Source organism: Mesorhizobium sp. L103C131B0 (genome assembly GCF_000502275.1).
Taxonomy (GTDB): domain Bacteria; phylum Pseudomonadota; class Alphaproteobacteria; order Rhizobiales; family Rhizobiaceae; genus Mesorhizobium.
Genome location: NZ_AYXC01000001.1, coordinates 336,080 through 451,422, shown reverse-complemented (window position 1 = coordinate 451,422; position 115,343 = coordinate 336,080). Strand labels below are relative to the sequence as shown.

Annotated in this window: 97 protein-coding genes, 3 pseudogenes and 1 riboswitch (2 of these 101 running past the window's edge); of the genes and pseudogenes, 36 read left to right on the top strand and 64 right to left on the bottom strand. The window is 61.5% G+C overall.

All coding sequences use genetic code 11. From position 1 onward, the window contains the following. The 11 genes from brxF to X730_RS162150 form a co-directional block, all read left to right on the top strand. On the top strand, positions 1-226 hold the end of the coding sequence (gene brxF / locus X730_RS162105; protein ID WP_023825444.1) for a BREX-3 system P-loop-containing protein BrxF. It extends 293 nt beyond the left edge of the window; the window shows 226 of its 519 coding nt (coding positions 294-519); its start codon lies beyond the left edge, outside the window; it ends in the stop codon at positions 224-226. Then, positions 223-3,912: a DUF6079 family protein gene (locus X730_RS162110; protein ID WP_023825443.1), complete on the top strand. Its 3,690-nt coding sequence runs from the start codon at positions 223-225 to the stop codon at positions 3,910-3,912. The genes brxF and X730_RS162110 overlap by 4 nt, the downstream gene beginning before the upstream one ends. A gap of 45 nt (positions 3,913-3,957) precedes the next feature. After that, positions 3,958-5,832 carry an ATP-binding protein gene (locus X730_RS162115; protein WP_196814785.1) on the top strand — a complete coding sequence of 625 codons (1,875 nt, stop codon included), beginning with the start codon at positions 3,958-3,960 and terminating at the stop codon, positions 5,830-5,832. Further along, a complete protein-coding gene (locus X730_RS162120; RefSeq protein ID WP_023825440.1) occupies positions 5,829-8,651 on the top strand; it encodes a DNA methyltransferase in 2,823 nt (940 codons plus the stop codon). The genes X730_RS162115 and X730_RS162120 overlap by 4 nt, the downstream gene beginning before the upstream one ends. Positions 8,652-8,665: 14 nt before the next feature. Then, positions 8,666-11,479, top strand: a complete 2,814-nt coding sequence (locus tag X730_RS162125; protein WP_245261281.1) for a helicase-related protein — start codon at positions 8,666-8,668, stop codon at positions 11,477-11,479. After that, a complete protein-coding gene (pglZ, locus tag X730_RS162130; protein WP_023825438.1) occupies positions 11,476-13,530 on the top strand; it encodes a BREX-3 system phosphatase PglZ in 2,055 nt (684 codons plus the stop codon). The genes X730_RS162125 and pglZ overlap by 4 nt, the downstream gene beginning before the upstream one ends. Then, entirely contained in the window at positions 13,527-14,261 is a 735-nt protein-coding gene (locus tag X730_RS0133010) for a hypothetical protein (RefSeq protein WP_023825437.1), read from the top strand. Before pglZ ends, X730_RS0133010 begins: the two co-directional genes overlap by 4 nt. Positions 14,262-14,742: 481 nt before the next feature. Next, positions 14,743-17,769, top strand: a complete 3,027-nt coding sequence (locus X730_RS162135; protein ID WP_196814784.1) for an SNF2-related protein — start codon at positions 14,743-14,745, stop codon at positions 17,767-17,769. Next, complete coding sequence (locus X730_RS162140) at positions 17,769-19,544, top strand: hypothetical protein (protein WP_155922385.1); 1,776 nt, start codon at positions 17,769-17,771, stop codon at positions 19,542-19,544. The genes X730_RS162135 and X730_RS162140 overlap by 1 nt, the downstream gene beginning before the upstream one ends. A 118-nt stretch (positions 19,545-19,662) precedes the next feature. Then, positions 19,663-23,436 (top strand): AAA family ATPase, encoded by a 3,774-nt coding sequence (locus X730_RS162145; RefSeq protein WP_081731492.1) that lies wholly within the window; start codon positions 19,663-19,665, stop codon positions 23,434-23,436. A 41-nt stretch (positions 23,437-23,477) separates the two neighbouring features. Then, positions 23,478-23,771 (top strand): hypothetical protein, encoded by a 294-nt coding sequence (locus tag X730_RS162150; protein WP_155922384.1) that lies wholly within the window; start codon positions 23,478-23,480, stop codon positions 23,769-23,771. 1,264 nt (positions 23,772-25,035) lie between these two features. Here X730_RS162150 and X730_RS1000000165130 read toward each other — a convergent pair. From X730_RS1000000165130 to X730_RS1000000165125, 6 genes are all read right to left on the bottom strand, one after another. Beyond that, the gene (locus X730_RS1000000165130) at positions 25,036-26,841 is read right to left on the bottom strand and encodes a class I SAM-dependent methyltransferase (RefSeq protein WP_023825432.1); all 1,806 of its coding nucleotides are present in this window, start codon (positions 26,839-26,841) and stop codon (positions 25,036-25,038) included. Positions 26,842-26,931: 90 nt separating this feature from the next. Beyond that, a complete protein-coding gene (locus X730_RS0133000; protein WP_031196509.1) occupies positions 26,932-29,148 on the bottom strand; it encodes a glycosyltransferase in 2,217 nt (738 codons plus the stop codon). Next, positions 29,145-29,459 (bottom strand): hypothetical protein, encoded by a 315-nt coding sequence (locus X730_RS162155; RefSeq protein ID WP_155922382.1) that lies wholly within the window; start codon positions 29,457-29,459, stop codon positions 29,145-29,147. Before X730_RS162155 ends, X730_RS0133000 begins: the two co-directional genes overlap by 4 nt. Positions 29,460-29,649: 190 nt before the next feature. Next, positions 29,650-31,272 (bottom strand): heparinase II/III family protein, encoded by a 1,623-nt coding sequence (locus X730_RS162160; protein ID WP_023825428.1) that lies wholly within the window; start codon positions 31,270-31,272, stop codon positions 29,650-29,652. A 341-nt stretch (positions 31,273-31,613) separates the two neighbouring features. Further along, a complete protein-coding gene (locus X730_RS162165) occupies positions 31,614-31,865 on the bottom strand; it encodes a hypothetical protein (protein WP_023825427.1) in 252 nt (83 codons plus the stop codon). Further along, positions 31,862-33,943 carry a caspase family protein gene (locus X730_RS1000000165125; protein WP_023825426.1) on the bottom strand — a complete coding sequence of 694 codons (2,082 nt, stop codon included), beginning with the start codon at positions 33,941-33,943 and terminating at the stop codon, positions 31,862-31,864. The genes X730_RS162165 and X730_RS1000000165125 overlap by 4 nt, the downstream gene beginning before the upstream one ends. Before the next feature lie 290 nt (positions 33,944-34,233). Here X730_RS1000000165125 and X730_RS1000000167325 point away from each other — a divergent pair, with 290 nt between their 5' ends. Further along, entirely contained in the window at positions 34,234-35,505 is a 1,272-nt protein-coding gene (locus X730_RS1000000167325; RefSeq protein ID WP_196814783.1) for a twitch domain-containing radical SAM protein, read from the top strand. Between the two features lie 215 nt (positions 35,506-35,720). Here the strand turns inward: X730_RS1000000167325 and X730_RS1000000165695 are convergent, their stop codons facing one another. Beyond that, positions 35,721-36,236: a M23 family metallopeptidase gene (locus X730_RS1000000165695; RefSeq protein ID WP_081731490.1), complete on the bottom strand. Its 516-nt coding sequence runs from the start codon at positions 36,234-36,236 to the stop codon at positions 35,721-35,723. A 1,509-nt stretch (positions 36,237-37,745) separates the two neighbouring features. Here X730_RS1000000165695 and X730_RS1000000168450 point away from each other — a divergent pair. Next, positions 37,746-37,859, top strand: a pseudogene (locus X730_RS1000000168450) (IS481 family transposase); the annotation flags it as partial. Positions 37,860-37,896: 37 nt separating this feature from the next. Here the strand turns inward: X730_RS1000000168450 and X730_RS1000000167320 are convergent. The 6 genes from X730_RS1000000167320 to X730_RS162195 form a co-directional block, all read right to left on the bottom strand. Then, positions 37,897-38,244, bottom strand: coding sequence for a hypothetical protein (locus tag X730_RS1000000167320; RefSeq protein WP_155922380.1), 348 nt, complete (start codon positions 38,242-38,244; stop codon positions 37,897-37,899). After that, positions 38,244-38,334, bottom strand: a riboswitch (SAM-I-IV-variant riboswitch). (Overlaps the previous gene by 1 nt.) A 1,274-nt stretch (positions 38,335-39,608) precedes the next feature. Then, positions 39,609-39,731, bottom strand: a complete 123-nt coding sequence (locus tag X730_RS1000000169045; RefSeq protein ID WP_280814926.1) for a hypothetical protein — start codon at positions 39,729-39,731, stop codon at positions 39,609-39,611. A gap of 225 nt (positions 39,732-39,956) precedes the next feature. Beyond that, a complete protein-coding gene (locus tag X730_RS0132990; protein ID WP_023825421.1) occupies positions 39,957-41,597 on the bottom strand; it encodes a phage/plasmid primase, P4 family in 1,641 nt (546 codons plus the stop codon). Continuing rightward, positions 41,594-42,640, bottom strand: coding sequence for a PriCT-2 domain-containing protein (locus X730_RS162185; RefSeq protein WP_023825420.1), 1,047 nt, complete (start codon positions 42,638-42,640; stop codon positions 41,594-41,596). The genes X730_RS0132990 and X730_RS162185 overlap by 4 nt, the downstream gene beginning before the upstream one ends. 1,242 nt (positions 42,641-43,882) lie before the next feature. Continuing rightward, positions 43,883-45,241: a tyrosine-type recombinase/integrase gene (locus X730_RS162190; RefSeq protein ID WP_023825419.1), complete on the bottom strand. Its 1,359-nt coding sequence runs from the start codon at positions 45,239-45,241 to the stop codon at positions 43,883-43,885. Between the two features lie 322 nt (positions 45,242-45,563). Next, a complete protein-coding gene (locus tag X730_RS162195; RefSeq protein ID WP_023817276.1) occupies positions 45,564-46,202 on the bottom strand; it encodes a 2-dehydro-3-deoxy-phosphogluconate aldolase in 639 nt (212 codons plus the stop codon). A 174-nt stretch (positions 46,203-46,376) separates the two neighbouring features. On the opposite strand from X730_RS162195, the gene X730_RS162200 reads away from it, so the two are divergent. Beyond that, the gene (locus tag X730_RS162200) at positions 46,377-47,303 is read left to right on the top strand and encodes a rhodanese-related sulfurtransferase (RefSeq protein WP_023817277.1); all 927 of its coding nucleotides are present in this window, start codon (positions 46,377-46,379) and stop codon (positions 47,301-47,303) included. 23 nt (positions 47,304-47,326) lie between these two features. Here X730_RS162200 and X730_RS162205 read toward each other — a convergent pair whose 3' ends face one another. Continuing rightward, positions 47,327-47,689, bottom strand: coding sequence for a nuclear transport factor 2 family protein (locus X730_RS162205; RefSeq protein ID WP_023817278.1), 363 nt, complete (start codon positions 47,687-47,689; stop codon positions 47,327-47,329). A 124-nt stretch (positions 47,690-47,813) separates the two neighbouring features. Here X730_RS162205 and X730_RS01000000164115 point away from each other — a divergent pair. Next, positions 47,814-48,770 (top strand): annotated as a pseudogene (locus X730_RS01000000164115) (DUF533 domain-containing protein). A gap of 208 nt (positions 48,771-48,978) precedes the next feature. Further along, the gene (locus X730_RS162210; RefSeq protein WP_023710952.1) at positions 48,979-49,740 is read left to right on the top strand and encodes an SDR family oxidoreductase; all 762 of its coding nucleotides are present in this window, start codon (positions 48,979-48,981) and stop codon (positions 49,738-49,740) included. Between the two features lie 12 nt (positions 49,741-49,752). Here X730_RS162210 and X730_RS162215 read toward each other — a convergent pair whose 3' ends face one another. Further along, positions 49,753-50,937 (bottom strand): pyridoxal phosphate-dependent aminotransferase, encoded by a 1,185-nt coding sequence (locus X730_RS162215; RefSeq protein WP_023714028.1) that lies wholly within the window; start codon positions 50,935-50,937, stop codon positions 49,753-49,755. 83 nt (positions 50,938-51,020) lie between these two features. Between X730_RS162215 and X730_RS162220 the strand changes: the two genes are divergently transcribed. The 4 genes from X730_RS162220 to denD are packed head-to-tail and all read left to right on the top strand — an operon-like array spanning position 51,021 to position 53,955. After that, positions 51,021-51,707, top strand: a complete 687-nt coding sequence (locus X730_RS162220) for a GNAT family protein (protein ID WP_023701049.1) — start codon at positions 51,021-51,023, stop codon at positions 51,705-51,707. Between the two features lie 15 nt (positions 51,708-51,722). Continuing rightward, entirely contained in the window at positions 51,723-52,694 is a 972-nt protein-coding gene (locus X730_RS162225) for a cation diffusion facilitator family transporter (protein ID WP_023714027.1), read from the top strand. A 58-nt stretch (positions 52,695-52,752) separates the two neighbouring features. Next, positions 52,753-52,959 carry a hypothetical protein gene (locus X730_RS162230; RefSeq protein ID WP_023701051.1) on the top strand — a complete coding sequence of 69 codons (207 nt, stop codon included), beginning with the start codon at positions 52,753-52,755 and terminating at the stop codon, positions 52,957-52,959. A gap of 12 nt (positions 52,960-52,971) precedes the next feature. Continuing rightward, the gene (gene denD / locus X730_RS162235) at positions 52,972-53,955 is read left to right on the top strand and encodes a D-erythronate dehydrogenase (protein ID WP_023714026.1); all 984 of its coding nucleotides are present in this window, start codon (positions 52,972-52,974) and stop codon (positions 53,953-53,955) included. A 10-nt stretch (positions 53,956-53,965) separates the two neighbouring features. On the opposite strand, the gene X730_RS162240 is transcribed toward denD, so the two are convergent. The 4 genes from X730_RS162240 to X730_RS162255 all read right to left on the bottom strand — a co-directional run bounded on the left by X730_RS162240 (position 53,966) and on the right by X730_RS162255 (position 58,000). Beyond that, entirely contained in the window at positions 53,966-55,144 is a 1,179-nt protein-coding gene (locus X730_RS162240) for a nickel/cobalt transporter (protein WP_023825418.1), read from the bottom strand. After that, positions 55,141-55,809 (bottom strand): DUF1007 family protein, encoded by a 669-nt coding sequence (locus tag X730_RS162245; protein ID WP_023671926.1) that lies wholly within the window; start codon positions 55,807-55,809, stop codon positions 55,141-55,143. The genes X730_RS162240 and X730_RS162245 overlap by 4 nt, the downstream gene beginning before the upstream one ends. A gap of 89 nt (positions 55,810-55,898) precedes the next feature. Then, positions 55,899-56,798, bottom strand: coding sequence for a LysR family transcriptional regulator (locus X730_RS162250; protein WP_023686387.1), 900 nt, complete (start codon positions 56,796-56,798; stop codon positions 55,899-55,901). 2 nt (positions 56,799-56,800) lie between these two features. Next, complete coding sequence (locus X730_RS162255) at positions 56,801-58,000, bottom strand: amidase (RefSeq protein WP_023825417.1); 1,200 nt, start codon at positions 57,998-58,000, stop codon at positions 56,801-56,803. 539 nt (positions 58,001-58,539) lie between these two features. On the opposite strand from X730_RS162255, the gene odc2 reads away from it, so the two are divergent. Then, positions 58,540-59,673: an ornithine/lysine decarboxylase gene (odc2, locus tag X730_RS162260; RefSeq protein ID WP_023671923.1), complete on the top strand. Its 1,134-nt coding sequence runs from the start codon at positions 58,540-58,542 to the stop codon at positions 59,671-59,673. A gap of 144 nt (positions 59,674-59,817) precedes the next feature. Beyond that, positions 59,818-60,360: an N-acetyltransferase gene (locus X730_RS162265; protein WP_023804728.1), complete on the top strand. Its 543-nt coding sequence runs from the start codon at positions 59,818-59,820 to the stop codon at positions 60,358-60,360. A 72-nt stretch (positions 60,361-60,432) separates the two neighbouring features. Here X730_RS162265 and X730_RS162270 read toward each other — a convergent pair whose 3' ends face one another. The 8 genes from X730_RS162270 to flhA all read right to left on the bottom strand — a co-directional run bounded on the left by X730_RS162270 (position 60,433) and on the right by flhA (position 66,005). Then, on the bottom strand, positions 60,433-60,717 hold the full coding sequence (locus X730_RS162270) for an SCP2 sterol-binding domain-containing protein (RefSeq protein WP_023825415.1): 285 nt from the start codon (positions 60,715-60,717) through the stop codon (positions 60,433-60,435). A gap of 195 nt (positions 60,718-60,912) precedes the next feature. Continuing rightward, positions 60,913-61,461 (bottom strand): hypothetical protein, encoded by a 549-nt coding sequence (locus X730_RS162275; RefSeq protein ID WP_023683275.1) that lies wholly within the window; start codon positions 61,459-61,461, stop codon positions 60,913-60,915. 28 nt (positions 61,462-61,489) lie between these two features. Next, the gene (locus tag X730_RS162280; protein ID WP_023671919.1) at positions 61,490-61,906 is read right to left on the bottom strand and encodes a hypothetical protein; all 417 of its coding nucleotides are present in this window, start codon (positions 61,904-61,906) and stop codon (positions 61,490-61,492) included. Between the two features lie 13 nt (positions 61,907-61,919). After that, positions 61,920-62,492 (bottom strand): rod-binding protein, encoded by a 573-nt coding sequence (locus tag X730_RS162285; protein ID WP_023671918.1) that lies wholly within the window; start codon positions 62,490-62,492, stop codon positions 61,920-61,922. Positions 62,493-62,581: 89 nt separating this feature from the next. Next, on the bottom strand, positions 62,582-62,716 hold the full coding sequence (locus tag X730_RS1000000168445; RefSeq protein ID WP_023691742.1) for a hypothetical protein: 135 nt from the start codon (positions 62,714-62,716) through the stop codon (positions 62,582-62,584). Between the two features lie 67 nt (positions 62,717-62,783). Beyond that, positions 62,784-63,167: a hypothetical protein gene (locus tag X730_RS162290; RefSeq protein WP_023755016.1), complete on the bottom strand. Its 384-nt coding sequence runs from the start codon at positions 63,165-63,167 to the stop codon at positions 62,784-62,786. A gap of 1 nt (position 63,168) precedes the next feature. After that, positions 63,169-63,921, bottom strand: a complete 753-nt coding sequence (fliR, locus tag X730_RS162295; RefSeq protein WP_023691740.1) for a flagellar biosynthetic protein FliR — start codon at positions 63,919-63,921, stop codon at positions 63,169-63,171. Next, complete coding sequence (gene flhA, locus X730_RS162300; RefSeq protein WP_023671908.1) at positions 63,918-66,005, bottom strand: flagellar biosynthesis protein FlhA; 2,088 nt, start codon at positions 66,003-66,005, stop codon at positions 63,918-63,920. Before flhA ends, fliR begins: the two co-directional genes overlap by 4 nt. 123 nt (positions 66,006-66,128) lie before the next feature. Here flhA and X730_RS162305 point away from each other — a divergent pair, with 123 nt between their 5' ends. Beyond that, on the top strand, positions 66,129-66,428 hold the full coding sequence (locus X730_RS162305; RefSeq protein ID WP_023755015.1) for a putative quinol monooxygenase: 300 nt from the start codon (positions 66,129-66,131) through the stop codon (positions 66,426-66,428). Positions 66,429-66,467: 39 nt separating this feature from the next. On the opposite strand, the gene X730_RS1000000167315 is transcribed toward X730_RS162305, so the two are convergent. Continuing rightward, positions 66,468-66,779 (bottom strand): hypothetical protein, encoded by a 312-nt coding sequence (locus tag X730_RS1000000167315; RefSeq protein ID WP_155922379.1) that lies wholly within the window; start codon positions 66,777-66,779, stop codon positions 66,468-66,470. 162 nt (positions 66,780-66,941) lie between these two features. Between X730_RS1000000167315 and X730_RS162310 the strand changes: the two genes are divergently transcribed. The 3 genes from X730_RS162310 to X730_RS162320 all read left to right on the top strand — a co-directional run bounded on the left by X730_RS162310 (position 66,942) and on the right by X730_RS162320 (position 69,195). Beyond that, positions 66,942-67,211 (top strand): hypothetical protein, encoded by a 270-nt coding sequence (locus X730_RS162310; protein ID WP_023755014.1) that lies wholly within the window; start codon positions 66,942-66,944, stop codon positions 67,209-67,211. 171 nt (positions 67,212-67,382) lie between these two features. Then, positions 67,383-68,768, top strand: coding sequence for an FAD-binding oxidoreductase (locus X730_RS162315; RefSeq protein WP_023825414.1), 1,386 nt, complete (start codon positions 67,383-67,385; stop codon positions 68,766-68,768). Positions 68,769-68,826: 58 nt separating this feature from the next. Further along, the gene (locus X730_RS162320) at positions 68,827-69,195 is read left to right on the top strand and encodes a cupin domain-containing protein (protein ID WP_081730900.1); all 369 of its coding nucleotides are present in this window, start codon (positions 68,827-68,829) and stop codon (positions 69,193-69,195) included. 23 nt (positions 69,196-69,218) lie between these two features. On the opposite strand, the gene X730_RS162325 is transcribed toward X730_RS162320, so the two are convergent. The 32 genes and pseudogenes from X730_RS162325 to X730_RS162475 form a co-directional block, all read right to left on the bottom strand. After that, the gene (locus X730_RS162325; protein ID WP_023671898.1) at positions 69,219-70,862 is read right to left on the bottom strand and encodes an MFS transporter; all 1,644 of its coding nucleotides are present in this window, start codon (positions 70,860-70,862) and stop codon (positions 69,219-69,221) included. A gap of 223 nt (positions 70,863-71,085) precedes the next feature. Beyond that, positions 71,086-72,954, bottom strand: coding sequence for an asparagine synthase (glutamine-hydrolyzing) (gene asnB / locus X730_RS162330; protein WP_023691732.1), 1,869 nt, complete (start codon positions 72,952-72,954; stop codon positions 71,086-71,088). Positions 72,955-73,025: 71 nt separating this feature from the next. Further along, positions 73,026-73,292, bottom strand: coding sequence for a flagellar biosynthesis protein FliQ (fliQ, locus tag X730_RS162335; RefSeq protein WP_023671896.1), 267 nt, complete (start codon positions 73,290-73,292; stop codon positions 73,026-73,028). A gap of 24 nt (positions 73,293-73,316) precedes the next feature. Continuing rightward, the gene (gene flgD / locus X730_RS162340; RefSeq protein WP_023671895.1) at positions 73,317-73,724 is read right to left on the bottom strand and encodes a flagellar hook assembly protein FlgD; all 408 of its coding nucleotides are present in this window, start codon (positions 73,722-73,724) and stop codon (positions 73,317-73,319) included. Then, positions 73,724-74,167 carry a flagellar biosynthesis repressor FlbT gene (gene flbT / locus X730_RS162345; RefSeq protein ID WP_023671894.1) on the bottom strand — a complete coding sequence of 148 codons (444 nt, stop codon included), beginning with the start codon at positions 74,165-74,167 and terminating at the stop codon, positions 73,724-73,726. The genes flgD and flbT overlap by 1 nt, the downstream gene beginning before the upstream one ends. Beyond that, complete coding sequence (flaF, locus tag X730_RS162350; RefSeq protein ID WP_023671893.1) at positions 74,164-74,511, bottom strand: flagellar biosynthesis regulator FlaF; 348 nt, start codon at positions 74,509-74,511, stop codon at positions 74,164-74,166. Before flaF ends, flbT begins: the two co-directional genes overlap by 4 nt. A 30-nt stretch (positions 74,512-74,541) precedes the next feature. Then, positions 74,542-75,585, bottom strand: a complete 1,044-nt coding sequence (locus X730_RS162355) for a flagellar hook-associated family protein (RefSeq protein WP_023671892.1) — start codon at positions 75,583-75,585, stop codon at positions 74,542-74,544. 3 nt (positions 75,586-75,588) lie between these two features. Continuing rightward, positions 75,589-77,043 (bottom strand): flagellar hook-associated protein FlgK, encoded by a 1,455-nt coding sequence (flgK, locus tag X730_RS162360; protein WP_023701067.1) that lies wholly within the window; start codon positions 77,041-77,043, stop codon positions 75,589-75,591. 176 nt (positions 77,044-77,219) lie between these two features. Then, on the bottom strand, positions 77,220-78,473 hold the full coding sequence (locus X730_RS162365) for a flagellar hook protein FlgE (RefSeq protein ID WP_023671890.1): 1,254 nt from the start codon (positions 78,471-78,473) through the stop codon (positions 77,220-77,222). 94 nt (positions 78,474-78,567) lie between these two features. Next, on the bottom strand, positions 78,568-79,236 hold the full coding sequence (locus X730_RS162370) for a response regulator transcription factor (protein ID WP_023683295.1): 669 nt from the start codon (positions 79,234-79,236) through the stop codon (positions 78,568-78,570). A gap of 221 nt (positions 79,237-79,457) precedes the next feature. Next, positions 79,458-80,051: a transglycosylase SLT domain-containing protein gene (locus X730_RS162375; RefSeq protein ID WP_050588056.1), complete on the bottom strand. Its 594-nt coding sequence runs from the start codon at positions 80,049-80,051 to the stop codon at positions 79,458-79,460. Beyond that, positions 79,978-81,363, bottom strand: a complete 1,386-nt coding sequence (locus X730_RS162380; protein ID WP_023825412.1) for a flagellar hook-length control protein FliK — start codon at positions 81,361-81,363, stop codon at positions 79,978-79,980. Before X730_RS162380 ends, X730_RS162375 begins: the two co-directional genes overlap by 74 nt. Then, a complete protein-coding gene (locus X730_RS162385; protein ID WP_023825411.1) occupies positions 81,360-82,790 on the bottom strand; it encodes a chemotaxis protein in 1,431 nt (476 codons plus the stop codon). The genes X730_RS162380 and X730_RS162385 overlap by 4 nt, the downstream gene beginning before the upstream one ends. Further along, on the bottom strand, positions 82,787-84,133 hold the full coding sequence (locus tag X730_RS162390; protein ID WP_023825410.1) for a MotB family protein: 1,347 nt from the start codon (positions 84,131-84,133) through the stop codon (positions 82,787-82,789). The genes X730_RS162385 and X730_RS162390 overlap by 4 nt, the downstream gene beginning before the upstream one ends. A 31-nt stretch (positions 84,134-84,164) precedes the next feature. Continuing rightward, entirely contained in the window at positions 84,165-84,791 is a 627-nt protein-coding gene (locus X730_RS162395) for a hypothetical protein (protein ID WP_023701073.1), read from the bottom strand. 3 nt (positions 84,792-84,794) lie between these two features. Beyond that, on the bottom strand, positions 84,795-86,435 hold the full coding sequence (fliF, locus tag X730_RS162400; RefSeq protein WP_023683301.1) for a flagellar basal-body MS-ring/collar protein FliF: 1,641 nt from the start codon (positions 86,433-86,435) through the stop codon (positions 84,795-84,797). A 192-nt stretch (positions 86,436-86,627) separates the two neighbouring features. Next, a complete protein-coding gene (locus X730_RS162405; RefSeq protein WP_023683302.1) occupies positions 86,628-87,512 on the bottom strand; it encodes a flagellin in 885 nt (294 codons plus the stop codon). A 281-nt stretch (positions 87,513-87,793) separates the two neighbouring features. Further along, a complete protein-coding gene (locus X730_RS162410; RefSeq protein ID WP_023683303.1) occupies positions 87,794-88,678 on the bottom strand; it encodes a flagellin in 885 nt (294 codons plus the stop codon). 210 nt (positions 88,679-88,888) lie between these two features. After that, positions 88,889-89,628, bottom strand: a pseudogene (fliP, locus tag X730_RS01000000164110) (flagellar type III secretion system pore protein FliP). Further along, a complete protein-coding gene (locus X730_RS162415; protein WP_023673655.1) occupies positions 89,625-90,125 on the bottom strand; it encodes a flagellar basal body-associated FliL family protein in 501 nt (166 codons plus the stop codon). The pseudogene fliP and the gene X730_RS162415 overlap by 4 nt, the downstream one beginning before the upstream one ends. A 17-nt stretch (positions 90,126-90,142) precedes the next feature. Then, a complete protein-coding gene (gene flgH, locus X730_RS162420) occupies positions 90,143-90,847 on the bottom strand; it encodes a flagellar basal body L-ring protein FlgH (protein WP_023673654.1) in 705 nt (234 codons plus the stop codon). Further along, the gene (locus X730_RS162425) at positions 90,844-91,425 is read right to left on the bottom strand and encodes a MotE family protein (RefSeq protein WP_027049841.1); all 582 of its coding nucleotides are present in this window, start codon (positions 91,423-91,425) and stop codon (positions 90,844-90,846) included. Before X730_RS162425 ends, flgH begins: the two co-directional genes overlap by 4 nt. Before the next feature lie 3 nt (positions 91,426-91,428). Continuing rightward, positions 91,429-92,670, bottom strand: coding sequence for a flagellar basal body P-ring protein FlgI (locus X730_RS162430; RefSeq protein ID WP_023825409.1), 1,242 nt, complete (start codon positions 92,668-92,670; stop codon positions 91,429-91,431). Continuing rightward, entirely contained in the window at positions 92,667-93,194 is a 528-nt protein-coding gene (gene flgA, locus X730_RS162435; protein WP_023825408.1) for a flagellar basal body P-ring formation chaperone FlgA, read from the bottom strand. The genes X730_RS162430 and flgA overlap by 4 nt, the downstream gene beginning before the upstream one ends. Before the next feature lie 6 nt (positions 93,195-93,200). Beyond that, entirely contained in the window at positions 93,201-93,989 is a 789-nt protein-coding gene (gene flgG, locus X730_RS162440; protein ID WP_023673650.1) for a flagellar basal-body rod protein FlgG, read from the bottom strand. A 12-nt stretch (positions 93,990-94,001) separates the two neighbouring features. Beyond that, positions 94,002-94,337 carry a flagellar hook-basal body complex protein FliE gene (locus tag X730_RS162445; RefSeq protein ID WP_023825407.1) on the bottom strand — a complete coding sequence of 112 codons (336 nt, stop codon included), beginning with the start codon at positions 94,335-94,337 and terminating at the stop codon, positions 94,002-94,004. Continuing rightward, the gene (flgC, locus tag X730_RS162450) at positions 94,337-94,753 is read right to left on the bottom strand and encodes a flagellar basal body rod protein FlgC (protein ID WP_023686341.1); all 417 of its coding nucleotides are present in this window, start codon (positions 94,751-94,753) and stop codon (positions 94,337-94,339) included. Before flgC ends, X730_RS162445 begins: the two co-directional genes overlap by 1 nt. Positions 94,754-94,755: 2 nt before the next feature. Then, complete coding sequence (gene flgB, locus X730_RS162455) at positions 94,756-95,136, bottom strand: flagellar basal body rod protein FlgB (RefSeq protein WP_023683310.1); 381 nt, start codon at positions 95,134-95,136, stop codon at positions 94,756-94,758. 85 nt (positions 95,137-95,221) lie between these two features. After that, positions 95,222-96,088, bottom strand: coding sequence for a hypothetical protein (locus X730_RS162460; protein ID WP_031196500.1), 867 nt, complete (start codon positions 96,086-96,088; stop codon positions 95,222-95,224). After that, positions 96,075-97,496, bottom strand: a complete 1,422-nt coding sequence (fliI, locus tag X730_RS162465; protein ID WP_023825405.1) for a flagellar protein export ATPase FliI — start codon at positions 97,494-97,496, stop codon at positions 96,075-96,077. Before fliI ends, X730_RS162460 begins: the two co-directional genes overlap by 14 nt. Before the next feature lie 4 nt (positions 97,497-97,500). Next, positions 97,501-98,226, bottom strand: coding sequence for a flagellar basal-body rod protein FlgF (gene flgF / locus X730_RS162470; protein ID WP_023825404.1), 726 nt, complete (start codon positions 98,224-98,226; stop codon positions 97,501-97,503). Positions 98,227-98,233: 7 nt separating this feature from the next. Next, positions 98,234-100,045 (bottom strand): DUF1217 domain-containing protein, encoded by a 1,812-nt coding sequence (locus X730_RS162475; protein ID WP_023825403.1) that lies wholly within the window; start codon positions 100,043-100,045, stop codon positions 98,234-98,236. Positions 100,046-100,189: 144 nt separating this feature from the next. Between X730_RS162475 and motA the strand changes: the two genes are divergently transcribed. From motA to X730_RS162505, 6 genes are read left to right on the top strand one after another with little or no spacing between them, the layout of a single operon-like run. Then, positions 100,190-101,065 (top strand): flagellar motor stator protein MotA, encoded by an 876-nt coding sequence (motA, locus tag X730_RS162480; RefSeq protein WP_023691719.1) that lies wholly within the window; start codon positions 100,190-100,192, stop codon positions 101,063-101,065. Positions 101,066-101,100: 35 nt separating this feature from the next. Then, a complete protein-coding gene (locus tag X730_RS162485; protein ID WP_023825402.1) occupies positions 101,101-102,033 on the top strand; it encodes a FliM/FliN family flagellar motor switch protein in 933 nt (310 codons plus the stop codon). Positions 102,034-102,066: 33 nt separating this feature from the next. Next, positions 102,067-102,456: a flagellar motor switch protein FliN gene (gene fliN, locus X730_RS162490; RefSeq protein ID WP_023683477.1), complete on the top strand. Its 390-nt coding sequence runs from the start codon at positions 102,067-102,069 to the stop codon at positions 102,454-102,456. A 38-nt stretch (positions 102,457-102,494) separates the two neighbouring features. Further along, positions 102,495-103,511, top strand: a complete 1,017-nt coding sequence (locus tag X730_RS162495; RefSeq protein WP_023725152.1) for a flagellar motor switch protein FliG — start codon at positions 102,495-102,497, stop codon at positions 103,509-103,511. Between the two features lie 13 nt (positions 103,512-103,524). After that, positions 103,525-104,607, top strand: coding sequence for a flagellar biosynthesis protein FlhB (flhB, locus tag X730_RS162500; protein WP_023825401.1), 1,083 nt, complete (start codon positions 103,525-103,527; stop codon positions 104,605-104,607). Beyond that, a complete protein-coding gene (locus X730_RS162505) occupies positions 104,604-105,041 on the top strand; it encodes a hypothetical protein (protein WP_023825400.1) in 438 nt (145 codons plus the stop codon). Before flhB ends, X730_RS162505 begins: the two co-directional genes overlap by 4 nt. Before the next feature lie 37 nt (positions 105,042-105,078). On the opposite strand, the gene X730_RS162510 is transcribed toward X730_RS162505, so the two are convergent. Then, a complete protein-coding gene (locus X730_RS162510) occupies positions 105,079-105,849 on the bottom strand; it encodes a helix-turn-helix transcriptional regulator (RefSeq protein WP_023733429.1) in 771 nt (256 codons plus the stop codon). Continuing rightward, positions 105,846-106,556 (bottom strand): helix-turn-helix transcriptional regulator, encoded by a 711-nt coding sequence (locus X730_RS162515; RefSeq protein WP_023671758.1) that lies wholly within the window; start codon positions 106,554-106,556, stop codon positions 105,846-105,848. The genes X730_RS162510 and X730_RS162515 overlap by 4 nt, the downstream gene beginning before the upstream one ends. Positions 106,557-107,062: 506 nt before the next feature. Here X730_RS162515 and X730_RS162520 point away from each other — a divergent pair. Together X730_RS162520 and X730_RS162525 are read left to right on the top strand one after the other, a co-directional pair. Beyond that, complete coding sequence (locus tag X730_RS162520) at positions 107,063-109,969, top strand: pitrilysin family protein (protein WP_023825399.1); 2,907 nt, start codon at positions 107,063-107,065, stop codon at positions 109,967-109,969. Between the two features lie 60 nt (positions 109,970-110,029). Further along, on the top strand, positions 110,030-111,223 hold the full coding sequence (locus X730_RS162525; RefSeq protein ID WP_023825398.1) for a TMEM43 family protein: 1,194 nt from the start codon (positions 110,030-110,032) through the stop codon (positions 111,221-111,223). Between the two features lie 87 nt (positions 111,224-111,310). Here X730_RS162525 and X730_RS162530 read toward each other — a convergent pair whose 3' ends face one another. Both X730_RS162530 and X730_RS162535 read right to left on the bottom strand, forming a co-directional pair. Then, entirely contained in the window at positions 111,311-112,342 is a 1,032-nt protein-coding gene (locus tag X730_RS162530; RefSeq protein WP_023825397.1) for a histone deacetylase family protein, read from the bottom strand. A gap of 24 nt (positions 112,343-112,366) precedes the next feature. Beyond that, entirely contained in the window at positions 112,367-113,020 is a 654-nt protein-coding gene (locus X730_RS162535) for a TetR/AcrR family transcriptional regulator (RefSeq protein ID WP_023686329.1), read from the bottom strand. A 277-nt stretch (positions 113,021-113,297) separates the two neighbouring features. On the opposite strand from X730_RS162535, the gene X730_RS162540 reads away from it, so the two are divergent. Both X730_RS162540 and X730_RS162545 read left to right on the top strand, forming a co-directional pair. Beyond that, positions 113,298-114,977 carry an amidohydrolase gene (locus X730_RS162540; RefSeq protein ID WP_023696889.1) on the top strand — a complete coding sequence of 560 codons (1,680 nt, stop codon included), beginning with the start codon at positions 113,298-113,300 and terminating at the stop codon, positions 114,975-114,977. Positions 114,978-115,133: 156 nt separating this feature from the next. Next, on the top strand, positions 115,134-115,343 hold the 5' end (the start) of the coding sequence (locus X730_RS162545) for an ABC transporter ATP-binding protein (RefSeq protein WP_023691713.1). It continues 891 nt past the right edge of the window; 210 of the gene's 1,101 nt are visible here — the first part of the coding sequence; the start codon lies at positions 115,134-115,136; its stop codon lies off the right edge, out of view.

Sequence of the window (115,343 nt, the reverse complement as noted above, 5' to 3'; positions counted from 1 at the left end):
ATTCGCTACCGAGCTAGCGCAGGATCCGCTTAAGCTGCTTCAATCACTCTCCCGAAACCGCGCGATTGTTGCAGCGTGGCCGGGAGACTTCGAAGGTGCCACTCTGACATATGCGGTTCCCGGCCATCCGGAAGCACGGCGATATCCAGCGCCACAAGCGGTCATCGTCAGGGCCGGCGCAGGTGAACAGCAAGACGTTCGAGCGGTTCGACGGGAGACGAAATGAAATACTCAGACCTGATTCAGTTCGAGCCAATTGAGACAGTTGTCCAACTCCGGGAGGCGGACTCTGCAGTTGACGCCCGCCGTCTAGTCGAAACATTCGTCATTTCCAACCGAATGGCGGACGTTCTTGGCGAGCTCGTATTTCCGCAACTGCAGTTCAGCAAGCCATCAGACAACAAGGGCATTCTCGTCGTTGGCAATTACGGCACGGGCAAGTCGCATCTCATGGCCGTCATCTCGGCGATCGCCGAACACGGCGATCTCGTTTCCCGCCTGACCAATCCAAATGTCGCTGAAAAGGCCGCCGATGTTGCCGGCCGGTTCCGTGTAATCCGGGCAGAGATCGGTTCCACGACGATGTCGCTGCGAGACATTGTATGCTCGGTCTTGGAAGATGGCCTGTCGCGGCTTGGAGTCGCCTTCGAATTTCCGTCAACTGACGATCGGCATGAAAACAAGTCCGCCCTACAGGAAATGATGGCAGCGTTTCAGACCAAGCACCCCGATCGCGGCCTGATTCTCTTCCTCGACGAGCTCCTCGATTATCTGCGCTCTCGCGCAGACCAAGCGCTAAGCCTGGATCTTTCTTTCCTCCGAGAGCTTGGTGAGGTCTGCAAAGGCTCCCGCTTCCGTTTCATCGCAGGCGTGCAAGAGAGCCTATTCGACAATCCACGCTTTCAGTTCGTCGCTGATACCCTTCGGCGCGTGAAGGATCGCTTCGAACAGGTCCGTATCGCTCGCGATGACGTTGCCTTCGTCGTGGCCGAGCGAATCCTCAAAAAGGATGCCAAACAGCAGGGGTTGATACGGGAGCACCTAAAGCAGTTCGCACCTCTCTACGGCTCCATGAATGAACGAATGGAGGAGTTTGTTCGTCTTTTTCCGGTACACCCAGCCTATCTCGACACCTTCGAACGCGTGTACGTTGCCGAAAAGCGCGAGATTTTGAAAACACTTAGCGCTGCTATTCGCCGCATCATAGATCTGGATGTTCCGCCCAACGATACCGGACTGATTGCTTACGACTCCTACTGGGGCGTGTTGCGAGATAACCCGTCGTTCCGATCCGATCCCGCCATCAAGGAAGTCATCGATCGCAGCGGCGTTCTTAGCGCGCGTGTGGAGCAAGCTTTTACCCGTCCTCAATACAAGCCTGCTGCCATTCGCATTGTGAACGCACTGTCCGTCCACCGCCTGACGACATCAGATATATATGCGCCTATCGGAGCAACCGCGGAGGAGTTGAGAGACGATCTCTGCCTGATGCTACCTGTTCCAGAAAAGGACGCGGGCTTCCTCCGTACACTTGTCGAGACGGTGCTCAAGGAACTGCTGCGAACGGTTAGCGGACAGTTTCTCAGCTTCAACAAGGAGAACGGCCAATATTTCCTCGACCTGAAAAAAGATGTCGATTTCGACACGCTCATTGAGAAGCGAGCGGAGACACTCAGCGACACGCAACTCGATCGATACTATTTCGACGCGCTGCGTCGGGTCGTCCTCGAAGACCCCGACGCGGCGCCATACGTTAGCGGCTATCGCATCTGGGAACATGAGATCGAGTGGCGCGAGCGACGCGCTGGCAGAAGCGGGTACCTATTCTTCGGCGCTCCGAACGAGCGCTCGACCGCGCAGCCCGTTCGCGATTTCTATCTCTATTTCCTGCAGCCGTTCGATACTCCCTATTTCAAGGACGAGAAGAAGGCTGACGAGGTCTTCTTCAAACTGAAGGAGCGCGACGATGCGTTCGACCGTACGTTGCGCCTCTATGCCGGCGCTCGTGAACAGGCGGCTGCGGCCTCTGGCAGCAACAAGAAGACCTACGAGGATAAGGCCGGAGATCACCTCCGGACGCTTACGTCTTGGCTCCGTGAACATATGCCTACGGCGGTCGAAGTTATGCATCAAGGGCGGTCAAAGACGCTGCTGGAAGTCGTTCGCGGCAAGCTACCTCCGGATGCGACGGTCAAGGATTATGTCAACACCGCTGGTTCTGCTCTCTTGGCACCCCACTTTGCGGACCGTAGCCCGGAGTATCCGCTCTTTAGTGTTCTGGTCACGCGACAAAACCGCGATCAGGCCGCGCAAGAGGCACTGCGGTGGATTGCCGGCAGCGTGAAGAGTAAGCAAGGCACCGCAATTCTCGATGCGTTGGAATTGCTCGAGGGCGAGACGCTCAAGCCGCGTAACTCACGCTATGCCAAATACGTGCTCGACACCTTGAGCCAGAAGGGCCAAGGCCAAGTTCTCAATCGATCTGAGCTGGTAGCCTCGGAGGCGGGTGTCGACTATTGGACCAAATTTCGCATCGAGCCTGAGTTTCTAAGCGTGGTTCTGGCTGCGCTGGTTCACAGTGGCGACATTGTCCTCAGTCTCACCGGCAAAAAAATTGACGCTGCCGACATCGATCAGTTCGCTAAGGTCGGGATTGCCGACGTCACTGAGTTCAAGCACATCGATAGGCCTCGCGATTTGCCGCTCGGGCCGCTCCAGGATCTGTGTGATCTGCTGGACGTGCCAAAAGGGCTTATCGTCAATCCTGCGAACCGGGATGAGGGTGTGGCCAAGATTCAGCAGCGCGCCGGCGAACTTCTCGGCAAGGTCGTCGCCGCCCACGCGCGCATTCCCGACCTAATCTTCTGGGGCCGTCCGATTCTGTCCGACCAGGAGCAGAAAGACTGGAGAGACCGGCTAGGCAGTCTGAAGGGATTCCTTGAATCGCTCCAGCCGTTCAACACTACCGGCAAGCTCAAGAACTTCCCACATGACTCTGCAGCTGTTCTGGGGCAGAAGCCGGCGATCGGGCTCTCCCGCGAAGTCGATGAACTTGGCACGGTACTCCAGCAGTCCAACCCACTTACGTCCTACCTCGGCAAGGCAGAGGCGCTGCTTGACGCAACACATCCTTGGCAGGACATGGTACGAACGGCCCGCGCCGAACTCATGGGGCGGATTGCAAATCCAAAACAGCGCTCGGAAGCTGATTTCAAACGCTTTTTGACCCAGACCCTGGCCGATCTGAAGACCAAATACCAGGACGCCTACCTGACCGCACACGAGCGCTCCCGCCTCGGGGCCAACGACGACAAACGCAAGGCAAACCTCGCCAAAGATCCCCGCCTCGCTCAAATTCAGAAGATCGCCAACGTCGAGATGATGCCAACGCCGCAACTGCGGGATTTCGAGAACAGGCTGTTTGCACTGAAGACCTGCTTCCAGCTAGGTCGTCCAGACCTTGAAAGCGATCCATTGTGCCCGCATTGCGGCTTCCGGCCCGCGGAAGAACCTACAGGCGGCGCGGCTGCAAAGAAGACACTGTCCGACCTCGATGAGGTGTTGGACGGTATCGTGCGTGGTTGGACGGAAACCCTGCGTACCAATCTCGAAGACCCGACCGTATCTGGAAACATCGAGTTGGTCAGCGATAACAGTGGAAAGAGCGAACTACAGGCATTCCTTGGCAGTAAGCAGTTGCCGGATCCTGTAAACCCTGCCTTTGTGAGAGCCCTGCAGGAGGTGTTGAGCGGATTGCAAAAGGTGGCGCTCGGCAGTGCTGATCTACGAGCCGCTCTCACCGACGGCGGCCTTCCATGCACGGTCAGCGATCTAAATGAACGCTTCGACCGCTATGTCGCCAACCTGACCAAGGGCAAGGACTCGTCCAAGGTCCGTATCGTGATCGAGTAGGGTCACACCATGCCTACTGGAGTTATAAACCCGGTTTCTTCAAGCTTGAAACGGGCATCGCTGATTTACCCGCAGCCCATCGCCATCGCCTGCGGGCGGGTGCTCCGGGCTCGTTCACAATCTGAACGCTTGGATGCGTGTTTGAAGGCCGCGGAAGTGCTTGCACGCTATGTCACCGCGACAGCATTGTCCTCGTTTGCGGCACGTGACGGGGGAGCTGACCTCAATATCTCGCCGCTGGATGGAAATCTATCATTCGGTCATTTCCTCTCTGCTTCGCAGCAAGTCGCGAACATCGAGGTCCCGCACCCTGCGGCTGCATACCTTCACGCAGGCTTCAGACCAAGAAAAGGCCAAGCGACAGGAATTACATATGCCTCCTTAGAGGCCCTGCTCACCCTGCGAAATGAGCTCGGTCATCAGCTTCAAGCCATGACCGGTTCTCAGGCCCAGGCCATTCTCGATGATCGGAAGCCGGATACGCTGCTGATCCATGCCATGATGGGCATCCAAGGCCTTCTTTCGTTGCCGCTCTTCGTAGTCGAGGAGCAACAGGTCGTGCAGCGCGTCATCCGAGCCCGCAGGCTACTGCTTATGGGGGAGTCAGCTGACCCAGCACCCGACGAAATCGAACTTGCCGAAGCCTTGGATGATGCGGGAGTTCCCTACATTGCCCTTGGGCCTATCGTGCTAAGGCTGCCCCCTGTTCTGGTGTGGGAACTCGTCCAGCAAAGGGCAAACACTCGTTTGCTGTTCCTCGACAGGGTGGCAGCTCAAGGCTGCCGCTATAAGACCGTGGAAGGTGACGAAGCTGCGGGGACACCGGAGCGAGCCGCGGAGGTCGCAGCGCTTTGCGCGGGGCGGGCGCGGGCGAGCGAGCGAGTGCAACTCCGGGACGGTCGTCATCTTGCACGGGAATGGGGCGAGCAACGGCGCCTCCTCGAGGAAACAGGCGCCCGAGGCGAAGGATTGATCCCTTGGCATCTCCTGAGCTCGGACACCGTAAGCTGGTTTGTGAACCGCCTTGAGCCGAGCGCCGAACCTCCGCACTCTGAGGTTGTTTGTGAGCACCTTCTCGACGGCCGGACATCCATCGATGCTCACGAACGTCGCCAGCTTGTGCTGCTGTTCGGGACAGACGCAGCGACGCGCGAAGAGCTCCGGCGTGACATCATGGATCTTCAAGTCATCTCGGATCCAACCAAACGTTGGGACGAACGACTTCTCATCGATCGAGGGAATCTGTTCGGCGCTCTCCGCCAGGCGCTTGAATTTCTTACAAGACATCTCAGCCGCGCGGGTTTGACTTTTGACGGCTTAACTCAGACCGATGGCCCGCCCGACTACCTTGCGATACGGGAAGCGCTGATGAACTTGCTGATCCATCAGGACTACGCTGATCAGAGAACCTGCGCGCGGATCATTCTTCGCTCGGATGAGACCGTGTTGTCCAACGCAGGCCACTCGCTGGTGGCTGTCGAACGGCTTGAAGAAGGAGGCGCGCACCAAGCCCGAAATCCGCTTGTGGCACGGGCACTACGCCTAGTCGGATTTGCCGAGATTGCAGGCTCGGGGTTACGAATGCTGCACACTGCTTGGCGTGGCGCTCACCGCCCCCCGCCGGCCATTTCGTCTGATCGAGATTCGAACAGTTTCGAACTGAGACTCGATTGGCGACCGGCAGAAAAGCTCTATGACGAGAAGTGGTCGCGAAGAGGCATCAAGCTCACCCCAGCCGAGGTCAAGATAATTGACCTTGCAAAGAGTCCGGGAGGCGTGACGCTTCAAACACTTTGTGAAACTCTGGGCTTAGCACCCGAGGCCGTGAAGACAGCCACCAGCCACCTCGTAGTCCAGGCGCTGATTGAGGTGTCCGGCGAGCGGTATGTCATTGCGGAGCATTGGGGAGAAATTTCATGACGCGACGCTCGAAACAGTCTGGCGACCTCTTCATCGAAGAGTCCGGTCAACTGCGCTTGGTCGACAGATCGGTCGAGCAGCAGGCCTTGGAGAAGGGAAAGGTCGAATGCCTTAGAATGACGTTCGACAGTGAGGACGCACGCCGGGCCTATTTCACTGATCGGCTGCGGGAGAAGCTAGCGGATCCCGAGTTCCGCAAGACGGCGGGATTCCCCAAAGGGACCGACGAAGACATCATCCGGATGTCCGATGCTCCTTGGTACACCGCCTGTCCCAATCCCTTCCTTGTCGACTTCGTGCGCGTTTACGGCAAGCCTTACGATCCGAAGGAGCGCTATGAGCGCGACCCCTTCGCGGTCGACACGAGCGTCGGGAAGACCGATGCGCTCTACAAGGCGCATGGTTACCACACGAAGGTGCCGCATCTCGCGATCGTTCCGTCGATCCTCCACTACACGGAGCCGGGCGATATTGTGCTCGATGGTTTTGCAGGCTCGGGGATGACGGGCGTCGCCGCCCAGTGGTGCGGTTCTGCGTCGGCGGAGTATCGCAAACGGCTTGAGGCGGAGTGGTCGAAGCAGGGGCTGGCGAAGCCGAAATGGGGCGCGCGCAGGTCGATCCTGAACGATCTTGGGCCGGCGGCCACCTTCATCGCTGCGAACTACACGTTGCCCTTCGACGTAGCAGCTTTTTCCAGAGCTGCGCAGCGCATCTTGGCCGAAGTCGAAAAGGAACTCGGCTGGATGTACGAGACGCTTCACACGGATGGAAAGTCAAAGGGCAGAATCAATTTCACTGTCTGGAGCGAGGTGTTCACCTGCCCGGAATGCGCCGGTGAGGTTAACTTCACTGAAGAGGCTCTCGATCCGTCTACCAAGCGTGTCCATGATCGCTTTCCTTGTCCACACTGCGATGCAGAGCTGACAAAGAGCCGTTTGGAAAAGCTCTATGAGACGCGGGTCGATCCGGTCATTGGAAAGACCATCAAGACACCCAAACGCCGAGCGGCCTTGATCGACTACTCAGTCGGCAGCGCCAGGTACGAAAAGGTCCCGACATCCGCGGACGCAGCGGTTCTTGATAGTATCGCAGCCATACCATTGCCAGCAGAAGTGCCGACGCAAGAGTTGCCATATATGCATATGACTCACGAGCGTGCCCGCATGGACGCAGCCGGTATTACCCATATCCATCACTTCTTCCTACCGCGCGCTGCGCATGCACTCGCGGCTCTCTGGCGCCGCGCTGCGGCGGAGAGGGATATCCGTCTTCGCAATATGCTGTTGTTTACCGTCGAGCAGGCAATCTGGGGAATGTCGCTGCTCAATCGGTATAGCCCATCTCATTTTTCGCAGGTTAATCGTGCGCTAAACGGCGTCTACTATGTGGCGTCACAGTCGTCCGAGGTCAGCCCCTGGTACATTCTGAATGGGAAGCTTCAAAGACTGATCAGTGCGTTTAGCTTTTCACGATCGAAGATTGGAACTGCCGCGACCTCAACAGGAACATGCGCAAGCATTCCGGTCGGCGACGCAGCGATCGATTACATCTTCACGGATCCTCCTTTCGGGGAGAATATCTATTACGCCGACCTCAACTACCTCGTCGAGTCGTGGCATCGCGTCCTTACAGACTCCCAACCGGAAGCAATTGTTGATCGTGCGAAAAAGAAAAGCACTCTCGATTATCAATCTTTGATGCGCGCATGCTTCAATGAATATGCCCGCGTCCTTAAGCCTGGCCGCTGGATGACGGTTGTCTTCAGCAACTCCTCTAATGCCGTCTGGCGGGCAATCCAGGAAGCACTCGGGACAGCGGGCTTCGTTGTCGCGGACGTCAGGACACTCGACAAGCAGCAGGGCTCCTATCGGCAAGTTACGAGTACCGCGGTCAAGCAGGACCTCGTGATCTCCGTTTACAAGCCGACCGAGGCTTTGGCTGAGCGCTTTGCCCTAGGGGCGTCATCGCCAGAAACCGCTTGGGCCTTCGTGGCAGAGCATCTTGCTCACGTTCCAATTTTCTCCAGCGTGGAAGGCGTTGCCGATGTAATCGCCGAACGCACTGCGCACGTGCTTCACGATCGCATGGTCGCGTTCCATGTACAGCGTCAACTCTCGGTACCGCTTTCGACCGCGTCGTTTCTGGGCGGCTTGAACCAGCGCTATCCCGAGCGTGACGGCATGTACTTTCTCGCCACGCAGGTGACCGAATACGATCGCAAGCGCAACACGGCTGCCGAGTTACGCCAGCTGAGCCTCTTCGTGATTGATGAGGCGAGCGCCATACAGTGGGTCCGCCGCGAACTTCAGGATAAGCCGCGTAGTTTCCAGGACCTCCAACCAACCTTCATGCGCGAAATCCAGAACTGGGCGAAGCATGAGCAAACCGTCGAGCTCAAGGAGATCCTGCGGCAGAACTGTATCTACTACGACGGCAATGGACCGGTCCCGAGCCAGATCCATTCATACCTGTCCACGAACTTCAAGGAGCTTCGCAATCTCGCTAAGGACGATCCGGCACTGATAGCCAAGGCGGTGGATCGCTGGTATGTGCCCGATCCGGGCAAGCAGGGTGATCTTGAGAAGCTGCGTGAAAAGGCGCTGCTGACTGAGTTCGAGACCTACAAGGACGCCAAGGAACGCAAACTGAAGCTTTTCCGCACCGAAGCGGTGCGCGCCGGCTTCAAGGCCGCCTACGACGGGCAGGAATACAAGGTCATCGTTAGCGTCGCGGCGAAGTTGCCCGAGAACGTCCTGCAAGAGGACGAGAAGCTGCTAATGTACTACGACGTCGCAAGCATGCGCCTCGGCGATGATTGAGGTGATACATGCGAGTGGGCGAATGGCGGCATAGCATCGACCATGACGAACCCTGTCGCGTAATCGACACCGACACACTTTGGGGACAGGCTACGTGTCTGGTCTGGCTGCCTCGCCGGAACGCGGCCGTTCGGGTGCTGCAGAGGCGGATCGCTCCGCTGAAATCTGCTGGATCCCATCTCCTCGACCGCCTCTCCTATATCAGCGCCGCCGCGCGTATCGCCGACTGTCTGGAACGGGACGCGCTGGTCGCCCCACTGGAAGGCACGGTCATCCCGCTGCCCCACCAGCTGCTTGCTCTGCAGCGCGCCATCTCGGGCGACCGCATCCGCTATCTGCTGGCGGACGAGGTGGGGCTCGGCAAGACGATCGAGGCCGGCCTCATCCTGCGTGAGCTGAAAATACGCGGACTCGTGCGGCGAATCCTTGTTGTCGCTCCTGCAGGATTGGTGCTGCAGTGGCAATCGGAAATGAAGACCCACTTCAACGAGGACTTCCGGCTCATCCTTCCCGGCAGCCTGAGCGCACTCCGTCAGGCGGGTGCCATCGACGAAGACGAAAACCTGTGGCGCATGCACCAACAGGTCATCTGTCCTCTCGATTCGGTGAAGCCGATCGACTCCCGCCGCGGTTGGAGTCAGGAACAGCTTGCCCGCTACAATCGCGAACGGTTCGAAGATCTGGTCTCGGCCGGATGGGACCTGATCATTATCGACGAGGCCCATCGCATCGGCGGTAGCACCGAGCAGGTCGCCCGCTTCAAGCTGGGTGATGCCCTTTCGAAGGCGGCGCCCTACCTGCTGCTGCTTTCGGCAACGCCGCACCAGGGAAAGTCGGACGCCTTTCGCAGGCTGATCAGGTTCCTCGACGCAGACGCGCTTCCCGGCGACGACACGATTTCGCGCGAGGCTGTCGCCCCCTTCGTCATCCGTACCGAGAAACGGCGCGCTATCGACGCCGAAGGAAACCCACTCTTCAAGCCGCGTTTCACGCAGTTGGTGCCGATCGAATGGGGGGCGGCTCACGTGGAACAGCGCGCACTCTATGACGCTGTGACCGAGTACGTTCGCGATGGCTACAACCGCGCGATGAAAGACAAGCAGACCGCCATCGGCTTTCTGATGATCCTCATGCAGCGCCTGATCACCTCCAGCACCGCAGCGATCCGCACATCCCTGGAACGAAGACTAGCGGTGCTCGATCTGCCTCAGGGACAGCTTTCGCTATTCCCCGAGGATGTTGGGGAGGACTGGTTCGCGCTGGATGGTCAGCAACAGCTCGACACCATTCTGAAGACGCGTGTGAAGGGCCTAAAGGACGAGCGCAAGGAAGTCGAACTCCTGTTGTCGGCCGCGCGCCGCTGTGAAGCCGGCGGTCCGGACGTCAAGGCTGAAGCGCTGCTCGCCCGCATTCAGCAGCAACAGCGCGAGGAGAATGACCCGATCCTGAAGGTGCTGATCTTTACGGAGTTCGTTCCGACCCAGGTGATGCTTGCCGATTTTCTTGAGCGTCGCGGTTTCACCGTCGTGTCGCTCAATGGTGCGATGGATTTGAAGGAGCGACGGCAAGCGCAGCGCCAATTTGCGACCGACGCACAGATCCTCATCTCCACGGATGCAGGTGGCGAGGGTCTGAACCTCCAATTCTGCCACGTGATCGTGAACTACGACCTTCCGTGGAATCCCATGAAGATCGAGCAGCGGATCGGCCGTGTTGATCGTATTGGGCAGCAGCACATCGTACGGGCGATGAACTTCGCACTCGCGGATACGGTTGAGCTCCGCGTCCGCGAGGTGCTGGAAGAGAAGCTCGCAAGAATTCTTGAGGAGTTTGGCGTCGATAAGCTGGCCGATGTGCTCGATTCCGAGGACGGCGGCGTGCCTTTCGAGGATCTGTTTGCGCAAGCGATGATTGCGCCCGAGGATGCAGAACAGCGAGCTGCCGGTGTCGCGGACGAAATACGTCGGCGAGCGGAGGAAGCCCGAGCCGGATCCAGACTGCTCAGCGCAACCGAGCGATTGGACCCTTCCGCGGCGAAGAAGATTGCGAACCATCAGATGCCGTATTGGACCGAGCGGATGACCATCGGCTATCTGCGCAGCCAGGAGTTAGCGGGCGCATTCATTAAGCCTGCCGCCATCGGGCACGACCTTCGCTGGCCGGATGGCGAAACATGCCTCGGAGCCGTGTTCAGCCGTAATGACGCGGATCGACCAGGCGCCACGCTGATTTCGCTTGAAGACGAGAGGGTCCGGGGACTCACAAATAGCTTGCCGGTCTTCGCGCCTGGCCAGCCGATAGCTAATATCCAGGTCCCCGACGTTTCCGACAAGACAAGCGGCCTCTGGTCTTTGTGGCGGATCAGCCTCCACACGGTTGGTGGGCGAGAGCAGCGATACCTTGCGCTTTTCCTGGCAGAGGACGGTCGAGTATTTGGGCCGACAGCTCGCACAATCTGGGAACTGTTGATCGACCTGCCCGACGGCCTGAGCCAAGCGGGTGAAGAGATCTCGGGTTCCACTGCGGTAAATGCGTTCGATGCCAGCCGCAAGGCTGCCGAAACGCAGGGTGCCGCGGTGTTTGAGGAACTGACCGCTACTCATCAGATGAGCATTATGCGTGAGCGCAAAAAGGGCACACACGCATTCTCATCGCGTCGCCGTGCCATCGAGCGGCTCGGGCTACCGCAGGTCCGGGCTCATCGCCTTCGGATTTTGGGGGGCGAAGAGCAAGCATGGACCCGAGAGCTTGCAGCGCGGGAAGCCGCGCTCCCTGATCTCGCCGCCGTCCTCATGGTTCGCGTGGCGCCGATTGGAGGCAGTGCATGAGAACCTCGTCGCTCAACGGCACGTGGCGCGAGCCCATTCTGGCGCAGTTCAGCCTCGACATCGCCAGTGTCGCGCGTCTGACCGTCGTGGCGGACCCAGACGAGCTGCTGACCGAACAGGGTATCGTTGACGGTATCCGCCAGCGCGGATTCGAGATCGTGCCATTCGAGGACCACGTCGCATTTCGATACGCCTATGAGCGGCGTTTTCGGGAGGTTTGGGACAACGGTAACGACACAAATCTGGTCGTCGTTCTGCGAGCGGCGCGTTCGGAGGTCAGTAGCCTTCCCTTTGACCTGCTTCAGCATGCGGAGCGTGACCGGCGGTTGCTTTCATTCAGTCTCGCGGAGCTTTTCCCTTCGCTCGCCCCTCATGTCCTTTCCGAGCTCGATCGGGGTGAGCTTGATGCCGTGTCTGCCGCCCAGCAGCTTTTCAAGCCAGAGCCGATGGGCGAGAACGCGACACGTGATTTTCTTATGCGAAACGTGTTTCGACTTGATCCCGTACAAATTCAGAGCGATACAGACCTACTCCGCGCCCTTCTGCAGCGGCACTACAGCGGCAAGATAGTTCCCAAGTCACTGGACGAGCGGTTGATCCATCTGCTGCGATCCACCGGGCGATGGGAGGATTGGCCACTCGAACAGATCCTACCTAGCCGCGCGAGCTTTCTGGAGTTCCTGCAAGAGAGATGGCCATTCTTCTTGCAGGATCGTTTGGTGTCGCCAGACGGTGGACTTCGCGAGAAGCCGGAACCTTACGATCTGCAGTTCACAGGTCCCAAGCATCTCGCCTTCGACCACGACGATGTGCGGGTCTACGTCGACAATCTTTTCACAGACGGCTTGCTGACCCCGACGAACAGACTCTCTCGATCGCTCGTCGAGGGAACTTGGATGGCTGTCGGTGTGGCGGGATCCCAGTCCGCCGACGACACATCGCGCTTCCGAAGGCTAATGGAGCTATTACACTCTAACGGTCCGTCGCCGAGCAGTGATCATCATGAGTGGGCTCAGGTCGCGGCTCGGTGGGCCGAGATTGTTGCGTTGCGTTGGTGCCTGCCCGGAGATGTGGCCTCTGAAGACAAGGATCGCTTCAACTCCGCACACAAACTGATCGAGCAAAGCTTCTATGCTTGGATGGACACGCACTACGCCTCACTGCATAGCCTTTCGTACCTGCCACGGCCGGTCATGGTTCATCAGATCCCAAAGTACATGGCCCATCGGTTTTCCTCTAAGGGTGTCGCGGCGAAATTGGCCCTCGTTGTCGTTGACGGTCTGGCGATGGATCAGTGGGCGGTGGTCCGCCAGGAAATGCCGCGTCGGAAATGGATAACGGAGGAATTCGCCGCCTTCGCATGGGTGCCAACTCTGACATCCGTGTCGCGCCAATCGATCTTTGCGGGCGATCCTCCCTTCTTTTTTGGACAAAGTCTCGATACGACGCGGAAGGAAGAACAGCACTGGTTTCGCTTCTGGGAAGATCAAGGTCTGCGGAGGGGCGACGCGGTTTATGCTTGTCAGGGCACTCTTGAAGACGACGACAACTTCACTGCTCGAATTTGCGGAAAGCTGGACGAGCCGCGCTGCAGGATCGCAGGCATCGTGGTCGGAACAATAGATCAGATGTTGCACGGCATTGTCACGGGTACAGATGGCATGCATGCGGGCGTTCGCCATTGGGCTAAGAGGGGCTCGCTTTGGCGCCTTCTTGACGCTCTGGTCGATCGCGGATTTGAAGTTGTTGTCACCGCTGATCATGGAAACGTGGAAAGCGTCGGGATGGGAAAGCCTAATGTTGGCGCAACTGCCGACGAGCGGGGCGAAAGGGTCCATGTGTTTTCAAACGCTCTCCTACGATCCAATGTTTCGGCGAACTATCCGGGTTCTGTCGAATGGCCGAACATCGGGTTACCCGATGACTATCTTGCATTGATAGCCCCTCCGCTGCGCGCCTTCATAGGCGAAGGAAAAAGAACGGTGGCGCATGGCGGAATATGCATCGAGGAAGTCATCGTGCCCTTCATAACGGTGGCGAGATCCCCATGAGCACTGGAAGAAAGACCACAATCGGCTTCGATCGAACGATCCACATCGAATGGCTTGATTTTGCCGCCGCGCGGGTCTCCAGAGGCGAGCCTTCCACAGAGATACGGAAGGCCCTCTGGGAATTTCTGGAGGACCTCGTTCCAGGTAACACCAATAGCAGTGGCCGTGGAAAGACCCTTACTGTCCTGACCCGTATCTGGCTAACGGTGCCGGAGCAGGTGGAACCGTTGCGAGACCGTGCTATCAAGTGCCTCGCAAAGGCGAGCAGCGAAGATCGTCTCGCTATCCACTGGTCGATGGTGATTGCCACACATCCATTCTTTTTCGATGTGGCCGCCAATCTCGGAAAGCTTCTGGCGCTGAATGCCCAAGGCAATCGATCGCAGATAAAGCGCCGCATGACGGAGGCGTGGGGAGATCGCTCCACGCTGGAACGCACGATCCAGCATGTGATCAAATCCATGGCTCAGTGGGGGGTGCTGCATCCCGGGGTGGAAAAGGGATCGCTAGCGAGCGGACGAAAGCCCATCCAGGTTTCAGGGGATATCGGCGGTTTACTTGTCAGTGGTGTCTTGTTGAGCCAAGGACACGGCATGTCAATCGCGCAGTTGGTCAGCCACCCAGCGCTCTTCCCATTCAAGCTTAAGCTGAACATAGACACCCTCAGAAATCTCCCTGGCTTTCGAGTCCAGCGCCAAGGCGATCAAAGCGAGTTCGTCGAGTTGATGTGACGCTGACCGATCGATTGCGCGGTTTGCCGCGTAACTCTTCAACGAGCCATGGCCGTTCGAGGAGCTCGACATAGCTCCTGTGCGATTGATGTGGCCATACCCTGTTGTCTCATTTATTGTCCAACCCTGGCTTATCGACTTGGAATTGGGCTAAATAATTCTTGTCTCATGAGCATCGTTGCGCAAGATAGCCTAGCATTGCCTAGATGCGCTAGGTACTTTTCGTGAAAGTGTTTCTGAGCTCGAGATCGGCGACGTAGTTTTCGCCGGATTGGACCGCTGAAAGGCTCTGTCGCCTGATGGAAGACCATAACGACGGTGGGTTAGTTGATAAAAGGTGGGGGGTAGCAACGTGGACACGAAGGGGGATTCACAAACCGACTGGGATCCTGAAAAAGGCGGAGTGAAGGTTTGCCTACGGGACAATCCAGGCCGCCAAGGCGCCACTACTGGCCGAATAAGGATGGCCGGAACATTCTTGATGGTCGAAGTGGATTTCGGCCCAAACGAAAAACAGTTCAAACGCTATTTGCAACTTGAGCTTGTCGCCGAAGAGACGGATCTCCTTGACCTCCTGAGGGCCGGGAGGTTCGGAACCCCAAGCGACCTGCGGCGGGTCCTGACATTTGAGAAAATCAAGGGGGACCTGACCAACATCTTCTATTCGATGGAAGCCAGCAATACCGATTTCTATCCGCATCAGTTCAAGCCAGTGATGCGGTTCATCGAATCGCCCGTTGGCCGCATGCTGATCGCAGACGAGGTCGGTCTCGGGAAGACCATTGAAGCAATTTACATATGGAAGGAAATCCAGGCACGACATTCAGCACGGCGGCTGCTGATCGTCTGTCCCGCCATGTTGAGGCAAAAGTGGCGCGGCGATCTGCGAAAGCGGTTCAACATCACCGGAGAGATCATCTCTGCAAAGGATCTCCTAGAGAAGAGCGAGGATATCGCCAGTCGCCGGTCTTCCGATGCGTTTGTGTACATCACGAGCCTTGAAGGCCTTCGGCCGCCTGCGAGATTCCTCGATGAAAGCGTTGGTGGCACGCGGGCGCGGTTTGCCAGGCTGCTTGACCAGAATACGGCGACCGAAGAGTTCGCGCTCTTCGACCATGTCATCATCGACGAGGCCCACTATCTGCGCAATCCATCGACAGCGAACAATCGCCTTGGCCGCTTGTTGCGCGAAAGTTCCCGCCATCTTGTGCTGCTGACCGCAACTCCGATCCAGATCAAAAGCGACAATCTCTATCAATTGCTTCGCCTGATCGACGAGGACCAGTTCTATGACGCGTCACTGTTTGAGGAAATGCTGGCGGCCAATTCCCAGATCGTACGAGCGCAGCGAGCGTTGTGGCGGCAGCCAGTGGACGTTGCTGAGGCCCGCGCGGCCATAATAGATGCTGAAAAATCAGATTACTTCAAAAAGGATGCGGTGCTTCGTCGAATAAGATCCGAAATCGATAAGGCCGCACAGGATTCCGAGAAACGTGTCGAGTTGCTACGCCTGCTCGAATCACGATCTCTGCTTTCGCAATACATGACGAGAAGCCGCAAGAGGGAGGTACTGCCGACCCACGTCGTGAGGGCTCCACAGGTCCTGAACGTCGTCTTCAGCAAGGCTGAAGCAGCCATTTACGACCACGTCACCAAGAGGATTCGCGACCAGTCCGTCGGCAAGACCGGGGTATCGCTGTTTTCGTTGCTTGCCCGCCAGCGTCAAATGGCAAGTTCTATCGTGGGGGCACTGGAGAGTTGGAAAGAGAAGGAACTGATCGACGAGCTGCTTTGGGAAGACTTCGGTCTGTCGACCGGCCTGATCGAAGGGACGGGCCGCAATGACTGGCAGAACGGCGAAGACCAGCCCGAAACCGCGAGCGAGGCTCCGGTTGCATACGGTTTTGATTTTGACCTGGCGGAGCTGGAAAAAAATGATGCAAAATACCGTGCACTCAGAGAGTTCCTCGCGGGCGAACTGGCGAAAGATCCAGCAGAGAAGTTCGTCATATTCGCTTTCTATCGCGGGACGCTGAAGTACCTCGCCAGGCGGCTAAAGGCCGACGGGATCAGGGCGGGACTGATCATGGGCGACATGGGCTCCTCCAAGGACGCGGTGATTCAGGATTTTGCGCTGTCGGAAGGACCCTCGGTGCTTCTTTCGTCCGAAGTCGGCAGCGAAGGCATCGACCTCCAATTCTGCCGCTTCGTCGTCAATTACGATCTTCCCTGGAATCCGATGCGGATCGAGCAGCGCATCGGGCGTCTCGATCGCCTCGGTCAGAAGGCGGAGCGGATCTCGATCATCAATCTAGTAGTGACCAACACCATCGAAGATCGAATCCTGATGCGGCTTTACGACCGCATCAAGGTGTTTAGCGAGAGCATCGGAGACATGGAGGAGATTTTGGGCGAGATGACCGAGCAGATCATGCTCGATCTCCTCAACCCTCGTCTGTCTGACGATGAACGGGACAAGAGAGCCAAGGTGGCCGAGCTCGCGATACACAATACGCAGAAGCAGCAGCATGAACTGGAGCAGCAGGCCGTCAACCTGATCGGGTTTTCCGACTATATTCTCGAACACATTACAGACAGCCGCACTAAGGGACGCTGGTTGAGCGCTTCTGAACTCAGACTGCTCGTGGAGGATTTCTTCTCCAGGAAGTATCCAGGCACCAAGATCGAACCTAACTCGCGAATAGAAAACTCAGCGCGGATTGCGCTTTCGGAGGAAGCCCGCAGGGACCTCGGTTATTTCGTTGCCGAGGCAAGGCCGGCAACGCGTACAAGGATGCACCAGAGCTACAAGCCCATATTGTGCCTGTTCGATCCTCGCCAAACCGACGATGTCAGTCCTGACGTAGAATTCATCGAGCCGAGCCATCCATTGGTACAATGGATAAGGAGCGCTTATGAGTCAGATCGAAGTCAGCTTCATCGCGTGGCAGCCCTCAAGTTGCCTTCAGGAGCGACCAGCTTCCCGCCTGGGGATTATGTTTTTTCCGCGCATCGGTGGTCATTCGCGGGTGTCAGATCCAATGAGACGCTGGCGTTTAGCGCATTGCGTATGGGCGATGTGGAACCCCTGAGCAACTCCAGTTCCGAAGAACTCATTGCGATTGCAGCCGGCTCCGCTGGCCTTTTTCCCAACGCCCAAAACGTCATCGGAGACATAAAATCGGTGCTCGAAGCCGCTTCCGCCTGCGAACAGCATCTGGCGGACATGTTCGGCGAACGGCTTTCGGACTTTGAGGCGGAAAACGCTGTCCGTTGCGAACAGCAGGAAACCAGCGCCAAGAAATTCGCGCGACGTCGACTGGATGAACTCGGGGCGCGCATCCAGCGATTCAAGGTTGCGGGCAATCTCAAGCCCATTCCGATGACGGAAGGTCTCATCCGCAAAGAGGAAGAGCAACTCAAAACAAAGGTCGAGCGGGTAACCAGAAGGCGTCACGTCGAGGAAACGATGGTTCCGTTGGCGATCGGGGTAATCAGGGTGGAATGATGTTTGGTGATTGGCGACAAAGACTGCTTGCATTTCGCGATCGGCTGTTTGGCGGGCCGAGCGCGGCGGCGGATCCCCTCGACGAGGTAGAGGTCCCGGCCGAAGAAGTGGCTCCTCCAGGCCCAACGGAACTACCCCCCGAGCGTCTGCCGTTGCCCACCAAAGTTCCGCCAACGGTTTCACGAACGTCTGGGCAAATACCTGATCGGCCCAACGATCCGGCCCCCAAGAAGAGCAAGGCGACCCGGAAAGAGAAAACTGTCGATTCCAGGCCAAACGATGGGCGGAAGGCGGCGCAGAAACTGGCTCCGGTGGCCAGAGTCAAACGGCTGGTCGTGGGGGCCGGCCGCACCGCCAAGCGTCTAGTTGCTGAACACAATGAGAAGCGCGGCGGAGATGGGTTAAGACAACCTAGTCCGCGGTCCACGGGACGAGACCAGGTCTTCCTGAATCTCGGCATCGACTTCGGCACAAGCTTCACCAAGGTTTGCTTCCGGGACGTAGGCACGGAGGACTCATTCCTTGTGACCTTCGATGCTACTTCGGCACATGACGCCATGTTGCCCTCCATCGTGGCGGTGGATAAGACGGGCACGCTCTATACCGCCGATCAGGCACCGCGCGGAGCGGTCCTGGTGCCATATCTCAAGATGAGGCTCGCCGGGTCGCCTATTGGCGAAGACTTGCCTGTCGTGGATGGCGTCGACCTTGGCAGCGGAGAAGCGACATGTGCGCTCGCCAGTTGGTTTCTTGCTAAGGTGCTCTCACGCAGCCAGGAATGGATCCGCAAGCACGAACGTGACAGGCTAAGGAACAGAGTTCCTGTCTGGTCGGCAAATATCGGCGTTCCGGTGGAACATTACGATTCGAAAGCCATCGATACCTTTCGCAGGGTGCTAGGTACTTCGTGGATTTGGGTTGCGAACGCCAGACTCCCCAAAACCGTGGGGGAAGCCGTTACGGCCTATCTGCGGGATGTTGATCGTCTCGAGGGCGAGGTTTCGGATTTTCACGCGGTTCCCGAGATAGCGGCTGCAGTCCAATCCTTCGTCATGTCACGGGGGGCCGTCGCAGGAATCTATGTCTATTTCGACATCGGCGGCGGAACGGTTGATGGCGTAGCCTTCAAGTTCCTCAATCGCCACGGCGAGCGGCGAGTCAACTTCTATTCCGGCAAGGTATCGCCGCTCGGAATTTCGGCCTTGGCCTCAGCGCTTGGATCAGGCTCACCGCGCGATATCGATGAAAAGATACTCAAGCGGCTAGTCAGCAATGGAAGCGTTGAAGTCCTTGCGGATTTTCAACATCGCGTGAGGCAGTTGGTCGGGAAGGTCGTTATGACGGCCAAGCAAAAGGATGGCCGAAACTGGCAAGAAGACGCAATTCAAGACCATCAGAACACACGAAAGAACATTCGCAGCCTTGGCGGTCTCGATAGAACGAGGATGACGCCACTCGTCGTTTTTTTGGGCGGCGGGGGCGCTCCTTCAGCTTGGTACCAGACCGCGATCAGTTCAACCTATGACAAGTTTGGGCACTTCGGGGCCGGCGTTCCGCCGTACCAGCTATTGGAAGTTGCGGCACCTAGAGACTTGGACATGACGGGGCTGGCTTCCAGCGATTTTCGACGGTTTGCGATAAGCTACGGGTTGTCGATTCCTTTCGGCGAGGGACCAGAAGTTGGCTTGCCGAGCCAGTTCGCCGACGCGGAGCCACTTCCGGTCAGACAAAACCGCGTTGCCGATTACCTTGATAGCAAGGACGCGTACGACTGACGGCGGACCCCATTCATGGCTACTCAATCGGCCAGATTGATCCGTCTTATCTAGCTGGGTGGCTGCGCTCACAATACGCGGAGTCTGTCCGTTTCACGAAAGCTTGGGGAGAAAACGCATGAGTGCAGCAGTTCGTCATGTCTCGGTCCGTGTGCCTTGGCATGATCGGGCGTGGGATGGCCACGTCTGTGACGACCCTCTAGGCAACGCTTCGTGCCTGGCGCTCCGACTGATAGCCGAGGGCCGCAACGACCCTATGGAAGTTCAGCTTGCCGGGGAAGCCTTCGATGACCTGACAGATGCCCAGATCCCGCCCTGCATCAAGGCTAGCGCCGCTTTCCTCGCCCCGCGCAACCACACCGTTCAAAGCGTGATGAGCTATTCGACGTGGAGCGAGGATCATCGCCATATGCGACCTAAAACGCTGCACTTGCCCGCCTTCGGCGCCCAGCTGATCCCCTACCGCTGGATGCTGCGCGAGAGCGGTTTTGCGCTTGCCGCAGACCTGGAGCTTGCGATCGATCCCGAGCGCGAGCCGTCCGAACCCTCGTTCCTCCAGAACACGGCATGGGTCCAGCATCACGATCACCAGAAGGCGCTGCTGGATGCGTTCGCCGAACCTTTGGTCGAGCATCAGAGCCTGGTGCTGTTTTACGCAACGCGAACGCCGCTCTGCGACGACGAACGGCGCGTCCTGCTTGGTGCGGCGATCCTGGAGAAGAAGCACCGCATCTCCGAATACGATTACAATCCTGCCGATACTACTCCCGACAACCGGTTGAGGGCGATGGTGTGGGAGCGGTCTGTCCAACATAGCCTGCGTCCGTTGAAGGGCGACAACAATCTGGCAGGATACGGCGGAGGCTTCGTCCTGCCTTATCACGACATCTTGCGCGCGGCCGCAGCCGACGAAACGCTCGATCCCGCCGACTATGTCGCGTTCGCTCCGGAGGATGCACGTGTCCAGTTCTCCTATGGCAGCGAACACGTCAGCCATGGAGCTACGGCCGCAGCCTTGCTCGCCGCCCGTGCCGCCTTCGAGAAGATCGCGACGGTGCTGGACGGTCCCTGGACCGGGCAGATCGAATGGATCGACGAGCAACTTTCCAACCTATGGCGACTTCAAGGACCGGCGCCCGGCCTGGGCGTTGCCTTGTCAACGTTGCACAGCGGCTTCAACGGCACGCTGTTCGCGATCGCGCTTAGCGGCATTTTGAAACCGAACGAGGACCCTTGGCCAGTGGCGGATGAGATCCTCTCCGGCCGCCGCGACGCTCCGTCAGGTTCGCCGGCGATCACATCCACGCTGCAAAAGAGATGGGCCAAGGTCAGGGGCGACGCCGCGCGCTACGACACCCTCCAACTCCTTGCCCGTTTCGAGTTGACTAAGGATCAGGCCTCTCGTGCGACCAGCCGGATAGAGTCGTCGGACCTGTTAAAGAATCCCTATAGGCTGTTCGAAGATGACCGCGATCAACAGGACCCTGTCGCGTTCGCCACCGTCGATCGCGGCTTGTTGCCGGGTTCCGTTGTCGCCGAGGCTCACCCCCTGCCGGGTGGGTGCTCTAAGGATCTCGGTGAATACGACAATCGCTTCCGCTTACGAGCAGCCACCGCGCAGCTCCTCGAAGAGGCGGCTGGAAGGGGCAACACGATCGTCGCCGCCGACCGGCTGGCGGACGAAGCCGCCGCGCTCACGCTGACCCGCCCGCTTCCACTAGACGCCGACCTTCTGGACCTCTTCCGCGACGAGTTTTCCCCGCTGGTAGAGGTCGGGCCGGGCGACAAGAATCCAACTGCGCAGCTCGACCGATATGTCGCCTATCGCAAGCTGCTGGAGAAGGCTGTCAAAGAACGAGCCGCCGTATCCACGGCCGCCACAACAGTGGATTGGTCCGCATTGTTGAAGGAGAAATTCGGTTCATCGCCTGGCGACGTCGAAACCGAAGCGAGAGCGCGCGAGGAAAAAGAGACGGCATTGGCGCGGCTCGCGGGTTCGCGGATTGCGATGCTAGTCGGCCCGGCCGGAACGGGCAAGACGACGGTTCTCGAACTGCTGCTGCAACGGCCGGAAATCGTCGGCTCGCGCGTATTGCTTCTCGCTCCAACGGGCAAAGCCCGCGTGAGATTGGGGACCGAGACCAAACGTCCGGGAGAGGCGCGGACCATAGCACAGTTCTTGCTCGCCTTCGACCGATACGACATCCAAACCAACCGCTACGCTCCCAATCCCGGCGCGGCCAAAGACGGGGCGACCTGCTGTATCATCGACGAAGCGTCGATGTTGACCGAGGACATGCTCGCGGCCGTGCTCGACGCGCTGCCACCCACATGCCGGATCATCCTGGTAGGCGATCCTTACCAGTTGCCGCCGATCGGCGCGGGTTGTCCGTTCGTCGACATCATCGCCTACCTTCGGCGCCACCACCCTCAATGCGTCGCCGAACTCACTGTGTCGATGCGTCAGCGGGGCGACCGAAGCGATGCGCAGCTTGCGGCAATCTTTTCGGGACGCCATCTGGAGCCGGGCGAGGACGAGGTCGCTGCCATGACGCTCGATGGATTCGATGACCAACACCTTCACCTGAGGCAATGGGAATCCGTGGCGGAGTTGCCCGGGCTGGTTCAGTCGATCTTCCAGACAGAGTTCGCGGCCAACGAGGGTGAAGACGTCATTGCGAACGTCGAGACCTCGCTCGGTGCCGCTAAGAACGCCAAGGGCTATCTCAACTTCGATTCCGGCTGTTCCGCGAAGGCGGAGGCTTGGCAGATTCTGTCCGTCAACCGCGCGCAAGCCGGTGGATCGATCTATCTTAACCGACTCATCAAGGACCGATATCGGGCCGAACGGTTGGCCGGTGCAATCAACTCCAACCAGGTATCTTGGAGAAAGAAGTGGTTCCGAACTGTCAAGCCGCAGGGACCCGAACAGATCACCTACGGGGACAAGGTGATCTGCGTCAGAAATCACAAGCGGGAAGCCTATCAGTATCAGCCGGGCGGTAATCCCAAAGAGAAAGAATACATTGCGAACGGCGAGATCGGACTTGTTACGGGGCAGACTGCCTATGGTCACGCGAACCCTAAATTTGTGAATGTAGAATTCACCGGACGAAGCGACCGCTCATTCGGCTTTTCACGCTCGGCATTTCGGGATGACGGTCAGCCCTATCTAGAGTTGGCCTACGCTGTCACAGTTCATAAGGCGCAGGGCAGCCAGTTCGGCGTTGTCATCTTGGTCCTTCCAGCAAACAGCCGATTGCTGTCGCGCGAGATGATCTACACGGCGCTGACTCGGCAGACCGACCGCATCTGGATACTACATCAAGGAGGATTCGACCGGGTGCTCGCCTACCGCCACGACGCCTTCTCCGATGTCGGCGCGAGGACGACCAACCTGCTGCGTGAAACCGATCCCAAGCGAACGATACCACCGATGGGCCTGCCTGCCGGGATCATCCACCAGACGCGGGGGTTCCTTGAGGAGCACCTCAAGCATCGCACCATTCGTGGCGAATATGTCAGCTCAAAATCGGAGTTGGCGATCGCCAATATTCTGTATGGGTTCGAGCAGCGCGGGCTGCTGACCTACGAGGTGGAGCCGCCGCTGCCGTTCTCCGACAATGCCAGAGGGCGCTGGGCCGACTTTCGAGTCACGGCTGGCGAGCATGTCTGGTATTGGGAACATTGCGGCAGGCTAGACCTCCCGTCCTATCGTAATCGCTGGGCTAGGAAGAAGACGCTGTACCGTGCGAATGGTTTTGCTCCGTGGTCCGAGACGTCACCGAACGGACGGCTCATTGTCACCGAAGACGGTTCGAGTGAGGGACTGGACTCCCATTCTATACACGGGCTCGTCCACAAGCTTTTCGACATAGGGGGCAGTTTGTAGCTTGGCTCAGAATGGGTCCACGGCGCGAAGCAGAGGTAGGGTTGAACTGCCTCGTCGGGCCGGGCCGTATGTCCGGAGAACTTCTGATCTATCCGATCGGGGCGGCGACACCGCTTATCCCTGGCACTGAAGGAGTTCCAGAAGAAGAAACCACACGTTCCTGGTACGGCAGGCGGCACGGTCGAAAGATTTTTCTTCGACACCGTCGAGAAGAACCGCTGACCGACGAGCAAGTGAAGGCATTCATCTGCATGGACGACGCCGTCATGGCCGTGGAGGCCGCGGACTTGCTGCTACGCCTTTCATCCGGCCGTCCGATTGCGGCGGGCCGTTGATACAGAATACCTGTACGGGAAAAGGATCTAAGAAAATACGGGAACGAACGAATGACTTAGGAGGCTGAGGAACCCACGCTGGATATCGCAAGGGCCGTTGCGGCTCTAGTTTTCCATGCCATTCGTCTCAGGATGAAATTGCTTCCCATTATCGAGCGGGACATCCTCGCCTACCCAATGTCTAGAAGCGATTATGAGAATGTTTGGGACGCTGTGCAAAACGCCCCTGCGCAGTTGAAAGATCGCTATCTATCTAAGGAAGTGGCGGTCCGCTGCGTGGCCGTCTTTTCGCGAAGAGATAGTCGCCGAAGCTGCGGGTAACTTCGGGAACTAACCCTACCTCGAAAAGCATCTTGAGAAATGGCCGGAGCTCCGCAAGGATGGATGCAAGGGCGCTTTGAGCATCATCATGGCGGTTCGTCCTTATCGCCAGCAAGATCTGATCGCTGAACTATTTAATGCGTGGGCGCGGTGAGCAAGAACGACATTGCCGGCGAACAAGCAGAACGAGGCATGCAAGGTGATCGCTGCCTGTGCTACCTATTCTGACCCGCAGCCAACTATGTGGACGTCTACGACTTGCCCCGTCAACCCAACGAGGCCCACCCAGTGGGTTTGCGCGGAGCCCTCTACGCTGCACCTGGTACTTGTGGTATAGGAATGACACTTTCTTTTTCACGGAGATTCCGATGAGACAGATCGAAAGCCGCCTCAGTCCGCCAATGCGGCAGGCTATTCCGATAATTCGACGCGTTTTCAAGCAATATGCGCCGAGGCGCGTCGAGCTTGAATTCACTGCGGGACAAGAGTGGTATAATCACTCTCGTTGGTCCCTGCATCATTCCGGTAACGCAGTTGATATCAGGACGAAAAAACTGTCAGATCTTGGGGTCGGCATGTTTTCAACTCTCATGGGATACTTTTTGCAGAAGGAACTTGACTCTAACTTTGGAAGCGCAAAGTATTTAGTTCTGGTGAACGACCTTGGACCTATGTTTCCACATATTCATGTTCAGTATAATCCCGGAGCGAGGATGAGCACTCCCGGAGATGACGACGGAAAGCGACGGAGACAACGACGTCCAATAGTGTGAAGGTGCCGAACGCTAACAAGCGTCCCATCACAAACGTCTTTTCGGCTCGATGACGCGCCAATATTTCGCGGTCGGATCGGCAGAGCATCCTTAGCCACGCCTTCTCGATTCTTAATGAGAACCTCCCGGTCGATTTTATCTCGGGCTGTAATAGCGCACCGCCGTGGCCATCATGCCGCGTCGATTATCCGAGCGATAGCTTCGGCGCCGTTTTGCCACCCATCCGATCGTAACCGGGCGCATGCGCTGACAACACGCTCGCGCCATGCCTTATCGAAGATCAGATTGAGTTTGCTCCGCAACTGCGAGGCGTCGGGCTCGACCGCGAGGCTTGCTCCGCAACCGTTTTCCTCAGCCCATCTGCTACGAACCGACTGCCGGTCCATATCCGGAGCATCATTGGGAACAAAGATGCTCGGAACCGTGCCAAGGATATGTTCGTGGAAGATGTTATAACCGCAACGCGTCACGGCTGCGTCCCAAGCGGCGCTGTAGCGGAAGGCGGCGTCGACGCGGATTATCCGATGACGGTCACTAGACGTTACGGTGCCGATGGTCTTCTGCATCGGCTCCAACTCGACCACACAAGTGTTTGGCCTGCCCAGCAGATCTTGCAGAACGCGCTCGCGCATGCTGACGTAGGTATCGATTCTGGTCGACACTAGATCGACCATGATGAGCGTCCGGTCACGAGGCAAGGCAAGCGCATCGCGGGCCTGTTCTCGCGAGAGTCTCTCATTAGGGTTGATCACTAATACGGGCGGCACCCGCTCAACGGAGGCCCGGTCGCTCACGGTCGGTCCCTCATCGAGCGCTTCGGCCAGATCGCCCGGCTCGATGATGGTGCTGAAATGAATGCCGGCGCCAATATAGGAGCGATGTATCTCAGGCCACATTGCACGCCGAATCCATAAGGATTTCAATGGCTTTCGTGCGCGCAATACATCGATAACCCCGTCGAAGACGAAGTTGACGTCATAGACAAGGGTGTCGGCACCACTCATGTTCAAAGCAAGCTCGATCTCGCGCGCCAGATTTGCGTGCCATTCCGGCTCCGGCTCACCGGTGGCGTCATGATGCGGGACAAACTGGAACGGAAAGCCGTTTGCAGCAATCATCCGTGCCGCATAGGACATAGTCAGGAAGAAGGCGCTACGCTGAGAGAGGCGGGAGGCGATGGCCAACTGGCGGCTAATATGGCCGCGGCCAACGCCGTTCGCAGAGACAAAGAGTGCAGCGGGTCGACGATCACGTGACGGAAGCTGCGGCCGTTCTGAAATGCCGCCAACCGGGGCAACAGTCCTTGGAGCTCTCACTCCGCTCTTCTCTATGAAGAAGACCGCATTGTTGTTGTAGCCGCGCCATTGGTTTTCCGGCACTGCTATTTCGCGTAGTCGTTCTGGCGGAATCATCAAACTGGCATCATACGCTTCCGGCACTTTCACGACTGCCGCAATCGTTGAACTCAGGTCCTCGGTTCCGAAAACGCGGTAGTGATCGGTCTGGCCGAAGTTCTTCAGACGGTCGCTCTCACTGTCGGAGAACGATTCTCTGAAGCCGCCGCTCATAAACGGGACAGTGAAGGCGTGCACACCCCCCGGCGCCACCAGCAGGTCGAGTTGCCGCAATATCGTCTTGTAATCACATGCAATGTGCTCCAACACATGATTATGTATCACGATGTCGAACGATTGCTCCGAAAACTCAGCAAGTCCGTCGCATAGATCAACTCGCGCTACGGAAAGGCCGGGATATTTGGCCGGATCAATATCGCAGGCGAAGTAGCCATCGCCAAAGCGCGCGCACAGAGCGCGCGCCAGCCCAAGCTCTGGCGCGATATGGAGAACACGGCGGGCTCCGTTCAGATACGACCGGGATCGGAGCAACTCATAGAGGAGCCGGTGGCGTTCAAGGGAATGGCAACCGTCGCATTGGGCTCTCGGTCGCACGAAAATGCTCGCCGGGTTCGGTGCCATGTCGACAAATCGGGAGCATCCGCAAATGTTGCAAGTCGGTACACGCCCGCCCCTCCAGCTTCCAGCATCGGGTCGCGGTGACATCGACACTCAATCCTCTTTCGTAATATCCCAGTCGGTGCGAACCAGCCTGGCGTGGTCTTCGATATAACGTGCGATGTCCTCGGAGCCATTCGTCCATTCGATCGCTGTGCAGCGGTCAATGATGTTTGCTTGCTCGGCGGGATCGAGCAGGCGGTCGACAAGCGCCTTGCTGTGAGCCAAGTCGAAATTCCGTCTCAAAACCAACCCTCGTCCAGTCAGTTCGGCCCAACGGGCGCGAGCGAGTTGGCGGTCCATCTCCTCCGCTTCGTTCGGCACGAACAGTGTTGGTATTGCTCCCAGCACTTGCTCATGAAACGCGTTGTAGCCCGCAGCACTCACGGCTGCGTCGAAAGCCAAACTGTATCGAAAGCTTGGAAACAGCGACAGGCGTTTCAACCGTGGATGGTCAGGCACGCCCCGAGGATCGACAATGTCTAGTGGAGAGCGGATGTCGAGCACCATGGTGTCTGTCCGCCGGAGCAGTGCGTCGACGACGGTCCTATGCACACTGGACATGTCGTAATTGGCACCAGAGCCAAGTTGGATGGCAACCACCTTTAGGCCGTCGGCCAGATCGAGCGCTTTTCGGGCCACCTCGCGCGGCAGGCGTTCCGAAGGCGCGACGTGCAGAACCGGCGGAACTAGGAACACTTCTCCACGACACGCTGCGGTCGGGCCGGTGTCAAAGTCCTCGGCTAGTTCACCGGGCTCGATAACGGCATCGAATTTCGATTCCAGCTCAAGAAACGGCCGATGGACTTCCCGCCACATCGGGCGCCTGACCCAGATCGAAAACATATTTCGATGAGTGGCTACGGCGCGCACCACTCCGTCGAACACCGCGGTCGCGTCGTAAGCGAATATGGCAGGCTTTAAATGAGAGATTAGGTCGAATAGCTCTTCCGAAAGAACGCGGTTCCAGTCACCGACGTCGGCACCGATATGCCGATGGTATGTGAAGAAGTGTGCAGGATAACCTTCCTCAATCACCGCCCTTATGGAATAGGACATTGTCGCGAAGTGCGCCTGCAGGCTAGGTGGTAAGTGGCGCGCTATAGCGAGTTGCTGTGCCAGATGCCCGATGCCAATGCCATTTGAGGACATAAACAGCACATTGCGATCAGGCAAGGGTTGCAACGACGAGGATACCGAGCACGCAGCAGCAACGCTAGGCGTCACCCCAAACGACCGCAGTCGCTCGACGTAGCGCTCGGCCATGTGGCGCATTTCTACATGCGCGCGAGCACGGGCTCCCTGCTCTGCATAGGCGACAGGATCGTCGACGAAACGCTTGATCACGCGTTCCACTTGTGCCGGCGCGGAGTAAACCGCCGCACCGGCGAATAGGTCTTCGAAATGGGGAGGCAGTATAACAACAAGACCGATCGCCATTGCTTCCACAACGGTGCGCCCGAATGCCTCTGACCAGTCGTCACTATGGTAGTAGACATAAAAATCGAGTGAGCGAAGGAAATCTGAGGTGCCATCCCACGAAAATGGCAAGAGCTCCCAATTCGAAGGTAGGTCGCCATATAGCTTCTGCAAATAGTCGCCCGCGCCCAATACCCGGACACGGTACTTCGACCCGTCCGGCGGATAGGCCAACATTGCGGTCTCCCGTGTGTTGGGCCATTTGAGCGCATCGGGGCGCGAATGCCGACCGATTACGACCGGCGTCGAAACGTTCCGATGGGGCCGTTGTTGCCAGTCGTCCAGGTCGAGAAGATTCTCCCAATCGGCTTCGGTTACGGTGGCATGCGGCGGCAGAGTTCGTGGCAGGCTGTCTCGGACGACAGAACTGACGGGCGCCAAGCGGATTTCCGAGCCAAATGCATCGAAGCAATTCCTAACAACTCGGGTCAGATCATACTGGACGGCACGTTTCCGGTCATATGAGGGATGGTGCAATACCATCACGACTCGGTCCGAACGGATTCGGATGGGGCGCGTCGGTCTATTCTCCATAATCGTAGGGTGATGAATAACAACAAGAGATGCTGAAATCATCGTGTCAGGGTCGAGCCTCTCGGCAAGCCCGCTATCGAGGATGGCGCGGATATGCGGGTGAACAGGAAAGGGAAGTCCCAGAAGAGGGCCCTTTACCATCAGCAGCCCAATCCGAAGGCCAACGCGCGCAGCAGATTTCATTTCAAGCGCCATTGCCGTCGAGGTTCCTCCCTCGAACCGAACGTCGGCAACGAAAACGATGTCGAAGTTTGTCACGGCCCCCGCACTTGCTCTCGATCCGCGGAAGATACCGCCGCGGCCAAAAATCCGTCGATGTTCTGTCCGTAGGCGATGATGTGGACAGGTCGCCATTTGGCTACCAACAGCGCCCAACGTTCGGTGAGGTAGGCCGGCCAAGGCATGACCGCAGCATGGAGGCGCTGCTCCAGCAGCGGCGGAAAATATTCGAAGATGGCCCCATTGCTTCGAAAGATGCCGAACTCCGACGAGTCGGTAAGAAAGACTAGGCGGTGCTTGGGTTCGAACTTGTGCGAGGTAATCTGGATAATCTCTTCGAGAAGGTCCAATTTCACTCCAAGAACCGTCACCATTACGACTGGTTTGGCAGCTACGCTCCGGTAGATGTGCATATCGTCTTCGTCGGAAGGAATCTGCTTATCGTTGCGCCGCTTAGCGAACGGTATCAGAGATCGAAGCCTCATATTTCACCTGCCTCTCTACGCGTTTCAGTGAAAAGGCCGATTCATGGACTTTCATTCAGCCGGCGTTCCTCGGCAAGGTCAATGGCCACAAATCAATACCGGGCGGTGGCATTCTGTCTCCAATGCTGCCTTGGGTGGTCGGAGCCGAGACCGCTACACACAAACGTTGCGCTGACCCTGTCATCTCGGTCTCGAATCGCAGGCACGTAAATCCCGAATTGTCACCTTCCCCCGGCGGCGATGCCACCGGATCGACAATCCAGGCAACGTCGCCGCTATCGACGATCTCTGCAGCAAGAGTTTGCCCTCCGATGGTGAGCATTGCCGCTTTTTGCCGCCAAAAAATTTCTGCTTGGGTGAAAGCGCGCCAGTTGATCCGGATGGGTTCCAGCGTGTCGTGCTTGCGCGCGATCTCATCAAGTATCCAGACGTATTCGCCGTCGATCGCAATGCCGCGACGGTGACGCACTGGGGAACTTTCGTCTTCAATCTCAAAGGCGGCCGCAACGAAGTCCACCTGATCTGAGGTCCCCAAACATCGCGCATGCGCCGCCAGCGACTGAGATCTACCATTGAACGTGATCGTGCTGTGGCCAGCCGTCCCAAGTCGAAAATAACTGAACCGGGCGTCAAGGTCGAAATAGCCGGGAAGCGCGTAGTCGTCACGTCCAAGTTCGCTTATGAAACGGATTTTGCCGACCTCAAAGACGAACGACCCCAAATCAAGATGTGCGTGGTTGATATCGTTGCGCCCGCCTTTGAACCCGATATAGGCATCAGAGGTTCCGATGAACTTCCGCAAGATACAGATTCCCGCCCCTTTGAACGCGGTGACCGGTTTCTGAACGAATAAACTCGACTCCTGTTCTTCGGAGAGCCACAAGAGGTCGAACGGATGAAGATTGCCAGGCGAAGTCCGTTGCCATAGAGCCGCTTCCGGCTCGCCGCTATGATTGGCAAGCCAACCAAGGATCGGCGAACGGCCGGGATGCGGGACCGTATCGCCGAAATCGAAGCATGCACCTGAGGGGGCAGTGGTTTCCCGGTTGAAGAGCCAACTCGCAGCAAGGCCCGCAGGGTCGGGCACTATAAAGCCCCTTTCGCTAAGCGCGGCCAGTGCCACGACGGCGTATCGTGCCGAATGCTCCCAGTAACCCGGGCCTTCGGCATAACCACCATCGAACTCAAAAGAGGACAGGCCATGGGCGAGTGCAGCTGTCGCGCGCGCAATGACTTCCCCCGCTAGTTCTGCATGACGCGCACCAACTGCCAATGCTGCAACGATAAGGCCGCTACAGCAAACGACATTCCAATTGTGTGCCGCCGTCGTCCAGTGCGCTGCGGCGCGCAACTGGTCGAGGCCCGGCCGCAAAGCTCTCTCGGCGAGAGAGTCTTCTAAAAACACGCGCTCCGTATGTGACGTCGCCGGACCGAACCATTCCAAGCCAAGGGCAAATCCGCATGCCATTTCGGCAACGTCGAGAAAATGGGACGGATTCCAGCTATCGAATGCTGTAGCGTTCTCGAGTTCGGAAACGCCTCGACGGCGATAGCGATTGTTTCCCGTCAATATCGACGCCATTCCCAAGACGGCGACCCGATCGTACAACCTACGCGCCGTCGGCAGAATTACGTTCCGCCCCGGCTCGCGTTCCAACAGAAGGGGCGGCAAGTCCATCAGGTAGTCGGCATCCGAAAGGACACTGTCCGCAACCCTCCGCGCGAAGGGGTCCGAACCAACTGATCTTCTAATCCTTGCAACACCATGTCGTGTGACAAAAAGCGGCGCATTCATTTTGCCTCAATTCGAAGCAAACAACCTCAGTGGTTCGAAGGTCGAATAATTGTGTTCCCTATCGACGGGTTTGGCAGGCGACATCTCGCGGAAGATCAGTCAAAGGTTAGTAGTGGGACGATTGGCGCGGGCTGGCGCTTCTTACCGCATTTGCCTTGGGTATCTTCGCGCACCTAGCGCCTTGAACGCCGGGGTCGCAGAGTTCGGGCTTTCCGCCGCTGGTCTCACACCCGCTCAGGAGCGCTGCTGAGGAGATTGCAAACGCCAATGACGAAATTTTTGCTAGCAAAAACTTGGTCATGGGCTGCTATGTTCCCCAACAACACCTTCAGTAGGGCATAGGGTAGCTGAAAGGGCAGTGCGAGCACAAGCCTCTTCCAACCAATATTCGCGAAACTACGCGTCAAAAATGTTTCGCCAGCAATTCCGGCTCTGTCAGGCCCGCTTTTTTTGTCGCCAATCGCCAGTAAATTCATTTAATGGGCTTCGCCGTGAAACGGCTGGCAAGCAGCTTAGCCTGCTTCAGCTGTTTCTTAGAAACTTTTGCTTCCAGCTCAGACAGGGCTTCACCAGCCGAATCGGCACCACCCTTCTTTGCAAGATAAAGCCATTTCAAAGCGACGACGGCATCGGATTTTCCTCCGATCCCGTCACGGTACAATTTTGCGACTTCGACTTGCGCGTAGGCGTTTCCTTGCGTAGCCGACCGTTCGATCCATTCCCTTCCCAATAATGGGTCGGCTTTTACGCCGATGCCGGAAATGTAAAGTTCACCGAGACGTTGCTCTGCCCAAATATGCCCCATTTCGGCTGCGCCTTGCAAAAGGATCGCCGCTTGTCGCTCATCTTTCGGCACGAGGTCGCCATTGAGGTAATAGCCGGCCAGCTTTTCCATGGAAGGAGCAAATCCCTGGCTTGCCGAGCGCCATAGCCATTGAACAGCTTTGCTCTTGTTAACCGGCACACCAAGCCCGCCCTCGTAAATCAGCGCGAGATTGAGCTCCGCAAAGACATTGTGCTTTTCGGCGCCGAGCGCATACCAGTACCGGGCCTCCTTCAAGTCCTTCTCGACGCCGCGACCGTCACGGTAAACGTCACCCAACGAACGGTACGCAATTGGGAAGCCGGCTTCGGCGCCGGCTTGATACAGCGCGCGGGCCTCCTCGTGACGTCCGGCCGCATCGATGGCTCGCGCATAATTGGTCAGAATCCTCAAGCTGTCGGGGTATTGTTCAAGCGCGTGCTGGCAGACTGGAACCGCCTTGGCAGGCTCGATCTGGCCAAAAAAGACCCCTACCGCTGGATCGGCGGCCTCTTGGACGTGCCCGGCCAACCGATCGCAATCAGTGACCTCCGGGTAAAGCGGGTTTTCAACGAACTCCTGAAAATTCGGTGTCTGCACTGTGGTAATGGGCGTCATGTTTGCTAGGTCGGCGGTCGACGTATCTTCTATGCGCAGACGGGCGAGTTTGGCGAAGAATCCATCCGGATGCGCTACGAGATAGTCTTTGTATGCAGCTGAACTTCCGACTTTATTCGCCTTGTTCCAGTCTGAGAGATCCGCCACTGAGGAGAGCCCTCGCTTTTCATTTCCGCTCTTCGGCGTTTCGGACTTGGGAGGCTCTTCGATAGCACGGACATGTGCGGCAGCGAGGTCGGAAAACAAACCATCCGGGTATTTGGAAATGTAACCCTTGTACGCCTTGAGCGTGTCGGCCGTCGAAGCATCCCGCCAAGCGGTTGCATCTGCCTCGGACATTCGCACCACTTCGGGCTCGTCGCCCATGGCGCTAACGAAGAAAAAATCGGTGATCAACGAAGTGTTGTCCCAAGGCACCTGCAATCCGTCTGTCTTATCGACTACGGTTTCGCGAACACGCTTAAATACCTGTTCAATCGGCAGACCAGGCTTCGAGATGTAGGACGCGAGTGCCTTGCTAAAAGGACTGTCAGCGTCCGCACCATCCATTGCAGCCGCACCCGGAGCTGTCGCGAATGCGATAAACGTACCGACAGCACCTGGCATTTTCGCGAGACCGTCATCGAAATCCGCCTTCGAGTTCTTGGCGCCACCTTTCAGTGGATTGTCACGGCACGCATCCAGAATAAGGATGGCTACATGCGGCTTGGCCTCCATCAGTTCGTCAGTGATTGCTTTCAGGCTGACACCTTCGAAAGGCAGATCCCCAGGTTGCCTGACTTCGGTGTCGATCGGCAGAAGGAAATTCTCATCGTGGTATTGGATGCCGTGCCCGGCATAGTAAAAGACCACGACGGTGTCTGAATCGATTTTCCCCACGAAACTTTTAATCGCCTCGAGGAAGTCACGGCGTTTGGCATTTACTGCGGTTATCGTGGTGAAGCCGACCAACTCCAACGAAGATGCGATCAGCCGAGCGTCATTGGTCGGATTGGGAAGCTTCGTTACGTTCGAATAGTCTGAGTTTCCGATAACAAGTGCGAGCCGAGTTTCGGCCGCCGCCGGCTTTACGGTGTCCCACAACGCCAGTGGGACAAAAAGGCAGGCGCTAAGTACCAGGCGGCGATTGACCATTAGCCGACCCCTAGAAGCCAACTCGAACAACAATCATCATGAGCATACGGCGACATTGGCCTGGATCACAAGTCGGAACACCTCAAAAGAAGGGCGGTCGACAAAGTAACTGCGGGAATTTAGCCACTATGGCCGCTCGCGCTTGCCTTCTTCAAATTCGCGGGCTGCAACTTGGGCTCATTCCTGCATAATCCGGCATTGTTCGCGCTTGCGAGACGTAGGAATGGAAAATCTTTGCGTTTCCGATCGATTTTGATTAGGTTTTAGGAACAAGCCATATTGGATTGTCCGTGGCCGCGTCACCCATTGACAGCTTTTGCCTGCTCCCCTGGATCCACGCGCACGTAAGCGCGCAGGGCCGTAGAAAGCTTTGCTGCATCGATGTCTCTTTGGAAAAGTATCCCGAAGGCGGCCCCTCGGCTTCACTGGAGGATTATTGGAATTCGGAAGAAGTCAAAGGCGTTCGTCGACAAATGCTGAGCGGCACATTGCCGAAGCGGTGCGGCCATTGCTCGAATACGGGCAATCGGACTCTTTCTTACAAGGACGAAGTGTTAAGCCGCTGGCCCGAGATGATCGACAAAGCGATAGCATCGACCGCCGACGATGGTTCCACAACCCTGCAACCTGTAACATTCGACTATCGAACGTCGACCTGCAATTTGCGCTGTCGGACTTGCGGTCCGCATTCCTCATCCTCAGCGGAGGTCGAGGCGCGCCGTAACATCGGCCTTCAAGAACTCGGCGAGCACGTTCACAATTGGGACCCCGCGTATGTCGATCTCAGGGCTGCCGCCTTGGGCAGAGCTCGTGAAGAACTGATAACGGCGGCCAAACAGCGCCGTGTACGACATCTGTATTGGGCTGGCGGAGAGCCCCTGATGGATTCCACCCATTGGGATGTCATGAGCGAACTCGCATCGTCCGGCGAAGCCGCAAATGTCGATGTGGCGTATAACACCAATCTCACAGTGTTTTCGTATCGGGGCCAAAGCGTCGAAAATTTGTGGCCCTGCTTCAATAGTGTGTATGTGCAAGCATCTATCGACGGCGTGGGGCAGGCTGGCGAGTATATAAGGACCGGCTTCAAGACTGACATATTCACCCGAAATTTGGATATTCTCCTTGATATGACGCGTAGGCATGCGTGCATACGTGCGGCGCTCGATTTGACTTTAACATCAGTCGGCCTGCTTCATCTGGGTGATTTGTTGCAATTCGCTCTCAAGCGCAAAATACACGTAACAGCCAAGTTGATGGTGCCGCGCGACATCAACCGCTATATGGCGGTCGAATTCCTTCCGCAACAAGTCAGGGCGGATTGGTGCAGAAGATGGATGATTTGGATCGACGCTCACGATCGGGACAGTCTCTTCGACACGGTGTACTCGACACTCGAACTTGCCTTGAAGAGGGAGAAGCTTGGAGCCGCCGCACCCCCCAAACGTAGCGCTTACGACGCCAAGGTCATCGGAGAATTTGAAAGCGCCCGCCACGATCAGGGGCAGTTCCAAAATCTTCTGTCAGTCGACCGACGGCTCGCCAACTATACCGGAGATTGACAACAGTTTATCGCCCGTGTTGTTGGCTCCAAATGGGAAAGGGAGTTCACTTCTCCACAGTTCGAGCAGGGCGACAGTCTATCACGCATCGCTGGTTCGTAGATGCCCGTTAGCGTTCCCTCCAGACACGAGGTAAATTGTACTGCCGAACACGGATCGACTTTGTTTCCCTTACTGCCGTTGGCGGCATCACCCCATGTTTCCTGTCACGAGCGCTATCGCCCTATCCGGCCTTCGCAGACATAGAACGAGTAGCCAAACAACTCGCCAGGATCGATCCGCGGCGAGTGAGGGTTAAGCGGTTCTTCGAGCATGATTTCAAAATGCAGATGCGGAGGTTCGCCTAAGGCATTACCTCCGGTGCCCGTGTATCCAATCACTTGGCCTTTGTATACTGAGTTCAAGTTCAACATCTTGCTGAGATGAGCGTAAACGGCATAAAGCTTGCGATAGGTCTGCAGCCCTCCACACGTTCTGCTCCACGGATCGAACTTGGGATTATCGAATTCTAGGACAATGGCCTCTCCGTACCCCTTAACGTTATGAAATCTGTGTATTATTCGTCCGTCTGCTATCGCGTAGACCGCCGAGCCAGGTCGGGCAGACAAATCCCATCCTCTATGCCATTTTGCCTTGTTTTTTTTGTCCTTTCTGACCAACCCAAATGAGTTGCCTAAGGCTTCACGGGGTCCGTCGTCTCGAATCTTGTTCACGTCGAGCGGCAGTTTCATGTTAAGTGCTCCGATGGCGTTGCTGCAGCATATCAACTTTCCCACGCCATGATAACCTTGCCCTCGTATAGGAGCACGGCCAAGCCCAACGCTTACATTGTTCGAGCACCAGTCTTCGACCTCGTTACGGCCGAACGCTGGAGGTCTCCCCCGATCCCTGTCACCCGTCCGCCCATTTAAGATCTCCTTGTTTTTATCGAAATCGAGTCACAGCCTGAGCTCGACCTCTATGGTGTACTAGCAGGCACCACCAAGTTTCGACGCCACGCATGGTGCTGTAGAGGTACCTTTGGATGGTGCGGCCGTGCGAATTGTCGGGCGGACGGGCATGTTCTAGCACCAGAATTCGGTCCACTATGTACGCTGATTTGTACGTAACAAGTGACAGCCCTTGGTTTGCGTCGGTAAGCTAGGCCGCAATGGCGGAGGCTCGCTCCGCCCGCCCATCCGTCCAAAGAAGCGCCGAGCGCCCTTGTGACTCGAGATTGAGCGCCGGGTTTCGTAAACTGTCGGTTGGTGCTGGTTGCCGGGTCAGTTGGGGGCAGGTTGGACCCTCCGATGGTACAATCATTGGACAGCGTGTCACGAACAAGGCATGAAATGTCTGTTTTTGTTAAAGTTTTTATTCTGGGACGCTGTCTGATTTGCGCCTTGTAGGGGCGTATCGCTGGGCTTCGGACAAAAGTCACCAATCGGCGAGGGGTCGTCGAAGGGGATCGGTTCGCCGTCTGCCGCGCCCGGCCACTCTTGCGGCTCTTCGGGTTCAGGCATCTGGCCACGAGCGCCTCGGCGCTCGGCCCGGCGGTGGGCGGCCTCGTCAGGCGCGTCGGGGGTGTATCGGGCGCTAGGGAAGCGGCTGGTGCGGGCTGGCGGGCTCGGCAGCCGCCTCTGCGGGGGTAGGCAGTAGGTCCTTTAGCATCTCTTCCAGCGCCAGCGCGGCCTCTCTCTGGGGGCTGCGCTTCGATCGCGTGTGCTATGGCGGCGGCGGCCTGTTAAACCGTCCGTCTCTTCCCGTCGCGGTCGAGCGCTTCCCGAAGCTTTACGTGTTGAAGGCGCCAGCGCCGTAGCGTCCGATCCGGGCAGCCCAGCGTGGATTTAAGTAACGCATTCGAACTAGCCGATGATCCGGCATCAATTTCATGCCGGATCAGAACATGCCTCCCGGCGAAACGCACTGAATAAAGACCGATGACCACGTCGTGGGTATGCCCAAGTCAATACCCGCGGCCAGTCGCTTGAAGGCACAACTTGAGTAGCTGAAGGGCGAAGGTACCAGGAGACAGCCAGCGGTGCTCGCGACGACCGCAAGGAGCTGAGACGGATGCTGAGAAATCTCCAGCGCGACGACCTAGTGATGGTGACGCGCACCTCGCCCGCTCAATTTTCCCTATGTTCCGCCTCGTCAGCCAGATTGTGAACGCTGGCGCCCACTTCCGGGACTTAGCACAACCGTTGACACATACCTCGACTAACGCTGGCCGTCTCAGACTTTGCCGAGATTGAACGCGGCCTGTCTGGCTGCACAAAAACGTATGGCATTGCTTACCCGGCAGCCTCAAGGCCAAACCACCCATCAGTCGCCTCGATCTAACCCTGGACAACCTATTGAGGCCCCGCAGCTAGCGCGCCAGCGATATTTGCTATCGCGTTGGGCTGCCCGTCACGCCTCGCGCGCTGATCGAGCACTTGCTCTCAGTCGGTCCGCACGTATCTTAAGATTGAGAAAAGCCTTCGGAACCCGTGTGCAACTGTTGCTCGGAACTTGACGAAATAATTCATCTTGGATTTCAGGGTTCAGCCATTGCTCCACATCATCCATAGCCGTCTCAACAGCATCAGACAGATTTTGAGGCGCACCCTGCTCCCTCAGGAACTCAAGCACGGATGTTAGCTCGCCCACAGTAATCATCACACCTTTGGTCTCACCAATTTCTGTGGCTGGGAAGCGTTCGAATGGCTTAGTTGTGCTGACCAGCTGTCGGATAAATTTAGCTATATCTATTTCCACTAGGTTGTTCCTTTTGCCGTAGCCGCATCTTCTTTCGCCACCTTTCAGGAGCAGGTTGGCAGGCGACTAGCGCCGTTCTTGATGCAAGATAATGTTACAACGGATACCGTTGAGTAGCAAGCGAGGCGAGGTTAAAATTCCTATTGATTTGCGATAAGTCGTTGTTGAGGAGGGGCGATCCACTGAAACGAAGGCTCCCGCGCTAGCTCCGGATCTTAAATCTCAGCGCCGATCTAAGATTGCTTCTTCTGCCGCCGAGGCCGCCTCAATAGCTTGCTCGGCTAGCTCAGGCCGACCCCTTCAAGAGCTGCTGAGGATCCAGAAGGGTTGCAAGCACGGCAGAGTTTCGAACCCCGTCCTTCTTCAGGCCAGCCCTTACCCGGGCGTTCGATCCCCTTCGTGCGGCTGTGTTCCAGGTGGGGACACAGGACCTACGAAGCTGACCCAGTCGCTCGGCGCTTGGCAATGCTGAAGTTGGACTGACGCTGAGCCTTGATCCCCGTATCGCTTCGTGCACTGGGCAGGCACCGTCGAGTTTTGAAAAGCTATAGGAGGAACCTACTAGGCATCCTTGAAGGGCACCGGTGCCGCTGCCAGAGCGACGAACAATTAACGGACGCCGCGGCAAGACGGATACAGCCGCCCCGCTTCGGGTGCTCAGGCCCGACGTCGATGCCTTTATTGTACGAGGATTGGACAGATTTTTTCTACGTATAGATTTATGTCTGTTTTTATTGATTTTTTAACTCCAAACCCGCCCTGGTTTGCGCCTTAGGACGGCGTAGGTGTGTATTTCGGGCGCAAGGTCACCAGTCGGCGCGGGGGTCGTCCAGCTCGACGGGCTCGCCACCCTCCCACGCCTCATCTTGCCACGCATCGACCGGTTGGCCCCTAGCGGCGCGTCGCTCAGCAGAGCGTCTGGCGGCCTCGTCATGTGCGTCGGCGGGGTCGGGAGGCTCTCGGGTGCCGGGGCTTTCCTGGTTGAGCAGCAAATCCAGCGTGGCACGGGCAGCTGTTGCGTCTACTGCGGTCGGCCGGGGTGGCAGGCGTAGCCATTTATGGTTTCTAGCGTGTCTGATCCCGTAAAGGCGTTCAGCTTCAGCCGCCCGGTTGGCGGCGCGTTCGGCGCGCCCGGCTAGTCGGGCCTCCTTTAGGGGTTGTCGTTGTGTTGTAACATTACCTCGCATCCAACGGTGCAAAGTCATCCGGCTGACACCTAGCTCAGCCGCCACCCCACCAAGGGAATGCCCCTGCGCTACGAGCTCCCGCAACGTCTCGGCCATCTCAGGTCTGAAGAGGCTCGGGCGGGGCATAGGTTCAACCTCAATGTTTGCGAAGCTGTAACTCGGCTTCCCGCAGCGACTTCAGCAAACGCTGTAGCGATGCGTCGTCCAGCTTCGGCTCGGGAGTGGCTTTGGCTCAGCCGAGGCGGCACGCAGCCGCTGTTCCGCGTCGTCGAGGAAGGCTTTAATCTCGTCGTCGGCCATGTCACGCGACCGTCGATGGTGCTGGATCGAAAGGAGAGCATGACGCGCATGACGGTCTCTCAATAATGCACCGTCTAACAGACGATTTATGACGTGCATAACGTCTTATCTGGCTATCGACGTTCGCGCGTCCTCTACATTCAGCAGGGGCGTCATCCACGTCATGTAATCTCCCTAGACGGTGCATTACCGCAGCACCGTCATGCGCGACATGCCCGGTTGATTTCATTGCATTTTTCCCCGAGGGATTGCTTTCGCGCGTTTTACCGCTGCTAGTTTCTTTGCTTCTTCCAGTTTCTCGGCTACGTCGTCGGTTGCGCGGGGCGTTCGCCTCAGTTTTACCCCCCTGTAGCCGCGCCCTGCATTCGTTCTCTCCGCGACGATGACCTTCTGCGCTAGTAGCTTCTCGGTGAAATCCGTCCGGTTGCCGACATGCTCCCTGCCTTGCCGCGCGTACGCATCATAATCGCCGAAGAGGTCGGCGCTGGACGTCCAATCGTTGGGGTCGAGTTCGCACCGATCAGCCATCCAGCGGCCGAATGTGTCCTCTTCTGCAAGGTACGCTTCCGACGCTGCCACGACGGCCTGTGGGGGTTTGAGCCCCTCTTCCTGCCAGTCGAGGCAGCCTTCTATCAGCCAGTCGAGTATGGCCGGCCATTCGGCTTTTAGTTTTTCCTTGAGGTCCGGGTCGCGCTCGGTCTTCGGGATGGTGACCGTGAAGGGCACCAGATGCAGACGGCGCCTGATAGCTTCGTCGACCGTCTTGAGCGACGGCTTGTGATTACCGGCGATGATCAGCTTGAACTGCGGAGCGAACTCGAAGAAGTCCTGCCGCATGAAGCGCGCGCTGATGAGGTCGCCGCCGGTCAGCTGCTTGAGCTTGGTCTCATCCCATTGCCGGCCTTCCTCTGTCTCGGCGGTCGTCACCAGTCGTGCGCCTCGCAGCCCCGCAACGTCGGTCGGGTGCTTCTCGTGTCTCGACGCGGCAAAAGTCTCGAACGGCGCGGTGGTGTGGTAATCGCCCAAGATGCCGGCCGCCACGGACAGGAAGACCGACTTGCCGTTGTTGCCGGTACCGTGGAAAAAGGCCAGGGCGTGCTCGATGGTGACGCCGGTCAGAGCGTAGCCGCTAAAGCGCTTCAGGAAGTTCTGCAGTCCGACGTCGTCGTGTGTGGTGCGCGCCAGGAAAGCCCGAAAGATCGGGAAGTCCATATCGTTACTTGGCGCGACCGCCGTGATCTTCGTCATGTAGTCGTCGGCTCGGTGCTTGCGCATCGCGCCGGTGCGCAGGTTGACCACTCCGCCCGGCGTGTTGAGCAGCCAGGGATCGGCGTCCCACTGGTCGGACGTCGCGGCAAGTCGCCGGTCGGACTGCGCCAAGCGCTCTACAGCAGCGACCGTCTTGGCGCTCGCCAGCACCTTGCCTAGCTGGGCGTCATCGCAGCTGGCGGCGGCCCGCCGGCACGTCTCACGTGCCCGATCGAACGCCTCGCGGGTCTTCTCGGCCTTCCAGCAGCGACCGTCGAACAGCATCCACTTGCCCCACGCCGCTACATATCGGTATCTGTCGCGGTGTTCGGCGGCGAAGCTAAGCGCCAACGCCTCGTCGGAGAACGCAGGAGGCCGCGTGTCTTCGTCCGACGCAAGCAGGTCGCCTTCGCCGCCGAGACCGACGCCGGCGCCGACTTCAGCGGCGCGCCGCTCGGCCTTAGCGCTGATCACGGCCTTGTCTAGAGCGCCGACTGGGATACCGATTTTCTTGGCGGCCGATACACGGGCCAAGTCGTACTCAAGACGCGGCAGCAGCGAGAGCTCTTCGACCACCGGACGGAGGTCGGCGGCGGTGCGTTGTTTGTCGCTGGTCATTTGCGTGAACCTGTTTTAGCGGCAGCTCGCCGCAGTGCTTCATTGAGGATGTCGATTGTGGTCGGCCTCTGCGCCGCCCGTAGCGCGTAGAACAAGGCCGAGACGTCGGGCCGCATGCGCCAGTCGGGCTTTGACCTGTCTGCCCAGTAGAACACCGTGCCGGCACCCGATCGGGCGTCTCCTGCGAATGTGTCCCACTTGGTCTGGCAGTCGCCGCCTCCATAGGTGTCGGACTTCATCGACCAAGCGTCCCAGAGCTCGAGTCCTTCTGCGCTGCCGTCTGTGGCGTGGTAGAGCGCCGCGCCTACGGCAATCCAGCGATCATAGGTCTCGGGGTAGATGGACATGGCCGACATGGCGGCGGCCAGCAGCGGCAAGGGCGCGTGCGGGTCGGCCACCGGCCGGCGGGCCAGAGAACGCAGCTCACGGGCCTTCGTTGTCCAGCCAGCGGCCGCGCACGTGACGTTGAAGTAGTCGACCAGCGCGAAAGCCTGCTTCTGGGTGATGAGCGACAGCGCCGACTTAGGCGTGTCTAACAATTCCTGGTCCGGCCAATAGTAGGGTTTGCCCGTGCCGGGGTGGATCCCATACGCGACGAACTGTTGACCATCGGCTAGCACCTCTAGTTTGTGCTCGTTGCCGTCCGGCGAGACGAACGTGTCGGACTTTACCTTCCGGAACGGCTCGTCGGTCCTGAAGACGAACAGCTCGCGCGGCGGCCGCCCGATCCGGGCGAGCGTTGGCCCGATATTGGCCGCGCACCAGTCGGCGACCTGCTCTATCAGCCACGGCGACGGCGTGTCAGCATCAACTGCCGGCGAGCGCTTGGTTTTCGCGCCCACGCCGTAGACTTCGAAAGGTCTTTTATGGGCGCGGGGGTGTCGCGGGGCGGCGAGAATGGCGCCGTAATCTATATTCTGCCATCCGAGCCGGTCTGGGCGTTTGGTGCCCGGTTTGATCGGCACAATGTCGTAGCCCAGTTCGATAAGGCGCGGCCCGTGCGTATGGAAATAGCCGCTACTCATGCGCGCGATCTCAGTCATCGGAACGCTCCCGTAACCCAATCCGCATTTGCAGGGTCAGGTACACCCATCGAACCGGCTTTTGCTGTTTGCGCTTGGCCGCGTAGTACGCCCGCTGCTGCTCCCGCCGCCGTTCTCTGTTGGCTTCGCGGTAAACACGATCATGATGCTTCCGCTGTTCAGGGTCAGCTGCTCTATAGCCGCGTTTCTGTTCCAGACCGCGCGTACGCCGACACGCCTCAGAGCACAGGATTACTTTCGAGTGCATGCCTGCAATGCTGGTGCCGCAGACGGCGCATAATCGTTTGGTCGAGGCCCCAGTCATCGGAGCACCAGTCGAGCGAGGAGGAAGCCGAATGCGATCGCCGATATCAAAGCGGACACGGGGTCGAATGCGGGCCTTGTTGAGCGTCTCTTGATCATGGGGGCGTTTCCCTTGGTAGGGTCGCCGCGAGTTGACAGAGTGAGGAATTGGGACTAAATTCCTAGCGCTGACTGCCAAGAAATCCCGATCCCCGCCGTTGCGTCAACCTTCGCAGCGGCGGTTTTCGTTAGGCTCTACCGCTGCGCGCAGCTTCGCGCTGTTTAATCCAGGCATTCTCAGCCTCGGCAGTGATACGCACCTGCTTCCCGATCGAGTATTCGCGAGGGCCGTTACCAGCATTTCGCAAATTGTAGTAGCTGCTTCTTGATATACCCTGGCGACGGCAAAATCCTTCAATGGAAGCGTCGCGTGTAGCGTAAAGTACCTCGGTGTCCATGGCTGTTTGCATCCTATGTTTGACCTTGGTTGGACAAAGTTCGTTGTTGGTGCATCCAGATATGGCAGGGCTAGGAATTTATGCCCATGGTGCTTGCCAAGCACCATGGGTGCTTTGGCAAGCGTGCCGGCAGGGTACCACCCATTAAAATCAAGCGCTTAGCGCGCTCCGGGTCCGCGCTGTCGGTGTTCTGATCACGAAACCGTGATCTATCCTGCGAAAAAAGTTTCGGCACGCACGAAAAACGCCCGTAGCGTAAAGCTGCGAGCCGCCTTGGATAGTAGATAGTTAAGGCTACGGGCGCGTTACGATTGCGCGTAGAACAGAACGAGCACCACAAGCGCGGCGACCCCCTAGCGCTCCGATGGCGACGATGGCACCTACGCCCACCAGCCACGTGGCGACGTCGCCCAGCCAGCCCTGGGGGCTTGTCGTCGTGTCTTCGTCTTCAGCGCGCTCGCCTAATCTGAAAGGAAATCACGTTTGGTCATTGTGCACGGTTTTATCTTGTGTTGGTTGCGTTGAGCGGCACAACTTTCGCGTCAACGTCCTGCGGCACCAGCGACACGACCGCGGCGCGTGCCATGTCTTCCAACCCGTCCACGATCCAGCGGCCGTAGTGCCGTTCGATCATGGCCACACTCGTATCGTGCAGAGCCGCGACCAGCCTGATCGGCAGGTTGGCCCTGATGCCGCGCACGATGCTGGAGTGCCGCATGCTGTACATGATCACAGCGGGCATGCCGGCCTGCGCCCTGATCGCCTTCCATGCCTGAGCGACATCTGACGACGTCTGCCACGGGCCGCGGCCGGCCCGCTCCCATTTGATGCCGCCGGAAGGCTGCCGATACTGCCAGCGTTCTAGCAGCGTAGCGTCGGGAGCTCGGCCCGTCACGATCGGGCGTAGGGCCTCGATCACGGCCGCCTCGACCGGCACGGCGATTGAGCCCGACTTTCCCTTGCCCTTCCGCGAGCTCGGTACCATCAGGCGCCCTTCTTTCAGCTGGGCGTCGCGCACCCTCATCCTGCTAATCTGGCTGAAGCGGGCACCGGTGGCGTTCAGCACCAGCACCAGCCTGTAGAGATCGCCGTCCCAGCCAAGCTCGTCGTCCACCTGGCGCGCCGCCACGAGCAGTCGCACGACCTGGCTATCGGCCAGAATCTGGTTCTCTCTTGCTACATCGGCGCTGTCATCGGCATCGACGTCGGACTTCAGCCCGGAACCGACGAGCAGTGCCGCCGGCATGAGCTTGCGCTCGCTGTGCAGCGCGGCCTTGAGGTCGTTCGACAGGCGGCGCTTGGTCGTCTCGGCCAACGACGCCGGCAAGCCAGCGCGCCATGCTTTGAGGTCATCTTCTGTCAGCGATGCCATCGCCACGCCGGCTAGCGGCTCGGCCGGGACGGCCTCTGAGCTGCCTCGCTTGCCTTGGCCGAGCACATAGCGATGCAGCCGGCGGCTGGCGTCCGAGCGGACAGCTCGGCCCCTACGGCGGGTGTCGCGGGCATCGCGATTTGCAACGTAGGCGGTGACGACGTCGCCGACGGTGCGCGGCGCCGCGTCGGCTGTCGACGGCGTCTCGACGGTAGCGGCGAACGCCCGAGCCGCAGCCTGCGCCTGCCAGAAGTCCAGAATCGACGCGCCGTCTGCGTCGCGGGCGTCATCGGCGATGCCGACCTTCTGCACGAGGTAGTCCTGGTCTCCGAGATAGGCCCTTGCGACCCACACCCCGCCTGTTTTGCCCTTACGGTAGCCGACGTGCAGGCCGGGGCCGATCGCCTTGTAGTAGGGCTTGCCCTGCGCCTTGAGCTTGGCCCTTGCCGCCCTGCTTTCCAGCTGCGCGTCTCTTACCCGTTTGGCCATTGTCGCGCTCCCTTGTCCAACGTTTGTCCAATATACGCACTTGGACAGGGATAAACAAGTCCGCGCACAGCTGCCTAAAGACCAAGGCCTACCTGGATTTGGTTGGATCAGGCTGGACAAAGCTGGTTTGGTTTTAAGCCCTTTGAAGGCGTGAATCGTGGTTCGAGCCCATGAGCGGGAACCAAAATCTCAACGCGTAGCAAACCCGGTCGGCGCAGCTGGCGGGTTTTTGTGCCGAGTGCAATTCCGGGAACACTGTGATTTTCCCGGAAAAGCGCGGAGCGCTTCCCTTGGGAATTGCGCAAAGACAAAGTAGCGGAGGTTATTTTCCGAGCTTGCTCGCGGTCTGTGCGAGCGCCTCGATCTCATCCCACTTGCCGGCCTTGACCAACTCGTCCGGCGCCACCCACGAGCCGCCGACGCAGATAACGTTGGACAGGCTGAGATAGTCGGCGGCGTTCTTGGCCGAGATGCCGCCGGTCGGGCAGAATTTCACGTCGGCCAGCGGCGAGGCAAAGGCCTTCAGCGAGGCGATGCCGCCGGATTGTTCGGCCGGGAAGAATTTCAGGAACCGCAGGCCGGCCTCGCGGGCAGCCATGATCTCGCCGGGCGTGATGGCGCCGGGCAGCAAGGGAACGTCGCTGTCCTTGGTCGCCGCCAGCAACTCTCGCGTGATGCCGGGGCTGACGATGAATTTCGATCCGGCGGCCGCTGCCTCGTCGAACTGCTTGGCATCGAGAATTGTGCCGGCGCCGACAATGGCGCCCTCGACCTCACCGGCGACGCGGCGGATCGCTTCCAGCGCATCGGCGGTTCTCAGCGTGATCTCGATCGCCGGCAGGCCGCCGGCGGCGAGCGCCCGGGCGAGCGGGACGGCGTCCGCGACATTGGCGATCTTCAGCACCGGAATGACCGGCTGGCCATTGAGCAGCGACAGGAGCTTTTCGGTCTTGCTGGGCATTGGCTTGTCTCTCCCTAGGTGATTTCAACCGATTAGCAGAAGGCCGATTCCGAGTCCACGAAACCCGGCCTGCCGCGATGTCACATGTCGGCCAACGAGCCTGCTGGCGAATACCGACAAGGTGTCTTTAGCTCTGCCTTGAATCCGCTTTGACCACGGTTTAGTGGCTTGGCGATGACCAACCGTGAACCCGTGCGCGTCGCTGCGCTCTACAAATTTGCGAGGCTGGGCGACTTCGACGCGCTGCGAGAATTGCGCACGCCGCTTGCCGCCTTCTGCTGCGGGCGCGGCATCAAGGGCACATTGCTTCTGGCGCAGGAAGGTATCAACGGCACGGTCGCCGGCAGCGAAACCGACATAGCCGACCTGATCGCTTATCTCGAGGCCATCGAGGGTCTTGCCGATCTCGAGGTCAAATACAGCACTGCCGCCGAAATGCCGTTCCATCGCATGAAGGTGCGGCTGAAGCGCGAGATCGTCACCATGGGCGTCGAAGACCTCGACCCGGCGACGGGTGCGGGGACCTATGTCGCGCCGGCCGACTGGAACGCGCTGATCTCGGACCCCGGCACCATCGTCATCGACACACGCAACGCGTACGAAGTGTCGATAGGCACGTTCGAGGGTGCGGTGGATCCACGCACGTCGAGCTTTCGCGAATTCCCGGCCTGGGTGGAAAAACACCGCGACCAACTCGACGGCCGCAAGGTCGCGATGTTCTGCACCGGCGGCATCCGCTGCGAAAAGGCGACGGCCTATGTGAAGTCGCTCGGCTTCGAGGATGTGTTCCATCTCAAGGGCGGCATCCTCAGATATCTTGAAGAGGTCCCGGCCGAAGACAGCCTGTGGCAGGGCGAGTGTTTCGTCTTCGACGAGCGGGTCTCGGTGTCGCATGGGTTGACCGAAGGCGAGGCCGAACTCTGCCGCGCCTGCCGGCATCCGCTGACGCCGGAGGACCGGCTGTCGCCGCATTTTTCCACCGGCGTGTCATGCCCGCATTGTTACGAGGCACGCTCGGATGAGGATCGCACCCGCTATGCCGAGCGCCAGCGCCAGGTCGAACTTGCGCAGGCGCGGGGCAGGGGACATATCGGCAGTTAAGTGCCGCCGACGCCCTGACTGGATCACCACACGACAGAATAGCGGTCGATCACCCACAGCCATGTGCCGTCGGCCTGCCGGCGCGCGACCTCTGAGGTTATCGAGCCGTCGGCAAGCCTGGTCGACGTCAACGCGAGGTCGCCGTTAATGGCCGCCGGGCGCTGCTCGCCGCGCTGGAACTTTCGTCCGCTCGCGGCAAAGGCTTCGAGCAAAGCGCGGATCGCCTCGTGGCCACGCGTCAATTCGGCTGCTCCGGTGTCGATGGCGGCATCGGGTTGGAACAGCGCCACCATGCCGTCAATGTCTCCGGCCCACTGCCGGTCGATCAACAAACGTTCCAGATCCTGCGGATCGCGCGCCGGTTCCCGGCCAGGTTGATCGGTCACGGCAAGGTTCCTCCCTCGGCAATGCGGCGGCGACATTAGCGCAAGCCGAGGCCGGTATCGACACACCGATCACCGATTTGGGGCATTGCCGGCGCCGATAGCAAAGCGCGTCTCCGTCATTGTAATGTCAGTGTGCGGGACCTACCTCTGCAACGTCCAAAACCTGCCCGTTCACGTTTGGCGCGGGCCCTTTTCTGGAGGCACCATGTTCGACCCCAAGAAGCTTCTCGACAATCTGCTCGGCTCGCAAGTTCCCGGCACAACCGGCACCGTTCGCGACAAGGCCGGGCAGGCTGTGCAGATGGCCAAGGACAATCCGCTGGCCGCCGGTGCGCTGGCTGCGGTGCTGCTTGGAACCGGCACGGGACGGCAGTTCACCGGCACGGCCGTGAAGCTCGGCGGACTGGCTGCGATCGGCGGTCTCGCCTACAAGGCCTACCAGAATTACAAGGCCGGCAATGCACCCGAGCAGGCGCCGGCGGCCGGCCAGCCGGAATTGCTGCCGCCGCCCGCCGACACCGGCTTTCATCCTTCACAGGCGCCACAGGGGGAGGACGAGTTCACGCTGACCCTGGTGCGGGCGATGATCTCGGCGGCCAAGGCCGATGGCCATGTCGATGACGCGGAGCGCCAAAAGATCGCCGGCAAGCTCAGTCTGGCCGGCATCGGCACGGAAGCGGAAAAGTTTCTGATGGCGGAGCTGGACAGCCCGCTNGCTGGTCGCCGGCGCCAAGACCGATGAGCAGAGGCTCGAGCTCTACACGGCGTCGCGACTGACGATTGACCCCGATACGCGCGCCGAACGCGGCTATCTCGACCTGCTCGCCGGCCGGCTCGGCCTGCCGGATGCGCTCGTCGATCATGTCGAGGCGACGGTGTCGGCGGCCAAGGTGCCGGTTCCGTCAGGCACGGCGCCGAACCCGCGCTGGTAGACAACGCAGCCGCGCGCCTGGGGCAGGGGGGCCGAGGCCGGAAAAATGCGTTAACGTCTCGTTTACCGAGGAAGCGCATGATTTTAGTCAGTCGGATCGGCTTTTCCTCCTCCCAAGCCCGGTTCAGATCAGGGGGCGGTCGCCAATGACCGCCCTTTTTGTTGGACCGATCACATAAAGCGCGTGGCGCTTCATGTTTTTGTCCTGATGCATGTCGTTCTCTTAGAACCGGGGCCACTTTTGAGCGACATGCATTAGTGTCCGGCTTGCCATGATCGCCCTCATTTGCGATGGGTCGGTGCATTCGGATGCACCCCGATCTGTGCCGGGGATGCGCGGCGCGCAGGAGCAAAATCCATGACAGCCCTCACAGAGAAAACCGCCATCGTCACCGGCGCCGGCACCGGCATCGGCAAGAGCGTCGCCACGGCGCTGCTCAAGGCGGGCTGGAACACGGTGTTTTGCGGCCGCCGCAAAGCGGTGCTCGACGCCGCCATTACCGAAGCCGGGAAAGCGGACGCCAAGGCGCTGGCAGTTGCCTGCGACATCAGCAAGGCCGGCGAAGTCGATGATCTGTTCGAGACGGTGGCCGCAGCCTTCGGCCGCGTCGACCTGCTCTTCAACAATGCCGGCATGAGCTACAAGTCGACGCCGATCGACGAGATACCGGTCGAGGTTTGGAACGATATTGTCGGCGTCAATCTCACCGGATCCTTCCTGTGCGCCCGCGCCGCCTTCGGCGCCATGCGCAAGCAAAAGCCGATGGGCGGCCGCATCATCAACAATGGCTCTGTGTCGGCCTATGCGCCACGGCCGGGCTCGGTGCCCTACACCGCGACCAAGCACGCCATATCGGGGCTGACCAAGACGCTGGCGCTCGACGGCCGGCCCTATGATATCGCCTGCGGCCAGATCGACATAGGCAACGCGCTGACCGATATGGCGCATGCCATGACGGTCGGCGTGCCGCAAGCCAATGGCACCATCGCCGCCGAAGCGGTGATGGACGTCCAGCGCGTCGCCGACGCCGTCGTCCACATGGCCAGCCTGCCGCTCGACGCCAACGTGCTGTTCATGACGGTGATGGCGACCAAGATGCCGTTCGTGGGGCGTGGGTGAACAGCCGAAGGCCTACTTCTTCAAAAACGCCTCGATCCGCTCCAGCGCGTGCAAGATGTTCTCTTCGGAATTGGCGTAGGAAAGCCTGATGTAGCCTTCGCCGAGAATGCCGAAATCGGGGCCGCCGATCAGCGCCACGCCGGCCTCCTCGAGCAGTGCCGAGGCGAGCTTCTTGGCCTTCCAGCCGGTCTTCGAAACATTCGGGAAGGCATAGAATGCGCCTTTCGGCGTAATGCAGGAGACGCCGGGCAGCGCGTTCAGCCCCTCGACCACGATCTTCCTGCGGTTGTCGAAGGCGCGCATCATCTTGTCGACATCGTCCTGCGGGCCGTCGATGGCGGCGATGCCGGCGAACTGGCTCGGCGCGTTGACGCAGGACCAGCAATTGACCGCCAGCTTGCGGACCTTGTCGTAGAGATGCCCGCCCTTGTCGCCATTCGGCCAGATCGACCAGCCCATGCGCCAGCCGGTCATCGCCCATGTCTTCGACCAGCCGTTGAGCACGATCAGCCGGTCGCGAATTTCCGGAAAATTGAGCAGCGAAAAATGCGTCTCGCCGTCATAGGTCATGACGTCGTAGATTTCGTCGGAGAGGATAGCGACCTGCGGATGCGCTTGCAGCCCATCCACCAACTTCTCGATCTCGGCGCGCGGCGTGACGCCGCCGGTCGGGTTGGCCGGTGAGTTGAGGATTAGCAGTCTGGTCTTCGACGTGATCAGCGCCAGCGTCTCTTCTGCCGAGAAGGCAAAGCCGTTCTCCTCGCGGATCGGCACCGGAATGGGCGCGGCGCCGGTGAACTCGATCATCGAGCGGTAGATCGGAAAGCCTGGGTCTGGATAGAGGATCTCGGCGCCGGGTTCGCCGAACATCAAGATGGCCGCGAACATGGTCGGCTTGCCGCCGGGCAGGATCATTACATTCTCGGGCGAGACTTCGACGCCGGTAGTGGTCAGCGTGCGCCGCACCACCGCTTCGCGCGTCGCCAGCAGGCCATTGGCCGGGGTGTAGCCATGGTGGCCGTCGCGCAGCGCCTTGATCGCGGCCTCGACAATGTGCTGCGGCGTTTTGAAGTCGGGCTGGCCGATGCCGAGATTGACGATGTCGCGGCCCTGTTGAGCCAGTGCAGTGGCGCGCGCCAGCACGGCAAAGGCGTTTTCCTCGCCGAGACGGTCGAAGGCCGAAATCGTGTGGAGCATTTTTCCCGTCCGTGTGGTTCTTGCTGTTAGCTCGCGTTTTTGTGAGCGTCTGCTCACAAAAGTCAAACGGATTGGAGTTTTGCGTGTCGGAAAATCTCAAAGATTGGCAAGCGCGTCCGCGGCCCGAGCGCAAGCCCATTGACGGCCGCTATGTCCGGCTCGAACCGCTGAGCGCCGAAAAGCACGGCGATGGGTTGTACGAGGCGTCGTCCGTGCCCGACATCGATGGACGCTTTGCCTGGCTGCCCGACTACCCGCCGCAAACCCGCGCCGATTTCCAGCCATGGCTGGACAAGGTCGAGGCGAGCGAGGATCCGCTGTTCTTCACCGTCATCGACAAGGCCAGCGGCAAGGTCGCCGGGCGACAGACGCTGATGCGCATCGATCCCACCTATGGCGTCATCGAGATCGGCAACATCTATTGGGGGCCGCTGATCTCGCGCAAGCCGGCAGCGACCGAGGCGCAGTTCCTGTTCATGAAGTATATTTTCGACGGGCTCGGCTATCGCCGCTACGAGTGGAAATGCAACAACCGCAACGAGCCGTCAAAGCGCGCGGCGGAACGGTTCGGCTTCAAGTTCGAGGGCATTTTCCGCCAGCATCTTGTGGTCAAGGGTGAAAACCGCGATACCGCATGGTACTCGATCATCGACAAGGAATGGCCGGCGCTGCGCAAAGCCTATGAGGCATGGCTCGATCCCGCCAATTTCGATGGCGAAGGCCGGCAGAAGCGGCGGCTCGAGGATTTCCGCGCCGAGTTCGGCGCGTAACAGGAGTTTTTTCCGATGGCGCACAGCCATGATCATGGTTCGCATGCTGGGCATGGCGCCGGCCACGTGCATGGCTCGACCGACAAGAAGCGTGTGCTGATCGCAGCCTGCCTGACCGCCGGCTTCATGGTGGCCGAAGTGCTTGGCGGCCTTTTGACGGGATCACTGGCGCTGCTGGCCGACGCCGGCCACATGCTCGCCGACTCGATCGCGCTTGGCCTTGCCTGGTACGCCTTCCATCTTGGCGGACGGCCGGCGACAGTGCGCCTGACCTATGGTTTCGGCCGGGTCAAGACGCTGGTCGCCTACACCAACGGCATCGCCATCTTCGCCATTGCTTTGTGGATCGTCTACGAAGCCTGGGGCCGGCTGATGACGCCGGCGCCGGTGCTGGGCGGGCCGATGCTGGTGGTGGCGATCGCCGGCCTTCTGGTAAACTTCGCCTCGTTCTTCGTGCTGCATGGCGGCGACCACGACAGCCTCAACATGCGCGGCGCCATCCTGCATGTGCTGGGCGACCTGCTCGGTTCGGCGGCGGCGATCGTGGCGGCGCTGGTCATCCTGGCCACCGGCTGGACGCCGATCGACCCGATTCTGTCGGTGCTGGTTTCGGTGCTGATCCTGTCCACCGCATGGTCGTTGATGCGCGAAGCCGCCCACGTCCTTCTCGAAGGCGTACCGGCAAGCCTCGACCGCGACCTCATCGCCAAGGACATTGCCGGCACCGTCAACGGCGTGCGCGAAGTGCATCACATGCATGTCTGGTCGCTCGACGGGTCCAGCAACATGGCGACGCTGCATGCCTGCCTCAACGATGGCGTCGATCCGCACCAGGCGGTCAGCGCCATCAAGAAGCGGCTCGCCGCCGAACACGGCATCAGCCACGCCACGGTTGAACCGGAATTCGGCCAGTGCGCCGACAGCCGTGACGAGCACGATCATGACCACGACCATGGTGCGCCACCGCATCACGGCCATTATCACTGACAGGGAATTTCATGGCATTGGCATCCGAGTTGACGAGTTCCCGCTGTGGTGGGACCGCATGATGGACCGCGACACGCGAAACGCGCTGATTGCCGCAGCCTGGATCATGCTGCTGTTCGGCATCGCGGCGTTCTATTTGCCGACCGTGATGCTGGCCGTCGGCAATGTCTCGACCGTACTTGCCGGCATCGTCGGCATCGCCTTCGTGCTGGCATTTTTTCTGGTGTTCTGGTTGCGGGGCCGCAACCAGAACAAGGGCAAATAAGAGGCTTTCGAAATGCGCATCCTGATTACTGGCGCCGCCGGCATGGTCGGCCGCAAACTTGTCGACCGGCTGGCCAAGGACGGCACGCTCAACGGCCGCAAGATCACCGGGCTCGACCTGCACGACATCGTGCCGCCGCAAGCGCCGGCGATGGATGGCGTCAGCATCGCCACGCATACGGGCGACCTTGCCGACGCCGGTGCTGCCGAGAGCCTGGTCGCCTCACGCCCCGACGTCATGTTCCATCTCGCCGGCATCGTGTCGGGCGAGGCGGAGGCGAATTTCGATCTCGGCTACCGCGTCAACCTCGACGGCACACGGGCGCTGTTCGACGCCGTGCGGCTGGCAGACTTTGCGCCGCGCCTCGTCTTCACCTCGTCGATCGCGGTGTTCGGCGCGCCGTTCCCCGATGTCATCCCGGACGACTTTCATCCGACGCCGCTGACCTCCTACGGCACGCAGAAGCAGATGAGCGAAGCGCTGCTGGCCGACTATTCCAGGCGCGGCTTCTTCGACGGCATCGGCATAAGGCTGCCGACCATCTGCGTGCGGCCCGGCAAGCCGAACAAGGCGGCGTCAGGGTTCTTCTCCGGCATCATCCGCGAGCCGCTGAGCGGCCACGAGGCGATCCTGCCGGTGCCGCGCTCGGTGCTGCACACCCATGCCAGCCCGCGCTCTGCGGTCGGTTTCCTGATCCATGCCGCCGGGCTCGACGGTGCCGCTGTCGGGCCGCGCCGCAACCTCACCATGCCCGGCGTTGCCGTCACCGTCGGCGAGCAGATCGAGGCGCTGGAGCGCACTGCAGGCGCCGAGGTGGCGAGCCTGATCCGTGAGGAGCCCGACGAGACGATCTGGGCGATCGTCAAGGGTTGGCCGACGCGCTTCGAGGCGCGCCGTGCAAGGGACCTCGGCTTCAGCGCCGAAAACAGTTTCGATGAAATCATCCGCGCTCATATCGAGGATGAGCTGGGCGGAATGATCGCGGGTCAGGCCTGACCCGCCGAGGTCACACAGCTCCGGACAGGCACGCCGACAACAGCAACAGCCCGAACAGGAAGACGAACGCGGCGCCGCCGATTTCGACGACTGTGTGGATACGGTTGCCCATGCGGCCATCGCCGGCGAAATAGACCGCCCAGTTCTTGGCTGTCACCGCGATCGTCGCCAGCGCCGAGACTGTGATGGCGGTGCCGATCGACATCGCCAGCACCGAGAGCAGGCCGCCGAGCCACAGGCCGTTGAGCAGCGCGAAGCTGAGCACAATCAGCGCGCCGGAGCAGGGACGGATGCCGACGGCGGCTACTGCCGACCAGGCCGTGCGCCAGTCGAAGCGATCGCCCGACAGCAGCGCCGGATCGGGCGCATGCGAATGGCCGCATGTGTCGCAGACCTCGCCGGCTGGGTGATCGTGAGCGGCGTGATCGTGATGGGCGTGGTCGTGATGGGAATGATCGTGCGTGTCGTCGTAGTGCGCTGCGTGATGATCATGCGAATGGTCGTGATGCACATGCAAGGCGTGCGAATGCGCCTGCGCCGCGTGGCTGTGACCGGCATGCGAATGGCCGCTATGGGAATGACCGGCGTGGGCTGCCGACAGGCTGTAGGCGGGCGCCCTGCCGAACCAGCGCTGGACCGTTGGCCCAAGCTTGCGCCACAGCAGCCAGGCGCCGAACAGAGTGACGAAGACATAGCTCATGATCTCCATGAACCAGGCTGCGTCGGTCATCGAGATGGCGGTGCCGCGCAGGACGAAATAGGCAAGCAGCATCACCAGGATCGCGGTCAGGCCCTGCAGCAGCGCCGAGACGAAGGACAGCAGGATACCGCGCCTGAGCGCCACTTCATTGGCCACCATGTAGGACGAGATGACCGCCTTGCCGTGGCCGGGGCCTGCGGCGTGGAAAATACCATAGGCGAAGGACAGGCCGATCAGCAGCCACATCTTGCTGCCGTCCTCGCGCATCGCCTTCATCGCGGTGGCCAGTGCGCGGTAGAATTCCTGCTGGCGCAGATTGATCCACATCAGGATGTGGGCGAACGGGCCGGTGGTGGGCGCCATGCCGTCATTGACACCGATGCCGAGTGAACTCTGGGCATGGGCCTGCCCGAGAAAGTGCGTCATCAGCAGGGCAGCGGCCACGAGGCCGAATGCCAAACGCAGGGACGTTTTCATCACCGGATCTATCCTTCTGGCGGGCAATTCAGTTCGAGCTTGGTGGCGAAGATCTTGCTCATGTCGGTGCCTGTCGGGTCGTTGAAGAACGCGTCCGTCAGGGTCTTCTGGTTTTCCTTGATCGCCTCGTCTGGATCCGGCCGGATGACGCTCTTGGTGCAGTTCGAGGGCAGGCCTTCCACGGTGATGTTGCTATCCTCGGTGAAGTCGATCGCTGTGTAGAAGGTTGGATCGTAGACGCCGAAATCGATCTTGCCGGCGAGCTTGATCGGCACCTTGGGTTCGGATTCGAACAGGATGATCAACTGGTCGTTGTCGAAATTGGCCATCAGATGCGGTGGCGGCGTCATAGGCACGTCCTTGCCGTCGACGGTGACGAGCTGGAAATAGTTGAATTCGGCCAGCGAGGCATGAACGGTGTCGGCGACATCCTTCAGCTCCTTGTCGTCAAGCTTCAGGTCGGAGTTCTTGTCGAACTCCATCATCACCGTACTCGAAAACAGATCATCGAAACGCCAGAGGTGACGCAGCGCTTTCACACTTTGGTGATCCGGCGAGAGGATCACGTCGAGGCGGGCCTCGGCGAAGACATGAGGATGCGCGCCAGCCGCTCCGACGGAGGCAAAAGTCGTCGCCAGGGCCGAAGCCAGCATGATTGCGTGCCGTTTCAGATGCATTCTCGGTCGCTGTTCCATCGGCCTCGGAGAGATTTCGAGAGGTTACCAGAAACGGGGCGAAATTGGGACCGCGGCACGGCAGGACCGGCTCAAGCGCTCTCGCGGTTCCTGAACCATTGCACCAGGAAATCGACGAAGACACGGACCTTGGCCGGCAGATAGCGGCGGTGCGGGTAGACGGCGAAAATGCCGCTGCCCGACTGGATGCGGTCGTCGAGCAAGGACACCAGCAGCCCGGATGCGAGGTCGGGCGCGGCGATGAAATCCGGCAGGATGGTGAAGCCCAGACCGGACACGGCGGCGGCTCGCGCGGCCATCGGGCTGTTGACCTCGATCGGACCCGATACGTTGACACTGACTGACTCCTCGCCATCGCCCCTGAAGCGCCAGTTGGCGAGCGAGCGGCCATTGGTGTCGACGATGCAGGGCAAGTTGGCGAGATCCTGCGGGCGCGTCGGCTTGCCGTGCTTGGCGATCAGCTCCGGCGAGGCGCAAAGCTTGATCGAAAACGGCCCCAGGCGGCGGGCGATCAGCGATGAGTTCTCCAGGCGCGAGATGCGCACGGCAAGATCGAAACCTTCCTCGACCAGATCGACAAAACGGTCGTCGAGATGGATGTCGAGCACGATGTCGGGATGCTGTTTGGCGAAGTCGATGAGCGACTGGCCAATCGGCGCATCGGCGAAGGTGCGCGCCGCCGACAGCTTGATCCTGCCGCGCACGTCGCCGGAGGATTCGCGCACGGCGTCGGCCAGGCTGTCGACCTCGCGCACGATTTCCGAAGCGCGGCTGTAATAGGTATGGCCGGCCTCGGTCAACGAGAACTGCCGCGTGGTGCGGTTGAGCAGCAGCGCGCCGAGTTCGTCCTCGAGTTCGCGCACATATTTCGACAGCAGCGCCTTGGAGCGACCGATCTTGCGCGCGGCCGCCGAAAAGCCTTCGGCCTCGACGACGTCGATGAAGGCGCGCATGCGGGTCAGTGTATCCATCATCAGGCCTTTCGTGCCGCATCGAGAATTCGCCGGCCGAGCCGTATCAGGGCAATGTCGCTGCCGGGAGGGCCGAGCAGCGAGAGGCCGAAAGGGGCACCGTCAACCGAGCCCAGCGGCAGGGTGATTTGCGGGAAGCCTGAAAGACCCGAAAGGCACAAAAGATGCAAGGCCCTTTCGCGGTAGGCCTGGAGCTGCTGCGGCTCGCTTTTGACCAGAGGTGCGGGGCCTGGAACGGTGGGCAGGACAAGAAACCCGTCCTGGCCGAGCAGCGCGGCTAGCTCGGAGCGGAACGTCAAGCGGCGCACCGCCTCGGCCCGCGCGGTCTTTTCGTCGATTGTCCGGCCGAAACCAAAGCGCTCCTCGACGCCCGGCCCGAGATCGCGCTCGCCCGAAATGATCCAGGCGCCATGCTGCTGCCAGGCCTCGGCGGCCTGGAGGCGGCGAAAGCACCAGTAGAGCTCGTCGGGGAAGGAGGCGAAGCTGTATTCCACCGGCGCCGGCTCGCCGACAAGGCCGGCCGCCAGCGCTCTCATCCCGGCGTATTCGGCTGCCTCGGCCGGGCCGGCGACGAAGGCGTCCAGCCAGCGGATCGACAGCGGCCGGTTGAGCGGATGCTGGTGCGGGTCGCGGCCAAGCAGCAATTTGCCGATCGTCTCATAGGTTTCGATGTCGTCGGCGAACCAGCCGAATGTGTCGAAGCTCGGCGCCAGCTTCATCGTGCCTTCGAGCGAAATGCGGCCATGCGTGGTGCGCAGCCCGATCAATCCGCAAAAGCTCGCCGGGGCGCGGATCGAGCCGCCGGTGTCGGAGCCGGTGGCGATGTCGGCAAGCTTGCCGGCCACCGCCGCGGCCGATCCGGAGGACGAGCCGCCGGTGACGCGGTCGGGGGCAGCCGGGTTCACCGGAAACGGAAAATGCGCGTTCTGGCCCATCAGCGAGAAGGCGAACTCGTCGGTCTGCGTCTTGCCGATGAAGCGCGCGCCGGCGTCGAGAATCACCTGCACGGCCGGTGCCGTGCTGGACGCGGCATGCGCCTCGTCGAACTTCACCGGATTGCCGCAACCGGTGCGGTAGCCGGCGACGTCGTAAATGTCCTTTACCGCCAGCCTGAGCCCTGCCAGCGGGCCCAGTTCCGCATTGGCCACCGGCATGCGACGAAGGTCGAGGAAGGCGTTGAGCGGGCCGTGCGTGCCTGTCATCGTTCGATATCCGTATACGGTTGGCGAAGCATTGTTCGATGGCAGGAATTTTACAACCTGGGATACGATTTTTATTGATTGTGAAATCTTTCGACCCTATATCGCGCTTGCCCAAAGTCGCACGTGCCTGTGGGTGTCCGCCGATCCTCGAATGGTGAGGGAAATCGGTAAGGTAACTGGAGCTAACCCCTCCAGTCGGTCTAGCGGCCAACCGCCAGCCCGAGGACACCTTGAAGCAACGACGGTGCGGGCCTTTCTGGTGTTCTGCCGGTCGTCCAAAGACCGGGGTTACTGAAGAGGCACACCTTCATTGCCGGCAGTGCGGACGGGTCTCCCATCCAAGCCAAGGCAGACAAAGCGAACCGAGGCCGGGCAAGGCCAAGGTTCACCGCCGCGAGACGGCGTTTCATGGTTCCGGGGTCTCCACCGGCTGGTTCCATGAATTTCCGTCCCGCCTTTGTTTGACCGCGCGTCGCGAGGCCGAGAGCCCGCGTCCGCAGCCTTATTGCGCGCCGCAAGGCGTTAATGGAGAGACCCCGATGGCCACCCAGCGCATCCTCGACTTCCTCGCCACCCGACGTCCGTCCGGCCCCTGCCTCGTCGTCGACCTCGATGTCGTGCGCGACAATTTTCGCGCCTTCGAAAAGGCGCTGCCCGATTCCCGGATCTACTATGCGGTGAAAGCAAATCCGGCGCCGGAAATCCTGCGCCTGCTTGCTGCGATGGGCTCGTCCTTCGACACCGCTTCCGTTGCCGAGGTCGAGATGGCGATGGACGCCGGTGCGCCGGCGGACCGTATCTCCTTCGGCAACACTATCAAGAAGGAGCGTGACATTGCACGCGCCTACCAGCTCGGCATTCGGCTGTTTGCCGTCGACTGCGTCGAGGAAGTCGACAAGATCGCCCGCGTCGCTCCCGGCGCGCGCGTGTTTTGCCGCGTTTTGACCGATGGCGAAGGCGCCGAGTGGCCGCTGTCGCGCAAGTTCGGCTGCGTGCCGGCGATGGCCGTCGATGTGCTGCGCCACGCCAGGACGCTCGGCCTCGACGCCTATGGCGTGTCGTTCCATGTCGGCTCGCAGCAGACCGACCTGACGGCGTGGGACCGTGCGCTGGCCGACGCCAAGAAGGTGTTCGCCACGCTCGCCGACGAAGGCATCGTCCTCAAGATGGTCAATATGGGCGGCGGTTTCCCGACGCGCTATCTGCGTGACGTGCCGGCGGCCCAGGCCTATGGCCAGGCGATCTTCTCGGCGCTGCGCAAGCATTTCGGCAATGCGATCCCTGAGACCATCATCGAGCCGGGTCGCGGCATGGTCGGCAATGCCGGCGTCATCAAGTCGGAAGTCGTGCTGATCTCGAAGAAGGCCGAAAACGACAATGTGCGCTGGGTGTTCCTCGACATCGGCAAGTTCGGCGGTCTGGCCGAGACGATGGACGAGGCGATCCGCTATCCGATCGTCACCCGCCATGACGGTTCGGAGACCGCACCTTGCGTGCTCGCCGGCCCGACCTGCGATTCGGCCGACGTGATGTACGAGAAGACGCCGTATCCGCTGCCTCTGTCGCTGACCATCGGCGACGATGTGCTGATCGAAGGCACCGGCGCCTACACGACCACCTACTCGGCGGTCGCCTTCAACGGCTTCGAGCCTCTCCGATCCTACGTGATCTGACGGCTTCGGCCTTCAGATCACCCCAGGCGGACGTTTGCGTCCGCCCGGGTTCGCCTGTGGAACAAGCTCCGCTCGTGAAGGATCGCGGAAATGGACATTGTAAATTACATTGACGGCATTGGATTCTCCCCGCTCGAGGGGGAGATGGCCGGCGCCATTCCCATCGTCGCCGAAACTGCGGCAGACATTGCATCGCGTGAAGCGTTGCTCGATCGCGCCATGGGGCCGATGCGGCGCAAGAAATCGTCGGAGAAGCTGCGGCGTGGCCGCCGGCCTTCCGAAGGCCTCGCTTTTATCGTGCGCGATGCAGCCGGCGCGGTTGCTGGTACGGTGCGGCTGTGGGACGTGCGTCTGGGCGAGGGTGGCCCGGGAGCACTTCTGCTCGGACCGCTCGCCGTCGATCCGGCGCTGAAGAACGCCGGCATCGGCTCGGCGCTGATGCGCCATGCTTTGGCCGAGGCCGCGCGTCTCGGCCATGCCGCGGTGCTGCTGGTCGGCGATGTGCCTTACTATGGCCGCTTCGGCTTCTCGGCGGAGAAGACCGGCGCGCTCGCCATGCCTGGTCCGTACGAGCGGCACCGCCTGCTGGCGCTGGAACTGATCGATGGTGCGCTCGACGGCGCGCATGGCACGCTGAAGGCTGCAGGTCGCAAGCTCAAGGCACAGAGGCTGTCGCTGGCCGCCTGATTGTCCAAAAACAAACGCCGCCGCCGGTCCCTTGCATTTCAGCGAGGGCGGCATTTTGTTTTTGCGAAGGGCTCAGCCGATCAGTTGGCTGAGCGCCATGGCGACCGACATATCGCCTTCGACCTTTATCTTGCCGGACATGAACGCCATGGTCGGGTTGAGGTCGCCGGCGATCAGCGAATCCAGATCGTCGAGCGACAGCTTTATGGTGCAGTCGGTCGGCGCATCGGTGTTTGAGACGGTCGCGCCGTCGATGACGATGACGCCGTTGCTGCCGGTATCGAACTTCACGGAATGTTCGAACCCGGCGCTCGCCACGCGCGACCTCATCTTCTCGGCAATGTCCTGAACGTTCATGACTGTTCTCCTGGTCTCGTTGCGTTTTGCCGCGCTTCAGTGACCGGCCTCCGCCGAAGTCACTGTCTCGCGCGTACCGCGATCCTGGTCGCTTGGCGCATATAGCTTCGAGTTGACGTAAACGTCAACGCGCGATGCGTCATCTCGTTTCAGTCGGAAGGAATGCGGCAGAGAACATTCGCCCTGCGACGAAGGTTAGTGTTCAGCAGCGGGCTTCGCCGCCTCGGCCTGGGCCGATTCCGCCGGGGCCGGTTCGGTCGGCGTGGCCGGATCCTTGCGGCGGCGCATGGCGTTGTCGCGGATTTCGTCCTTGGTCAGGAAGTTGACCTGGTCGATCAGCACTTCATGCACCAGGTCGGCGCCGACGCGGGCGTTGACGGTGTCGCGTATGGCCTTGCGGAAGGCATCGAGATCGATGGTTTCCTTCTTGGTGAAGTCGATCTGAGGATTGGAGTAGAGATAGGAATAGACCTGATCGGTCATCAGCGCTTCGGCCGGGATCGACATCTTCTTTATCTCGGCCGGCTCGACCGTGTAGACGAGCTTGGTGAGGAAATAGCCGTCGATCTTGGAATCGCGGATCAGCGGCACCGAGATGATGTCGGTCTTGACGTAGTCGAGGCCACCCAGCATCGGTTTCGGCGTCTCGCCGACACCGCGCTCACCGGCCGCCTGGAACGAATAGAACACCGCGCCAAGCGTGGCGGCGCAGATCCAGATCGCGGCGGCGATGAATTTGATCACCGGTTGTTCCCGCCTGTTGCCGAGATCATCAGCTCGCCCAACCGAATTCACCGGCCGAATAGGTGCCGTCGGCTTCGGCGCGCTGAATGGCGTTCTTCAACAGCGTGGCGACTTCGTTGACCGCGTTGAGGTGGGCGAGGATTGCAGCCTCGTTTTTCGCGAGCTTCTGGCGCAGCCGCGCCAGACTGTCGCGATGCTGTTCCAGGAATTCGATCTCGTTGGCGCCCTTCATGGCGCGGGTCAGCTCATAGAGGTAGCGGCTCTTGCGGGCGTTGGAGGCCTTGAGGTCATAGCTGGTGTCGTTCTTCAAACCGGCCGTCTCTTCCTCGACCGCTTCCTCGATGCGGCCGATGATGGCGGCAAGGTTGCCCGGCCGTGCAAACGGGATCGGCGCTTCGGACGTACGCGCCGGCAGGTTGGAAGAGTATTTTGAAAAATCGGCCATTGAAAATCCTGGTCTAGATCTTGATTTCGGTTTTGATGGTCGTCTCGTCGCCGGTCATCGACCGTGCGGCCTTGCGCTGCAATTCCTCGACCAGCGAGGTGGACAGCCGGGTCTGCTGGTCGATCTCGGTCTTGTGCGGCCCGGTTGACACCGGACCGATCGGCACGGTGCGCTTGCCGTCCTTGTAGTGGTCGGCGAGCAGCGATTTGGCGATGCCGATCCCGCCGCGCTCGGCCATGACGTCGGCGACACGCTCGGCAAGCTGCGATTTCCACATGTCGCCGGCCAGCCCCTTGCCGTAGACGCCCTCGGTGTCCTTGGGCAGCATGTTTTGGATGAAGGTCTGCAAGACCATCGCCTCGAACTTCTTGAACTTGCTGGCGGGATCGGCATTTGCGGCGGCCTTGTCGGCGGTAGCGCGCGACAGGATCGAGCCGGCATCGACCGAAGCAGCCATGTCGACAGAAAAATTACCGCCAACGCCGTTGGCCCGCTTGGCCAGCGCGGCACGGGCAGCCTCGATATCCGCCGGATCGACGGCTCGGGCAACATCGAGAACGATGTCACTGGGTGGAGAAATCGCCAAGAAAGTCCGCCTCTTTGCCGGGTTTCCTGAGCGACCATGCCGCAACAAGCTTGTGGCAGGCTTGCCGGCTCGAAATCCTTCGCCGGATGCTAGGCCATTGCTATCAGCAGCGGCAACTCCGGCTGGGTCGATGCGATCTGGTCGTTTGCGGTGGGCGCTGCCGGCGTCGCCATGGTCAGATCGTAGGTGGCGTAGGCGCAGAGGCCGAACACGGCGCCGTACACCCAACACAGCCCGCCGCACGGAACGAAACCGAACGCCGTCCGCAGGTGACCCGGCTCTAACTTCCGATTATTCCTGCCCTCGCCTCTGCGCGATCAGATCGAGCCGGTCGCGGTCGGAGCGTTCGCGTTCGTCCTGTCGGCGCACGTCCTTGTAGGCACGTTCGACCATGTTGGTGCGCGCCGTCGCAGTGGCGATGAGCGTGATCTCCTGCCTGGCGCTTTCCAGGCTCGCTTCCTGCCGGACCAGCGCATTGGCGATGCGGCGATGGTAGAGGTCAGGGAACAGCACCGCCATCGACTGGTCGGCGTCGAAATGCTGGACAAGTTCCCTGGCCTCGGTTTCGGCGGTTGCCGCTGCCGCCAGGAAGGCCGCATGGCGCGTCTCGTGCAGGGCCTTCAGCTGCTCCTGCACCTTGACCAGTTTCTTCAGCCGTTCCTTGCGCGTGCTCATCTCACCTCGCCAGCGTCAGATCGACAAAGCCGTCGACGAACAGCGACAGCATGGTGCCGATGGCGAAGTAGAAGATGATCATGCCGCCGGCGATGACGAAAGGCAGTGAGATGAAGTAGACCGGAATCTGCGGCGTCAGCTTGTTGACGAAGCCGATCGTCAAATTGACCAGGATGGCATAGGCGATGAACGGGCTGCCGAGCCGGATGACCAGGAAGAAGGCGTCCGACACCGTGTCGGTGAGATCGACCAGGGCGGCCTGCGGATTGAAGAAGACGTTGACCGGCGCCACCGTGTAGGAGGCGACCAGAGCGCGGATGATCTCGTGGTCGAAATCGAAGACGAAGAGCAGCAGCAACGCTGAAAACGAGATGATGGCGGCGAGGGCCGCCTGCGGCTCTGGCTCCTCGATGGCGGGGCCGCCGGTGCCGCCATAGCCGATCAGCATGGCGATGGCCGAACCCATGAAGCGCAGCGCCTCCATGTAGAGCCTCGTCATCGCGCCGATCAGCCCGCCGACCAAAAGTTCGGAGATGATCATCGGCGCCAGCACCTGCGGACGCGCATCGACGAAGGGAAAGATCTTGTCCCACAGGAAGGCGAGCAGGCCACCGGTGGCGGCGATCGACACGAACAGCCGGACCTGGACCGGCACGCGGGCGCTGGACAGGCCCGGCATCAGCATGAAGCAGGCGCCGATGCGACAGAAGGCGAGGAAGGCGGCGATGACGACGCCTTGCGACAGTATGTTCACGAGATCGTCCCGAGCACCTTGATCTCGACGCCCTTGGCGATTTCGACATGGGAGAGAACGGGAAGCGTCGTGAACAGGCGCTCGATGATCATGCGCACATAGGGGCGAGCATCGGGCGCGGTGACGAGGACAAAACGCTCGCCGGCCTCGAGATGCTTGCGGATCGCCTTGGTCGCGTCCTGGCCGAATTCCTCCAGCTGGCGCGGGTCGATGTCGAATTCGCGCACCTCGCCCTTGGCGTCGCGCTTGAGGCTCTGGTGGAAGGCGAGGTCCCAGCGGTTGCCGAGGCGCAGCACCTTGAGCATGCCGCCCTCGGAGAGATCGCCGCAGATCTGCTGGGCCATGCGGATGCGGACATGCTCGACGATCTGCTCGGTGCGGCGCACATGCGGCGCGATCTCGGCGATAGCCTCGATGATCAAATGCAGGTTGCGGATCGATACGCGTTCGGCCAGCAGCAATTTCAGCACCGCCTGCAGGCCGGGATAGGAGATGTGCGAGGTGCAGATCTCGTCGGCGAGCTTGCGGTATTCCGGATCCTGGCGCTCGAGCAGCGCCTTCATGTCCTTGTAGGACAGAAGCTGCGGCAGGTTGTTGCGGATCACCTCGGACAAATGGGTGAGCAGCACCGACATGTTGTCGGCAAAGGTATAGTTCTCGCGCTTCAGATCCTCGGCGAAGGTTTCGAGCACCGAGAAGGCGCGCATGCCGAAGGCCGGCTCGCGGATTTCCTCGCCGGGAACGTCGGGCAAATCCCGGTTGCCGAGCAGCACCATGATCTCGCCGACGCGCATCTGGTATTCGGCGACGACGGTGCCGTGGACCTTGATCTGATAGCTTTTCGGCGGGATGCCGAAATCGTCAGCGACGCGCACTTCCGGCACGACGAAGCCATATTGCGTGGCAAATTTCTTGCGCATCTTGGCCATGCGGAACACCAGTTCCTGATGCGACACCAGCAGCCGCGTCGACAGCTGTTTGCCAATCAGAAGCTCGATCTCGGCGGTGGTCAGCGAAGCCTTGACCGAGTTCTTCTCTTCCTCGACCTTGTTCGCCTTCTCCAGATCCTTGATCGCTTCGGCGGCGGCAGCCTCTCGGTTGGCGCGCATCGGGATGACGTAGCCAAGGCCGGCCATGCCGGCGGCCAGCGTGAAGAACGGGAAGAACGGCAGGCCGGGCATCAGGCCGAGCAGGACGAGCAGCGAGGCCGCGACATAGAGCGCGCGCGGATGCGCACCGAGCTGGCCGAACACCGCCTGGTTGGTCGAGCCGCGCGTGCCGCCCTTGGACACAAGCAGGCCGGCGGCGAGCGAAACGATAAGCGCCGGGATCTGGGTGACGAGGCCGTCGCCGACCGACAGTTTGATGAAGACATCGGCGGCTTCGCCCATGCCCATGCCGTGCCTGATGTAACCGATGGCGATGCCGCCGACGATGTTGATGGCGGTGATGATAAGGCCGGCAATGGCGTCGCCGCGGACGAATTTCGAGGCGCCGTCCATCGAGCCGAAGAAGGAGGATTCCTCTTCCAGCTCGCGGCGGCGCAGTTGCGCTGTCTTGTCGTCGATCATGCCGGCGGACAGGTCGGCGTCGATCGACATCTGCTTGCCGGGGATGGCGTCGAGGGTGAAGCGGGCGCCGACTTCGGCAATACGGGTGGCGCCTTTGGTGATGACGATGAAGTTGACCACAATCAGGATCATGAAGACGATCAGGCCGATGACGAAATCGCTGGCCATCACAAGTTTGGAGAAGCCGGCGATGACATAGCCGGCGGCGTGCGTGCCCTCATTGCCGTGCGACAGGATCATGCGCGTGGTGGCGATGTTGAGCGATAGCCGTAGCATGGTGGCGATCAGCAGCACGGTCGGGAAGGACGAGAAATCGAGCGGCCGCTGGATCCACAGCGCCACCATCAGGATCAGCACCGACAGTGCGATCGAGAAGGCGAGGCCGATGTCGATGAGGAAGGCCGGGATCGGCAGGAACAGCACGGCCAGGATGATGACGATGCCGATGGCGAAGAAGACATCGCGGCCGTTCTTGGCCACTGTTCCTGTCGCTAAGCTTTCGCTGACGGCCATATCGTCCCCAATCACAAGCCTGCCGAGCACGCGACAGCCCTTCGAGCCTAACCGGTCAAGCTTGCGCGAGGGTGGGAGGACTGGTTACTTGCCAGGACGACAGAGGCCTTGAGGAGAGAGATCATGCTGGTGATCATCGGCACCATTCGCCTGCCTGCGCAACGGCTCGACGAGGCAAGGCCGGCCATGCGGCGCATGATACTGGGCAGCCGTGCGGAGCCCGGCTGCATCGAATACTCCTACGCGCAGGACGTGCTCGACGCCGGGCTCATCCATGTAACCGAGGTGTGGAGCGACAGGGCCGCGCTCGACGCGCATTTCCGCTCGCCTCACATCGCCGATTGGCGGGCGAGCTGGGCATCGCTCGGCATAGGCGAGCGCAACCTCATGCTCTATGAGGCCGGCGAGCCGAAGCCGATCTGAGGACCGGGCACAGTCAAGAAGGCGTGGGCCCAAGAAAGTCTAGCAGGCGTTGACCTGTCTGCAGGACCATCCGCCGCCATCGGTATCGTGGCAGTCTTCATAGCTGCCGTAGCAGGTGTTCGTCGAATTGCGATACCAAGGGTAGCCGCCAGGACAGCAAACATCTTGTTGTGCAGTCTGGATAAATTCCTTTGCCGGCCGGCTTTGGTTTTCCGGATTGCCTCCCGCCAAAAGAGACATCGGGTGCGACACAACAGACCCAAACGGCATATCCATGCTTGAATTGCTCACCGCAGACGAGCTCAAAAAAATCATGCCAACAGCTAATGAAAAAAGTCCCCGCGCACTCATCTTCTCCTCCTTGAGGGACGGGCAAAAATAACACAGCTGCGTCGATTGCGTAAGCGACCGCTCATATACCTCGACACGCTCGCGGGGAATTGAAGCGGGGCGGGAAGCCTGACTGCGCCTCAGCGCCAGAATGGCGCCGCAAGCAGCCGGCATTATGTCGGCGTGCTGATCGTCGCCGAACTGCACAGCGATCCGTCCGATGGTGAGACGCCGGTGCTGGCGCCGGCCAAATTCCGGCATGCGGTGCTGGTGCCGACCATGAACGTCCAGTCCACCGGCGAAACCATCCAGCGCGCCGTCGCCGAGGAACTGGCGGTGGTCGAGAATTTCGACAACCGGGCCGTTGTCGGGCTTTTGACCGAGGGCCATCTGATACGGCGCTACGCCGAGGAACTCGACAAGGCGCGGCGCGACCTGTCGGGCGAAGACTAGGCCTCGGCCCGCATCTTAAATGTCCCTACTCGGCGCTTGCCACGTCGACGGCAGCGATGCCAAGCTGCTGGCGGACGACGCAAGCGCCGACACCACACTCACCTGATTCCATCTGGCCTGATCCCATCTGGCCTGATCCCATCTGGCCTGATCCCATCTGAAAGTCATTCCATGCAAGCCAAGCGCAATGGCGACAAATCGTTCTGGTATGCGGATCTGGGGGCGGTTCCCGTTCCGCGCCCGCCCTTGCCTGGAAACATCGAGGCCGATGTCGCCATTGTCGGCGCCGGCTATACCGGCCTGTGGACCGCCTACTATCTGAAAAAGGCGAAGCCATCGCTGCGCGTCGTGATCGTCGAGCGCGAATTTGCCGGCTTCGGCGCTTCGGGGCGCAATGGCGGCTGGCTGTCGGGCGGCTTCAGCTGGTCGCGCGAAAAATATGTCAAGACATCGAGCCGGCAAGGCGTGATGGCGATGCAGGCTGCGATGGCAGGCTGCGTCGACGAAGTGATCCGGGTCGCGACCGAGGAAGGCATCGACGCCGACATTCGCCGCGTCGACAATCTGACGGTGGCCACCAACGCAGCGCAGTTGGAGCGTGTGCGCGAAGAATGCGAGACGATCCGTTCCTGGGATGTCGACCCGAACCGCGTCGAGATGCTGGACGCCGCCTCAACGCGCACGCGCATCAACATCCGTAACGTCATGGGCGGCTTCGTCGTGCATGGCCAGGCGCGGGTGCAGCCGGCCAAGCTGGTGCGTGGGCTTGCCGATGCCGCCGAGCGGCTGGGCGTGCCGATCTATGAGAAGACGACGGTGACAAGCATCGCCAAGGGCAGCGTGACGACAGACCGCGGTACGGTGCAGGCGGAGACGATCATCCGCGCGACCGAGGGTTTTACATCAGGCATCCCCGGCGAGGAGCGGACCTGGCTGGCGCTCAACAGCGCGCAGATCGTGACCGAGCCGCTGCCGCCCGACCTGTGGCGCGACATCGGTTGGGAAGGGCACGAACTGCTCGGCAATGCGGCGCATGCCTATTGCTATGCCCAGCGCACGCGTGAGGGACGCATCACGATGGGCGGACGCGGCGTGCCTTATCGCTACGGCTCGCGCACCGACGTCAACGGCCAGACGCAGCAGGCCACGATCGACCAGCTGCACACGATCCTGACGACGCTCTTGCCGCAGACCACGGGATGCCGCATCGATCACGCCTGGTGCGGCGTGCTCGGCGTGCCGCGCGACTGGTGCACCACGGTCGGCCTCGACCCCGCGACCCGCATGGGCTGGGCCGGCGGCTATGTCGGCCTCGGCGTGTCCAGCTCCAACCTTTCGGGGCGCACGCTGGCTGACCTTGTTCTCGGGGCAAACACCGAGCTGACGAAGCTGCCCTGGGTCAACCGCAAGGTCAGGCCATGGGAACCGGAGCCCTTCCGCTGGCTGGGCGTGCATTCGATGTACCAGCTTTATCGCATTGCCGATGGCCGCGAGGCGGCAGGGCTTGCGCACACCTCGAAGCTGGCCGCGTTGGCCGACAGCATCACCGGCCACTAAAGCCATTTGTTCTCACGCAATTCCGGGGCAGACCGCTTTCCTGGAATTGCTCTTATCCATGGAGCTAGACTTGATCGATCTTTCGACCTTCCGCGATCTCGCCAAGGCCGAGATCGGCGCGTTCTCTCCTAAGCCAACCTCGATTGAAGGGGATCAGGTCGAGGCCGTGCGCTCGTTCTTTCAATCGCCGGACGGGACTGTCGATGTCGGCATCTGGGAATGCACGCCCGGCCGCTTCACCGCCGATCGTTCGGACTCGTCGGAGATCTGCCACATCATTTCGGGGCGCGTGGAACTGAGCCGCATCGATGGCGAGGTGCGGGAACTCGGTCCGGGCGATCTCCTCGTCCTGCCGCAGGGTTGGAAGGGCGAGTGGCTGATACGCGAGACCACGCGCAAGCTCTACATGATCCAGAGCGCCGGCTGACCGGCGCTACGGCTATGGCGAGCTCAGTGATCGATCGGCCCCTTCGGCGAGACCAGCGCGGTGCCGGCGGTCGTCGGGCGCTCGATCAGGCGGCGCACGCGCGGCGGTTCGTCGCCGCTGTGCAGCGCCCGCACCCGCTCGCCGACGACGGCGTCGGCATGGGTGGCGCGCCGGTTGTGGCGGATGTATTCCAGCCAGGTTGGCGTGTGGTAGTGTTCGATCCAGACTGCGGGATTTTCTAGGTCCCGAGCCAGCGTCCAGTTGCGGGCGCCGTCGCGGCGGCGGATGCGCCCGCGCTCGGCCATGGTGGCGAGGAATTCGGGCACATCTTCGTCGCGGATAATGTACTCTATCATGATGGCGATGGGGCCGCTGCGCGGCTTCAGGTCGAGGCCGAGATGCGGCTCCTTGAAGCGGTTGAGCGGGTCGAGGTTGAGAGTCGTCTGCTGCGGCAGCGGCAGGAACAGGCCGATGGCGCCGCCAACAAGCATCGCGATGGCCGCCGCAATCAGCGCGGTTTCGGCGCCATGCGCATCGGCAACGACGCCCCAGATCCAGCTGCCCAGCGCAATGCCGCCGAAGGTCGCCGTCTGGTAGACCGACAGCACCCGGCCGACGACCCAGCGCGGCGTCGACATCTGCACCGTGACGTTGAAATGCGACAGCGCGATCACCCAGCAGGCGCCGCCGATGAGCAAACCCGCCGCAGTCTGCCAGGCATTGAGGCTGATGGCGGCATTGAAGGCGCAGACGGCAAAGCCGGCGAAGGCCATCCGCACCATCGTCTCGCTGGACAGCAATTGTCTGAGACGCACGCTTATCAGCGCGCCGCCGACGGCGCCGATGCCGAAGGCGCCGAGCATGATGCCGTAGGTCAAGGCATCGCCCTTGACGACGTCGCGCGCCACCAGCGGCAGCAGCGCCAAAACCGCGCCGGCGCTGAAGCCGAAGGCGGAGCCCCTGACCAGCACCTTGCCGATGTTGGGCGACATGGCGACATAGCGCAGGCCGGCGCCCATGGCGGCGCCCAGCGTCTCGCGCGGCAGCGTCGAGACCGGCAGCTCCGGCTTCCAGCGGAAGAGCACGATGATAAGACCTATATAGCTCAGCGCATTGGCGGCGAACGCAGCAGCCGCACCAGCGGCGGCAACGATGATGCCGCCGATCGCCGGGCCGACGCTGCGTGTCAGGTTGAAGCCCAGTGAATTGAGTGCAACCGCGGCCGGCAGCTTGTTGCGCGGCACCATGTCGCCGACCGATGCCTGCCAGGACGGGTTGTTGAGCGCCGTGCCGCTGTCGATTAGGAAGGTGAAGGCAAGCAGCGTCCACGGCGTCATCCAGCCGTTCCAGGTGAACAGCGTTAGAAGTGCAGAGACGACCAGCATGAAGATTTGGGCGATCAGCATCACCTTGCGCCGGTTGAAGCTGTCGGCGATGGCGCCGGCGACGAGTGCAAACAGCATGATCGGCAGAGTGGCCGAGGCCTGGACCAGCGCCACCTGATAGGGCGACGTGGCGATGGTGGTCATCATCCAGGCGGCGCCGACGCCCTGGATCAGGCCACCGAAATTCGACACCAGGCTGGCCGACCAGACGGCGCGGAAGATGCCGTGCCGGAACGGCGCCAGCGCCGAAACGCGTTCGCTGTCCGGCTCGTCATCGATCATCAGACCTGTCCCACCTTAACGTGCTGGTTTCGTCCGCCGGGACGACAATCATGGCATCCGTTTGAGATAGAGCACGACATCCAAAAGGGCGAACGCGTCTTCGAAAAAGATCATGGTCCAACAACAGGATAGCAAGGCGAAAATACGTCAGCCGGGAATGGTCCGCTACCCAGAGCGATGTTCTCATTGGTCCACTGCGCGGGGCTGTCGGCCGCGCGCGAAGTCAGCTTCTGTCCCGGGCAGCGGTATGCAAGGCTTCGGTCAGCGTGCCTGTCGTCTCGCCGCCGGCGTGAAGGCGCAGGAAAAGCTCCATGCCGACAAGCCGCAGCCTGGACGGTTGCTCGCGCCGCGCCAACTGGACCATGTCCTCCAAATTCGCGGCGGGCCATTTCAAGGCATCGCGCAGGAAACCGCCGCGTAGCAAAGTCTCCGTGCCGGCCGAAAATTGCGACGACATCTCGAAGCCGATCTTGCGCGCCTGGACGTTCTGGCGCGGAATATGCTTTTCAGCGACCTTTCGCAAAAGCCATTTGCCTGTTTTGTCGCGGTATTTCTGCCGCCTCGGCAAATGGATGGCGAAGTCGATCAGGCGGTTTTCCAGGAACGGGACCCGCAGTTCCACGGACGCCGCCATGCTCAGCCGGTCGTGCCGGTGCAGGATGTCCTGCAGATGCGAATAGAGGTCGTAGAGGCAACTACCGAGAAAGGCGCGATCCGCGGGCGGCATAACCGGCTCCAGGCGGTCGAAGATCTCGGTTTGCAGAAAATTCAGCTCCGGCGACAAAGCACGCAGGACCATGCTGCGATCCATTTGTGAGTGGCTTCCAGCCGAGACCTTGTAGGGGGCATGACGCTGTTGCTCGAATCTCCGGTCGAGCGAGCGCTTCGAATGGACCAGGCGCCGGGGCCACGACCAGGAACGCCACTTCTTCATGCTCAAGGCCTGCAAGGGGTAGCCGCCAAACAATTCGTCTGCGCCTTCGCCGGTGAGCAGCACCTTGACGCCATCGGCCCGGCATCGTTCGGCAAGCGCCAGCAGTGCGACATGGCTGGCGTGCCAGCCATCGCTTTCAAGATGCCAGATTACCCTTGGCCAAAGTTCGAAAAACCGGTTCCTGTCGACCGGCACCCGGCGCAAGGGCACGCCGACATGGCGGCCGGTGCGTTCGGCGTCTTCGGCCTCGCTGTTGCCGAGCTGCGGGTCGACGACATAACCGTGGACTTCCGGCCTGAACCGCTTTGCCAGCGCCGTTATCAGGCCGGAATCGACACCGCTGCTGCAAGCGGTGGCAACGCTGGTATCGGCGATGCAGTGAAGTCCGACGCTGTCCTTGAGCAACGCCTCGAGCGTCGCCATGTGTTCAGCATCAGCGGATGCATCGCCGGTAATGCGCGCGGTCTCCAGCACGTCCAGCACATGCCAGAAGCGGCGCTTCTCGATAACGCCATCGGTGATCTTCCACAGGCCGGCGGGCGGCAGGCGCTCGATGCGGTCGAACAGGCTGTAGCTGGAATCGCGGCTCTGCCAGGCAAGCCGCAAGGTGATCTCGCGGCTGTCGATGTCGCGCGGAAAACCGTCGCAGGCGAGGATCGCCTTGTCCTCCGAGGCGAACAGGATTCGCTCCGGCGTGTCGGCCACCGACATCGGCTTGATTCCAAGACGGTCACGCGCAAGCCACAGCGCACTGCTGCGAGCGTCGAAATAGGCGAAGGAAAACATCCCGTCGAACAGCGGCACGGCTTTTTCGGGGCCCCAGTGATGCAAGGCTTCGAGAACCACTTCGGCATCGCAGATGGTTCGAAAGACGACGCCTTGCGCCTGCAGCGTTTCGCGCAGCGAGCGGTAATTGTAGACCTCGCCATTGTAGACGAGAACGCCATCGCCGGAAGAAGTCAGCATCGGCTCACGGGCGGCGGGCGAGGGATCGATGATGGTAAGTCGGCGGTGACCGAGCGCCAGCCGATTGTTGTGCCAGCTGTCATGATCGTCGGGGCCGCGATGTACCAACGCCTGCATCATGCTGGCGACATCCGACAGGTCGTTGGCGTCGATCGGGTTTCGTTTGCGCCAGACGCCGGCTATTCCGCACATGGCCTGCCGGTGAGTTCTGCCTGAGTCATGGCCTGCAATCTAGCCGGAACACAGCCGCCTGCAAGCGCTGCCTAGAACCCGTTTTCAATGCGCTCGAAAATGACGTTGGTGAAGGCCGAGATCTGGCTGCCGATGAACGGACCGGTCAGCGCCACGACCAGCATGATGGCGACGATCTTGGGCACGAAGGTCAGGGTGATTTCCTGGATCTGGGTCAGGGCCTGGATCAGGGCAATGCCGATGCCGACCACCATGGCGACCAGCACCACCGGCGCGGAAGCAACAAGCACCGTCCATACCGCGTACTGGACGATGTCGAGTGCGTCGGCCTCGTTCATGTGAGCGCGCCTCTATGGAACTGTCTAGCTGGCCGGCTTTATCGAAACGCCCGCGCCGACCGGCACTTCGGTGCCGTTCTGCAACACGGCGATCACGCCGTTGCTTGCAAGCTTGACCGAGGCCACGACGCCGGTCGTCTTGCCGTCGGCCGAGGTGATCGAGCGGCCGATCAAGGCATCGGCCTGCGACAGCGCCGAGGACTGCATGATCTGGTCGAGCTTGGTGTTGGTCTGCACCGATTGCTCTACCTGCGAGAAGGTGGCGAGCTGGGCGACATACTGCGTCGAATCCATCGGTTTCGTCGGATCCTGGTTCTTCATCTCGGCGATCAACAGCTTCAGGAACGACTGGTAGTCGACCGCTGTCTTCGACGTCTGCTGGGTGCCCTGGTTGGCGCCCGTGGGGATCGTCGTCGTCATGTCCACATTCATCAGTATTGTGCTCCCACGGCCAGCGGGCGCTTCGCACCCTGAACATCGTCATTGCCGCCAAGTGCGCGGCGTTCGAGCGGATAAAGCGCACGGATAGCCTTCAGCGCTTCATAGATATGGTCTTCGCCGACCATGCGGTCGATCTGCTTCAGCGCGCCACTGATCTGCTCATCCTCGAAGCTTGCCAAAAGCAAGGGCAGCGAGCGGCGGAACATGGCGCGCGCCTCGATGGCGCCGGCCGGGTTCATCAGCATCACCTGCAGGATGAAATAGAGCTGCTTGAGCGGCGTCAAGGCATCGTCGGCCTGGATGACATGGTTCTCGAGCAGGAACTGTACGTCGTTCATCAGCTCGACGGTGACCTTGCGGTCGACGCGGATGACGGCGCCGTTGATGTAGATCTTCTCGTTCGGCTTCAGCGATATCTTCAGCGTGTTGGTCATTGAATGCCGTCCCGAATGATCTGGGACACTTCGATCAGCCCTTCGAAATTGTCGGTGCGGCCCTGGCGGATGTCCTCGGCCTCGCGCAGCAGCCACAGGCCGATGGAGATGAGGTTGGCGCGCAGTTCCTTGGGCAGGACATTGTCGCTGGAACCGAGATCCTCGACGAAGGTGGTCCAGACCCGGTTGGTGAAGTGCAGCGCTTCGACCGCCTCCATCGAGGTGTGGCCGACCGCCGCCGCCGCCGCCAGCATTTCGATCGAGCGGGTCAAAAGCTGCCGCTCGCGATCTTTCGCATCGGCAACGGAGTCGGTCTGGATGTCGGCGTAGGAGAATTGGTACATCGTTTGGCTCTACCGTTGCGGTTGAGATTGTCAGGTCAGGTAGTTCAGCAGGCTCATCTGCTGCAGGCGCGCGGTCAGCGCGAAGGACGTCTCGATATGCTGCGTCAGATCCGCGACGCGGGTGGCTGCCTCGGCGGGGTCGACGCCTTCCAGATCAAGGATATGGCGCTCGAACAGGTCGACCTGCGTCTTCATGCGGTCGCTGGCGTCGGAGACCCGCTTCTCGGCAAGGCCGGTCTCGGCCTGCAGTTGCCCTAGCCCGCCCAGCGCCTCGCCGACCATCGCCTGGGCGCGGCCGACAACGGTGGTCTTCGCCGCCTGGCTGATATTGCCGGACAGCAGGCCGGTGATCAGGGCGGAAGCCATGGCGAGCTTGCGGATGCTGTCGTCATTGGCGCTGGCCGAGGTTTGGGTGGTTTCGCCCAGCGAAATGCGGCTGACGATCTGCTGGTCGGTGGCGTTCGACCAGTTGGCCTGCCAGCCGGAGCCCATGAACTGCGGCAAGACATTGCTGGTGATGAAGCCGTCCATCTGGGCGGCGGTGATGTTGGCAGCGAGCGGATCGGCCTGCGTGAAGCCGAAATACGACGAGAAGGAAGCGTCGAACGCCGCCTTGGCCGGCGAGCCCGCGGCGGTGAAATCGTCGATCGGCTTGACGTCGGTGTTGGTGCCGGCAAACAGATATTCGCCGTTGACGCTGGCGTTGAGGATAGAGGTCATCTGCTGCACGGCGGCCTTGCCGGCTTGCTGCGTGATGGTGCTCGAGGAATTGCCGGCGGCGGTCAGCGCGGTCAGCAAATTCTGCGCAGTGTCGGAAAGCTGGCCAAGCGCAGCCTGCGTCGAGGACAGCCGCGCGGTGACCAGCGAATTGGAATCGATGATGACGTTCAACCGGTCGAGGTCGCGCGAGAAGGTGACCGCCTGCGAGGTGCGCGCGCCGAGCGCCAGACCGACATCGGCGACGGTGCCGGTCGTCGATTCCTTGGTGGCTTTGACCAGTTCGGCCTGCATGCGCATCTGCTGATAGCGCGCGGCGTTGGAGAGGGCGGCTGATGAGACGGATGTGGCTTTCATGGCTTATCCTACGGCATCGAGCAGGGCCGACAGCATGTCGTCGACGGTTTTCATCATGCGCGCCGAGGCCTGATAGGTGTGTTCGAGGTCGAGCAGCAGCGACATCTCCTGGTCGACATTGACGCCGGTGTCGTTGGACAGCGCCTCGGCGGTGCGCGATGCCAGCGCTTCCTTGGCGTCGGCGTTGCTCGAGGCCTGCTGGCGCTGGCCTTCGAACCAGCCAATGGCATTGGCGGCGTAGTCGGACACGCTGGACGTGACGGTGATGCCGGCCGCAGCGTCGAAAGGCATCGGCTTGTCGAGCTTGTCGCCATAGCCGATCAAGAGCTGCGAATAGGAGGCGTTGCCGGCAGTGTTGGCGATATAGGCCGCACCATTGGCGCCGCCGTCGCGCAGCAGCACCGGATTGCCGCCGACGCTCGGGTCCATTGCGGCGTTGACCTTGATCGAGCCGGCAAGCCCGTCGATCAGCGTGCCGGCGGCCGGAATGGCGGGCGCACCCGACCAGGTGAACAGGCCGGTTCGGTCGGGCTGCGAAGGTGCTGTTTCGGCAAAGGCGGTGATGAGGCCGCGCGCCACTTCGTCGAGCTGGCTCTGCATCGTCGCCGCGACGCCGTCGCGCAAGGTGATGAGCCCGGCGAGCTTGCCGTCGGCGCTGGTGTTGCCGCCAGCCCCGGCGCTGACCGGCACATTGTCGATGTAGATGGTGTTGCCTGGTGTGCCGGCCGTGTAGCCCGCCGACGGGGTGAAACTTACCGAGCGCGGAATGGTCTCGAACAGTGTCGTGCCATCCTTGGTGGTGATGACCATGTCGTTGTCGCCACGCGTGAAGGTCGACACCGGCACATAGTCCGCGATCTTCTTCAGCAAAGCGTCGCGCTGGTCGAGCGCGTCGGATGCGTCGGTACCCGAACGGGTTGCGGAGATGACCGCCTTGTTGGCGTCCTGGAACTGACTAAGCAGCGAGTTGAGATCGTTAACCGCCGTTGATATCTCGCCATCGGCCTGGGTGCGGAAATCCTGGATCGCGTTGGTGCCGTCGTTCAGAGCGCGCACCACCTGCTGGGCCGCGTCGATGACGCTGGAGCCGAGGTTCTGGTTGGATGGCGTAGCGGCGTAAAGCTGCAGCGCGTTCTGCAGCTTGCCGATCGCGGTCGAGGCAGAGGAGGCGTTGTCGACGCCGTTGACGGCAACGGCGAGGCGGTCAATTCCGCTGTAAAGCGTGCTCTGGCCGCTCCATGCCGATTGCGCGCTAAGGTTCTGGCGAAACAGCAGGGCGTTGGTGGCGCGCTGGATCTCGACCGAGCGGGCGCCGGGCGCGCTGCTGACGACGACCGCCGTGCGGCGGGCATAGTCGGGGTTGCTGGCGTCGGCAATATTGCGGGAAAGGACGCTGGTCTGCTTCGATGTGGTCTGAAGCGACTGTTGGGCTATGGTCAATGCGGAAGTCAGCGACATGCGGGTCTTTCACGAGGCCAGTGGGGAGGGGATGACGTCTCTGCCCTGTCGGCGGCGTCGGCGTTCGGAAACCTGCAATTCCAGACCACCCCGGCCGGTTTGCCGGTGTGGCCTTGAATTCGAAATCCGCGCACCGCGCTGCTCTGGTTTGGGTTCATTCCCCTGGCGCCCGTCGTTTATCTCTTCAGGTTGACAAGGACATCCATGAGGTCGGAACCGGTCTGGAACACTTTCGAGTTAGCGGTGTAGCTGCGCTGCGCCGCGATCATGTTGGTCAATTCCTCGGCGATATCGACGTTGGAATTTTCCAACGCGCCGGAGATGATGCTGCCGAGCTTGCCTTCATTGGCGAAGCCGATGCGCACGGTGCCGGAGTCGGTGGACTGCGCATAGACATTGCCAGGCAGTGCGGTGAGGTTGTCGGCGCTCTGGACGTCGGCCAGTGGGATCTTGAACAGCGGCTTGGTCGAGCCGTCCTGATACTGGGCGTAAATGACTCCGTCCTCGCCGATCTGGATCTTTTCGATCGTGCTGGGCGCGTTGCCGTTGACCTTGGCTTCGGAGACCGTGAAGCCGGTGCCGAGCTGAGTCAGCTTGGACAAATCGAGGTCGAGCGACGCACCGCCCGGTACGGGGATCGTTATGCTGTCGACCGCGCCGGTTAGCTTGCCGGTGGTGGTGTCGAAGGTCAGGTTGGCCGTGGCCAGCGCGCCGCCCGTATAGGGGAAGGATGTGCCCGGCGTCGCCTGGGACTGGTCGAACACAGAGACCGACCAGGCGCCGGTGCCGGTGTTGGTGAAATAGACGTCGAGCAGCTTCTTGTTGCCGAGATTGTCGTAGGTGACCATCGAGGACTTCGACGTGTATTCGGCGGTCGGGCTGTTGGTGGAAGGCAGCGGACCGGCGGGCGGCGTGGCGCCAGCCGGCAGATTGGCATTGAAATTGCCCGTGGTGCTGGGCGTCGCGGTCATTTCCTGGTCGGAGATCTGGACCGGCACCAGCCCTTCGAAACCGTTGGCGGTGGCAGCCGGTGTGCCGTTGGCGTAGCTGTAGGCCATCAGCTGGTAGCCGGCGGCGTTGACCAGTCTGCCCTGAGCGTCGGGAACGAATGCGCCGGCGCGGGTGAGGAAAGGCGTTCCGCTGGGGTCCTGGACGACGAAGAAACCGTTGCCGTTGACCGCAAGGTCGGAAACCGAGGTCGTGTACTGCAGCACGCCCTGGGCGCTGATGGCCGAGCGGATGGTGGTGTTGACGCCGCCGGAATTATAGGCGCCGCCGACCTGCGGCATGATCAGCGTCGAAAACTCGGCCGAGGATCGCTTGTAGCCGGTGGTGTCGGAATTGGCGATGTTGTCGGCTGTCGCGGACAGGCGGTTGGCCTGGGCGTTCATGCCGGAAACGCCGGTCCGCATCATTCCGTAAAGGCTCATCGAAACGTCTCCTCAATGCCCAAGATCGTTGGGCCTATGTCTGTGGTCGCGAGGATATAATTTTTGTCTTGCGCGAGGCTGGCGCAGACCGGCATCAGAACACCAGCCGGTAGCCGAGGAAGCGCTTGGAATCTATTGGGTCCTGACCAAGCTTTTCGCGCAGTTTCTTGCGCAATTTGGAGATGTGGCTCTCGACGACGTTCTCCTCGACCTCTTCGTCGAAGATGCCGTAGATGGCGTTGAAGACCTGGGTCTTGGTGACGCGGCGTCCGCGGTTGCTCGCCAGATATTCGAGGATGCGGCGTTCGCGGCGCGGCAGAGGCAGCGGCTGGCCATCGATCTCGGGATCGCGGCCATCCATGAAGATGCGCATGGCGCCGATCTCGGTGTAGCTGACGTCCTCATGGGCGCGGCGGCGGATGGCGGTGATGCGGGCCAGGATCTCCCGAATATGGACCGGCTTGCGGATGACGTCGTCGACACCGCTCTCGAACAGCCGCAGCGTATTCTCGAGCGAGTGCTGTTCGCTCAGCGCAATGACCGGAGCGCCGGTGCGGTCGCGGATCTGGCGTGGCGAGATGGCGCCTTCGCGGCAGTCGCCGATGAGGAAGGCTCGGACTGATCGCAAATCCGTGTCGGCGGCCGATGTCACCCACTCGCCGAATTCACCGGACGCGAAGCCTGCACAGGCAACGCCCTCACGATCGAAAAGTGAATTATAGCCTTCAGTTACGAGCTCTCGCTCGTCAACGATTACAATCATCGGCCCCGCCTCCGAATCAGATCATCTGCCCCGTGGGAAGAGGCGTAACCGGTGCAGGGAATCCTGAACAACCGTCATTTCTTGTAGCTATTTTCTTGGGAGTTATTTCGAGTTTCGAACTAACCGCAATCACGAGGTTGTATCGTTGGTTGCCGAAACGGGTGACGTGGAACGTCACCCGCCGGGCATGGATTTGCAGCCGTCCGCAAAAGCTGATTCCCCTACGGGTTGCAAAAGTTGCGGGCATTCGGGGTCCATTTGCCGAAGCGGGTGGCGACCATATTGGCGATGACGCGGCAGACGTAGAATTTCTGTGCGGGGTCATTGTCGGGGCCGGCGTGGTAGCGGGCGACGGCCATCGACCAGCTGACATGACGCGCATGCAGGCTGGCCAGGAAGCGCGCGGCATAGTCGACATTCTGGCGCGGGTCGAGCATGTCGTCGACGCTGCGGAAATGCGCGGCGTGATAGTGATGGTTGATCTGCATGCAGCCGAGATCGATGAGCGTCTTACCCTCGCGCCGGGCTGCTTCGAAGGTGGCCAGGGCCTCGGTGCGGTTCCTCGGAAATACCGCTTTCCCCTCTATATTCAACGCATTAGGCTGCAGGCTTCCCTTCTTGCCGGTCTCGGTCAGTCCGACCGCATAGAGGATGCCGGCCGGCACGCCATAGCGATCGGCGGCACGCAAAATCTCGGGCTCGCAAGGGTTGGTGGCGGCGGTGGCCGGCTTGGTGGCGAGGCTAGATAAACATATCGTCGCCAGCACGCTCGCGAGCAGGCGCGCCAGCGCGGCCGAATTCCTGGGCATCGTCATTGCGGTTTCTTCCCGACTGGTGGCCGCCCGAACCCGTATTGTTGCCGCTCGAGTTTCCGGGCTGAAAAGCGGACTGGTCGCGGCCTTGCGGCATTGGATGCGAGTTCGCTGCATCGCTGCGGGCCGCCGCGTGGATCGCTATCGAGGGTTGCAGGATGGTCACCTTGTCGACATCGAAGCCGAGCCCGCGCAACGACTTCACGATGGCGTCGCTGTCGGTGGCGAGACGGCGGTAAGCCTCATGGGTTTCGGGCTTCAATTCTATCGAAAGTTGTTCTCCGGAAAGCCTGAGACTGGCGGTGACCATGCCGAGCTCTGCCGGGTGAAGCTCGATCTTCAATATATGTGTCGGAACGGCAACAGAACCGGCCGTCTGGGCGGTCGTCGACGGCGTCGAAACCGCTTGCCGCAGGCCGTTATCCGAAGCCAGCGCGTCGATAAGCGCCGAAGTCGTTTGGTTTATCGGACTATGCGCCGGCGCGGGGAAGCTCTGTTCGGCGACAATGTCGACGCGCGCAGCGAATGGCGGCTGTTTTCCCTGTGTGGACGATGCCGCGGAATGGGCTCCATCGACGGACTTCGCCGACGGCGCGGACCGTTTTGCCTCGGGTGCCGAAACGTCGCTTGCCGTCTGGCCCGCCGGTAGAGGAGGCGTCGGACCATCCTGGTGCGGCAGTTTGCCGGACTGGAGCCCGATCGCGGGCAGCTTTTGCCCCTGATCCTGTGCGGAAACGCTGGTACCGGGCTTGGCCCGTTCCGATCGCGTCGTCGTGTCGAGTCTGTTGTCAATGCCGGACGCTGCGCGGTGTCTCTTCAGAGGCGACGTCTGTGCAGAAGTGGCCTCGCCAGCGGGCGCCGGTTGCCCAGTCTGTCCATTCGTCGCGATGCCGTTCCCGCTTGTCCGGACCGTTGAGAAATGCCTGATATCGTGCAGCGCCAGCACCAGTGGCAAATGATCCTGCAGCGATCCTGCATCCGCGTCTCGTCCGGCCACCTCAGCGTCCTTGGATGGTTTGTCCGGGCCACTATCGGCATGTTCTTTTGCGGCCTTGCCGGCAGCGGATTTCGTCCCCGTTTTGCCAGACTGGGTGTGTGGGATTTCGCTTTTGCCGGGACCGGCAGGGCTGCGTTTGGCCCAATGCGGCTCGTGCAATGCGGCCTCAATTGCTCCCTGGCCTATCGGTGTCGGCGCATCGTCGTCGCCGCGCACCATGTCGCCGAAGCTTTTGTCGCCGCCCTTGGCGTTTGAGGCCGACTGCTTCGATCCGGCGTGCGCGGGAGCCGGCAGGGCCTGGCCAACATTGGTGGTCATTTCGGGGCTGCTCCAAGCATCTGGTCGATCAAATCGAGCTGGCGACGCGTCCTCGCCATGGCGGCGTCGGTGGGATCGGTAGGCTCTACTGCGGCGGGGGCCGGCACCGATGCCGGCACGACCGGAGCCGCATCGCTGGCCGAGGCGACTGCAGGCGTTTCCGCCGCCTTTGCCTCTGGCGTGCTCGGTGCCTGCGCGGCCGGCTCACTTGCCGCCTTCGGTTGGTCGGTTGCGGGCTGTTCACTCGACGTTGTGGCGGCTGGCTGTTCCGGCATCGCGCCTTCGACCGGCGGCAGCTCTGGCTCGTCGGATCTTTCCACGGCCGCGGTCTTGACCGGCTCCTGCCTGGCCGCGGCAGGTGCGGGCTTTTCGGCAGGCAACGGCGCCGGGGGGGCGATGACTTCACCGGCCACGGCCTGCGCGGCATCGAGCAGGTCGCGGTCGCTTTGCGAAAGCTGGTTGCGATCGATCTTGTCCAGCTTGGCGCGGACCTCGCCGATGGTGCCGGACGTTACCGTGGACAGGCTGGAATAGAGCTGGGCGCGCGGATCGTCCTGATTGTGGATGCCGTCGCGGCCCCGTTCAGCCCTGGCCGAGGCAAAGGCGGAGAGATCGGCAAAGCCGTCGATCGCGGCGCGGCGGGCGATGCGCAGATAGATCACCTTCTCGCGCTCGGGATCCATCATTGCGGTGATGTCGGCGAGCTTGTCCTGGCTGATTGCCATGTGCAGCGCGATGACGCCGGAGACGAAGGCGTCGGCGAACTGGCTGGCATAGGGCGAATAGAGGTAGTCTTCGACATATTGGGTTGAGGCAAGCGCGAAACGCGCACCGTCGCCTTGCGCGGCGGCGATGCCGACCGAGCGGCGCAGCGCTGCTTCCTCGACCAGCGTGCCGGGGCTGAGCAGGCGAGCATCGTCGAGCAGCGCAAGCGCGCTGACCGGTTGCTCGGTGGCGAGAAGCGAGCCTTTGACCAGCGCCAGAAAGGCACCGAGATCGGGGGGCAGGGTCATCGGATCGATCGGCTTCAGCGCCTCGATCGCAGCCGCCGGCCGGCCGTTCAGATAATCGACAATGCCCTTGGCGATGGCCAGGCTTTGCGGGTCGGCCTTGGCGCGCGACACCGCCGCCTCGACGGTGACGGGGTTGCCGCCACTCATGCCATAGACCAGCAAGGCGCGAAAATTCTTCGGGTCGCTGAAATCATCTGCGTCCGCCGCGCGCAGCCTTGTGTCGGCCATTTCGAGCAGCTTGGCCTGCATCGGCAGCGCGGCGTGATCGCCGGCGGCTATGCGGTCCTGCACAAGCTGCAGCGAGCGCACCAGCTGATAGGGCTGCAATGCGTCCTCGGCGAAGGCCGATGGCGGATGGACAGCGCTCAGCAGCAGCAGCCCGACGGCGCGGCCGATGATGGCGGCGCGCCTCATCCGTCGGTCGCCATCAGGATTTCGATGCGGCGGTTCGCTGCAGCCATCGGGTCGGCCGCGATTTTCGGCTCGCGGTCGGCGAAGCCGGCGACCTCGGTGATGCGGCGCTCGTCGACGCCGCCGCGCACCAGCATGTAGTAGGCGGAATGGGCGCGCGCCGTGGACAGCCGCCAATTGTCGTAAGTGTCGCTGCGGAACGGCCGCGCGTCGGTGTGGCCGTTGATGCTGATCGTGCCTTTCTGCTTGTTGACGATGCGGCCGATCTTTTCCATCGCCAGCACCAGTTCACGCCTAGGCACCGCCGATCCGATCTCGAACATGCCGAAATCGAACTGGTCCGTGATCGAAATGACGACACCCTCGTCGGTGGCTTCGACGGAGACGCCATCGTGCAATTTGTCGCCTGGCTTGAAGGCCTCGGCCAGTTCCTGCTTGACCTGCGCCGCGGCTTTAACAGTGGCGGCCGTCGGCGCCTTTTCCGCGGCTTCGGGTTTGGGTGCGGGTTGTGCTTCGGCGGCTTCGGCCTTTGCAATTTCGGCCTTCGCTGCTTCAGCCTTGGCCTCTGCCTTGGCTTCAGCCTTGGTCAGCGGCTTATCGGAAACGGATTTCGCCAGCGGCTCGAGTGGCGCCGCGGCCACTGGCGGCGCGGCCGGCACGGCCTTCACCTCCGCCACTTGCGTCCGTGCCGCCTTGTCACCCGGCTTCAGGGGATCGCCTTCGATCTTGGTGCGTTCGGCGGTGGCTTCGGCGCCTGGTGCAGCCACCTGCTGCGACCAGAAATCCGGCGCGAACGGGTCGCGGTAGGATTGGCCGCCGGATGCGCCGGTAGCCGGGCCGGACGCCTGCGCGCCGCCATCGCCCTTCTCGCTGACATTTTGCATGACGCCGGTGTCGGTGGCGATTTCCGACAGCACCGCATAGGGATCGGCAAACAGATGCTCGTCGGAAAGATCCGTCTTTGGCGCCGATTCCTTCGGCTGCTTCTTGTCCGAGGTGCCGGCGCCGCCGACGCCGTCCTGTCCGGCCTTGCTGGTCTTGTCCCGCGGGTCGTCCGCCGTCAGCCCGACCTTGCTCGGGCCGTCGCCGAGGTCTTCGAGGCCCTTGCGGCTGGCGTTGCGATCGACCAGCTTGACCGGATTGAAGTAGCTGGCGACGGCTGCCTTGGTCTGCTCGTTGGCGGCGTTGATCAGCCACATGACGAGGAAGAAGCACATCATGGCAGTCATGAAATCGGCAAAAGCAATCTTCCAGACGCCGCCGTGGTGGGCGTCGTCGTGGTCGTCGTGATTGCGCCGCACGATGATGATCTCGTGCCTGGGCTCAGCGGCGTCGGCAACGCTCATGACGTCCACTCGTTCATAAGAGGGCCCTCGCTCATGATAGGGCCTCGGACAAGGCGGCCGACCATTCGGCAATGCGGGTTTCGAACACCGCCTCGTCAATGGCGACGGTAAGGTCGAAGCCGGGTGCCTCGACGAAATCGAGATTGGCCGCGCGTGGGCCGAGCGAAGCCTTCAGCGTCTCGAACAATGACAGCGGTCCGCGCACGGCGATGCGCACCGCCTCGCTGTCGCCGACGGCTTCGCGGATCGTGCCGGCAAGGGCTTCCAGCGAACGCTTCTGCAGATCGTCGCTGACAAGGCCGCCAATGATGCGCGCAATGGTGGCGCCGACGAGGTCGCTGACCTTGGCCTCCATGATCTCGATACGGGCAGTGACGACCGCGCCGACATCGCCGCCGAAAGTTTCCAGAAAGGCCTTTGCTTCATCGGCGTTGGCCTGTCTCTGTGCCTCGAGCGCTGCCTGGTGGGCGATGGCAAGGCGGGCTTCAAGGGCGGCTTCGGCATCGATGACCGCTTCGGCGATCAGCGCGCCGATGTCGGCCTGCGGCGCCGACGTCTCCGGCCTTGGCTCGGCCATGGCCGCGAGCGAGGGCTGGCCGGCACGCTGGCTGCGTGCGCCGAAATCCGGCAAAAGGTCGAAAAGCGCTGCCGAGGCCATGGTCTATACCGCTGCTTCCTGGGCCGCCCATTTGCGCAGGATCTGCGCGGTGCGCTCCTCATTGATGTCGACCATGCGGGCAAGCCGCTCCTGCGGCGCCGGCCTGATCTTCTGACGAAGATCGTCGAGTGGAGTCGGGCCTGGGCGGCTGCCGGGCAAGGCAGCCGGCGCCGGTTCGGCGCCGGCGGCTTCGGGTGTCGGCAGTGAACGCTGGACGTCGTCGAAGCTCGGACCGGCAAGTGCCGGCGTCGGCCGCGCGCTCAGCGCGGTGGCCATTGGCCTCAGGCCGAAGAAGGCGACCAGGAACACCACGACGATGAACGCGCCGGCGTTGATCATCGTACCGGCATGGGTTCCGATCGACGCCATTATGCCCGGCTGTTCGACCGGCTCGCCGTCCAGCCCGTCGATGAACTCGACCGCCGAGACATCGATGATATCGCCGCGCTTGTCGTCGAAGCCGGTGGCCGAGGCGACCATTTTCTGGATGTCGGCGACGCGCTTGGCGATCTGTTCGGGTGTGGCGTCCTTGCCGAGGATGGTCATCAGCCGCTGCTGGTTGACGACGACGGCGATCGACATCTTGGTGACGGAATAGCCGTTGGAGACTGTGGCGATCTTCTTGGAGTTGATCTCGTAATTGGTGATCTCCTCCTTGCGATCATTCTCCGATGACGTCTGCGGACCATCGGTGCTGGTCGCCTGGGTCTCGGGCAGGTTCTGCTCGACGGTGGCCGGGGTCGAGGCCTGCCTCTGGTTGCTGTTTTCGTTGGCGCGCACCGACTGCACGGAACGCTCCACGCGTGACTCCGGATCGAAGATCGTCTCTTCGGTCTGGCGGGTGTCGGTATTGACGTCGGCTTTGACGCTGGCGCGGAAATTGTCGGGGCCGAGATAAGGCGTCAGCGCGCGGCGGATGTTGTCGCCGATCTGCGCCTCGACGGTCTGCTCGACGCCGAGCGTGCGGGCAGCACTTGTGTTGGAGGGATCGTCGCCGGCGGCGAGAAGATTGCCGTTGGAATCGAGCACGGTAACCTTGTCGGCCGACAGGCCCGGCACGGCGGCGGCGACGAGATGGCGGATCGACATGGCGCTCTTTTCAGCATCGATGCCGGAGTAGCGGATGACCACCGAGGCGGAGGGCTGCTGTTCGTCGCGGCGGAAATTGGCGCGCTCGGACATGACGATGTGAACGCGGGCCGCCTTGATGCCGGATATCGACTGGATGGTGCGGGCGATCTCGCCTTCCAGGGCGCGCACGCGGGTGATCTGCTGCATGAAGGAGGTCAGCCCGAGCGAGCCGACATTGTCGAACAGTTCGTAGCCGGCATTGGCGCTGGTCGGCAGGCCCTTTTCGGCGAGCAGCATGCGCGCCTGCGCGGTGGTGCCGGCCGGCACCAGCACGGAGGTGCCGTCGGAGCCGACGTCGAAGCCGATGCCGGCCTCGCCGAGCACCAGGCCGATCTGGTTCACGTCGGAGCGATCGAGCCCGACATAGAGCGTCTCATAGGCAGGGCGGTTGAGATAGACCGAGCCGATGCCGATGACGGCCATCACCAATGCGGCAATGCCGGCCAGCATGGCAAGGCGCCTGACGCCAAATGCCCTGAGATTCGAGATGATGCTCTGGATCTGTTGCGGCACGATTCAAGCGCTCCCAGCATGATATTCCGTGGGAACACTAGACCGCGAAGCTTGTGCGAAGATGATAGAGCATGTCGCCCGGAAGTGCAGCGGTTCCGGGTCAACGACATGCGTCAAAACACAGCCACAAAGCGAAAGGGCCGCGCTGTCGGCGCGGCCCTTCAATTCAAGAAGGAGAAAGCCGGGTCAGGCTTACTGCTTGAACAGCGCCAGGATCGACTGCGAGTTGCCGTTGGCGATCGACAGCGACTGGATGCCGAGCTGCTGCTGGACCTGTAGGGCCTGCAGCCGCGTCGATTCCTTGTTCATGTCGGCGTCGACCAGCGCGCCGACGCCCTTGTCGATCGAGTCCGACAGGTTCGACAGGAAGCTCTTCTGGGTATCGATGCGCGACTTGGCGGCGCCGAGATAGGCAGCGCCCGTGGACAGCTTGGCAAGCGCCGTTTCAACGGCGCCAAGTGCGGTGTCGATGGCTGCCGGAAGGACCTGGGTTGTGCTGGGATCGAAGAAGGTCGTCGCCAGCAGAGCGCCGACGATGCCGCCGGTGCCGGGAAGATCGAGGACCTGCGTGTCGGCCGCCTTGACGTCGATGGTGTCGATGGCGACGGTCGTGCCGGTGCGGTTATAGGACGCGACGATCTTCAGGTCGGAGGTCGCGGCAGCGTCGTTCTGCAGCAGGTTCGAGCCGGCATAGGAGGCGTTGGTGACCGACGACTTGATCTGGTCCTGGATAGCCTTGATCTCAGTGGCGATCTTCTGCTGGTCGTCCTTGCTGGCGCTGCGTGCAGTGACCAGCTTGGCCTTGATCAGGTCGACCTGGTCCTTGATGTCGGTGATGGCGGTGTAGGCGGTATCGACCTTGCCGGCGCCGAGGCCAAGCGCGTCCTGAACGGCCGAAAGCGCCTTGTTGTCGGACTTCATCGTGGTGGCGATCGACCAGTAGGCGGCGTTGTCGCTGGCGGTGGCGACGCGGTAGCCGGTCGAAATGCGTGACTGGGTGGTTTCAAGCTGCTTGTTGGTGTTGTTCAGGCTCTGCAGCGCGGTCAGAGCCGAAGCGTTCGTCATGATGCTAGCCAAGATATTTACCCCTTTTCAAACACTGGCGTGTCCCGAACACGCCGGATCAACTTCATCAAGGGGGTAGGCATAAGCCCATCGACCGTATGGTCTGCCCGCCATGGAATGGTTAACCATGACTACCGGGATATGGTTAACGGCCTGTTAAACCAAGCCATTCAGGGCGCTGGCCAAGAGCAAAAATCGGCAGCCATTTAGCAAGACAATCAACAGCCGCAAAAAGAAATGGGCCGCGCTGTTGGCGCGGCCCGACGGATGGTGTCAGTCGTAATGTCGAGAGATCAGCCGCGGAAGAGCGACAGGATCGACTGCGAGTTGCCGTTGGCGATCGACAGCGCCTGGATGCCGAGCTGCTGCTGGACCTGTAGGGCCTGCAGACGGGTCGATTCCTTATTCATGTCGGCGTCGACCAGAGCGCCGACGCCCTTGTCGATCGAGTCCGACAGGTTCGACAGGAAGCTCTTCTGGGTGTCAATGCGCGACTTGGCGGCGCCGAGCGAGGCAGCGCCGGTGGACAGCTTGGCAAGCGCGGTTTCAACAGTGCCGAGCGCGGTGTCGATGGCGGCGGGGGTAACCGCCGTGGTGCTCGGGTCGAAGAAGGCAGCGGCGAGCAGGCCGCCGACGATGCCGCCCGTGCCGGCGACATCGAGAACCTGCGTATCGGCAGCCTTGACGTCGATGGTGTCGATGGTGACAGTCGCGCCGGTACGGTTGTAAGCCGCAACGATCTTCAGGTCGGACGCAGCGGCAGCGTCGTTCTGCAGCAGGTTCGAGCCGGCGAAGTTGGCGTTGGCGACCGAGGACTTGATCTGCGCCTGGATGGCGTTGATTTCGGTCGCGATCTTCTGCTGGTCTTCCTTCGAGGCGCTACGGGCAGTGACCAGCTTGGTCTTGATCAGGTCGACCTGGTCCTTGACGTCGTTGATGGCGGTGTAGGCGGTGTCAACCTTGCCGGCGCCGAGGCCGAGGGCGTCCTGCACGGCCGAGTTGGCCTTGTTGTCGGACTTCATCGAGGTCGCGATCGACCAGTAAGCGGCGTTGTCGGAAGCGGTGGCAACGCGGTAGCCGGTCGAGATGCGGGCCTGCGTCTGCTCGAGGGATTTGTTGGTGTTGTTCAGGCTCTGCAGCGCGGTCAGCGCCGAGGCGTTCGTCATGATACTGGACATGGCTACTCGTACCTTGATTTTTACAGGGTGTTTTTGACATACCGGCTTTTCCGGTATGACGGAGCGGCATCATGCCAATGATCGTGAGACCCGATCACCCGCCATCTGCGAGCAATATGCGGGCAAGTCCCTACCAAAGGACTAAACGGGACGGTTAACCGGAAATATATTGCATAAAATTTTAGCAAGGCGCCAAGGGCGCGCGGACGGTCAGGTGAAGGAGCGCACCAGGCTGCCGACAAGCAGGTTCCAGCCGTCGATGAGGACGAAGAACAGGATCTTGAAGGGCAGCGAAACGACGGTCGGCGGCAGCATCATCATGCCCATGGCCATGGTGATGGTGGCGACGATCAGGTCGATGACGAGGAACGGCAGCACGATCAGGAAGCCGATCTCGAAGCCGCGGCGGATTTCGGAGATCATGAAGGCCGGAACCAGGATGCGCAGGTCGACGGTGTCCCTGGCAACGACCTGGCCGCGTTCGCGGGCGAGATCGGCGAACAGGTCGAAGTCCTTGTCGCGGACATTGTGCAGCATGAAGGTGCGGAACGGGTCCGAAATCTTTTCGAACGCCTCGGTCTGGCTGATCTGGTTGTCCATCAGCGGCTTGACGCCGGTGTTCCAGGCCTGGTCGAAGGTCGGCGCCATGACGTAGAAGGTCATGAACAGCGACAGCGAGATCAGGATCAGATTGGCCGGCGTCGACTGCAGGCCGATGCCGGCGCGCAGGATCGAGAAGGCGATGACGAAGCGGGTGAAGCTCGTCACCATGATCAACAGGCCCGGCGCCACCGACAGCACGGTGAGCAGACCGAACATCTGGATGATATAGCCGACGGTGGCGCCNTGGCGCCGTCGGCCTTGCCGATGCCGCCGAGATCGAGCTGCTGGGCGGCGGCGACAGAGGTGGCGGCGACGACGATCGCGGCGGCGAGGACGAGTTTTCTCATTCGAGCAGCAATGTCCTGATCAGAACCTGTTTGGCATGGCCACCGCTGCGGATTGCGGCGCGCTCCTCGAGGTCGGCTTTCAGATGCTGGTAGCCGCTGGCGCCTTCGATCTGATGCATCTTCAGGGTGCGGACCATGGCAAGCAGGTCCTGGTGAATGCTTTCGGTAAGTTCCGGCGGCTGCGGCGCATCGTAGACCACCGACGCTTCCAGCCTTATCCAGGTGTCAGCAGGCGAAGCCAGATTGGTGGTGATCGGCGCCAGTTGGACAAGCGTCGGCCCCGTGCCGGGAGCATGTTCGGCCGCCTTGCTCGGTTGCTCGGCATTGGACTGGTTCTCCGGTGCGGCGGGCACAGGCACCGGTCCCCCGACGCCCTTCAGATAGCCGCCGGACATCCAGCCCATGCCGATCGCGGCGCCCGTCACCGCCAGCAGCATCGCAAGCTGGATGACAAGCGACGGGCCCTTTTTTTGCTGAACCTGTTCGACATTTGCCACGGCGCCGTTCTCCAGTCCTAAAAGGGGAGGACTTGGTCGAGGATCTGCTGACCGTAAGCGGGCTGCTGGATTTCGCTGACGCGGCCGCGGCCGCCATAGGAGATGCGCGCCTCGGCGATGCGTTCATAAGAGATGGTGTTTTCAGCGCCGATATCGGATGGACGCACCATGCCGGCGATGGTCAGCACCCTGAGCTCGTAATTGACGCGCACCTCCTGTGAGCCCCGGATCATCAGATTGCCGTTGGGCAGGACTTCGGTGACGACGGCGGCGACGTTGAGCTCGAGGTTCTCCGAGCGCTTGATTTCGCCGTCCGCATTGGTTTCGGTGGTGGAGCTCAGCCCCGCGTCGCCCTTGCCGCTGGTGGTGGCACCTTCCCATCCGAGGTTGACGTCATAGCCGAGCTTGCGCCCGGCGGTGCGGCTGCGGTCGTTCTGGTTCTTGAAGTTGGCCTTGTCGTTGAGCTTGATCCTGACGGTGAGGATGTCGCCGTCGCGCAGCGCGCGTGGGTCGGTGAACAACCGGCTCTGGCGATCATCCCACAGCGAGAATTTCTTCACTGGCGCGGGTGGCGTTTCGGGATAGGAGTAGGGCGCATTGACGCTGCCGGTAATGCCGGTGCCAACCGGCGACAGCGCCGGCTCCCTGCCGATCTCCCTAGGGTCGGAGGCGCAGCCGGCAAGTGAAGCGGTGGCGACCAGGGCGAGTATATGCGACTTCATGACGGGTCTACCCTTCGCGCCGCGCTGGCCATAATGCCGGTGAGCGTGGCTGCCGCCTTCTGGTCCATTTCGTTGAGAATGACGCCGGCCTTGCGCGAATCGAGTTTCATCAGGATGGCGGCGGCGAGATCGGCGTTGACCATGGCCAGGCGCTCGGCCGCGGCATCCGGTTTCATGCCGGCATAGATCTTTACGACGCCATCCTCGGCGCGGGCCAGGAAGACTTCACGCCGCTTCAGCCATTGCTCGTATTCGGCGCGCTTGTCGTCCAGCGCCTTCATGCGGAGGTCGATGCCGGCCTGCAGCTGCTTCAGCTCTTCGGCCTGCAGCGCGTAACGGCGGTCGCGGGCGGCGTCGGCGATGTTGGAGCAGAAGCGCTGGATCTCGCTTTCATCGGGCACCTTCTCGCGGACCAGCTGCTGCACTGCCGCCGGCTGTTGCCCGCCAGGCAGAACCTGCCGCACCGCTTCTTCCGCGCGGACAGTGCCGCCGGCAAGGACGGTGGCGGCGATGACGCAAGCTGCCAAGGCTGCGCTGCGGCGGTGCTGCTTTTGGGAAAAGAAATCGATCATCGGCATGGCCTATTGGAGAACCAGATCGGCCTGCAAAGCGCCGGCCGACTTGATGCCTTGCAAAATGGCAATGATGCCGTCCGGCTTGACGCCGAGACGGTTGAGGCCCGACACCAGCGTTTCGAGGTTCGGTCCGTCGAGCACATTGACGCGGGCGTCAGGCCGCGTGGCATCGATGGTGGTGAAGGGTTCCTCCGCTGTCACGCCCTTGGAGAACGGTTCCGGCTGGACGATCTTCGGCTGTTCGGTGATGCGCACGGTGAGCGTGCCGTGGCTGATCGCCACCCGCGAGATCTTGACCTCGTTGCCGATGACGATGGTGCCGGTGCGTTCGTCGATGACGACGCGTGCCGGCGTGTCGGTCTCGACCACCAAATTCTCGATCTCGGCGTAGAAGCGCGCCGCCGAAACATTCTTCGGCCGCCTGATCTGCACGGTGCGTGCATCGCGCTCCGCCGCCACGCGCATGCCGAAGCGTTGCGAGGTGTAGCCGTTGATGGCGTCGGCGATGCGGACGGCAGTGGAGAAATCGGGGTTGCGCAACTGCAAGGTGAGCAGCGCCTGGTCCTCGAATTCGGCGCGCACGGTGCGCTCGACGATGGCGCCGTTGGGCACGCGGCCGGCCGTCGGCACGCCCTGCGTCAGCTTTTCGGCATCGCCTTGGGCAGTGAAGCCGGAAACGATGACCGAGCCTTGCCCGACAGCATAGATCTCGCCATCGGCCGCCTTCAGTGGCGTCATTATTAGCGTGCCGCCGGCAAGCGATGTGGCGTCGCCCATGGAGGAGACGTCGATGTCGATCCGGGCGCCAGACTGCACGTAAGGCGGCATGTTGGCGGTGACGATGACGGCGGCGACGTTCTTGGCCCGCGCCCTGCCACCTTCGGTGGCAATGCCGAGATTTTCGAGCATGGCGCGGATCGACTGTTCGGTGAAGGGCGAATTGCGCAGGCTGTCGCCCGATCCGGCGAGGCCGATGACGAGGCCGTAGCCGACGAGCTGGTTGTCGCGCGAAGCCTGCAGCTGCGCAATGTCCTTGATGCGCGATGCGACCTGGCCGGGTGGCAGAGAGCTTGGGCCGTTGGAGACCCTGAACATGCGGTTGGTGGTGGCCGGATCGTATTCGGGATCGACAAAGGCGCCGCCATTCTGGCCGGCAAGATCGCGCTTTTGCTTCGGCGTAAGACCGTCGGCCAGCGCCGGCTGCAGGCCGACAACGGCCGCGAGCAGAAGGGCAGCTCCGCGTCTCATGACGCGCTGACCCGGATGGTGCCGTCAGCCATCACCGTGCCGGAAAAGATCTTGCCGCTGTCGGTGTTGCGGACCTTTATCAAATCGCCGGCGGCACCCGGCTGCAGCGACACCGCCGTGGCCGAAATGGTGAGGTCGCCGGCGATGAAATAGACCTGCACGTCGGCGCCCTGTTCGACCAGCCAGGCGTCGCGGATGGCGGCGACCGGGATATAGCGGCCGGGCAGCAGCGTGCGCTTGGCGACCTTGCCCTGGAGTTCCATCGCCTGCGTGGCGACCGCATCCGGCCTGTGCTTTCCGGGGAGCAGCGTCACCGGTTTCAGCGCGCCGGTATCGATCATCTCGCCGGGATAGATGACCCGGTTGGGGATCAGCACGATCTCGCCGGTTGCCTGACTGCTTGCGACCTGGGTGGTGGTCTCCTGATTTGCCGCTTCCTGGGCAAACGCCGGCACACCGCCGGCTACCAGCGCGAGCATCAGCGCGGTGCGGCAAAGCGCGGAGCGGGAGGCCGGAGAGACCATCAAACCTTACCTGATGTTCTTGGACACGACCGAGGCCATGTCGTCGGCGGCCTGGATGACCTTGGAGTTCATCTCATAGGCGCGCTGCGCCGAGATCAGCTCGGTGATTTCCTTGACCGGATCGACGTTGGAGGCCTCGAGATAACCCTGCTCGACCGAGGCGAAGCCGGGATCGCCGGGCACGCCGACATTGGCCGGGCCGGAGGCCGGCGTCTCCTGGAACAGATTGTCGCCGAGCGGCGCCAGGCCGGCTTCATTGGCGAAGTTGGCGAGCTGCAGCTGGCCCAGCAGCTGGAGGTCGGTCTGGCCGTCGATGCGGGCAAAGACCTGGCCGGTCTTGTTGACGACAACTTCGATGGCATCGGTCGGCACGGTGATGGCCGGGATGACATTGGCGCCGTCGACGGTCACCAGCTGGCCGGTGGCGTTGGTATTGAAGGCGCCGGCGCGGCTGTAGAGCGTGCCGCCGTCGCCGCCCTCGATCTGGAACCAGCCGCGGCCCGTCAGCGCCATGTCGAAACTGTTGCCGGTCGAGGTCAGTTCGCCCTGCGTATGGACGTTGCGCACCGCCGTCGTCTTGACGCCGAGGCCGATCGACACGCCTTCCGGCACAAGCGATGAATTGGAGCGGTTGGGCACGCCCTGCGTGCGGTCGACCTGGTAGAGCAGGTCGGAGAATTCGGCGCGCGCGCGCTTGTAGCCGGTGGTGTTGATGTTGGCGATGTTGTTGGCGATGACTTCCAGATTTGTCTGCTGGGCATTCATGCCGGTCGCTGCGATGGCGAGTGCTTTCACGGCAAGTTCTCCTCAGATGCCCATACGGCTGATTTCGAGATAGGCGGAGACGACCTTGTCGCGAATGGCGATCGTGGTCTGCAGGGCCTGCTGGGCGCTCATGACGGCGTCGACGACCTGGCGGGTGTCGGCGTCGCCCCTCAGCGCCTGGATCGACACCTGCTCGGCATTCTGCAAGGTGTTGACGGTCTTTGAAGCAGCCTGGCTCAGCGCCTCGGCGAAGGTGGTGCCGATTTCGCTGCCGGCCATCGGCGCCCTGGCGCCCTGGAACAGGTCGGTCGTGGTATCGGCGCCGCCGATCTCCGGCTTGAGGGGAAGCGATCCGATACCGCCAATGCCGCTGATCATTACTGGTTCCTCATCAGGTCGATGGTCATGGAGATCAGATCACGCGCCTGCTTGATGACCTGAAGGTTGGCTTCGTAGGAGCGGTTGGCTTCGCTCATGTCGGCCATCTCGACCAGCACGTTGACATTGGGCATCTTGACGTAGCCCTTGTCGTCGGCGGCCTCGTTGCCGGGCTGGAATTCGACGGGAAAGTCGCTGGGGTCGCGGTCGATGGAGTTGACCTCAACCGTCGTGCCACCCGAGGCACGATCGAGTTCCGAGACGAAACTGATGGTCTTGCGGCGATAGGGGTCGGCGCCCGGCGTGTTGCCGGTCGACTGCGCGTTGGCGAGATTTTCCGAAACGACGCGCAAACGGTCAGACTGGGCGCTGAGGCCGGACGCGGCGATCTTGAGGGCTGAGGTCAAAGCGTCCATGGTCAGCTCTTCACCGCCATCATCATCATCGAATGGAAGGCCTTGACGATCGCGGTGTTGAGTTCAAACGAGCGGCGGACCTCGCCGGCCTTCATCAGTTCGTTCTCGACCACCACCGTGTTCTTCGAGGGCATGATGGCGCCGGTCGTCTCTTCTGGCTTGACCGTGAAGCCGGCATTGGTGGCGGCAGTGCCGAGGTGGCCTGCCTGGGTGGCGGTCAGCGACACTGCCGTGCGGTCGAGCACCTTCTCAAACGGCTCGACATCGCCGGCGGTGTAGCCCGGCGTGTTGACGTTGGCGATGTTGCCGGCAATGGCCGACTGGCGCACCGACAGCCATTGCGACTGCTTGGCGGCGAGATCGAAAAGATTGACGGGCTCCATGGGGATCTCCGGGCTGGTACGTACAAGACTAGGCTGCCAGTCTTGCGCGGACCTTGCGCGGCTCGGGGGTAAATCCGGTGTGCCGCTATTTGGAGAGTTCGATCACCTGGTCGGTGCTGGTGACCATGACCCACTTGCCGCCCCGTTGCTCGATCGACGAGACGACGCTGGTATCGGGCAGCTTCGAGCCGCGCTGGACGATCCACAGGCCGGCATCGTCCTCGATCATGGCGCGGCCATTGGCGACATGAACCATGCGAAATTTGGCGTCCGCCGGGAAGGGCTGCTCGTCGACGCCGGGAGGCTGGGTCTTGTCCTCGGGGTCCTGCAGCGTGCCGGTGGCGAACAGGTCGACATCGGGAACATCGTTTGCCGTCAGCGGCTGACCGCTGTTCTCCATCTGCGAGCCGCCGCTGACCCGCCCTGCATTGGTGCCGCTGCCGCCGAACTTGATCGCCTGCACGCCGAACTGGTCCTGATTGAAGAAGATATACCAGGGAAACAGCGCGCAGATCAGGCCAAGCGTGATGCCGAGCGCGGCAAAGACGATATCGCTGCGGCGGTCGGATTTCTTGTCGAGCCTGGGATATTGCGGCCTTGGCGGCTGCGGCCATTCGGTGACCGGGAACAGCCCGTCGAGAAGCGAGTCACGACTGGTCTCGATCGCTTCTTTGGGGCCGGCGCGAGGGGTCCTTGGCAATGCAGGCTTGACGACGCTGGGCAAGGCAGGCTCGGCCAAGCGAGGCACAGTGGACTCGACTACGCTGGCTGCCCTGGGCAAGAATGGCCTGGCGGCCCTGGCCAGAATGGCCTCAGCCTTGGCGGCCTTGTCGAGATCGGCCTTTGCCCTGACAGCTCTCGCTTCGTTGGCCCGGGCTTCCTCGGCGGCACTGGCCTCTGCGATCATCTCGCGCAAAAGCCGCTCGGTGTACTGAAGCTCAGTCTCCTGCATCGACACTTTGCTTGCCTTTCAGATGACGGGCGAGGTCGGAGAATGCGTCGCTCGAGGCGCGATCCCTGGGCGACTGCGTCAGCGCCTCGTAGATCAGCGGCACCTGGCGCACGGCAATATCGAGCTCGGCATCGGCGCCGCCCTGATAGGCGCCGAGCAGGCGGATGTCGCGCGTGTCCTCGAAGCGCGAGATCATCGATTTCAGCCTGGTCACCAGCATGCGTTGCTCGGGGCTCCATGCCTTGTCGGCGAGGCGCGAGATCGACGACAGCGGATTGACCGGGGGGTAGCGGCCCTGTTCGGCAATGGCGCGGTCGAGCACGACATGGCCGTCGAGGATGCCGCGTACCGAATCGGCGACCGGGTCGTTGTGGTCGTCGCCGTCGACCAGCACCGAGATGATGGCAGTGATTGATCCCTGTCCTTTGATACCGGGGCCTTCAGCGCCCGGGCCAGCGCGTTCGAGCAGCTTCGGCAGGTCGGTGAAAACCGAAGCGGGATAGCCCCGGGCGACCGGCGGCTCGCCGGTGCCGGTCGCCACCTCGCGCAGCGCATGGGCAAAGCGGGTAATCGAATCCAGCACCAGCAGCACGCGATGGCCCTGGTCGCGAAAATGTTCGGCAACGCGCATGGCGGTATCCGGCGCGCGCCGGCGCATCATGGCGCTCTCGTCGCTGGTGGCGACGACGGCGACCGTCTTGGCCATGCTCTCTGCGCCGATCGTGTCTTCGAGGAATTCGCGTACCTCGCGGCCGCGCTCGCCGATCAGCGCCACGACCACGGTGTCGAAGGCGTCGGCGCCGGCCAGCATGGCGAGCAGCGTCGACTTGCCGACGCCGGAACCGGCAAAAATGCCGAGGCGCTGGCCGAGGCAGAGCGGCGTGAAGATGTCGATGACCTTGACCCCGGTCGTGAAGGCGGTGCCGACGCGCTGCCGCGCCATGGCGCCGGGCGTGGTGCCGTCGCCGCTCGCAGCCTCGCCGATCCTGATCAGCGGCGGGCCGCCATCGATGACGCGGGTCAGCGCGTCGATGGCGCGCCCGCGCCACGAGGCATGCGGCGTTACCGTCAGCGGGCCGCGGCGAAACACGGCGTCGCCGATGCCGGCGTCGGCGCTGCGTTCGAAGGGGGCGATGACGACTTCGTCGCGGCCGATCCTGACGATCTCGCCGCGGCGCGTGCCGGCATTGCCGCGCTGTTCGACGAGGTCGCCAAGCCTGGCGACTTCAGACAGGCCGCGCACCTTGTAATGCGTTGGCGAAACCTCCGAAACACGGCCGCCGCGCCGCAGCAACGTCTCGGTGTCATCGAAGCGGCGCCAGATCCGCTCCAGCGCAGCCAGCCGGTTTTCCGGTGCTGTCTCCGGTTGCCGTTCAAGCGCGCGTATCGATGATTTGCTGCTCGACATGCTGCTACGACTTGGAGCCGAGCGTCTTGATGGCGTCGTCGGTCGAGGCATCGGTCTGGCGCATCAGCGCCGCCGTGTTCTCGAAGGCGCGCTGGACCATGATCAGGCGCGTCATCTCCAGCACCGGATTGACGTTGGATTCCTCGACATAGCCCTGCGCGACGCCGAGATCGGAACGGTCGGTGACCGGCTCCGGCGCACGCGCGGGCACGATGCCAGAATTGCCGTAGCGGACGAAGTTCGGACCGGGGTCGAAATTGAACAGGCCGATGGCGCCGACAAGCTTGTCGCCCTGGCGCAGCGAGCCATCGGCGCCCGCCTTGGGCGGACCGTCGCGCGGGTCAAGCTGGATCGGCGCGCCGCCGGCATCCAGCACCGGATGGCCCTCGAGCGACATCAGTTCGCCATTCTCGTTCATCGAGAAGCGTCCGTCGCGCGTCATCACGGTGCCGGCCGGAGTGTCGATGCCGAACCAGGCATCGCCCTGGACGGCGAAGTCGAACGGGTTGCCGGTCTGCGTCATCGCGCCATGGGCGCCGGACAAATAGGTCTTGCCGGAGGAGGCGAAGGACACCGATTTGGGGCCGCTGCCGGAGACGACATCCTCGAACTTCACGCCGGTGGCGCGAAAGCCGATGGTCGAGGCGTTGGCGACATTATCGGCGATGGTGTCGAGACGGCGCTCAAGCGCGATCTGCGAGGAGAGGGCGACGCAAAGGCTGTCCTGCATGGTGTTCTCAGAATCTCAGTTTCTGCATGGCCATCATCAGATCGGTCGAGATGCCGACGGTGGTCGGCTGCGCAAACAGCACACCGACCGATGTCTGGGCGGTCGAGGTCGGATGATTGATTTCCCAAAGGCTGGTGAAGCGGGTGAGGAATTTCCCGAGCTTGGTCGGGTCGGTAAAATCGGTGAGGTCGAGTTTTGCCTCGAAGGCCTGCGCCTGCTTGTCGATGTCGGCGGCGGCGAAGGAATCAGGCAGGCCGAGTGCGGTGCGTACCACGCTGGCCAGGGCCGTGTCGGCCAGCACGTCGTACCAGTTGGTGATGGTCGAGGCCTTGCGCTCGAAATAGAGCGCCAACCGCACGCCGTCATTGGTCTTGCCGGCGTCTTCTTCCAGGGTCTGGCGCATATATTTGTCGACCACCGGCTGCTGCGACGGGCTGCGGGTCGTTGCCGCTTCGCCGTAGGCCTCGAAATTCAACGAGGTGGCGAGCCTGGCATAGGCCTTGTTGGAGAGCTTGTTGGCGACACTGGCGGGATCGCGGACACCGCCCTCAAGGACATCACGGACGAGATCCTTGTTGGTGGTCGCCGGATCGAGCCCGCTTGCGGACAGAGCATAGTTATAAAGGCGGCTGTCGGCCATCAGGTCGTCGACCGATTTCACCTTGGTGATGTTGGCGAGGTAGTAGCTGGTCTCGGCCTGGACGGCGTCCGCGTTCGGCTTGATCAACCCAAGGCTGGACTCGGTCGTGTAGAGCTTGCGCGTCGTCTTCAGCACGGCGTCGCGCGTGGTCGTCTGATCACCATACTGGGCGAAATTGAAGGCCGTGACGAAGTTGGCGTAGCTTTTGTCGGTCAACAAATTGGCGGGACTCAACGGATCGGCAACGCCGCCGGTAAGCATGGTGCGGATCTGCTTCGTCGTCTGGGTCGATGCATCAAGCCCATAGGCAGCCATGGCGAAGGTCAGCAGGCGCTTGTCCTTCAGCAGGTCTTCGATGGACTTCACCTTGGAGATGTTTGCTGCGTAGTAGTCGGCCTCGCCCTTGATGTATTGCGCGGTCGGCTTGACGAGCAGCAGCCCGGTTCCGCCGATCACAGCCTTCGGCACCGCCTGCTGGACGGCGTCGCGCGCCGTAGCCTGGTCGCCATATTGGGCAAAGTCGAAAGCCGCGACGAAAGCCGCATAGCCCTTGTTTGTCGACGTGTTTGCGGGGCTGTTCGGGTCGGTGACGCCGCCTTCCAGCATGGCCCGCACGGTCGCAGCCGGCTCGGCGTCGGCGTCCAGGCCGAACGCGGCCATCGCATAGGTGAGCAGGCGATCGTTGCCCATCACGTCGTCGATCGATTTTACGTTGGAAATGTTGCTCAGGTAGTACGAGGTTTCGCCCTTGTAGTAGGTGAAGCCGTTCTGCGAAGGGCCGACCGAGACCTGGAGACCATAATTGTTGGTCACGCCCTGCTGTGCCGAATTGTAGCTCGTGGCATTAGCGCCAAGTGCGGCGAAATTGAAGGCCGACACGAACTCGGCATAACGCTTGTCGCTCAGTTTGTTGGCGAAGCTGTCGGAATCCGACACCCCTTCCTTCAGCGCTTTGACCATGAAGGCCTTGGCGTAAGCCATGTCGCCGAGACCGAAGGCTTTCATGGCATATTTGAACAGCCGGTCGTTCTTGACGAAATCGTCGATCGATTTCACGCTGCCGATGTTGGCGAGATAGTAGTCGGTGTCGCGCTTGGTGATCGGCTCCGCCTCGATGCGGTCGATCGCCTTGGGGATGTCCCTGGCGATGAGCTGGTAGCTGGTAAAAGTGCTCAACACGACATGCCTCCGGTCGCAGCTTCAAAAGCAAGACTATGCGGACTTGCTTGCGCGAGGCTGAATCGCCTCACCTTGCATGATTCAAGCCTCACACAAGGCACGGGGGCTATCGGTTAGGCCTGACGTGATGCGGAAGGATCTGGCGTGGGCATTCTGATCGGACTTGTGGTGACGCTCGGCTGTGTTCTCGGCGGCTTCATGGCGATGGGCGGCCATCTGCATGTGCTGATGCAGCCTTGGGAAGCGGTGGTCATCTGCGGCGCCGCACTTGGAACCTTTCTCGTCGCCAACCCGATGAAGACGGTCAAGGACACCGGCAGGGGTATCCTCGAAGCGTTCAAGCAGGCGGTGCCGAGGGAGCGCGACTATCTGGAGACGTTGGGCGTGCTGCACAGCCTGATGCGCGAACTGCGCTCGAAGTCGCGCAGCGAGGTCGAGGCACATATCGACAATCCGGAGGAATCGGCGATCTTCCAGGCATTCCCGACCGTGCTCAAGAATCACGATCTGACGAATTTCATCTGCGACTACTGCCGCATCATCATCATCGGCAATGCCCGCTCGCATGAGATCGAGGCGCTGATGGACGAGGAAATCCAGACCATCAAGTCCGACAAGATGAAGGCTTACCACGCGCTTGTGGCGGTGGGCGATGGTCTGCCGGCGCTCGGCATCGTCGCCGCCGTGCTCGGCGTGGTCAAGGCGATGGGCGCGCTCGACCAGTCGCCCGAAATCCTCGGCGGCCTGATCGGCGCTGCCCTTGTCGGAACCTTCCTCGGCATCTTCCTGTCCTATGCGGTGGTCGGGCCGGTCGCCACCAAGATCAAGACGGTGCGCGAGAAGAAGAACCGCCTCTATATCATCGTCAAGCAGACGCTGCTTGCCTACATGAACGGCGCCCTGCCGCAGGTGGCCATCGAGTTCGGTCGCAAGACCATCTCGTCCTATGAGCGGCCGACGATCGATGCCGTCGAGCAAAGCACGATGAACACAGCTTCCGCCGAGAAGAAAGCGGCTTGAGCCATGCATGACGACAGACAGGACCGCACGCCGTCATGACAAGTCCTGGCAGACCCTCGCAAGCCCGCTCGCTGATCATTGAGCGTCTGGTCGGTGACAGCGGTGAGGCCGCTCATGTCATCGGCACCGGGCGCTCGATGGGCGAGCGCGCGCTGCCGCTGCTGCAGAAGAGCCTGGCCGGCGAACTCGGCGCACCGGTCACCGTCGACCTGCGCGCGGTCGAGATCAGCCGTGTTCCCGATGCCCGCACGAATGCCGGCGATGCCTTTGCCATGGCCATCATAGCATCGCCGACGTCTTCGGATGCGATGACGCTGGTGGCTGATGCGCCGGCCATCGCCGTGATGGTGTGCGCGCTGTTCGGCGGCGATCCGGATCAGCCGGTTTCGCCGATCGAGCGCGCTCTGTCGCAGATCGAGACCGATGTCGCGACCACGGTCTTCCAGGAAGTTGCGCAGGCGTTGAACGGATCGGGCCGGCGCTCGCTCGAGCTGCGGCTGCCGGTGCCGCGGGCACTTTCGGGCAGCGAAGCCAAGCGCCGCGTGCTGCGCGATGGCGCGGCGGTGCGCATCGTCTTCGGCATCTCGACGCCGACCGACAGCGGAACGGTCACGGTGATGATCCCGCAGCGCATCCTGCTGGCCACACGCGGTATCGCCGATGTCCACGACAGCGAAGGCACGACCTCCGACTGGCGGGCACGTTTTTCCGAAGAGGTGATGCGCTCGACGGTGACGCTCGAAGCGACCATGCCGCTGGCCCGCCTGACGCTCGGCGATCTCGCCGGTTTCGAGCCAGGCCAGGTCATCGAGTTCGAGGAAACCGCGCAGTCGCAGGCCAAGCTGAGCGCGCGCGACAAGACGCTGTTTGTCTGCGAGTTCGGTAAACTCGGGCAGAACTACACCGTCCGGATCAGGCATCCTTACGATGCCGGTCAGGATTTTATCGATGGGCTCATGCCGGGCTGACGCCGGGCAAGCCCAAGCATTTGGAGACGACTGATGGCCAAGACCAAGGTGGAAGCCAATATCGACCAGCCGGACGAACAGCTCGACCGCGCCATCGAGGAATTGCGCGGCGTCCTCCAGGAGGAGGAAAAGCGCCCCGACGCCGCCTTGCGGGCTGCCACGTCCGGCGCCAATTCGAACATCATCATGAGCATCCCGGTCGATGTGCAGATCATCCTCGGCAGTACGGAAATGCCGGTGTCGGACCTGATGGCGCTGCAGAAGGGCTCGACGGTGGCGCTCAACCGGCGCATCGGCGAACCGGTCGATGTCGTGGTCAACGGCCGCAAGATCGCGCGCGGCGAGATCACCGTGCTGGAAAGCGATCCGTCGCGCTTTGGCATCAGGCTGACCGAAATTATCGCGGCGACCAAGGGCGCTTGAGCAATGAATGACATGCGGTCTCAGCAGGAGCGGATGCCATGACGACGCCGGTGACGCTCACGCGCCCGCAAAAGGCCGCCGCCATCCTGGTGGCGATGGGCAAACCTTCGGCCAGCCGGCTGCTGAAATTCTTCAAGCAAGAAGAACTGAAGGCACTGATCGAAGGGGCGCGGCTGCTGCGCACCATTCCGCAAAGCGACCTCGAACGCATCGTTGCCGAATTCGAGGCCGAGTTCACCGAAGGTGCGGGCCTGCTCGATTCCGCCGACCGGATGGACACGATCCTCAATGAATCGCTGTCGCCCGAAGAGATGAGCGCCATCATGGGCGACAAGCGCTTCGAGGTTGCGCCGGAAGGGCCACCGCCGATCTGGCCGGAGCTGGAAAAGCTCGAGCCGACGCGTCTGGGCACGTTCCTTGCCGCCGAGCATCCCCAGACCGCGGCCATGGTGCTGTCGAAGCTTGCGCCGCAAGCCGCCGCCAACATTTTGCTGACCATGGAAAAGCCGATGCGCAGCGAGATCATCAAGCGCATGGTGACGATGGCGACCATTCCGGACGCGGCCACCAGGATCATCGAGAACCAGCTGCGCGCCAGCGTGCTGGCGCAGACCGCGACCAAGGATATCTCGGCGGGACAGGCGCGCGTCGCCAGTATGCTCAACGAGATGGACAAGCCTCAGTTGGAAGAGGTCATGCAGGATCTGGAAGAGGCCGGCACGCCGGACCTCGGCGGTGTCCGCTCCAGGTTGTTTGCCTTCGACGATCTGCCGCTTTTGACGCAGAAGGCGCGGGTGCTTCTGTTCGACGGGCTGTCGACCGAACTGATTACGCTGGCGCTGCGCGGTGCACCACCCGCATTGACGGAATCGGCGCTCTCGGCGATCGGCGCACGGTCGCGGCGCATGATCGAGTCCGAGCTCGGACAGGGCTCGGAAGGCATTCAGCTTGCCGACATCATGACGGCGCGCAAGAACATCGCGGTGGCGACAATCCGGCTTTCGCGCGAGGGGGCTTTCGAACTGCCCTCATCGCAGCAGAGCGAAGCGGCTTAACGCCGAGCGCTGAATGGCTGAAGCGGCGGACAAAGACTCCAAAACCGAAGACGCGACCGAAAAGAAGATCCGCGACACCGTCGAACAGGGCAAGCTGCCCCATTCGCGAGAGGCCGCACTTCTGGCGTCCTTCATCGCCATACTGGTGTTCATCGTCTTCTACGCCAAGGACGCGGTCGTTGATCTCGGCATGTTCCTGTCGATGTTCCTGGAAAAGCCCGAGGCGTGGCCGATGGACACCGAGACCGACGTCATCGCGCTCTACAAGACCGTGATGATGGAAATAGGCAACGCCGTCGTCAGCCTGCTGGTGCTGCTGGTGGTGGCCGGCATCGGCGCCTCGGTGCTGCAGAACATGCCGCAAGTCGTCGGCGAGCGGATCCGGCCGCAACTGTCGCGCATCTCGATAGCTAAGGGCTGGACCAGGATGTTCGGTATTCAGGGCTGGGTAGAATTCCTGAAATCGCTGGGCAAGCTCGGCTTCGCCAGTATCGTGCTCTACTTCACGCTGTCGCAGGACTACCGCCAGCTCCTGGCCGGCATGATCACCAACCCCGTCGCTTTCGGCCTCGTCATCAAAAGCATCACCGTCGACATATTGGTGGCGATCGTCTTCGTCATGGGGCTGATCGCGGCGGTCGACGTCGTCTGGTCGCGCTTCCATTGGAAGCAGGATCTGCGGATGACCAAGCAGGAGGTCAAGGACGAGTTCAAACAGTCCGAGGGCGACCCGATCATCAAGTCGCGGCTGCGCTCGCTGGCGCGTGACCGGGCGCGCAAGCGGATGATGACGGCGGTGCCGCGCGCGACGCTGATCATCGCCAATCCGACGCACTTTTCCATCGCGCTCAGATATGTCCGCGACGAGGATTCAGCACCCATGGTGCTGGCCAAGGGCCAGGACCTTGTGGCGCTCAAGATTCGCGAGATTGCCAAGGAGCACAACATCCCGATCTTCGAGGACGTGGCGCTCGCCCGCTCCATGTACAAGCAAGTTTCGGTTGATAGCGTGATCCCGTCGCAATTCTACCAGGCCGTCGCCGAACTGGTGCGGATCGTCTACTCCAAAAAGGCTGAGCGGAGACAAATTTCATGAACCGCCAACCGCACGCAAAATCCCGCGAACTCATCGTCGCCAAGGCCATCGAGCAGGTGGTCGACGAGTTGCGGCTGATCGATGTCGCCGACTACATCGCCTTCATCCGGCTCGAGCATTTCGCTTGCCTGTCGGATCTGGTGGATTCGGCGGTGGAGCTGTTCTTCCTGCCGGGCACGCTCAGGCTCGGCCATGGCGGAGAGGCACATGTCGACTGGAGCGGCAGCCCGCGCGTCGTGCTCGATCTCGAGCTTCGGCCGCCGGGCGTCACCGTCTATTTCCAGCTGACGCTGAGCGAGGAGAGGTCTTCGGTCGCGGTCAACTATGTTTCGTTCGAGAAGCCCGGCGAAGACCCCGAGCACAACACCGCCTTGCTGGAGACGGTCATCGAAGAGGCGCGCATTCGCCGGACCGAGCCGCTCGCCTATCGCTGATCTTTTGTCTTATCCCAATCGCCGGACGCGGCTTTGATCACTCGATCAGACCCAGGCGCAGCGCCTTGGCCACCGCCTGGTTGCGGTTGACCGCGTTGAGCTTCTGCGTCGACTGGGTGAGATACTGGTTGGCGGTGTGGACCGACAGCTTCAGCAGCCTGGCGATCTCTTCGCTGGTGTTGCCGTTGGCGGTCAGCTTCAGGCACTCCAGTTCACGCTTGGAGATCGACCGCATCCGGCCGGCATCGTTCGGACGAATGCGGGCGACGGCGGCGAACAGCGAAAAACAGCGGGCGTGGATTTCGTAGAGCGTGTCCTCCGGCAGAGCGATCGTCGAGCCGAGGAACACCACCAGCCCGCAATGGCCGCGATCGGCATGGACGGGAAAGGCAATGCCGTTGGTGCCTGGCGCCAGCGGCGCCGTCCGCTCCGCCCAGGCGAGGTTCTTGAAGACGGCGTCCGAGCCGGCGATGCCGTCGTCCGCCCACCAGCGCGGCGCTGTCGAGGCGCCGCTGTGGCGAACCATCTCCTCGCCATTGGCGCCGGCGATGAACTTGGTTGTCACCGCGGTGGCGGGATAGTCGGAATCGAAGCTCGGCACCAGGCGCGCCCGTTCCGGCGAGGGGCTGACGAAGTAGAGGCCAAACGCCGACGCGTTGATGTCGACTGCGATCCAGCGGCAGCGGCGCACCGCGTCCGGGATGGTAACGGCATGGTGCGTCTCGGAACCGATGGAGAAGGCGCCGAACGGATTGCGCTGCTCGTTGAAAAGGGCTTCGGCCGCCGCCTTGATGTCAGCATGTTTCAAATGATGCCGCTCCTGATCGCCGTGGCGATGGCCATCGCGCGGTTCGACGCCGCGAATTTCTGGATGGCGTGGGTGATGTAGCTGTTGACGGTGTTGGACGAGACCCCGAGGATCACTGCGACCTCATCGGTGGTTTTGCCTTCAGACACCCAGAACAGGCATTCGCGCTCGCGGTCGGACAGCGGGTCCTGCATGGCGGCGGCGGCGATCAATTGCGGGATGGCGGACAGCGCGTAACAGCACTTCAACTGAGCCTTCATCAGCGCCGGCTGGTCGATACTGCCGGCCTCGGCCGCCGAGAAAAGCGCAAACAGCCGCTGGCGACCGACATTGAGCCGCAACGAATAGACTTCGGCATGGCCAAGCACGTCGAGCAGGCGCGCCTCTTCGCCTGTGAGCAGTCCGCCGGCGTCGGGCGCCGCGGCGGCGACCAGCGGCCTCGGGCGGATGCCAGGTGCAACGGTCAGCGGTCCCTGGGCAAGGCCGGCGATCAGCCGCTTGCCGATCAGTTCAATGGCGTCGAAGATCCAGTTGGATGAGACGATGCGGGCGTCGTTGCGGTCCTGGTCGTGGACGATGGCGACGAGCATGTAGCTGTCGGCGCCGATCTCGGCGGCAAGCTGCATGAAAAAGGAGGTGAGATCGCCGCGCGATTCGAGGCGCGAGCCTAACGTATCGGATTGGAGAAGCGCGGCGGAACTGCTCATTGGATGCTTTGGTTGTATGTCATGGCCGGAGTCTTTTCTTGAGCCCGGACGCTGGGGTTAGCAGCGGCCGAACTTGAAGACGCATCACGTTTACGAAGCACTCACACGGCGCGGCGGTCGCGCTGATCGCCGAATCCATTCAGGGAACGCGAAGCCGTCCGCGTCTGGTGCCGGTCATTGGCCGGAACTTGAGACTTTGGGTGGTCGCCGCGCCCCCCAAGGACCGGCTGATTCGGGTCTAATCTACCCGCAGATGAATCCGACATCAAACGCGATTTGACAAAATCAATATTATTGGACTCAAGCGACTCAGGGGCGGCTTTCGCGGCCTTTCCGCCGCAAAAGGCCTGAAACGCCGACACGAAAAAGCCAGAGGGTGTTGCGATACTGCCGTATCGAGGGCCGATCGATTCCGATAGGGTCTCGGCAGCCGGCAGGGGTGGGCATCCCTTCGGTCATACGGCGGATTTGGCGGCGCTTGCTGGCGGCCATCAGCATCGGGGGTCATGATGAAGCAGGTTTTCCTGGCGTTCACGGTGGTGCTTGCCGTTCTTGCCGGCATGGCAGCGCCCGCCAAGGCTGAGCCGACCGTTACCTATGCGCTCGACAACGGGCTGCAGGTGGTGCTGGTGCCCGACCATCGCGTGCCGAAGGTGGTGATGAACCTGCGCTACCGCGTCGGGTCGATGAATGAACCCGCGGGACGCTCGGGCTTTGCGCATCTGTTCGAACATCTGATGTTTTCCGGCACGCCGGCCTGGCCGAACGTGTTCGGCGCGCACGCCGCGCTCGGCAACGAGATCAATGCCTGGACCACCGAAGACGGCACCGTTTATTACGTCGACGGGCTGTCGTCGTCACTGCCGATGATCCTGTCGCTGGAGGCCGACCGCATGGCCAATCTCGGCCGTTCGGTGACTCAGGCCAAGCTCGATCTGCAGCGCTCGGTGGTCAAGAACGAGATGCGCCAGAACGTGCTCGACAAGGCCGGCGCATCCGGCTGGGAAGCTTTCTGGTCCGGGCTGTTCCCGAAGCCGCATCCCTATAGCCGCATGGTCATCGGCTCGGTCGCCGATCTTGATGCGGCGACGCTCGACGATGTCAGGGGTTTCTTCAACAGCTACTATCTGCCCAACAATGCGGTGCTGGTGCTGGTCGGCGACTTGGAGATCGACGACACCAAGGCGCTGATTGCCGACACGTTCGGCCGCGTGGCGCGCGGCGCCGATGTGGCGCGGCCCGCCGTGCCGGCACCGACGCAGGCCCGGCTCAAGCTGGTGCTCGAGGATCGTGTACCAAGCCCCATCGTCGTGGTCGGCTTCAGTGGCCCGGTGGCGCAGTCGCCCGACAATGGTGCGCTCAGCATTGCCGCCGAACTGCTCGGCAACGGCGAATATGGGTTTTTGCGCAACCGGCTGGTTTCGCAGTTGGGCATTGCCACCTATGCCAGCGCGAGCTGGACCGGCGGTCTGCTCGGTGGCCGCTTTACCTTCGAGGCGGGTGCCGCCGAAGGTGTGGCGCCGGAAGCGCTGGAAAGCGCGATGAAAACGGCGTTTGCGGATTTCCTGAAGACCCCGCTCGATCCGGTCGATGTCGAGCGTGCGCGCACGGGCATCTTGCAGGCAGCGCGGCTCGGCAGCGAAGCATTGAAGGATCGCGCCGGCGTCGTCTCCTACAATGCCGACGTGCTCGGCGATGCGCAGAGCGCGCTGGTCGACGACCCGCGGGTGAAGGACGCCAGCGTGGCGGATCTCGAGGCAACGATGAAGCGGCTGTTGAAACCGGAAGACGCCAGCGTGCTGGTGCTGAAGCCCGGCCCGCGCGGCGGCTATCCCGATGCACTGATCGGCTCGTCCGGCACACCGCAGCCGTTCACCGCGCCGGAGCGAGCGGCGATCGACATTCCGAAGCATGCGGCCGGGCAAGCGCCTTCGGCAACACTGCCCGCCATGGAAACGGCGACGCTCTCGAATGGCATCAAACTCGTCCACTACACAATGCCGGAAGCGCCGATGGTCTATGTCGCGGCCAGTGCCGCCGGCGGCTGGAACAGCGTGCCGGAAGGCAAGGAGGGATTGCTGGAGCTTGCAGCAAGCATGGCGACACGCGGGGCCGCCGATCGCGGCTCGGCTGATTTCGCCAAGGCGGCCAGCGACATCGGCGCCGGCGTCAGCCACCAGGCCGGAACGCTGGCCACGATGATGACGCTTGGCGTGCCGCCGGAAAAGCTCGACCAGGGTATTGGGCTGCTCGCCGACGCGGTACTGAAGCCTCGTTTCGACAAGACCGAATGGACGGTGCTGATGGCGCAGACGGTCGACTGGCTAAACGGCCGCGAGGCGGATCTGCCCGGCGTTGCCGGCCGCATGGCAAAGGCGACGCTGATCCCGCAGGTGCCGGGCAAGGCAGCGGTGGACTGGTCGGCAAAGGCGCTGGCCTCGATCTCGCTCGACGAGGCGAGGGACGCATTCAAGGCGGAGTTCACGCCGAAGGCGGTGACCTTCTACAGCGTCGGCCCGATGCCGGTCGCGACCGTCGCCGCCAGCCTTGAAAAAGCATTTGGCGCGTGGACAAGCGACACCGCCGGCTATGCCGTCGAGCCGTCGCCGGCGGCGCATTTCAACGGGGGACAGAAAGTGCTGCTGGTGCCCGAACCCGGCGCCAGCCAGTCGGCGCTGTTCGTGGCGCGGCCGGCGCCCGGCACCGACGAGAGCGAGCGCGCTGAATCGACCGCGGTCTCCAACCTGCTTGGCGCCGATTTCTCCAGCCGGCTGAATTCGGTGATCCGCGAGGAGAAGGGCTACTCCTATGGCGTGTCGAGCTATCTGATGAGCCCGATGAAGGCCGGCTCGGGATTGGTCGTGGCAACCACCGTCGAGCGCGCCAACACCGGGCCGGCGATTACCGAAATCCTGAAAGGATTTGCCGGCCTGACAACCTTGCCGGTAGCGCAGGACGAGGTCGACCGCACGGTGACCGTCTATCGCCGGGCGCTGGCTGGATCGGCCGAGACGTCGGCTGGTCTGTTCTCCTCGCTGATTGGCGCGGTCGGCAGCGGATCGACGCTGGAGGACCAGCAAACCCGCATGGCGGCGCGCACAAAGCTGACGCTCGATGCGGTTCAGAAACAGGCGCTGGCCCTGGCGTCGCTCGATCCGTCGCTGATCGTGGTGGCGGGCGACCCCGATGTGGTGATGCCGCAGCTTGCCGCGATCGGCCTCAAGGACGTCGAGATCGTCAAGCGTGACGAGGCTGGCGAAGACACGGCGATGCGGGCGCTCGATCTTCTCGGGGGCAATCGCCAGGCGCCGCTGTCTGCCTCGCCGTGGCGGGTTGGCGATGGCGGCACGACACGCGCGGTGCACGCCTGCGGCGGCGACAGGGATTGCGGCGCGCAGATCCACGCCGACTGATCGATACGAGGCGGCCGCCGGCCGCGTTTAAATCTTGGGCAACTTTGTTTCGGGGAAACGATGAGCGATTCATTTCGGGAAGTCACATCCGTCTCGTGGTTCGGGCGGATCAAGCGCGCGGTCGGCGGGGTCATCTTCGGCCTTATCCTGATCGTGCTGATGGTGATCGGGCTGTTCTGGAACGAAGGCCGCGCCGTGCAGACGGCGCGCTCGCTGGCCGAAGGTTCTGGAGCGGTGGTTTCGGTCGGCGCCGACAGCGTCGATACCGCCAATGACGGCAAGCTGGTTCATGTCAGCGGACTGGTGACGGCGGACAGCGGCCTGGCGGATCCGGATTTCGGCATTGCGGCGCAAGGGCTGCGGCTGTCGCGCAGCGTCGAGATGTATCAGTGGAAGGAAGAGTCCAAGTCGGAGACGACGAAGAAGCTCGGCGGTGGCGAAGAGACGGTGACCACCTACAGCTATTCCAAGGTGTGGGACGACAGCCAGATCGACTCCTCCGATTTCAAGAAGCCGGACGGCCACCAGACTCCGCCGATGGAAATCCACGGCCGGACCTTCCAGATTCCTGAGGGCAAGCTTGTCGCCTTCGATCTCGATACGCCGGTGCTGGACCGCATCGAGGGTGACAAGGACTATTCCCTGTCAGCCGACCAGTCGGCGGCGATAAAGGCTGCCTATACCGGAACGAAACCGCTCAGCATCGTCGATGGCAAGATTTTTCTCGGCAATGACAACACGACGCCCGCTTTGGGCGACTATCGCATCGGCTACGAACTGGCGCCGCTGGGCGTGATCAGCATCATCGCGCGCCAGGCCGGCAGCCGCTTCGAGCCCTACCAGACGCAAGCCGGCGATGCGCTGCTGATGGTCGATACCGGCAACGTCCCGGCCGAAAAGATGTTCGCCGACGCGGTCAGCGCCAACACGCTGATCACCTGGCTGCTGCGCGGCGCCGGCTTGCTGTTGCTGACCATAGGCTTTGCGCTGTTCCTCAGCCCGATCGGGGTGATCCTCGACGTCATACCCTTCCTCGGCAGCATGGCGCGGATGGGCACCGGCATCATCGCCTTCGTTCTGGCGATCCTGGTCGGCACGGTGACGATTGCGATTGCCTGGTTCTGGTACCGGCCGTTGCTGGCGCTCGCCATCCTGGCGGCAGGCGTGATTGCGGCGGTGATTGTCTACCGCATCGGCCGGTCGCGAAGGCCAGCCGTTCCGGTGGTTGCACCCAACCCGGCTGCGGCCGCCTAGATGGTCGGGGCGGCCGGAGCCGCCCCATATCTCCTTGGCGCAATTCCGGCCGGAAAACCGCCTCACACTTATCCTGGAATTGCTTTCCTACTTGTCCTCGAAGCCGGTCAGCACGCCGACGGCGTTGATGCCGATCTCCTCGACGGCATAGCCACCTTCCATCACGAACAGCGTCGGCAGGCCGAGCTTTGCGATGCGCCGGCCGATCTTCGGATAGTCCGGGCTTTTCAGCTTGAACTGGCTGATCGGATCCTTCTCGAAGGTGTCGACGCCGAGCGAGACGATGACGATATCGGGGGCGTAGGCGGCGAGCTTGACGCAGGCATCCTCCAGCGAGGCGTTCCAGGCGTCCCAATTGGTGCCGAAGGGCATGGGATAATTGACGTTGAAACCTTCGCCGGCGCCAGCGCCGCGTTCGCCGGCATGGCCGAGGAAGAACGGATACTCCACCATGGGATCGCCATGCAGGTTGAGAACCTGCACGTCGGCCCGTTCATAGAAGATCTCCTGCGTGCCATTGCCGTGGTGATAGTCGACGTCAAGGATCGAGACGCGTTTTGCGCCCTGATCGAGGAACCATTGCGCGGCGACCGCAGCATTGTTGATGTAGCAGTAGCCGCCCATGAACCCGGCACCGGCGTGATGGCCGGGCGGGCGGCAAAGCGCGAAGGCCGACCGCTCACCACCCTTGACCAAGGCCGCCGCCGTCAGCGCCACGTCATAGGACGATTTGATCGCGGTCCATGTGCCTTCGACGAAGGTGGCGCCGGCGTCGAAGGAATAGTAGCCGAGCAAGGCGTCGACGCGCTTGGGTGGCACGTCGCCGCGCAGGCCGCGCGTCGGCCAGGTGAAGGGCATCGCCGTGCCATCGAGGCCGGCGGCCTTCCACGCCGGCCAGACGGTTGGCAGGAAGTCGATATAGTCGGCCTTGTGGATGCGCTTGGCGGCTGTGAGATCGTGCTCGACCGGTCCGATGATCGGCCCCAGATTCTCGCTCTCGACCCGCGCCTTGATGAACTCGGCCCGCGATGGCTTTTCGAAACCCGGCACGATTGCCGACGTGACCAGTTCCATCTGGCCGGCATGGCCGGCATGAAGCGGCGAATAGACAGTCTTCATGAATTTCCTCTCGAAATAGCGAAATCAGTCAAGGTTGAGATAGGGGGTGACCAGAGCGAGCCACATTCTTTCCACATCGTCCTCGATGAGGTCGTATGTCTTGCGATCCCGCTTCAACCCCACAAGCCGGCAGGCGTGCCCGACATCCATCATCAGCACGCCGAGTCGGCTGGCGATCTTGTCTTCAAGGGCCGGGTTCACATGCTGCAGCCACGCGGCGTAAAGCGCGATGATCTGCTCGTCATATTCGTCCTGGATCGGCCTGAGGTCGGCATTGCCGGATATCGCCTCGATCACCGGCATCAGGGTGGCGTTTTCGAGATATATTCTGGAGGTATCGATGAAGAGCTTGCGCACCTCCTGCCGAAACTCGTCGCGGTTGGTGGGTGGGGTGACCTCGATGCGCCTGGCGATCACCTCGGGAAACGACGACAGCCAGCGCCGGGCGAGGTCGAGGAGAATGGCTTCCTTGTTGGGAAAGTACTGGTAGACCGAACCGACCGACAGGCCCGCGCGCCGGGCAATGGCGAGCGTCGTCGGCGTCTTGGTTCCCTGCTCCCGCGTCAGGATCAAAGCCGCGTCGAGTATCCGGTCGACCACCTTGCTCGACCGTTCCTGCCGCGGCTGCTTGCGCGGTTCGAGCGCCATCCTGGTTTCGCGGCTGAGACTGCGCTTCACGGATTGATGCCTTCGTTCCCTGCCGGTTTCAACACAAGTCCCGGTCTCAACATTGGCGTGGTGTGTTGTCCACAATACATTCGAAATTCGGCACGTTGACAAACGCGAATAATTAGTCGCATTCTTTTATCCACGCTGTTTTGAGAGATCACAAGGGGAATTTCGAAACAGCGCACTGGCATCAGTTTTCGTCCGATAACGCCGCTCCTGCGGAGTGGCAGCTTGTCGGACAAGAGGGTTGTCGGTCTCAGCCAGTCGTCAAAAGCGCGGAGTCGCGATGTCTGTCACGGGTGCGGGTCAAAATGCTGATCTGATCGTCATCAATGGTCGCGTGCGGACCATGGACGATGACAATCCCGCCGCCGAGGCGATTGCCGTCAAGGACGGCGCCATCATCGCCATCGGCAACCACGCCGCCATCGAAAAACTCAAGGGAACGACCACAGACGTGATCGACGCCAAGGGCGGTTCGGTCCTGCCCGGTTTCATCGAAGCCCACATGCATCTGTTCTCGGGAGGGGCTGAGCTCGCGCATCTTCAACTCGGCGGTATCCATGGCTTCGAGGCGCTTCAAAGCGCCATCCGCGACTACGCCACGACGTGGCCCGAGGCGAAGATGCTTGTGGGACAGGGCGTCGACTACACCGTGCTCGGCGACGAGCGGGTGACACGCCATCATCTCGACGCCATCCTGCCCGACCGCCCCTTCTGCATGGCGGCACCCGACCACCATACGATGTGGGCCAACACCAAGGCGTTGGAGATGGCCGGCATCCTGAAGGGACGCACGCTCGGTCCGGGCAACGAGATCGTGATGGGTGACGACGGCCTGGCCGCGGGCGAATTGCGCGAGGGCGAGGCCTTCGGTCCGGTGCTCGACCTTGCCGGCGAAAGCCGGGTGCGGTTGGGGCTGTCGACCGGCGGCGAGCCGGACCCAATGCCGTCGGCCGCCGAGCGGGCCGCTGACCGTGACATCATGCGGCGCGGACTTGCCTGGTGCGCGCGCCACGGCATCACCTCGATCCAGAACATGGACGGCAATCTCTACCAACTCGAATTGCTTTCCGAGATCGAGGCCGAGGAAGGCCTGCCCTGCCGCGTCAAGATCCCGTTCCACTACAAGAATTTCATGACGCTCGACATGCTCGAGAAGGCGTCCGTCATGGCCGAGCGCTACGACAGCGAGTGGCTGTCATCGGGCATGGTCAAGGTGTTCTATGACGGCGTGCTCGATTCCTGGACCGCGGTTATGGTCGAACCCTATGCGGATCGTCCCGACTGGGTCGGCGAGCCGCTGTTCACGCCGCAGCAATTTATCGATCTCGCCGTGGCTATCGACAAACGCGGGCTGCAGATCGCCGTGCACTCGATCGGTGACGGCGCGGTGCGCGCAGTGCTCGACGGTTACGAGGCGGCGCAGAAGGTCAATGGCAAGCGCGACAGCCGGCACAGGGTTGAGCACATCGAGGTCACCACAGCAGCCGACGTGCCGCGTTTTGCCGAACTCGGCGTCATCGCCTCGATGCAGCCGTCGCATCCGCCCGGCGCCATGGATTTTCCGCTGGAGCCGACGGTGTCACGCATCGGGCCGGCCCGCTGGCCGCTGAGCTATGCCTGGCGCACCCTGAAAAGCGCCGGCGCCCATGTCGTGTTCGCCTCGGACTGGCCGGTGGCAGCGATCGACCCGATCCTGAGCATTCAGGCGGCAGTGCAGCGCAAACCATGGGCAGAAGGCGATCCTGACCAGAGTTTCTCGCTGCAGGAAGCGATTGCCGCCTACACGGTCGAGGGCGCCTATGCCGAATTCGCCGAGCATCGCAAAGGCGTTCTGAAACCCGGCTACATGGCGGATCTGGTGGTTTTGTCGGCCGATATCGAGAAGACGGCGCCGGCCGATCTGCACAAGCTGCGACCGGTGACGACGGTCTGCGGTGGCAAGGTAACCTACCAGGCCTGACAATGGCATGCGGCTTGCACAGCTTGCCGCTTGCAAGACGAAATGACCGACTGAACTGTGGTTCAATGCCGGACTTGCCAACCAACCGGCCGTGTGGTCACATCGAACAGGGGAAAAACTCCGCCAGCAAGAGCGGGGTCAACAGTGAGGCGTATCGTGCCGGAAAAACCGGATCGGAATGCAATTGAAGTCGTAAACGTCAGTAAAATTTTCGGATCGGGTGAGGGGCAGGTTGCTGCCCTCGATACGGTCTCGGTATCCATCCGCGAGAATGAGTTCTTCACCCTGCTGGGACCATCCGGCTGCGGCAAGACCACGTTGCTGCGGCTGATTGCCGGCTTCGACTTTCCAACCGCCGGCGAAATC

Coding starts and splice junctions, on each gene's coding strand:
- asnB (WP_023691732.1), bottom strand. CDS start 72,954: ATGTGCGGAATAGCCGGCGTCTGGCGCAAACGAAACCCGATCGACGCC.
- X730_RS162245 (WP_023671926.1), bottom strand. CDS start 55,809: ATGCATCTGAAACGGCACGCAATCATGCTGGCTTCGGCCCTGGCGACG.
- X730_RS162505 (WP_023825400.1), top strand. CDS start 104,604: ATGAACCGCCAACCGCACGCAAAATCCCGCGAACTCATCGTCGCCAAG.
- denD (WP_023714026.1), top strand. CDS start 52,972: ATGCGCATCCTGATTACTGGCGCCGCCGGCATGGTCGGCCGCAAACTT.
- flgA (WP_023825408.1), bottom strand. CDS start 93,194: ATGGTCTCTCCGGCCTCCCGCTCCGCGCTTTGCCGCACCGCGCTGATG.
- X730_RS162120 (WP_023825440.1), top strand. CDS start 5,829: ATGACGCGACGCTCGAAACAGTCTGGCGACCTCTTCATCGAAGAGTCC.
- X730_RS162230 (WP_023701051.1), top strand. CDS start 52,753: ATGATGGACCGCGACACGCGAAACGCGCTGATTGCCGCAGCCTGGATC.
- flhB (WP_023825401.1), top strand. CDS start 103,525: ATGGCTGAAGCGGCGGACAAAGACTCCAAAACCGAAGACGCGACCGAA.
- X730_RS162460 (WP_031196500.1), bottom strand. CDS start 96,088: ATGCAGGAGACTGAGCTTCAGTACACCGAGCGGCTTTTGCGCGAGATG.
- flgC (WP_023686341.1), bottom strand. CDS start 94,753: ATGGACGCTTTGACCTCAGCCCTCAAGATCGCCGCGTCCGGCCTCAGC.
- X730_RS162110 (WP_023825443.1), top strand. CDS start 223: ATGAAATACTCAGACCTGATTCAGTTCGAGCCAATTGAGACAGTTGTC.
- flgK (WP_023701067.1), bottom strand. CDS start 77,043: ATGTCGCTGACTTCCGCATTGACCATAGCCCAACAGTCGCTTCAGACC.
- flgH (WP_023673654.1), bottom strand. CDS start 90,847: ATGAAGTCGCATATACTCGCCCTGGTCGCCACCGCTTCACTTGCCGGC.
- X730_RS162160 (WP_023825428.1), bottom strand. CDS start 31,272: ATGGACTTGCCGCCCCTTCTGTTGGAACGCGAGCCGGGGCGGAACGTA.
- X730_RS162395 (WP_023701073.1), bottom strand. CDS start 84,791: ATGGCCTCGGCAGCGCTTTTCGACCTTTTGCCGGATTTCGGCGCACGC.
- X730_RS162270 (WP_023825415.1), bottom strand. CDS start 60,717: ATGAACGTTCAGGACATTGCCGAGAAGATGAGGTCGCGCGTGGCGAGC.
- X730_RS162385 (WP_023825411.1), bottom strand. CDS start 82,790: ATGAGGCGCGCCGCCATCATCGGCCGCGCCGTCGGGCTGCTGCTGCTG.
- fliQ (WP_023671896.1), bottom strand. CDS start 73,292: ATGAACGAGGCCGACGCACTCGACATCGTCCAGTACGCGGTATGGACG.
- X730_RS0133010 (WP_023825437.1), top strand. CDS start 13,527: ATGAGCACTGGAAGAAAGACCACAATCGGCTTCGATCGAACGATCCAC.
- X730_RS1000000165130 (WP_023825432.1), bottom strand. CDS start 26,841: ATGGCACCGAACCCGGCGAGCATTTTCGTGCGACCGAGAGCCCAATGC.
- X730_RS162325 (WP_023671898.1), bottom strand. CDS start 70,862: ATGATCGATGACGAGCCGGACAGCGAACGCGTTTCGGCGCTGGCGCCG.
- X730_RS1000000165695 (WP_081731490.1), bottom strand. CDS start 36,236: ATGAAACTGCCGCTCGACGTGAACAAGATTCGAGACGACGGACCCCGT.
- X730_RS1000000167315 (WP_155922379.1), bottom strand. CDS start 66,779: ATGAGTGCGCGGGGACTTTTTTCATTAGCTGTTGGCATGATTTTTTTG.
- X730_RS162145 (WP_081731492.1), top strand. CDS start 19,663: ATGAGTGCAGCAGTTCGTCATGTCTCGGTCCGTGTGCCTTGGCATGAT.
- X730_RS162390 (WP_023825410.1), bottom strand. CDS start 84,133: ATGAGCGTTGCCGACGCCGCTGAGCCCAGGCACGAGATCATCATCGTG.
- X730_RS162250 (WP_023686387.1), bottom strand. CDS start 56,798: ATGGATACACTGACCCGCATGCGCGCCTTCATCGACGTCGTCGAGGCC.
- X730_RS162210 (WP_023710952.1), top strand. CDS start 48,979: ATGACAGCCCTCACAGAGAAAACCGCCATCGTCACCGGCGCCGGCACC.
- X730_RS162265 (WP_023804728.1), top strand. CDS start 59,818: ATGGCCGGCGCCATTCCCATCGTCGCCGAAACTGCGGCAGACATTGCA.
- X730_RS162365 (WP_023671890.1), bottom strand. CDS start 78,473: ATGAGCCTTTACGGAATGATGCGGACCGGCGTTTCCGGCATGAACGCC.
- flgF (WP_023825404.1), bottom strand. CDS start 98,226: ATGCAGGACAGCCTTTGCGTCGCCCTCTCCTCGCAGATCGCGCTTGAG.
- odc2 (WP_023671923.1), top strand. CDS start 58,540: ATGGCCACCCAGCGCATCCTCGACTTCCTCGCCACCCGACGTCCGTCC.
- fliI (WP_023825405.1), bottom strand. CDS start 97,496: ATGTCGAGCAGCAAATCATCGATACGCGCGCTTGAACGGCAACCGGAG.
- X730_RS162495 (WP_023725152.1), top strand. CDS start 102,495: ATGACGACGCCGGTGACGCTCACGCGCCCGCAAAAGGCCGCCGCCATC.
- X730_RS162430 (WP_023825409.1), bottom strand. CDS start 92,670: ATGAGACGCGGAGCTGCCCTTCTGCTCGCGGCCGTTGTCGGCCTGCAG.
- X730_RS162305 (WP_023755015.1), top strand. CDS start 66,129: ATGCTGGTGATCATCGGCACCATTCGCCTGCCTGCGCAACGGCTCGAC.
- X730_RS162370 (WP_023683295.1), bottom strand. CDS start 79,236: ATGATTGTAATCGTTGACGAGCGAGAGCTCGTAACTGAAGGCTATAAT.
- X730_RS162255 (WP_023825417.1), bottom strand. CDS start 58,000: ATGACAGGCACGCACGGCCCGCTCAACGCCTTCCTCGACCTTCGTCGC.
- X730_RS1000000165125 (WP_023825426.1), bottom strand. CDS start 33,943: ATGGTCAATCGCCGCCTGGTACTTAGCGCCTGCCTTTTTGTCCCACTG.
- X730_RS162410 (WP_023683303.1), bottom strand. CDS start 88,678: ATGTCCAGTATCATGACGAACGCCTCGGCGCTGACCGCGCTGCAGAGC.
- X730_RS162165 (WP_023825427.1), bottom strand. CDS start 31,865: ATGAATTTACTGGCGATTGGCGACAAAAAAAGCGGGCCTGACAGAGCC.
- X730_RS162530 (WP_023825397.1), bottom strand. CDS start 112,342: ATGAAGACTGTCTATTCGCCGCTTCATGCCGGCCATGCCGGCCAGATG.
- X730_RS162520 (WP_023825399.1), top strand. CDS start 107,063: ATGATGAAGCAGGTTTTCCTGGCGTTCACGGTGGTGCTTGCCGTTCTT.
- X730_RS162320 (WP_081730900.1), top strand. CDS start 68,827: ATGGAGCTAGACTTGATCGATCTTTCGACCTTCCGCGATCTCGCCAAG.
- X730_RS0132990 (WP_023825421.1), bottom strand. CDS start 41,597: ATGACCAGCGACAAACAACGCACCGCCGCCGACCTCCGTCCGGTGGTC.
- X730_RS162485 (WP_023825402.1), top strand. CDS start 101,101: ATGACAAGTCCTGGCAGACCCTCGCAAGCCCGCTCGCTGATCATTGAG.
- X730_RS162200 (WP_023817277.1), top strand. CDS start 46,377: ATGACCAACCGTGAACCCGTGCGCGTCGCTGCGCTCTACAAATTTGCG.
- X730_RS162195 (WP_023817276.1), bottom strand. CDS start 46,202: ATGCCCAGCAAGACCGAAAAGCTCCTGTCGCTGCTCAATGGCCAGCCG.
- X730_RS162135 (WP_196814784.1), top strand. CDS start 14,743: ATGGTCGAAGTGGATTTCGGCCCAAACGAAAAACAGTTCAAACGCTAT.
- X730_RS162185 (WP_023825420.1), bottom strand. CDS start 42,640: ATGACTGAGATCGCGCGCATGAGTAGCGGCTATTTCCATACGCACGGG.
- flgB (WP_023683310.1), bottom strand. CDS start 95,136: ATGGAGCCCGTCAATCTTTTCGATCTCGCCGCCAAGCAGTCGCAATGG.
- pglZ (WP_023825438.1), top strand. CDS start 11,476: ATGAGAACCTCGTCGCTCAACGGCACGTGGCGCGAGCCCATTCTGGCG.
- flhA (WP_023671908.1), bottom strand. CDS start 66,005: ATGGCCGTCAGCGAAAGCTTAGCGACAGGAACAGTGGCCAAGAACGGC.
- X730_RS162190 (WP_023825419.1), bottom strand. CDS start 45,241: ATGGCCAAACGGGTAAGAGACGCGCAGCTGGAAAGCAGGGCGGCAAGG.
- X730_RS162445 (WP_023825407.1), bottom strand. CDS start 94,337: ATGATCAGCGGCATTGGCGGTATCGGATCGCTTCCCCTCAAGCCGGAG.
- X730_RS162375 (WP_050588056.1), bottom strand. CDS start 80,051: ATGACGATGCCCAGGAATTCGGCCGCGCTGGCGCGCCTGCTCGCGAGC.
- X730_RS162280 (WP_023671919.1), bottom strand. CDS start 61,906: ATGGCCGATTTTTCAAAATACTCTTCCAACCTGCCGGCGCGTACGTCC.
- flbT (WP_023671894.1), bottom strand. CDS start 74,167: ATGACCAACACGCTGAAGATATCGCTGAAGCCGAACGAGAAGATCTAC.
- X730_RS162315 (WP_023825414.1), top strand. CDS start 67,383: ATGCAAGCCAAGCGCAATGGCGACAAATCGTTCTGGTATGCGGATCTG.
- X730_RS162140 (WP_155922385.1), top strand. CDS start 17,769: ATGTTTGGTGATTGGCGACAAAGACTGCTTGCATTTCGCGATCGGCTG.
- X730_RS162290 (WP_023755016.1), bottom strand. CDS start 63,167: ATGAGCACGCGCAAGGAACGGCTGAAGAAACTGGTCAAGGTGCAGGAG.
- X730_RS1000000169045 (WP_280814926.1), bottom strand. CDS start 39,731: ATGGCCGACGACGAGATTAAAGCCTTCCTCGACGACGCGGAACAGCGG.
- X730_RS162540 (WP_023696889.1), top strand. CDS start 113,298: ATGTCTGTCACGGGTGCGGGTCAAAATGCTGATCTGATCGTCATCAAT.
- X730_RS162425 (WP_027049841.1), bottom strand. CDS start 91,425: ATGCCGATGATCGATTTCTTTTCCCAAAAGCAGCACCGCCGCAGCGCA.
- X730_RS162355 (WP_023671892.1), bottom strand. CDS start 75,585: ATGAAAGCCACATCCGTCTCATCAGCCGCCCTCTCCAACGCCGCGCGC.
- X730_RS162215 (WP_023714028.1), bottom strand. CDS start 50,937: ATGCTCCACACGATTTCGGCCTTCGACCGTCTCGGCGAGGAAAACGCC.
- fliN (WP_023683477.1), top strand. CDS start 102,067: ATGGCCAAGACCAAGGTGGAAGCCAATATCGACCAGCCGGACGAACAG.
- X730_RS162225 (WP_023714027.1), top strand. CDS start 51,723: ATGGCGCACAGCCATGATCATGGTTCGCATGCTGGGCATGGCGCCGGC.
- flaF (WP_023671893.1), bottom strand. CDS start 74,511: ATGTACCAATTCTCCTACGCCGACATCCAGACCGACTCCGTTGCCGAT.
- X730_RS162525 (WP_023825398.1), top strand. CDS start 110,030: ATGAGCGATTCATTTCGGGAAGTCACATCCGTCTCGTGGTTCGGGCGG.
- X730_RS162380 (WP_023825412.1), bottom strand. CDS start 81,363: ATGACCACCAATGTTGGCCAGGCCCTGCCGGCTCCCGCGCACGCCGGA.
- X730_RS162515 (WP_023671758.1), bottom strand. CDS start 106,556: ATGAGCAGTTCCGCCGCGCTTCTCCAATCCGATACGTTAGGCTCGCGC.
- flgD (WP_023671895.1), bottom strand. CDS start 73,724: ATGAATGTGGACATGACGACGACGATCCCCACGGGCGCCAACCAGGGC.